This window comes from Rhodococcus sp. 06-156-4, from assembly GCF_002259345.1.
Classification (GTDB): domain Bacteria; phylum Actinomycetota; class Actinomycetes; order Mycobacteriales; family Mycobacteriaceae; genus Rhodococcoides; species Rhodococcoides fascians_E.
The window spans coordinates 1-115,343 of record NZ_NPGB01000011.1; the positions used below are offsets into that span (position 1 = coordinate 1).

Annotated in this window: 108 protein-coding genes, 1 other RNA gene and 1 riboswitch (1 of these 110 running past the window's edge); of the genes, 63 read left to right on the top strand and 46 right to left on the bottom strand. The window is 65.3% G+C overall.

Annotated features, from left to right (window positions below; genetic code table 11):
• The coding region (locus CH290_RS05865; RefSeq protein WP_249277803.1) for an aldehyde dehydrogenase family protein at nt 1–253 on the bottom strand (253 nt) is incomplete at its 3' end.
• 119 nt (nt 254–372) lie between these two features.
• On the opposite strand from CH290_RS05865, the gene CH290_RS05870 reads away from it, so the two are divergent.
• The 4 genes from CH290_RS05870 to CH290_RS05885 are packed head-to-tail and all read left to right on the top strand — an operon-like array spanning nt 373 to nt 2,705.
• Nucleotides 373–1,266 (top strand): LysR family transcriptional regulator, encoded by an 894-nt coding sequence (locus tag CH290_RS05870; protein WP_033188532.1) that lies wholly within the window; start codon nt 373–375, stop codon nt 1,264–1,266.
• A 22-nt stretch (nt 1,267–1,288) separates the two neighbouring features.
• Complete coding sequence (locus CH290_RS05875; protein WP_020111944.1) at nt 1,289–1,966, top strand: GAP family protein; 678 nt, start codon at nt 1,289–1,291, stop codon at nt 1,964–1,966.
• Nucleotides 1,967–1,991: 25 nt separating this feature from the next.
• Nucleotides 1,992–2,414 (top strand): hypothetical protein, encoded by a 423-nt coding sequence (locus CH290_RS05880; protein ID WP_230594089.1) that lies wholly within the window; start codon nt 1,992–1,994, stop codon nt 2,412–2,414.
• Nucleotides 2,415–2,456: 42 nt separating this feature from the next.
• The gene (locus CH290_RS05885; RefSeq protein WP_019666017.1) at nt 2,457–2,705 is read left to right on the top strand and encodes a hypothetical protein; all 249 of its coding nucleotides are present in this window, start codon (nt 2,457–2,459) and stop codon (nt 2,703–2,705) included.
• Between the two features lie 4 nt (nt 2,706–2,709).
• Here CH290_RS05885 and CH290_RS05890 read toward each other — a convergent pair whose 3' ends face one another.
• Nucleotides 2,710–3,273, bottom strand: coding sequence for a hypothetical protein (locus CH290_RS05890; protein WP_033188533.1), 564 nt, complete (start codon nt 3,271–3,273; stop codon nt 2,710–2,712).
• Nucleotides 3,274–3,602: 329 nt separating this feature from the next.
• Here CH290_RS05890 and CH290_RS05895 point away from each other — a divergent pair, with 329 nt between their 5' ends.
• Entirely contained in the window at nt 3,603–4,586 is a 984-nt protein-coding gene (locus tag CH290_RS05895) for a cobalamin biosynthesis protein (protein WP_033188534.1), read from the top strand.
• On the opposite strand, the gene CH290_RS05900 is transcribed toward CH290_RS05895, so the two are convergent.
• The 3 genes from CH290_RS05900 to CH290_RS05910 are packed head-to-tail and all read right to left on the bottom strand — an operon-like array spanning nt 4,527 to nt 6,720.
• Nucleotides 4,527–5,516, bottom strand: a complete 990-nt coding sequence (locus CH290_RS05900; RefSeq protein WP_020111948.1) for an SURF1 family cytochrome oxidase biogenesis protein — start codon at nt 5,514–5,516, stop codon at nt 4,527–4,529. The genes CH290_RS05895 and CH290_RS05900 overlap by 60 nt on opposite strands.
• A 33-nt stretch (nt 5,517–5,549) precedes the next feature.
• A complete protein-coding gene (locus CH290_RS05905; RefSeq protein ID WP_254924975.1) occupies nt 5,550–6,038 on the bottom strand; it encodes a low molecular weight protein-tyrosine-phosphatase in 489 nt (162 codons plus the stop codon).
• Nucleotides 6,025–6,720, bottom strand: a complete 696-nt coding sequence (locus tag CH290_RS05910) for an HAD-IA family hydrolase (RefSeq protein ID WP_019666011.1) — start codon at nt 6,718–6,720, stop codon at nt 6,025–6,027. Before CH290_RS05910 ends, CH290_RS05905 begins: the two co-directional genes overlap by 14 nt.
• A gap of 103 nt (nt 6,721–6,823) precedes the next feature.
• On the opposite strand from CH290_RS05910, the gene cobC reads away from it, so the two are divergent.
• Genes cobC through CH290_RS05930 form a run of 4 tightly spaced genes read left to right on the top strand, consistent with a single transcriptional unit; the run spans nt 6,824 to nt 10,887 of the window.
• Nucleotides 6,824–7,882 (top strand): Rv2231c family histidinol phosphate aminotransferase CobC, encoded by a 1,059-nt coding sequence (cobC, locus tag CH290_RS05915; RefSeq protein WP_033188536.1) that lies wholly within the window; start codon nt 6,824–6,826, stop codon nt 7,880–7,882.
• Nucleotides 7,879–9,024: a Nif3-like dinuclear metal center hexameric protein gene (locus CH290_RS05920; RefSeq protein ID WP_033188537.1), complete on the top strand. Its 1,146-nt coding sequence runs from the start codon at nt 7,879–7,881 to the stop codon at nt 9,022–9,024. The genes cobC and CH290_RS05920 overlap by 4 nt, the downstream gene beginning before the upstream one ends.
• A gap of 43 nt (nt 9,025–9,067) precedes the next feature.
• Nucleotides 9,068–9,805 (top strand): zinc ribbon domain-containing protein, encoded by a 738-nt coding sequence (locus CH290_RS05925; RefSeq protein ID WP_026347932.1) that lies wholly within the window; start codon nt 9,068–9,070, stop codon nt 9,803–9,805.
• A complete protein-coding gene (locus CH290_RS05930) occupies nt 9,793–10,887 on the top strand; it encodes a bifunctional RNase H/acid phosphatase (protein WP_026347931.1) in 1,095 nt (364 codons plus the stop codon). Before CH290_RS05925 ends, CH290_RS05930 begins: the two co-directional genes overlap by 13 nt.
• Here CH290_RS05930 and CH290_RS05935 read toward each other — a convergent pair.
• Complete coding sequence (locus tag CH290_RS05935; protein ID WP_019666006.1) at nt 10,876–12,120, bottom strand: SLC13 family permease; 1,245 nt, start codon at nt 12,118–12,120, stop codon at nt 10,876–10,878. The two genes, CH290_RS05930 and CH290_RS05935, sit on opposite strands and share 12 nt — an antisense overlap.
• Nucleotides 12,117–12,638 (bottom strand): DUF1697 domain-containing protein, encoded by a 522-nt coding sequence (locus CH290_RS05940; protein WP_019666005.1) that lies wholly within the window; start codon nt 12,636–12,638, stop codon nt 12,117–12,119. Before CH290_RS05940 ends, CH290_RS05935 begins: the two co-directional genes overlap by 4 nt.
• 52 nt (nt 12,639–12,690) lie before the next feature.
• Here CH290_RS05940 and rnpB point away from each other — a divergent pair.
• The 3 genes from rnpB to CH290_RS05955 all read left to right on the top strand — a co-directional run bounded on the left by rnpB (nt 12,691) and on the right by CH290_RS05955 (nt 14,804).
• Nucleotides 12,691–13,132, top strand: an RNA gene (rnpB, locus tag CH290_RS05945) — RNase P RNA component class A.
• A gap of 17 nt (nt 13,133–13,149) precedes the next feature.
• Nucleotides 13,150–13,335, top strand: coding sequence for a hypothetical protein (locus CH290_RS05950; RefSeq protein WP_019666004.1), 186 nt, complete (start codon nt 13,150–13,152; stop codon nt 13,333–13,335).
• A 2-nt stretch (nt 13,336–13,337) separates the two neighbouring features.
• Complete coding sequence (locus CH290_RS05955; RefSeq protein ID WP_033188538.1) at nt 13,338–14,804, top strand: RNB domain-containing ribonuclease; 1,467 nt, start codon at nt 13,338–13,340, stop codon at nt 14,802–14,804.
• Here the strand turns inward: CH290_RS05955 and pip are convergent.
• The 4 genes from pip to CH290_RS05975 form a co-directional block, all read right to left on the bottom strand.
• On the bottom strand, nt 14,732–15,802 hold the full coding sequence (pip, locus tag CH290_RS05960) for a prolyl aminopeptidase (protein WP_033188539.1): 1,071 nt from the start codon (nt 15,800–15,802) through the stop codon (nt 14,732–14,734). The two genes, CH290_RS05955 and pip, sit on opposite strands and share 73 nt — an antisense overlap.
• Before the next feature lies 1 nt (nt 15,803).
• Nucleotides 15,804–16,247 carry a hypothetical protein gene (locus CH290_RS05965; RefSeq protein WP_019666001.1) on the bottom strand — a complete coding sequence of 148 codons (444 nt, stop codon included), beginning with the start codon at nt 16,245–16,247 and terminating at the stop codon, nt 15,804–15,806.
• 31 nt (nt 16,248–16,278) lie between these two features.
• Nucleotides 16,279–17,124 carry a 3-methyl-2-oxobutanoate hydroxymethyltransferase gene (gene panB, locus CH290_RS05970; protein ID WP_019666000.1) on the bottom strand — a complete coding sequence of 282 codons (846 nt, stop codon included), beginning with the start codon at nt 17,122–17,124 and terminating at the stop codon, nt 16,279–16,281.
• A gap of 117 nt (nt 17,125–17,241) precedes the next feature.
• Complete coding sequence (locus tag CH290_RS05975) at nt 17,242–18,954, bottom strand: NAD+ synthase (protein ID WP_230620890.1); 1,713 nt, start codon at nt 18,952–18,954, stop codon at nt 17,242–17,244.
• 58 nt (nt 18,955–19,012) lie between these two features.
• On the opposite strand from CH290_RS05975, the gene CH290_RS05980 reads away from it, so the two are divergent.
• The 3 genes from CH290_RS05980 to CH290_RS05990 all read left to right on the top strand — a co-directional run bounded on the left by CH290_RS05980 (nt 19,013) and on the right by CH290_RS05990 (nt 25,194).
• On the top strand, nt 19,013–20,617 hold the full coding sequence (locus CH290_RS05980; RefSeq protein WP_179276843.1) for an alpha/beta hydrolase: 1,605 nt from the start codon (nt 19,013–19,015) through the stop codon (nt 20,615–20,617).
• Nucleotides 20,618–20,718: 101 nt separating this feature from the next.
• The gene (gene glnA, locus CH290_RS05985) at nt 20,719–22,059 is read left to right on the top strand and encodes a type I glutamate--ammonia ligase (RefSeq protein ID WP_019665997.1); all 1,341 of its coding nucleotides are present in this window, start codon (nt 20,719–20,721) and stop codon (nt 22,057–22,059) included.
• Nucleotides 22,060–22,158: 99 nt separating this feature from the next.
• Nucleotides 22,159–25,194, top strand: coding sequence for a bifunctional [glutamine synthetase] adenylyltransferase/[glutamine synthetase]-adenylyl-L-tyrosine phosphorylase (locus CH290_RS05990; RefSeq protein ID WP_019665996.1), 3,036 nt, complete (start codon nt 22,159–22,161; stop codon nt 25,192–25,194).
• A gap of 15 nt (nt 25,195–25,209) precedes the next feature.
• Here CH290_RS05990 and CH290_RS05995 read toward each other — a convergent pair whose 3' ends face one another.
• The 5 genes from CH290_RS05995 to glnA (CH290_RS06015) all read right to left on the bottom strand — a co-directional run bounded on the left by CH290_RS05995 (nt 25,210) and on the right by glnA (CH290_RS06015) (nt 30,481).
• A complete protein-coding gene (locus CH290_RS05995; RefSeq protein WP_020111956.1) occupies nt 25,210–26,178 on the bottom strand; it encodes a glycine betaine ABC transporter substrate-binding protein in 969 nt (322 codons plus the stop codon).
• 14 nt (nt 26,179–26,192) lie between these two features.
• Nucleotides 26,193–26,969, bottom strand: a complete 777-nt coding sequence (locus CH290_RS06000) for an ABC transporter permease (RefSeq protein WP_051104930.1) — start codon at nt 26,967–26,969, stop codon at nt 26,193–26,195.
• A 41-nt stretch (nt 26,970–27,010) separates the two neighbouring features.
• On the bottom strand, nt 27,011–28,201 hold the full coding sequence (locus CH290_RS06005; protein WP_027498843.1) for an ABC transporter ATP-binding protein: 1,191 nt from the start codon (nt 28,199–28,201) through the stop codon (nt 27,011–27,013).
• A complete protein-coding gene (locus CH290_RS06010; protein WP_019665992.1) occupies nt 28,194–28,844 on the bottom strand; it encodes an ABC transporter permease in 651 nt (216 codons plus the stop codon). The genes CH290_RS06005 and CH290_RS06010 overlap by 8 nt, the downstream gene beginning before the upstream one ends.
• Before the next feature lie 200 nt (nt 28,845–29,044).
• A complete protein-coding gene (gene glnA / locus CH290_RS06015) occupies nt 29,045–30,481 on the bottom strand; it encodes a type I glutamate--ammonia ligase (RefSeq protein ID WP_019665991.1) in 1,437 nt (478 codons plus the stop codon).
• Nucleotides 30,482–30,683: 202 nt separating this feature from the next.
• Here glnA (CH290_RS06015) and CH290_RS06020 point away from each other — a divergent pair, with 202 nt between their 5' ends.
• Nucleotides 30,684–31,154, top strand: coding sequence for an RDD family protein (locus CH290_RS06020; RefSeq protein WP_019665990.1), 471 nt, complete (start codon nt 30,684–30,686; stop codon nt 31,152–31,154).
• Nucleotides 31,155–31,189: 35 nt separating this feature from the next.
• Here the strand turns inward: CH290_RS06020 and CH290_RS06025 are convergent, their stop codons facing one another.
• The 5 genes from CH290_RS06025 to sucB all read right to left on the bottom strand — a co-directional run bounded on the left by CH290_RS06025 (nt 31,190) and on the right by sucB (nt 36,642).
• Complete coding sequence (locus CH290_RS06025; RefSeq protein ID WP_019665989.1) at nt 31,190–31,945, bottom strand: DUF4191 domain-containing protein; 756 nt, start codon at nt 31,943–31,945, stop codon at nt 31,190–31,192.
• A gap of 54 nt (nt 31,946–31,999) precedes the next feature.
• Nucleotides 32,000–33,013: a lipoyl synthase gene (gene lipA / locus CH290_RS06030; protein WP_026347929.1), complete on the bottom strand. Its 1,014-nt coding sequence runs from the start codon at nt 33,011–33,013 to the stop codon at nt 32,000–32,002.
• 10 nt (nt 33,014–33,023) lie between these two features.
• Nucleotides 33,024–33,788 carry a lipoyl(octanoyl) transferase LipB gene (lipB, locus tag CH290_RS06035; protein ID WP_020111959.1) on the bottom strand — a complete coding sequence of 255 codons (765 nt, stop codon included), beginning with the start codon at nt 33,786–33,788 and terminating at the stop codon, nt 33,024–33,026.
• 38 nt (nt 33,789–33,826) lie between these two features.
• Entirely contained in the window at nt 33,827–34,717 is an 891-nt protein-coding gene (locus CH290_RS06040; protein ID WP_019665986.1) for a TIGR01777 family oxidoreductase, read from the bottom strand.
• A gap of 149 nt (nt 34,718–34,866) precedes the next feature.
• Complete coding sequence (gene sucB, locus CH290_RS06045) at nt 34,867–36,642, bottom strand: 2-oxoglutarate dehydrogenase, E2 component, dihydrolipoamide succinyltransferase (RefSeq protein WP_020111960.1); 1,776 nt, start codon at nt 36,640–36,642, stop codon at nt 34,867–34,869.
• A gap of 421 nt (nt 36,643–37,063) precedes the next feature.
• Here sucB and CH290_RS06050 point away from each other — a divergent pair, with 421 nt between their 5' ends.
• Nucleotides 37,064–37,396, top strand: a complete 333-nt coding sequence (locus CH290_RS06050) for a hypothetical protein (protein ID WP_019665984.1) — start codon at nt 37,064–37,066, stop codon at nt 37,394–37,396.
• A gap of 65 nt (nt 37,397–37,461) precedes the next feature.
• Here CH290_RS06050 and CH290_RS06055 read toward each other — a convergent pair whose 3' ends face one another.
• A complete protein-coding gene (locus CH290_RS06055) occupies nt 37,462–38,979 on the bottom strand; it encodes a leucyl aminopeptidase (protein WP_033188542.1) in 1,518 nt (505 codons plus the stop codon).
• A gap of 108 nt (nt 38,980–39,087) precedes the next feature.
• On the opposite strand from CH290_RS06055, the gene gcvT reads away from it, so the two are divergent.
• Nucleotides 39,088–40,188 (top strand): glycine cleavage system aminomethyltransferase GcvT, encoded by a 1,101-nt coding sequence (gene gcvT, locus CH290_RS06060; RefSeq protein ID WP_033188602.1) that lies wholly within the window; start codon nt 39,088–39,090, stop codon nt 40,186–40,188.
• A 34-nt stretch (nt 40,189–40,222) separates the two neighbouring features.
• On the top strand, nt 40,223–41,326 hold the full coding sequence (locus CH290_RS06065) for a branched-chain amino acid aminotransferase (protein WP_033188543.1): 1,104 nt from the start codon (nt 40,223–40,225) through the stop codon (nt 41,324–41,326).
• Between the two features lie 27 nt (nt 41,327–41,353).
• On the opposite strand, the gene CH290_RS06070 is transcribed toward CH290_RS06065, so the two are convergent.
• From CH290_RS06070 to CH290_RS06085, 4 genes are read right to left on the bottom strand one after another with little or no spacing between them, the layout of a single operon-like run.
• Entirely contained in the window at nt 41,354–42,118 is a 765-nt protein-coding gene (locus tag CH290_RS06070) for an adenosylcobinamide-GDP ribazoletransferase (protein ID WP_033188544.1), read from the bottom strand.
• Complete coding sequence (cobT, locus tag CH290_RS06075) at nt 42,118–43,233, bottom strand: nicotinate-nucleotide--dimethylbenzimidazole phosphoribosyltransferase (protein ID WP_371828571.1); 1,116 nt, start codon at nt 43,231–43,233, stop codon at nt 42,118–42,120. Before cobT ends, CH290_RS06070 begins: the two co-directional genes overlap by 1 nt.
• Complete coding sequence (gene cobU, locus CH290_RS06080; RefSeq protein ID WP_033188546.1) at nt 43,208–43,786, bottom strand: bifunctional adenosylcobinamide kinase/adenosylcobinamide-phosphate guanylyltransferase; 579 nt, start codon at nt 43,784–43,786, stop codon at nt 43,208–43,210. Before cobU ends, cobT begins: the two co-directional genes overlap by 26 nt.
• 14 nt (nt 43,787–43,800) lie before the next feature.
• On the bottom strand, nt 43,801–44,451 hold the full coding sequence (locus CH290_RS06085; RefSeq protein WP_019665977.1) for a DUF3043 domain-containing protein: 651 nt from the start codon (nt 44,449–44,451) through the stop codon (nt 43,801–43,803).
• A 177-nt stretch (nt 44,452–44,628) separates the two neighbouring features.
• Between CH290_RS06085 and CH290_RS06090 the strand changes: the two genes are divergently transcribed.
• Both CH290_RS06090 and CH290_RS06095 read left to right on the top strand, forming a co-directional pair.
• A complete protein-coding gene (locus tag CH290_RS06090) occupies nt 44,629–44,979 on the top strand; it encodes a HesB/IscA family protein (RefSeq protein ID WP_019665976.1) in 351 nt (116 codons plus the stop codon).
• 147 nt (nt 44,980–45,126) lie between these two features.
• Entirely contained in the window at nt 45,127–46,101 is a 975-nt protein-coding gene (locus CH290_RS06095) for a carbohydrate kinase family protein (RefSeq protein ID WP_019665975.1), read from the top strand.
• 108 nt (nt 46,102–46,209) lie between these two features.
• Here the strand turns inward: CH290_RS06095 and asnB are convergent, their stop codons facing one another.
• Nucleotides 46,210–48,135, bottom strand: a complete 1,926-nt coding sequence (gene asnB / locus CH290_RS06100; protein ID WP_027498844.1) for an asparagine synthase (glutamine-hydrolyzing) — start codon at nt 48,133–48,135, stop codon at nt 46,210–46,212.
• A 223-nt stretch (nt 48,136–48,358) separates the two neighbouring features.
• Between asnB and ctaC the strand changes: the two genes are divergently transcribed.
• Entirely contained in the window at nt 48,359–49,435 is a 1,077-nt protein-coding gene (ctaC, locus tag CH290_RS06105) for an aa3-type cytochrome oxidase subunit II (RefSeq protein WP_026347926.1), read from the top strand.
• An 18-nt stretch (nt 49,436–49,453) separates the two neighbouring features.
• Nucleotides 49,454–49,870, top strand: coding sequence for a cytochrome c oxidase subunit 4 (locus CH290_RS06110; protein ID WP_019665972.1), 417 nt, complete (start codon nt 49,454–49,456; stop codon nt 49,868–49,870).
• 133 nt (nt 49,871–50,003) lie between these two features.
• Here CH290_RS06110 and CH290_RS06115 read toward each other — a convergent pair whose 3' ends face one another.
• From CH290_RS06115 to ctaE, 5 genes are all read right to left on the bottom strand, one after another.
• Nucleotides 50,004–50,270 carry a helix-turn-helix domain-containing protein gene (locus CH290_RS06115; protein WP_027498845.1) on the bottom strand — a complete coding sequence of 89 codons (267 nt, stop codon included), beginning with the start codon at nt 50,268–50,270 and terminating at the stop codon, nt 50,004–50,006.
• A 383-nt stretch (nt 50,271–50,653) separates the two neighbouring features.
• On the bottom strand, nt 50,654–52,447 hold the full coding sequence (qcrB, locus tag CH290_RS06120) for a cytochrome bc1 complex cytochrome b subunit (protein ID WP_033188547.1): 1,794 nt from the start codon (nt 52,445–52,447) through the stop codon (nt 50,654–50,656).
• A complete protein-coding gene (qcrA, locus tag CH290_RS06125) occupies nt 52,444–53,646 on the bottom strand; it encodes a cytochrome bc1 complex Rieske iron-sulfur subunit (RefSeq protein ID WP_371828572.1) in 1,203 nt (400 codons plus the stop codon). Before qcrA ends, qcrB begins: the two co-directional genes overlap by 4 nt.
• Nucleotides 53,643–54,485 carry a cytochrome bc1 complex diheme cytochrome c subunit gene (qcrC, locus tag CH290_RS06130; protein ID WP_033188548.1) on the bottom strand — a complete coding sequence of 281 codons (843 nt, stop codon included), beginning with the start codon at nt 54,483–54,485 and terminating at the stop codon, nt 53,643–53,645. The genes qcrA and qcrC overlap by 4 nt, the downstream gene beginning before the upstream one ends.
• A gap of 103 nt (nt 54,486–54,588) precedes the next feature.
• A complete protein-coding gene (gene ctaE / locus CH290_RS06135; protein ID WP_026347923.1) occupies nt 54,589–55,200 on the bottom strand; it encodes an aa3-type cytochrome oxidase subunit III in 612 nt (203 codons plus the stop codon).
• 151 nt (nt 55,201–55,351) lie between these two features.
• Here ctaE and CH290_RS06140 point away from each other — a divergent pair, with 151 nt between their 5' ends.
• Together CH290_RS06140 and trpD are read left to right on the top strand one after the other, a co-directional pair.
• Nucleotides 55,352–55,834: a hypothetical protein gene (locus tag CH290_RS06140; RefSeq protein WP_170947568.1), complete on the top strand. Its 483-nt coding sequence runs from the start codon at nt 55,352–55,354 to the stop codon at nt 55,832–55,834.
• A gap of 79 nt (nt 55,835–55,913) precedes the next feature.
• Complete coding sequence (trpD, locus tag CH290_RS06145; protein ID WP_170947567.1) at nt 55,914–56,987, top strand: anthranilate phosphoribosyltransferase; 1,074 nt, start codon at nt 55,914–55,916, stop codon at nt 56,985–56,987.
• Between the two features lie 22 nt (nt 56,988–57,009).
• Here trpD and CH290_RS06150 read toward each other — a convergent pair whose 3' ends face one another.
• On the bottom strand, nt 57,010–57,285 hold the full coding sequence (locus CH290_RS06150; protein ID WP_019665964.1) for an Lrp/AsnC family transcriptional regulator: 276 nt from the start codon (nt 57,283–57,285) through the stop codon (nt 57,010–57,012).
• A 10-nt stretch (nt 57,286–57,295) separates the two neighbouring features.
• Nucleotides 57,296–59,047 carry a DEDD exonuclease domain-containing protein gene (locus CH290_RS06155; RefSeq protein ID WP_019665963.1) on the bottom strand — a complete coding sequence of 584 codons (1,752 nt, stop codon included), beginning with the start codon at nt 59,045–59,047 and terminating at the stop codon, nt 57,296–57,298.
• Nucleotides 59,048–59,173: 126 nt separating this feature from the next.
• Here CH290_RS06155 and CH290_RS06160 point away from each other — a divergent pair, with 126 nt between their 5' ends.
• From CH290_RS06160 to CH290_RS06180, 5 genes are all read left to right on the top strand, one after another.
• On the top strand, nt 59,174–59,455 hold the full coding sequence (locus tag CH290_RS06160) for a hypothetical protein (RefSeq protein WP_019665962.1): 282 nt from the start codon (nt 59,174–59,176) through the stop codon (nt 59,453–59,455).
• A gap of 115 nt (nt 59,456–59,570) precedes the next feature.
• Nucleotides 59,571–59,736: riboswitch (cyclic di-AMP (ydaO/yuaA leader) on the top strand.
• A 17-nt stretch (nt 59,737–59,753) separates the two neighbouring features.
• On the top strand, nt 59,754–60,314 hold the full coding sequence (locus CH290_RS06165; RefSeq protein ID WP_027498846.1) for a C40 family peptidase: 561 nt from the start codon (nt 59,754–59,756) through the stop codon (nt 60,312–60,314).
• A gap of 309 nt (nt 60,315–60,623) precedes the next feature.
• A complete protein-coding gene (locus tag CH290_RS06170; protein ID WP_033188551.1) occupies nt 60,624–61,685 on the top strand; it encodes a C40 family peptidase in 1,062 nt (353 codons plus the stop codon).
• 8 nt (nt 61,686–61,693) lie between these two features.
• Nucleotides 61,694–63,010: a membrane protein gene (locus CH290_RS06175; protein ID WP_033188552.1), complete on the top strand. Its 1,317-nt coding sequence runs from the start codon at nt 61,694–61,696 to the stop codon at nt 63,008–63,010.
• A 14-nt stretch (nt 63,011–63,024) separates the two neighbouring features.
• The gene (locus CH290_RS06180; protein WP_027498847.1) at nt 63,025–64,149 is read left to right on the top strand and encodes a glycosyltransferase family 4 protein; all 1,125 of its coding nucleotides are present in this window, start codon (nt 63,025–63,027) and stop codon (nt 64,147–64,149) included.
• Nucleotides 64,150–64,189: 40 nt separating this feature from the next.
• Here the strand turns inward: CH290_RS06180 and CH290_RS06185 are convergent, their stop codons facing one another.
• On the bottom strand, nt 64,190–65,995 hold the full coding sequence (locus CH290_RS06185; RefSeq protein ID WP_170947566.1) for an AMP-dependent synthetase/ligase: 1,806 nt from the start codon (nt 65,993–65,995) through the stop codon (nt 64,190–64,192).
• Nucleotides 65,996–66,121: 126 nt separating this feature from the next.
• Between CH290_RS06185 and CH290_RS06190 the strand changes: the two genes are divergently transcribed.
• The 6 genes from CH290_RS06190 to CH290_RS06215 all read left to right on the top strand — a co-directional run bounded on the left by CH290_RS06190 (nt 66,122) and on the right by CH290_RS06215 (nt 70,742).
• Complete coding sequence (locus tag CH290_RS06190; protein ID WP_026347917.1) at nt 66,122–66,520, top strand: hypothetical protein; 399 nt, start codon at nt 66,122–66,124, stop codon at nt 66,518–66,520.
• Nucleotides 66,521–66,619: 99 nt separating this feature from the next.
• Nucleotides 66,620–67,057 (top strand): SRPBCC family protein, encoded by a 438-nt coding sequence (locus CH290_RS06195; protein WP_019665955.1) that lies wholly within the window; start codon nt 66,620–66,622, stop codon nt 67,055–67,057.
• Complete coding sequence (locus CH290_RS06200; protein ID WP_170947571.1) at nt 67,054–68,307, top strand: ArsA family ATPase; 1,254 nt, start codon at nt 67,054–67,056, stop codon at nt 68,305–68,307. Before CH290_RS06195 ends, CH290_RS06200 begins: the two co-directional genes overlap by 4 nt.
• A gap of 40 nt (nt 68,308–68,347) precedes the next feature.
• Nucleotides 68,348–68,803, top strand: a complete 456-nt coding sequence (locus tag CH290_RS06205) for a hypothetical protein (RefSeq protein ID WP_019665953.1) — start codon at nt 68,348–68,350, stop codon at nt 68,801–68,803.
• A gap of 76 nt (nt 68,804–68,879) precedes the next feature.
• Nucleotides 68,880–69,854, top strand: coding sequence for an ROK family protein (locus CH290_RS06210; RefSeq protein WP_019665952.1), 975 nt, complete (start codon nt 68,880–68,882; stop codon nt 69,852–69,854).
• Between the two features lie 162 nt (nt 69,855–70,016).
• On the top strand, nt 70,017–70,742 hold the full coding sequence (locus tag CH290_RS06215) for a lysophospholipid acyltransferase family protein (RefSeq protein WP_019665951.1): 726 nt from the start codon (nt 70,017–70,019) through the stop codon (nt 70,740–70,742).
• Nucleotides 70,743–70,758: 16 nt separating this feature from the next.
• On the opposite strand, the gene CH290_RS06220 is transcribed toward CH290_RS06215, so the two are convergent.
• Nucleotides 70,759–72,078: a glycosyltransferase 87 family protein gene (locus CH290_RS06220; protein ID WP_033188555.1), complete on the bottom strand. Its 1,320-nt coding sequence runs from the start codon at nt 72,076–72,078 to the stop codon at nt 70,759–70,761.
• A 184-nt stretch (nt 72,079–72,262) separates the two neighbouring features.
• Between CH290_RS06220 and CH290_RS06225 the strand changes: the two genes are divergently transcribed.
• Nucleotides 72,263–72,748, top strand: coding sequence for a polyadenylate-specific 3'-exoribonuclease AS (locus tag CH290_RS06225; RefSeq protein ID WP_019665949.1), 486 nt, complete (start codon nt 72,263–72,265; stop codon nt 72,746–72,748).
• Nucleotides 72,749–72,809: 61 nt separating this feature from the next.
• Nucleotides 72,810–74,198, top strand: a complete 1,389-nt coding sequence (locus CH290_RS06230; protein WP_033188556.1) for a class II 3-deoxy-7-phosphoheptulonate synthase — start codon at nt 72,810–72,812, stop codon at nt 74,196–74,198.
• Nucleotides 74,199–74,210: 12 nt separating this feature from the next.
• On the opposite strand, the gene pknB is transcribed toward CH290_RS06230, so the two are convergent.
• On the bottom strand, nt 74,211–76,235 hold the full coding sequence (gene pknB / locus CH290_RS06235; RefSeq protein WP_033188557.1) for a Stk1 family PASTA domain-containing Ser/Thr kinase: 2,025 nt from the start codon (nt 76,233–76,235) through the stop codon (nt 74,211–74,213).
• A 169-nt stretch (nt 76,236–76,404) separates the two neighbouring features.
• Here pknB and CH290_RS06240 point away from each other — a divergent pair, with 169 nt between their 5' ends.
• The gene (locus CH290_RS06240; RefSeq protein WP_019665946.1) at nt 76,405–76,776 is read left to right on the top strand and encodes an Rv2175c family DNA-binding protein; all 372 of its coding nucleotides are present in this window, start codon (nt 76,405–76,407) and stop codon (nt 76,774–76,776) included.
• On the opposite strand, the gene CH290_RS06245 is transcribed toward CH290_RS06240, so the two are convergent.
• The 4 genes from CH290_RS06245 to CH290_RS06260 all read right to left on the bottom strand — a co-directional run bounded on the left by CH290_RS06245 (nt 76,748) and on the right by CH290_RS06260 (nt 82,313).
• Entirely contained in the window at nt 76,748–77,743 is a 996-nt protein-coding gene (locus tag CH290_RS06245; RefSeq protein ID WP_019665945.1) for a phytoene/squalene synthase family protein, read from the bottom strand. The genes CH290_RS06240 and CH290_RS06245 overlap by 29 nt on opposite strands.
• A complete protein-coding gene (locus CH290_RS06250; protein ID WP_033188558.1) occupies nt 77,736–79,382 on the bottom strand; it encodes an alpha-(1->6)-mannopyranosyltransferase A in 1,647 nt (548 codons plus the stop codon). Before CH290_RS06250 ends, CH290_RS06245 begins: the two co-directional genes overlap by 8 nt.
• Before the next feature lie 143 nt (nt 79,383–79,525).
• Nucleotides 79,526–81,091, bottom strand: coding sequence for a phytoene desaturase family protein (gene crtI / locus CH290_RS06255; protein WP_033188559.1), 1,566 nt, complete (start codon nt 81,089–81,091; stop codon nt 79,526–79,528).
• 34 nt (nt 81,092–81,125) lie between these two features.
• Nucleotides 81,126–82,313: a polyprenyl synthetase family protein gene (locus CH290_RS06260; protein ID WP_033188603.1), complete on the bottom strand. Its 1,188-nt coding sequence runs from the start codon at nt 82,311–82,313 to the stop codon at nt 81,126–81,128.
• 120 nt (nt 82,314–82,433) lie between these two features.
• Between CH290_RS06260 and metF the strand changes: the two genes are divergently transcribed.
• Nucleotides 82,434–83,360, top strand: a complete 927-nt coding sequence (metF, locus tag CH290_RS06265; RefSeq protein ID WP_170947570.1) for a methylenetetrahydrofolate reductase [NAD(P)H] — start codon at nt 82,434–82,436, stop codon at nt 83,358–83,360.
• Nucleotides 83,361–83,399: 39 nt separating this feature from the next.
• Here the strand turns inward: metF and CH290_RS06270 are convergent, their stop codons facing one another.
• Genes CH290_RS06270 through CH290_RS06290 form a run of 5 tightly spaced genes read right to left on the bottom strand, consistent with a single transcriptional unit; the run spans nt 83,400 to nt 88,355 of the window.
• Entirely contained in the window at nt 83,400–84,551 is a 1,152-nt protein-coding gene (locus tag CH290_RS06270) for a glycosyltransferase family 2 protein (RefSeq protein ID WP_019665940.1), read from the bottom strand.
• Nucleotides 84,548–85,246, bottom strand: a complete 699-nt coding sequence (locus tag CH290_RS06275) for an LppM family (lipo)protein (RefSeq protein ID WP_019665939.1) — start codon at nt 85,244–85,246, stop codon at nt 84,548–84,550. The genes CH290_RS06270 and CH290_RS06275 overlap by 4 nt, the downstream gene beginning before the upstream one ends.
• A 49-nt stretch (nt 85,247–85,295) precedes the next feature.
• Entirely contained in the window at nt 85,296–86,111 is an 816-nt protein-coding gene (locus CH290_RS06280; RefSeq protein WP_170947565.1) for a carotenoid biosynthesis protein, read from the bottom strand.
• A complete protein-coding gene (locus CH290_RS06285) occupies nt 86,108–87,721 on the bottom strand; it encodes a phytoene desaturase family protein (RefSeq protein WP_080748664.1) in 1,614 nt (537 codons plus the stop codon). The genes CH290_RS06280 and CH290_RS06285 overlap by 4 nt, the downstream gene beginning before the upstream one ends.
• Before the next feature lie 19 nt (nt 87,722–87,740).
• Nucleotides 87,741–88,355 carry a GNAT family N-acetyltransferase gene (locus tag CH290_RS06290; RefSeq protein ID WP_019665936.1) on the bottom strand — a complete coding sequence of 205 codons (615 nt, stop codon included), beginning with the start codon at nt 88,353–88,355 and terminating at the stop codon, nt 87,741–87,743.
• A 192-nt stretch (nt 88,356–88,547) separates the two neighbouring features.
• On the opposite strand from CH290_RS06290, the gene CH290_RS06295 reads away from it, so the two are divergent.
• The 23 genes from CH290_RS06295 to CH290_RS06400 all read left to right on the top strand — a co-directional run.
• Entirely contained in the window at nt 88,548–88,991 is a 444-nt protein-coding gene (locus CH290_RS06295; protein WP_027498848.1) for an SAV_6107 family HEPN domain-containing protein, read from the top strand.
• Nucleotides 88,992–89,244: 253 nt separating this feature from the next.
• On the top strand, nt 89,245–89,676 hold the full coding sequence (locus tag CH290_RS06300) for an SCO2097 family morphological protein (protein WP_019665933.1): 432 nt from the start codon (nt 89,245–89,247) through the stop codon (nt 89,674–89,676).
• Between the two features lie 541 nt (nt 89,677–90,217).
• Nucleotides 90,218–90,649 carry a division/cell wall cluster transcriptional repressor MraZ gene (gene mraZ, locus CH290_RS06305; protein WP_019665932.1) on the top strand — a complete coding sequence of 144 codons (432 nt, stop codon included), beginning with the start codon at nt 90,218–90,220 and terminating at the stop codon, nt 90,647–90,649.
• A 378-nt stretch (nt 90,650–91,027) separates the two neighbouring features.
• Nucleotides 91,028–91,987, top strand: coding sequence for a 16S rRNA (cytosine(1402)-N(4))-methyltransferase RsmH (rsmH, locus tag CH290_RS06310; RefSeq protein ID WP_170945324.1), 960 nt, complete (start codon nt 91,028–91,030; stop codon nt 91,985–91,987).
• Nucleotides 91,988–92,794, top strand: coding sequence for a cell division protein FtsL (ftsL, locus tag CH290_RS06315; protein ID WP_027498849.1), 807 nt, complete (start codon nt 91,988–91,990; stop codon nt 92,792–92,794). It begins immediately after the preceding gene.
• A 128-nt stretch (nt 92,795–92,922) separates the two neighbouring features.
• Nucleotides 92,923–94,764 carry a peptidoglycan D,D-transpeptidase FtsI family protein gene (locus CH290_RS06320; protein ID WP_033188563.1) on the top strand — a complete coding sequence of 614 codons (1,842 nt, stop codon included), beginning with the start codon at nt 92,923–92,925 and terminating at the stop codon, nt 94,762–94,764.
• 175 nt (nt 94,765–94,939) lie between these two features.
• Nucleotides 94,940–96,556: a UDP-N-acetylmuramoyl-L-alanyl-D-glutamate--2,6-diaminopimelate ligase gene (locus tag CH290_RS06325; protein WP_033188564.1), complete on the top strand. Its 1,617-nt coding sequence runs from the start codon at nt 94,940–94,942 to the stop codon at nt 96,554–96,556.
• Nucleotides 96,557–96,600: 44 nt separating this feature from the next.
• The gene (locus CH290_RS06330; protein ID WP_371828573.1) at nt 96,601–98,079 is read left to right on the top strand and encodes a UDP-N-acetylmuramoyl-tripeptide--D-alanyl-D-alanine ligase; all 1,479 of its coding nucleotides are present in this window, start codon (nt 96,601–96,603) and stop codon (nt 98,077–98,079) included.
• Nucleotides 98,076–99,155 carry a phospho-N-acetylmuramoyl-pentapeptide-transferase gene (gene mraY, locus CH290_RS06335; RefSeq protein WP_019665926.1) on the top strand — a complete coding sequence of 360 codons (1,080 nt, stop codon included), beginning with the start codon at nt 98,076–98,078 and terminating at the stop codon, nt 99,153–99,155. The genes CH290_RS06330 and mraY overlap by 4 nt, the downstream gene beginning before the upstream one ends.
• Before the next feature lie 27 nt (nt 99,156–99,182).
• On the top strand, nt 99,183–100,631 hold the full coding sequence (gene murD / locus CH290_RS06340; protein WP_033188566.1) for a UDP-N-acetylmuramoyl-L-alanine--D-glutamate ligase: 1,449 nt from the start codon (nt 99,183–99,185) through the stop codon (nt 100,629–100,631).
• Nucleotides 100,631–102,169, top strand: coding sequence for a putative lipid II flippase FtsW (ftsW, locus tag CH290_RS06345; RefSeq protein ID WP_019665924.1), 1,539 nt, complete (start codon nt 100,631–100,633; stop codon nt 102,167–102,169). The genes murD and ftsW overlap by 1 nt, the downstream gene beginning before the upstream one ends.
• Nucleotides 102,166–103,311, top strand: coding sequence for an undecaprenyldiphospho-muramoylpentapeptide beta-N-acetylglucosaminyltransferase (gene murG / locus CH290_RS06350; protein WP_026347912.1), 1,146 nt, complete (start codon nt 102,166–102,168; stop codon nt 103,309–103,311). Before ftsW ends, murG begins: the two co-directional genes overlap by 4 nt.
• Nucleotides 103,312–103,349: 38 nt before the next feature.
• Nucleotides 103,350–104,846: a UDP-N-acetylmuramate--L-alanine ligase gene (gene murC / locus CH290_RS06355; protein ID WP_026347911.1), complete on the top strand. Its 1,497-nt coding sequence runs from the start codon at nt 103,350–103,352 to the stop codon at nt 104,844–104,846.
• Nucleotides 104,843–105,778: a cell division protein FtsQ/DivIB gene (locus CH290_RS06360; RefSeq protein ID WP_020111978.1), complete on the top strand. Its 936-nt coding sequence runs from the start codon at nt 104,843–104,845 to the stop codon at nt 105,776–105,778. Before murC ends, CH290_RS06360 begins: the two co-directional genes overlap by 4 nt.
• A 193-nt stretch (nt 105,779–105,971) precedes the next feature.
• Nucleotides 105,972–107,198: a cell division protein FtsZ gene (gene ftsZ, locus CH290_RS06365; RefSeq protein ID WP_033188567.1), complete on the top strand. Its 1,227-nt coding sequence runs from the start codon at nt 105,972–105,974 to the stop codon at nt 107,196–107,198.
• A gap of 6 nt (nt 107,199–107,204) precedes the next feature.
• Entirely contained in the window at nt 107,205–107,951 is a 747-nt protein-coding gene (gene pgeF, locus CH290_RS06370; RefSeq protein WP_020111979.1) for a peptidoglycan editing factor PgeF, read from the top strand.
• Between the two features lie 8 nt (nt 107,952–107,959).
• Nucleotides 107,960–108,721, top strand: coding sequence for a YggS family pyridoxal phosphate-dependent enzyme (locus CH290_RS06375; protein WP_019665918.1), 762 nt, complete (start codon nt 107,960–107,962; stop codon nt 108,719–108,721).
• A gap of 54 nt (nt 108,722–108,775) precedes the next feature.
• Nucleotides 108,776–109,465, top strand: a complete 690-nt coding sequence (locus CH290_RS06380; protein ID WP_019665917.1) for a cell division protein SepF — start codon at nt 108,776–108,778, stop codon at nt 109,463–109,465.
• Between the two features lie 101 nt (nt 109,466–109,566).
• A complete protein-coding gene (locus tag CH290_RS06385; RefSeq protein ID WP_019665915.1) occupies nt 109,567–109,854 on the top strand; it encodes a YggT family protein in 288 nt (95 codons plus the stop codon).
• 161 nt (nt 109,855–110,015) lie between these two features.
• Nucleotides 110,016–110,864, top strand: a complete 849-nt coding sequence (gene wag31, locus CH290_RS06390; RefSeq protein ID WP_026347909.1) for a DivIVA-like cell division protein Wag31 — start codon at nt 110,016–110,018, stop codon at nt 110,862–110,864.
• Nucleotides 110,865–110,948: 84 nt separating this feature from the next.
• Complete coding sequence (locus tag CH290_RS30160) at nt 110,949–111,119, top strand: hypothetical protein (protein ID WP_019665913.1); 171 nt, start codon at nt 110,949–110,951, stop codon at nt 111,117–111,119.
• A gap of 384 nt (nt 111,120–111,503) precedes the next feature.
• Nucleotides 111,504–114,689 carry an isoleucine--tRNA ligase gene (ileS, locus tag CH290_RS06395; protein ID WP_033188568.1) on the top strand — a complete coding sequence of 1,062 codons (3,186 nt, stop codon included), beginning with the start codon at nt 111,504–111,506 and terminating at the stop codon, nt 114,687–114,689.
• Nucleotides 114,686–115,343, top strand: partial view of a peptide deformylase gene (locus CH290_RS06400; protein WP_033188569.1) — the 5' portion only. Its footprint extends 5 nt past the window's final position; only the first 658 of its 663 coding nucleotides appear in the window; it begins with the start codon at nt 114,686–114,688; its stop codon lies beyond the right edge, outside the window. The genes ileS and CH290_RS06400 overlap by 4 nt, the downstream gene beginning before the upstream one ends.

A 115,343-nucleotide genomic window follows, 5' to 3' on the forward strand; every position in this document is an offset into this window, starting at 1 on the left:
CGGCGAGTTCGCCTTTTTTCTTGTTGAGTAGTTCGCGGAAGTTGAAGAGGATTTGGGTGCGTTTGGCGAGGGAGGTGTCGCGCCAGGCGGGGAAGGCGGCTGCGGCGGCGTCGATGACGGTGCGTGCGTCGCCGAGGTTGGCGAGTGCGAGCTGGCCGGTGACCTCGCCGGTGGCGGGGTTGGTGACCGGTGCGGTGGTGGTGGAGGTACCAGCGAACGGCTTGTTGTCGTACCAGTGCGAAATTGTGCTCACGAAAAGGGTTCCTTCGTCTCGGCGTTGTGACATCCACCTTGTCTCGCAAGTTTGCGCTAGTCAAAGGCCAATATCGCAGTGGCGCGTGCAAAAATGCACGACGCTGATAGCCTCGTCGGGTGTTCACTGCCGACCACCTGCTCTACTTCCTCGAAGTGTCCCGTCACGGCCGCCTCAACGAGGCCGCGAAGGCGCTGGGGGTCGACCACACCACCGTCGGTCGACGGATCACGAGCCTCGAGAAATCGGTCGGTCAGCGACTGTTCGATCGCACTCCTGCGGGATGGCGTCTCACCGAAGCCGGCCGACGACTGGTCGGGTACGCGGAATCCGTCGAGTCGACCTTGATCGCTGCATTCGAGGATCAGACGTCCAGCGTCGGCTCGCTCAGCGGGTCGGTTCGTATCGCCGCACCGGACGGATTCGGTGCGTTCGTGTTGACGCCCAACCTCACCACGCTGCGCCGGAAGCATCCCGACCTCGACGTCGAACTGGTCACGGCGACGGAGCACAACACCTTGAACACAAGGGAATTCGACGTCGCGATCACGTTGGAACAACCGTCGCCGCGGTTCGTCGTGTATCGGAAGCTCGCGACGTACTCGTTGTATCTGTACGCGACCGAGGAGTACCTGCAGTCCCATCCGAGAATCTCCACGAGCGACGATCTGCGAGAGCACACGCTCATCTGGTACGTCGGCGCCCTCCTCGACGTGGCTCCGCTGCGGATACTCGATTCGTTTCTGACCGACGGACGAGCGCAGATTCAGACCAACAACATCACCGGTCACTGGCTCGCCGCGCGCAGCGGTCTCGGGATCGCGCCGTTGCCCAGCTACATCGGAGAACCGGACGACACCCTCGTCCGCGTGGCCGGAGAACAGTTCTCGATCGACCGGACGTACTGGGTCGCAGTACCGCGCGAACTGGCAGGGCTGGCGAGAGTCAAAGCCGTCGACGAACTGCTTCGTGCGGTCGTGGCGGACGCGGCTCATCTCCGATCGGACGGGTGAGCGTGTATAGGCTGAGACCGACATGATCACGTTGTTCGCTGCGCTGACCGGGTTTGCACTTCTCGATTCCCTGGATGTTCTTCTGATCGGTCTGACCGCCGCGATCGCGTACGACGCCCGGATGCACAGGCGTTCACCGCTTCGAACCGGATCGGCTTTTCTCGGCGGAGTCTTCGCCGCCACGACGGCCTTCGGAATACTGGCTGTGCTCGGGATAGATTTTCTCTCCCGCATCGTCGATTTCGAGCTCACCCCGACCGTTCGGTACTGGGGCGAGGCTGCGATCGGTGCCACCTTGATCGTTCTGGCGTGTATGCCACGATCCTCGCGTCCGCCGCCGGCGTGGACGGCTCGCTTCCGGGCGAGTGTGCCGCTCCTGGCGACGACGGGATTTGCCATCGGAATCGTCCAGGCTCCTACTGCCGTACCGTATCTGGCCGGCCTCGCGATGATATCCGCGTCCGACCCGTTGCCGGCCGCGTGGCCCGTCGTCATCGTGCTCTATTGCCTCCTCGCGCTCGGTATTCCGGCGGCGGTCCTCGCATTGTCGATGGGGCGCAGTCCGTCTGCTCGTCGACGCTATCGATCCGTGGTGCGCGCTCTGACGGCCTATGGCCCCGCGACCGTGCGAGTGGTGTTCGCGGTGATCGGCTCGGTCCTCGTGATCGATGCGCTGGTTCATCACACACATCTGTGGTGAGCAGGCGGTCGGTAAGGTGGTTGCAGTGGATATCACGCGGTGGCGCAGCCGACTTCCGGTGAGGCGTCCGTCCGACGGTGAGATCGTGGGCTGGACAGTCTCGGAGAACTACGACGAGAGCTGTGTCGACGCAGTCAATCCCGTCGGCCACCTTCTCGCACAGAGCCTCCCGGTCGACGACGCCGCGGATGTATTGCTGGAGCAAGGCCTTTCGTCGTTGTCGAATCCGGTGTGGGGCCGCGCGCCCGTGCCGGTGCTCGCTCACACCGACCTCCTCGATCCGGCCGAGACCTGGACGTGGCGACGGTTCCTGCTGGTTCAGCTCGACGACACCCGCGTCTGGATTCGCCCCGCGTATCCCAGCTGGGACGAGCGGAGGGTGGAACTGGCGTTGCATCTGCCGATCGACGACGTGCTGGTCACCGATCCTCCACCCGGGCACGAGTGACTTCAGCGGCGCGCACCGCGCCGTTTCGCCTACGGTGTAGGCATGACTGTGGAAGATTTCGGTGGCCGCCGCACACTGTCCGCCGAGGAATTGCTGGTTCTGGTCGGAGATTACGCACTCGTGGACGAAACCGGAGAGCAGCGCGGACGGATCGAGTCCGTAGCGCAGGAGGGCTTGTCGGTGGTGCTCACGGTGACCGAGGAGGCCGGCCCGGCCGTTGTGTCCCTCACTCCCGAAGAGCAGGTCACCGTCGAGCCCTACGACGGTGGAAAAGCGCCCGTGGTGCCCTGACAGATCAGACCTGGGGCGATGCAGCCTGGGCAGCACTTCGCTTCTGCGCGCGACGCCTGCGTCCGCGAACGATCAAGAACGCCAAGGCAGCGAACAGGACGACTGCGATGATCGCGCCGAGTGCGGTGGCTCCACGGAAGCCGGGAGCCTCGGTGTCGAGGGTGCGCTCTCCTGCATGTGCAGCATTGCTGCTTCCGAGCACGATGGACAGTGTCAGCAGGTTCGGCACAGCAGCGGCGACGGCCAGAACTATCGAGACGATCGCGGTGACCTTGCCGCCGCGCTTCTTCCTGACGCGCCACGCCGCGGTGAAGAACAGCAGCGGCACGAGAGTGGACAGGATCCCGAAGACGAGGCCCCAGAAGATGCCTTTGCTGAACGCCTGATCCGACAGGTTGGCAACCCTGATGCTCCACCATCTCGGGAGGAATGCGGACAGGACGAGGTAGGCGATCACGAGCGCGACCACCGCGACCGCGACGACGATTGCCTTGTTGACCCAACTCGGTCGCCCCGTGGTGGTCGCTGCTGGTGTGGACTCGCTCGGGAATCCGCCTTCTACGGTCATGTGGTCGATCCTAGCCTCGGTTCTGTTCGGTGACCGTTGACACATGTGACGGCCCCCTCATCTGCATTTTCTTCTCTCTACCCGTCGGTAACAATCAAGATCATCAGGGCCCGACAGCGGGCTCTCTCGGCGATCCTTGGGGGACACCATGGCAATGATCTTGATGGCAACGGTCGGTTTCGTCGGCATCGCAGCTGCGATGCTTCACTCGGGTCGCGATCTCGAGTTCAACAATCGCCAGATGGCAAGCGTGTACAGGTCGCGCTGGGCCTGACAATTCCCGCACCCGGGCGCGCGGATGGGTCGAGAGCTTCGCTACCGTCGCTTCCATGACCTTCCGCTGGACGCGATGGGACAGTCGCGGTGCCGGCTTGGTGCTCGGGCTCGGTCTCGACCTGGCGCTGGCCGATCCTCGTCGGTATCACCCGGTCGCCGGGTTCGGTAGTGCGGCAGCGGCGCTCGAACGGCACACCTACCGTGACGCCCGAGCAGCCGGTGCAGTCCACACAGTCCTCCTTGTGAGTGCCGTCGTCGCCGCCGGGTCGGTGGCGACGACGGCTGCTGCCCGGCGTGGCGTTCTCGCGGAGGTCGCACTGACGGCCGTGGCGACGTGGACCGCACTGGGTGGAACATCGTTGGCACGGAAGGGTTCCGCGATGTCCGAGCACCTCCGCCACGACCGGATCGATCAGGCACGGGCCCTGCTTCCGTCGTTGTGCGGGCGCGATCCCAGTGTCCTCGACGCCGACGGTCTCACACGTGCCTCGGTCGAATCCGTAGCCGAGAACACTTCGGATGCGACTGTGGGAGTGGTGTTCTGGGGTGCGGTCGCCGGAGTCCCCGGAATCCTCGGGTACCGCGCGGTCAACACACTGGACGCGATGATCGGCTATCGCTCGCCGCGGTATCAGCGGTTCGGATGGTTCGCCGCACGCCTCGACGACGTGACTAACCTCGCGCCGGCGCGAGTGACCGGGGTGGTGACGGCCGTTCTCGCCCCGCTCGTCGGCGGACGAACAGCCGACGCCGTGCGGGCCTGGCGGTTTGACGCCTCGCGTCACCCGAGCCCGAACGCGGGCGTGGCGGAAGCCACGGCAGCGGGCGCACTCGGAATCAGTTTGGGCGGGCGAACCGAGTACACGCACGGCGTCGAGATCCGCCCGACCCTCGGCGACGGCAGACATCCGCTACCGGCGGACCTGGACCGCGCGGCGCGCCTGTCTACTCTGGTCCAGATCGGTGCGACGGCTGTGTCAGCGGCCCTTGCCGTAGCGATCGGCAAGGCGGGCATCCTGCGCGGTCCTCGTCGATGACGCGGACTTCGCCCGCGACTTCCGTTCCCGGCGCGTCGGGAGGGTGAACTCGGGCTCCGGATCCGCCACCGTCGGTGCTGAGGAGTCAGGCGCAGGGGAGTCGGGCGCTGGGTAGTCACGCACGGTGGAATCAGGCAGAGGACTGTCCGGTTCGGGAACCAGCCGATCGTCGTCCGTCGGGTCCGCGAGATCACGGTTCGTCGCCTTGCGGCGTTCACGCCACTCGGCTCGGACGAAATAGGCGAGGCCCAGCGGTGCCATGATTCCGAACGCCAGCCATTGGAGGCCGTAGGACAGGTAGGGGCCGGAATCGGTCTGCGGCAGTTCGATCACGCCCAAGCCGCCCGGTTGGGCGTCGTCGAGCTGCAGGTATCCCTGCACGGGAGTGACGGAAAGGGCGGTCCCGATCTGGTCCGGGTTGATGTTGTAGACCTGGATGTGCCCGGCTTCCTCGATGGGCTCACGGGAGGTTCCCTCGGCTCGTCTGATGCGTGCGTCGAGCGTCACCTCACCGGTCGGAGCCGGCTCGATCGTCGGTGGCTGAGTTCCCTGGACCGGCAGCACGTACCCCCGGTTGACGAGGATCGTCTCCCCGCTGTCCAGGCGGAACGGGGTGATCACCTCGTACGCAGGTTGTTCGCGAATGCTGCGCAGTCGGACCAGCACTTCCTTGTCCGATTCGTAGGCGCCGGTGGCGACGACTCGACGCCATTCGTCGTCGTCGGCGAAGCCCGTGGGTGTCAGCAGCTCCTCGAGCGCTACGGGCTCGGCGTCCACGGACTGGTTGATCAGATCGTTTCGGTGCGACGTCGACGTGTTCTTGCCGAGCTGCCACGGCGCCAGCACCGTGAAGCACAGGTAAGCGAACAGGGCGACGACAGCAGCAACCGCCAACCAACCCGGACGCAGCAGAAATCGGAGCCTTCGCACGACAACTACGGTAGCGGCTCGCCCGACATCGATCTACGACGCCTCGTCGGAGACGGCGTTCTCGGTCCAACTCACCAACCCGGGCATGGCCGATTCGATCTGTTCGCGGACTGTGGTGAACGCGTCGTCCGACGAGTAGTACGGGTCTGCGACGGACTCGTCGTCCGCATCGTCGTCGAAGGATCTGAGCAGTGCGATCCGGTCGGCGGGTGCACCGAGACGCAGTAGTTCGCGAACGTGACCGGAGTCGAGGGCGACCAGCAGATCGGCGCCGAGGTGATCGTCGTTGACCTGTGCGGCTTCGTGGTCGCTGTCGTAACCGTGCGCGTCGAGCTCGGCAACGGTGCGCGGGTCGGCGCCCTCGCCCTCGTGCCACCCGTCGATGCCTGCACTCGACACCCGTACCGATTCCAGCCCCGCCTCCCGCAGGTGCTGCTCGAAGATCTTCTCCGCCATCGGTGACCGGCAGATGTTGCCGGTGCAGACGAACGTCACGTGGAGGGTGGGCTTACGTGTTGTCACCGAGCACCTTCGCCAGTTCGTCCATGGTCGTCACGGTGAACGCGGCGTCGTCGTTCTCACCCGCGATTCCGTAACCCCAGTCCACGTAGATCGCCGGAATGCCGAATCGAGCGGCGCCGTGCACGTCGTGATCACGATCCCCGACCATGAGGACGCCCTGGGTCCCGCCGGCCGACGCCTCGGTCGCCGTGATGCCCAGGTTGCGCAGCGAATGCGCGATCACGTCGGGCTTGGCGCGACGGGTGCCGTCGTTGCTCGCCCCTCCGATGAACTCGAAGTACTCGGCCAGTCCGAAGTGATCCAGAATCCGGTGCGCGAACCGCTCGGACTTGGACGTGGCCACTCCGAGTCGAACCCCTCGACTCTTCAACTCTGCCAACACCGGCTCGATACCCTCGAACACCGTGTTCTCCGCCCAGCCCTTGGCGTCGTATCGTTCGAAGTACGCGGCAAGCGCCCTCTGGGCGACGTCGTCGGGAAGCCCCATCGCGCCGAAAGTGTCGATCAACGGTGGCCCGATGACCAGGGCGAGTTGCTCCTCCGTCGGCTCGGGTCCGTCGACCGCGGCGAGTGCGTGCCGGAAGCCCGCGAGGATGCCCGGTGCGGAATCGGTGAGCGTGCCGTCGAGGTCGAACAGCACCACCGTGGCTCGCGGACTGCGCGCGGCGTCGAGATTTGTCATGACAAAACCATATCGGTTGGTGGCCGGGCCTTCGCATGCTCCACTCGCGGCCGGGGCGGGATACGCTCGTGGGTAACGAAAGGACAGGGAAGAATTGGACGCGATGTCGCTTCTCCGTCACCACGGTGACGCCGAAGTGGGAGCTGGACTGATCGATTTCGCAGTCAACGTCCAAGGAACAGGCCCACCTCGTTGGCTCAGCGAACGGCTGAGCCGATCGCTGGATTCGCTCGGCTCCTACCCGTCCGCCGACGCCGACCTGCGCGCGCGGGAAGCCGTCGCGCACAGACACGGCCGAGCCCCGGAAGAAGTCCTTCTGCTCGCCGGAGGTGCGGAGGGGTTCGCGATGCTGCCACAGCTGAAACCACGGCTGGCTGCACTGATCCATCCGTCGTTCACCGAGCCCGAACTCGCGTTGCGCCAAGCAGGCATACCCGTCCGACACGTCGTGTCGGCTCCGCCGTTCCAGCTGGATTCCAGCGCGGTTCCCGAGGACGCAGACATGGTGGTCGTCGGTAACCCGACCAACCCGACCTCGGTGCTGCACGAGCGACACTCGATTCTGGGTCTGCGTCGCCCCGGACGCATCGTCGTCGTCGACGAAGCCTTCGCCGACGCAGTGCCCGGTGAAGCCGAGTCCGTTGCCTCCGACTCCCTCGACGATGTGCTGGTGCTGCGCAGTCTCACCAAGACATGGGCGCTCGCCGGACTGCGGTGCGGATACGCGCTGGGGCATCCGGACGTCCTCGCCGAACTCACCGTCGGGCGGGCGCACTGGCCGCTCGGAAGTCTGCAGATCGAGGCCATCGAAGCGTGCAGCGAACCGGACGCCGTTGCGTCGGCCGAAGCCAGGGCATCGGTCATCGCAGCCGAACGCGAGGACATGACGCGACGTCTGACCGCGCTCGGGATCGATGTGCACGGGCCCGCGCGCGGACCGTTCCTGCTTCTGTCCGTTCCGGACGCGGAGGGGGTGCGTCGGCGGTTGCGTGACCACGGTGTCGCGGTTCGCCGGTGCGACACCTTCCCGGGACTGGCGCCGGGTCACCTGCGGGTGGCCGTTCGCCCGTCCGCGCAGGTGGATGTCCTCGTCGATGCCCTGACGAAATCTTTGCCGAAGAATTCACCGCCACAGCACGCACGATCGAAAGGTGAACAGTGACAGTCCTTCTCGCCGACGTCATCGCGGTACTCGAGGCGCATTATCCGCCGCGGCTCGCCGAGAGCTGGGATTCGGTCGGATTGGTGTGCGGTGACCCGGCCGATCGCGTCGGCACAGTTCTCTACGCCGTCGACGCGACCGAGGAGGTCGTCGCCGAAGCCATCGACATGGGCGCCGACCTACTGGTGGTGCACCATCCACTCCTGCTCCGCGGCGTGGACACCGTCGCCGCGAACACACCCAAGGGCGCACTCATCCACCGTCTCGTCAAGGCCGGGTGCGCACTGTTCACCGCGCACACCAATGCCGACAGCGCCAACCCAGGCGTGTCCGACGCCCTGGCGGATGCGCTCGGCGTGACACACACGCGCCCCCTCGATCCGATCGACGGACCGCGAGTGGACAAGTGGGTCGTGTTCACTCCGACGTCGCACAGCGACGCCGTCAGGGACGCGCTGTTCGACGCCGGCGCAGGAGCGATCGGACGGTACAGCCGTTGCAGCTGGAGCACCCGAGGGCTCGGCCAGTTCCTGCCCGGCGTCGGATCGACGCCGGCGATCGGCGACCACGGTGTGCTCGAGAAAGTCGACGAGGACCGCATAGAGGTGGTGGCGCCTGCGTCGAAGCGGGCGGACATTCTGGACGCCGTGACGCGAGCACACCCGTACGAGGAACCGGCGATCGACGTGTTCGAGGAAGTCAGGCTCCCGAGCTGCACGGGCCTCGGACGGATCGGGGTGCTGGACAGACCCACCACCTTGCGCGAGTTCACACGAACAGTGCGCGCGGTGTTGCCGGAGACGGTGTGGGGTGTACGGGCGGCAGGCGATCCCGACACCGAGATCCGCACGGTCGCGCTGTGCGGGGGAGCGGGCGACGGCTATCTGAGTGCAGTGACATCCCTCGGAGCCGACGTCTACGTCACCTCGGACCTGCGGCATCACGTCGTCGACGAGCACCTTCGCGCCGGAGGCGCAGCCGTGGTCGACGTCGCGCACTGGGCGTCGGAGTGGCCGTGGTGCGAGCAGGCCCGACACATCGTCGACGCAGAGTTCGGCGACGAGGGGGGATGGAGCAGCCGCGTCAGTACCCGCAGGACCGATCCGTGGACAGTGGGTTCGGTGGACGATCGGAGCCGGTAGGCTTGGCCGAATATTTCTTCCATAGTCGCAGGAGTCATCACGCGTGAATGTCGATCCCCGAGTGCAGGCCTCACTTCTCGAACTGGCCGCAGTGGACACCGAGCTGACGCAGATCTCGCACCGTCGTAAAAGTCTTCCCGAGCAGGCCGAGGTGGAGAAGCTCGAGGCCGAGCGCATCGCCCGCAAGGACGCAGCCGTCACGGTCCAGATGGCGATGGACGACCTCGACCGTGACATCAAGAAGCTCGAAGGCGAGGTCGACGCGGTCCGCCAACGTGAAGACCGCGACCGCTCGCTCCTCGACAGCGGCACCGTCGCAGCGAAACAGATGTCCGAGCTCCAGCACGAACTCGCCAGCCTCGAACGTCGGCAGGGAATCCTCGAAGAGGAACTTCTCGAGGTCATGGAGCGGCGCGAGGCGTCGGAGACCGATTACAACCACGCCGGGGCGCAGCTGACCCAGATCGAGGACGAGCTCGTCGACGCCGGACGTCGGCGAGACGACGCCGTGGCCGATGTCGATTCCGCGGAGCAGCGCGCCACCGCACGGCGATCGGAACTGGCGAGCACGTTCCCGGACGAGCTGTTGGCGGTCTACGAGAAGCAGCGCGCTCTCACCGGCCGCGGCGCCGCGCTACTGCAGGCCCGACGCTGCGGCGCCTGCCGGATCGAACTCGATCGAGGCGAGATCTCGCGCATCGCGGCGAAGCCCGCCGACGAGCTGGTGCGATGCTCGGAGTGCAACGCCATTCTGGTGCGCACCAAGGAATCCGGTCTGTGAGGGTTGTCGTCGAGGCGGACGGTGGATCTCGGGGCAACCCGGGCCCGGCAGGGTACGGCGCCGTGGTGCTGTCCGCCGACCGCTCCGAGGTGCTCGCAGAACGCCGTCTCGCGTTGGGCGTCGCGACCAACAACGTCGCCGAGTACCGCGGCCTCGTCGCCGGGTTGACTGCTGCAGGCGAGGTCGGTGCGCGCGAGGTCGACGTGCGGATGGATTCCAAGCTCGTCGTCGAGCAGATGTCCGGGCGCTGGAAGGTCAAGCACCCGGACATGATTCCGCTCAACCGTGAGGCCGCCGACCTGGTCCGCGGTTTCGACCGCGTCACGTTCCAGTGGATTCCACGGGCACAGAATTCGCACGCGGACAGGTTGGCGAACGAGGCGATGGATGCCGCGGCCGACGGTCGGGAACTGGAGCCCCCGAAGGACCGCGATGTCAAGCCGGCCGCACCCGGATGGACCGGAGCGACGGGTGAGCCCACGCGGCTGCTTCTGCTGCGGCACGGACAGACTCCGCTGTCGGTGGAGCGTCGCTACTCGGGCCGAGGAAACCCGCCACTGACCGAGATCGGCGAGGGTCAGGCGGCCGCAGCGGCCGCCCGTCTGGCGCAGCGAGACGACATCGCGGCCATCGTCGCCTCGCCGCTGGGCCGGGCGCAGCAGACGGCAGGCGCGCTCGCCCGGAAGGTAGGCCTCGAGGTCTCCACGCTGGACGAACTGACCGAGACCGACTTCGGTGACTGGGAAGGCCTCACGTTCAAGGAAGCGTTCGAGAAGTACCCGGACGTCCACCAGAAGTGGCGCGGTGACACCTCGGTCGCCGCACCGGGAGGCGAAAGCTTCGACACCGTCCTGGAGCGGGTCACCGTGGCCCGCGACAAGCTGGTCGCGTCGTACGCGGGGTCGACGGTCGTCGTGGTCAGCCACGTGACCCCGATCAAGATGCTGCTGCAGCTCGCTCTCGATGTCGGGCCGTCGTTGCTGTACCGGCTGCATCTGGATCTCGCGTCGCTCAGCATCGCCGAGTTCTATCCCGACGGCGGTGCCTCGGTCCGACTCGTCAACGACACGTCATATCTGTAGGGCGAGCCAGAGGGCGGCGACGGCACCGAGGATCGTCAGCGGTGTGCTGATCAGACCGAGGACGGTGAAGGTGCGCAACGACGCCGGTTCGTCGTGTGCCGCGCCGACCTTGCGCCACAACATGATCGCGAGCGAGCCCACGTAGGTCAGGTTGGGCCCGAGGTTGACGCCCACGACCATCGCGAGAAGCAGACCGGGGGGAGCGGACGAGCCGAACGCGGCGAGCAGCATCAGCGTCGCGGGCAGATTGTTGACGACGTTCGACGCGACCGCTGCGATGGCGGCGGTCGTCAACAGGCCGAGGAACGACGCCTCGCCGGGCAGGATGCTCGCGAGCCAGTCGCCGATAGGCCCTGCCGTGACGCCCTCGACGACAATTCCCAGCAACAGCACGAATCCGCAGAATGTGAGGTCGGCGGCCCGCAGCATGCGCGACGGCACGGTGTAACCCTGCTTCAGTGCGGGCACGGCGAGAGCGCACGCGCCCACGGCCGCGACCCAGAACGGTTCGACGTGGAAGAACCCTGCCACGGCGAAGCCCAGCAACGTTGCGCCCAGAACCACCAGCGCCGCCGTGGGCGCGACGATGGGTTCCGTCACCGAGTGCTGCTCGGATCGCGTGGCACCGTGCCGAAGGTCGGCGCGGAAGAACACCCAGAACACCGCGAACTCGATCACGATCGACACGATCCACGGCAGCGCCATCAGCGCGGCGAAATGCACGAACGTCAGGCCCGTCGCGGTGAACGCCAGAAGGTTCGTCAGGTTCGACACCGGCAGCAACGTCGACGCGGAGTTCGACAGGTGCGCTGTCGCATAACTGTGCGGCCGAGGCGACATACGCAGAGCCCGCGCCGCGCCGATCACCGCCGGCGTCAACAGCACGACAGTCGCGTCGAGGCTCAGCACGGCTGTGGTGACGGCGGCGGCCACGAACACCGAACCGAGAAGCCGATGCGGATTGCCGCGGGCAGATCTGCCCATGATCGAAGCCGTCCACCGGAAGACACCCAGTGCGTCGGCGAGATGGGCGAGAACGAGGATGAACGCCAGGAACACGACGGTCGGGAGCAGTTCCAGCACCTGCGAGCGTGCGTCGGACAGGGTGACGAGCCCGAGCAGTAGTGCCGCCACTGCGGCCGGGAGTGCCGCGACGATCTCCGGCAGACCGCGGGGCCGGACGATCGCGAAGATCAGCACCGCCGCAACGAGTGCGGCCGCTACGACGCTCACGCCAGCATCTTGACGAGGGTGCGTAGGTTCCGGGTAGTGGTGGTGGGCTTGTACTTTGCTTTCGCCGTGAACTTTCCGACGATGCTGTCGGTGGTGTTTCCTTTCACGACCTCCCAGTAGACGACGCCCCGGCCGAGGGAGACGCGCTCGAGCTGCGGATCGAGCGTTTCGGCCGTCCGCGCCAGTTCCGCGAGATGCTCGTCGTTGTTGCCGAAGATCACGTACGGGTGCCAACCGTCGCGTTCGGCGTCGAACGGATAGTCGTCGACGATGGCGCTCAGGGTGGCCGGATCGAGGACGATCACCCACGCCTCGTATCCGAATGTGTCGGCGAGGGTCTTCTCGATCGCGGGCTTCAGTTCCGCGGGGGAGAGCGGCGACGACAGCAGCACGTTGCCGGTCGCGAGGACCGTACGCACCGGCTCGAACCCGGCCTGCGAGAGCGCCTGGCGAAGGTCGACCATCTTGATGTTGATTCCGCCGACGTTGATTCCGCGCAGCAGGACGACGTGATCCATGAGGTGAACTCTAGTTCCAGCCGTACGACCGGGTAGAGTTCCATCCTGCGAACGAGTCGGTTGGACGGCTGCGGCACGGGGAACTGGCGGAGCGATTCCGCCAAGCTTCGAGCCGAGGAAAGTCCGGACTCCACAGAGCAGGGCGGTTGCTAACGGCAACCCGAGGTGACTCGCGGGACAGTGCCACAGAAAACAGACCGCCCGCGCTCGTTCTGTCTTCGGACAGCACGACGCGGGTCAGGGTGAAACGGTGCGGTAAGAGCGCACCAGCACCCCAGGTGACTGGGGTGGCTAGGTAAACCCCGCCCGGAGCAAGGTCGAAGGTCGCATTCCCTCGGGAGTGCGACTGCGCAGGTGTTCGAGGGCTGCTCGCCCGAGCCTGCGGGTGGACTGCTCGAGGTACCCGGCGACGGTGTGCCCAGATGGATGGTCGTCGTTCCGTCCCGTTTCGGCGGGCCGGTTCACAGGATCCGGCTTACATGCCGACTCGTTCGCACCTAGGCTTGCTCTCATGAGTACAGAAGACGACGCCTGGTACTACGACGTACGCACCAAGACGGTTTCGCAGGGCAAGGAATCCGGGGCACTCGACCGGATGGGCCCGTATCCGGACCGTGCCACCGCCGAGCGCGCCATTCAGATCGCAGCCGAGCGCAACAAAGCTGCGGACAAGGCCGACGACGACTGGAACAACTGACGGTGGTCTCGGCGCGACTGTCCGCGACCGCCTTCGACTTCGACCCCATCCGTTCCGAGTTCGACCTGCCCGAGCACTTCTCGGCGGACGCACTCGCCGAGACCGAGTCCGCCCAGGACAGATACGCGTCCGAGAGGGAAGACCGCACCGACCTTGCCTTGGTGACCATCGATCCGCCCGGTTCGATGGATCTGGATCAGGCGGTGCACGTCGAGAAACTCGCCAGTGGATTCGTCGTGCATTACGCGATCGCGGATGTCGGGTCCATCGTGACGCCTGCGGGCCGGCTCGACACCGAGACTCGTCAGCGCGGGCAGACGTTCTACCTGCCCGACGGTTCGGTACCGCTTCACCCGCGGGTGCTGTCGGAAGGCTCGGCCAGTCTGCTGCCGAACGAGATTCGCCCGGCAGCGCTGTGGCGGATCGAACTCGACGAATCCGGTGACGCAGTCGCGTGGACGGTGTCGAGAGCGACGGTGAAATCCGTTGCCCGCTTCGATTACGCGGGTGTCCAAGCCGACTTCGATGCAGGTTCCCCGCATCCGTCGATCGCCGCTCTCGGCGACTTCGGTCGCCTGCGTGCGCAGGCCGCGTTGCGCCGAGGTGCACTGGACATCACCTTGCCGGAGCAGGACGTGGTAGCCGACGGCGCAGGGTGGCGCATCGAATTGCAGGCGCGGACCGCCGTGGACGCGTGGAACGCCGAGGTGTCGCTGCTGACGGGGATGTGCGCAGCGTCGATCATGCTCGACGCCGGAATCGGACTGCTCCGCACCTTGCCGCCGGCCCCGGAGGACGCCGTCGACTCGTTGAAGAAGACAGCGGAGATGCTCGGAATCGAATGGCCCGCAGGTGCATCGGCTGGAGCCGTGCTCGCCGGGCTACCGGGTGACGAACCTACGACGCTGGCCATGATGACTCAGGCAACGAGTCTGCTGCGAGGCGCGGATTACGTGGCGTTCGACGGGGAAATCCCCGAATCGCCCGAGCACGCCGGAATCGCAGCACCCTACGCTCACGTCACGGCGCCGCTTCGCCGGCTGTCGGACAGGTTCGCCACCGAAGTATGCCTCGCGGTGGTTGCTGGCACGGACATCCCCGAGTGGGCGCGGACTGCGCTCCCTGATCTGCCCGCGATCATGCGCGGATCGGATTCCGTTGCGTCCAAAGTGGATCGAGCGTGCATCGACCTGACCGAAGCGCACGTTCTGAACGACCGCGTCGGCGAGGCGTTCTCCGCTCTCGTTCTGCGTGGGGCGGAAGGAAAGAAGACCGCCGAGGTGTTCGTGGCCGATCCGATCGTCATCGGCAAATGCGTGGGGGATCCGCCGGAAGGGCAAGCGGTGTCGGTGACGTTGACCGTCGCCGACACCGCCTCCCGCCGTGTCGAGTTCGCTTACGAGGCGGACGGTGGCACGGCGCCGGGTGACGCTGTCGAGGCGAAACGGTCGGTCGCCTCGACGAGATGATGGATGATGCCGGGCTCGGACGCGGAATGCCCGGCATCGTCCACGATCGTCAATTCCGCATCCGGCCACGCCCGATGAAGGGCCCAGGCACTCGTGGCCGGGCACACCACGTCGTACCGGCCCTGAACGATGACGCCGGGGATTCCGGCCAGGAGGTGCGCGTCCTCCAGCAACTGGTTCTCGCGCAGGAATCCGTCGTTGCGGAAGTAATGGTTCTCGATCCCTGCGAAGGCCAGGGCGAATCGCGGGTCCTCGTTGGAGGCGATCTGCTCCGGGCGGGGAATGAGATAACTCGTCGCGGCCTCCCACGACGACCAGGCGATGGCCGCCGCGGTGGCGACGTCGCGGTCGTCGGAGTTCAGCAGCCGGTGGTAGACCTCGACCAGATCCAAGTGTCGTTCTGCATCCGGGACAGGTGCCAGGAACTTCTCCCACTGTTCGGGGAAGAGATGGCCCGCGCCGCCGTTGTAGTACCAGTCGATCTCACTGCGGCGGAGCAGAAAGATGCCGCGCAGGATCAGGCCGGTGACCCGGTCGCGGTGGGTCTGTGCGTAGACGAGGGACAGCGTCGAACCCCACGAACCACCGAACACGAGCCAGGTGTCGACGCCGAGATGAGTCCGCAACTTCTCGATGTCGCCGACAAGCTTTCCAGTCGTGTTCACCGCCCAGTCGACACTCGTGTCCCACCCCTTGGTCGTTCCGCCGGCTCCACTCCTGTCCCACCCCTTGGTCGTTCCGCCGGCTCCACTCCTGTCCGCGATATGAGGTCGGGACTTGCCACAGCCACGCTGGTCGAACAGCACGATTCGATACTTTTCGGGGTCGAAGTAGCGGCGCTGCGCAGGTCCGGTTCCACCGCCGGGCCCTCCGTGGACGAACAGGACGGGGAGTCCGTCCGGATTACCGCTGGTCTCCCAGTAGATCTGTTGGCCGTCACCGACGTCGAGGTGGCCACTGGCGTAGGGCTCGATGGCCGGGTAGAGATCACGTGCCACGTCAGAAGCCCACCAGTCCCGATGCCAAGTCGGGGATGTCGAGTGATCGCAGGGCTTCGTCACGGACGTCGGAGCAGTTGTCGATGGTGATGTCGTCGATGATCGAGCGGTTCTGCACCACCTGCAGGTTGATGACTCCGCTCTGCGCCGCCCATGTCTGCACGACGATGTTGAGCCCACCGCGGCCGAGCGTCGGCCCCTGGATTCGCCATTCCTGCAGTTGCTCACCGAGATCGGTGCACAGCTGCTGCTTCTGCTGGTCGGTGATCGTGTCACCGGCAGCAGCCGCATCGGTGGTGGTGACCGGGGCCGTGGTCGTGGTGGTCAGCGACGCCGACGATCCGGTATTGGCGGAGTCGGTGCCGCACGCTGCCAGACCGACGACGGCAGCCGCCCCCAGGACGGCGGCGGCTGCACGGCGAGAACTACGAAGACCAGGTTTCATGGCACCGAGTGTGCCACCTGCAGGTGACCGATCAGTAGCTGTGCTCGGGACCGGGGAAGACTCCGCCGCGAACCTCGGCGAGATACGTCGCAGCGGCGGTCCGCAGTTCGTCTCCGACGTTGCCGAACTTCTTGACGAACTTGGCGGTCTTGCCGTTGGTGTAGCCCGCCATGTCTTGCCAGACCAGCACCTGGGCGTCGGTTTCGTTGCCCGCTCCGATGCCGATGGTCGGGATGGTGAGCTTGCGGGTCACCTGGCCCGCGATGTCGGCGGGCACCATCTCCATGACGACGGAGAATGCTCCTGCCTCCTGGACGGCGATGGCGTCGGCGACGAGCTGCTCGGAACCGTCACCGCGGCCCTGCACGCGGAAGCCGCCGAGGCCGTTCACGCTCTGCGGTGTGAAGCCGATGTGCGCCATGACCGGGATGCCGGCCGCGGAGATCGCGGCGATCTGATCTGCGACGCGTTCGCCGCCCTCGAGCTTCACGGCGTGCGCGAGGCCCTCCTTCATGAATCGGGTGGCCGTCGCGAGTGCCTGCTGAGGCGAGGACTCGTAGGTGCCGAACGGGAGGTCGGCGACGACGAGTGCGTTGGGAGCTCCGCGGACGACGCCCCGAACCAGAGGCAGCAGTTCGTCGATGGTGATCGGCACCGTCGTGTCGTAGCCGTAGACGACGTTCGCTGCCGAGTCGCCGACGAGGAGGACCGGGATGCCCGCTTCCTCGAAGATGCGGGCGCTCGAGTAGTCGTACGCGGTGAGCATGGCCCACCGCTCGCCGTCGGCTTTCATTTGCAGCAGGTGATGGGTGCGAGTCTTGCGGGTCAAACCGGAGACGGACGCATCGGACGAGCCGTACACAGAATCGTTGGACATCTTTGTCCCTTTCGGTTCCTCGAGGCCCGCCGTGCGGGTCCCCGGGATGGGGTTGATGACGACCTCAGTCTGCCACCGGCACGACCGACGCCGAAGCGCACCCGGACGTGCAATTCGTCACACTCTCCGTCGGCCGTCGGTGATCGGCATGCGTCGATCCCGACCGAACGCCTTCGACGTCACCTTGGTTCCGATCGGATACTGCCTACGTTTGTGTTCGGCCGCGTCGACCTTGGCCACGATGTCTGCGACGTCCACGGGATCGAAGCCTGCCGCCACGATGTCGTCCTCACCCTGATCGCAGTCGACGTAGCGGAACAGGATCGCGTCGAGCCGGTCGTACTCCGGGAGCGAATCGGTGTCGAGTTGATCCGGGCGCAACTCTGCCGACGGAGGCTTGTCGATGCTCGCCTCCGGAATCGGGGGCACCTCGCCGCGTCCGACCGCTGCGTCGTTACGCCACCGCGCCAGCTCCCACACCATGGATTTCGGTACGTCCTTGATGGGGGCGAACCCGCCGACGGCGTCACCGTAGATGGTCGAATAGCCAACGGCAAGTTCGGATTTGTTGCCGGTGGCGAGAATCAGATGTCCGGCCGAGTTGGAGATCGCCATCAGAACGATGCCGCGGCACCGCGCCTGAACGTTCTCCTCCGCGACGCCGGAGAGGCCGAGCTGGTCCGTCACCGACCGCACCATGTCGACGATCGACTCGATGCCGAAATGCAGCCCGGTGCGCGACGCAAGATCGTTCGCGTCCGCGAGCGAGTGGTCCGAGGAGTACTGCGAAGGCATCGCGACGCCGTACACGGACTCCGCTCCGAGAGCGTCCACGGCGATCGCCGCGACCACAGCGGAGTCGATGCCACCGGACAGGCCGAGCGCCACCGAGGCGAACCCGTTCTTGTGGACGTAATCGCGCAACCCGGTGACGAGTGCCGCCCACGTCGACGCCAGGTCGTCCGAGGGTTCTGCCACCGATCGAGGTAGCCGATCCCACCCGCGGACGAGGAGATCCGGCACGGTGTTCCGGTCGATGGACCATCCCGGCGGTGGGCCGCCGTCGGGACGTCGCGCGTCGGAGACGTCGAGGTCCACGCACAGCAGGTGTTCGGTGAACGCCGGGGCACGGCCGAGGATGGCTCCATCGGCGGCGACGACCATGCTGCCGCCGTCGAACACGAGCTCGTCCTGACCACCGACCAGATTGGCGTAGACGACGGGTACCCCAGCCTCGGCTGCCCGCCGCTGGACCACCGACAAGCGGACCTCCGCCTTGCCGCGCTCGAACGGACTCGCATTCAGGCACAGCAGCACGTCGACTCCGGCCGCCGCGTACGCGGGAACCGGCCCGCCGGGCTGCCAGATGTCTTCGCAGACAACGATTCCCAGGCGAACATCGTTCACCTCGGTGATGCTCAACCGCGTTCCGGGGGCGAAGTATCGGAGCTCGTCGAAGACTCGGTAGGTGGGAAGCGCGTGCTTGTCGTACCGCGACACGACGTCGCCACGGAACAGAACGGCGGCGCTGTTTCTCGATCCCACCGCGTCGCGGTCGAGGTACCCGACGACGGCGACGACGTCACCGCATCCGGCTCGGTCGAGTGCATCGGCGAGGTCGCGCAGAGCGTCGCGCGACGCGTGCGCGAACTCCGGGCGAAGCGCGAGGTCCTCCACCGGATAACCGGTCAGGGCCATCTCCGGAAACACCACGACCTGGGCGCCTTCCTGGGCGGCGCGCGACGTCCAATCCACGATCAGCTCGGAATTCGCGGTGAGGTCACCGACTGTCGGGTTGATCTGGGCAAGGGCTGTTCGCAGTGCCTGCACGACTGGAAACACTAGTGCCGCAGACTGCACCTCGCCCGCTCTGGCACGATTTCACCTCATGAGCGTCTCCTCGGATCCGACAGCACGTACCCGCCACGGACGGCGTCACGGACTAACGGTGGCGACAGCCCTCGGTGCTGTCGCGGTGACGGTGGCTGCCGGCTGCGGGAGCGCCGACGTCGAGTCGGGCACGCCGCTGCCGGAGAACACTGCGTCGGCGTCGCCAGGTGCCGGCGTGATCCCAGCAGGTCTCGAGCGTTATTACACGCAGGAACTCGACTGGGGATCGTGCGACGACTACAACACCGATGGAACCGTGCTCGGAAGTTCCGTCGAGTGCGCCCGTGTGACCGTTCCGCTCGACTACCAGGACCCGGACGGCCCGACAGCACAGATCGCGGTGTCCCGCGTGCAGGCGTCGGGTGAGCGCACCGGATCCATACTCTTCAACCCGGGCGGACCCGGGTCGTCCGGTTTGTACCTCGCCACCCAGGCCGAGGACACCGCACTCGCGGAGAACTTCGACCGAATCGGCTTCGACCCCCGCGGAATCGGCGCGTCGACGCCCGCAGTTCGGTGCCTCACCGCGGAAGAAACCGACCTCGAACGCGCCGAGCCGGACGTCGACGTCTCGCCCGAAGGCATCGCCGCAGTGGAGAACGATCATCGCGAGTACGCCGCGAAATGCGTCGAGCGAACAGGTGCCGACGTACTCGAACACGTCGGTACCCGTGAGGTCGTGCAGGACATGGACGTCATCCGATCGGTTCTGGGCGACGAGAAGCTCACCTACCTCGGCTATTCGTACGGAACGCGGATCGGCGCCGCCTACGCGGAAGCGTTCCCGGACAGAGTCCGCGCCATGGTTCTCGACGGTGCACTCGATCCCGAGCAGAGCCCCGTCGACGAGGCCGTCGAGCAAGGAGCTGCGTTCCAAGGCGCATTCGAGGCGTTCGCCGAGGACTGCGCACAGAGCGAGGCGTGCCCTCTCGGGCCGGACCCGGCCGCCGCGGACCGGACGTTCAGGGAGCTCGTCGACCCACTGATCCAAACGCCCGCCGCCACCACGGATCCGCGCGGACTCGGTTACGACGACGCGATCACCGGAACGCAGCAAGCCCTGTACTCGCAGAGCCTGTGGCGGATCCTGCGTGTGGGCCTGGCGGAACTGCAGGAGGGCAGGGGAGACACCTTGCTCCGCCTTGCCGACACCTACAGTGGCCGTCTCGACGACGGCACCTACTCCAATCTGGACGACGCGTTCAACGCCATCCGCTGCGTCGACGATCCACCGACCACCGACCGCGCCGAGGCCGGAGAAGCAGACCGACGGTATCGGGAAGCTGCTCCTTTCCTCGACGACGGACGCGGAACCGGAAACGCACCGCTCGATGTCTGCGCGTTCTGGCCCGTCCCCAACACCAGCACTCCCTACACGATCTCGGCCGAGGGACTTCCGAAACTGGTCGTGATCTCGACGACCTTCGACCCGGCGACGCCGTACCAGGCAGGCGTCGAACTTGCCCGTCAACTGGACGCGGACCTGATCACGTTCGACGGGGCCCAGCACACGGTTGCGTTCTCCGGCGAGAACTGCGTCGACGAACCGGTGGTCGACTACCTCGTCGATCTGACCCCGCCAGGTAACGATTTGGTGTGCTGACGGAACTTCACGGGTGTTCTTCCCCAGGTGAGAGCTCCCCGCAGTGAGACCGAATTCACGATGTAACACAGATTTAACGCGGTTTGCTTAGTCTCGCGGACATGGATCGCCAAAAGGAATTCGTGCTCCGGACACTGGAGGAGCGGGACATCCGTTTCGTCCGCCTGTGGTTCACCGACGTTCTGGGGTACCTGAAATCCGTCGCGATCGCGCCGGCGGAACTCGAAGGAGCGTTCGACGAAGGCATCGGCTTCGACGGCAGCGCCATCGAAGGCTTCGCACGCGTCTCGGAGGCCGACACCGTCGCCAAGCCGGATCCGTCGACGTTCCAGATCCTGCCGTGGTCCACGAGCAAGGGTCACCAGCACTCCGCGCGCATGTTCTGCGACATCGCGATGCCCGACGGCTCGCCGTCCTGGGCCGATTCGCGCCACGTGCTGCGCCGTCAGCTGAGCAAGGCCGCCGACCTCGGGTTCAGTTGCTACGTGCACCCCGAGATCGAGTTCTTCCTCCTCAAGGACAGCCCCGAAGACGGGTCTCCGCCCACGCCTGCGGACAACGGCGGCTACTTCGACCAGGCCGTGCACGACTCGGCGCCGAACTTCCGTCGCCACGCCATCGACGCGCTCGAGTCGATGGGTATCTCGGTCGAGTTCAGCCACCACGAGGCAGCGCCCGGTCAGCAGGAGATCGATCTCCGCTACGCCGACGCGCTGTCGATGGCCGACAACATCATGACGTTCCGCTACGTGGTCAAAGAGGTCGCGATCGAAGAGGGCGTCCGCGCGACGTTCATGCCCAAGCCGTTCAGCGACCAGGCCGGCTCGGCGATGCACACTCACATGAGTCTCTTCGAGGGAGACGCCAACGCGTTCCACAACCCGGACGATCCGATGCAGTTGTCGGAGACCGGCAAGTCGTTCATCGCAGGCATTCTCGAGCACGCCAACGAGATCAGTGCCGTGACCAACCAGTGGGTCAACTCCTACAAGCGTCTGGTCCGCGGCGGTGAGGCACCGACGGCGGCGTCGTGGGGCCCGGCGAACCGATCCGCTCTCATTCGCGTCCCGATGTACACGCCCAACAAGGCGTCCTCGCGTCGCGTCGAGATCCGAAGCCCTGATTCTGCGTGCAACCCGTACCTGGCCTTCGCGGTGTTGCTCGCTGCCGGTCTGCGCGGCATCGAGAAGGGCTACACGTTGCCCCCCGAGGCCGAGGAAGACGTGTGGGCACTGACGTCCGCCGAACGGCGTGCGATGGGCTACAAGGAGCTTCCGGGCAATCTCGATCAGGCCCTCAACGCGATGGAGAACTCGGAGCTCGTCGCCGAGGCTCTCGGCGAGCACGTCTTCGACTTCTTCCTCCGCAACAAACGTCGCGAGTGGGAGGAATACCGCAGTCATGTCACCCCGTACGAATTGAAGGCGTACCTGGGGTTGTGAATCGGACGGGCGCCGATGGGCTAGGTTTTACCCGTTCGAGGTAGTTTCCCCCCGCGGTGAGGTGAATCAGGTGTCACGCCAGAGTCGAGGTGTTCGCTGATGGTGCGTCCACCGACGTCACGTTCGGTTGTTCCCGGCGCAGGACGGCTGGGACTGGTCGAATCCACCGCGCCCACCGACCTCCGCACGCTCGGATGGGTGGACGAGGACAGCCTCGAACTGTTGTGGTCGCTCTCGCGGGCAGCCAACGCCGACCTCGCGCTCCGCACCGTCGTCCGGTTGAACGATGCACTCGGTGACAAGTTCGCCGAGTTGGACTCCGCACTGCGGACGGACAAGGGTCTTCGCGGTCGGCTCTTCGGGTTGGTGGGTGCGTCGAGCGCCCTCGCGGACCACCTCGTCTCCGATCCGCAGTCGTGGCGCCTGCTCGCCTCGCCCGACGGCAAGTCCACCGGTCGGATAGACCTGCCGAGCAAGCAGCAGCTCACCGAACAGTTGCTCGCAGCGGTGCAGGCTAGCCCGGAGACCGGGGAACATGCGTCCCCCGAACTGTATCGAGCGTCCGTCACCGGACCGGAAGCCGTTGTCGCGCTGAGGAAGACCTACCGCGACCAGGTGATGGTGCTGGCGGCCGCCGATCTGGCCGCCACCGTCGAGAACGAACCCGTTCTGCCGTACCAGCTCGTCGGCAATCAACTCTCGGACATGGCCGACGCCGCCCTCACCGCAGCTCTCGCCGTGGCCATCGCCACCGCCTGCCCGGACAAACCGTGCCCCAGCCGCATCGCCGTCATCGCGATGGGCAAATGCGGTGCCCGAGAACTGAACTACGTCTCCGACGTCGACGTCGTGTTCGTCGCCGAACCCGCGGATGCGACCGCCAGCCGGATCGCAGGCGAAATGATGCGAATCGGCTCGTCCGCGTTCTTCGAGGTCGACGCTGCGCTGCGCCCCGAGGGCAAACGTGGCGAACTGGTGCGGACACTGGATTCGCACGTCGCCTACTACAAGCGCTGGGCCAAGACGTGGGAGTTCCAGGCGTTGCTCAAGGCACGTCCGATGACCGGAGACATGGAACTCGGGCACAGCTACGTCGCCGCGTTGAATCCGATGGTCTGGCTGGCGTCGCAGCGAGAGGACTTCGTTCCCGAGGTTCGGGCGATGCGCCGTCGGGTCGAGGAAATGGTCCCACCGGAACTGCGCGAACGAGAGATCAAACTCGGACGTGGCAGCCTTCGCGATGTCGAGTTCGCCGTGCAGTTGCTCCAACTCGTGCACGGCCGCACCGACGAGTCGTTGCGCGTGCTGGGGACGACCGATGCGCTGACGGCGTTGACCGACGGCGGGTACATCGGCCGCGACGATGCGGCCAATCTCACTGCGTCCTACGAGTTCCTGCGCCTCATCGAGCATCGCCTGCAACTGCAGCGGATGAAGCGAACACACACCTTGCCTCCGCCCGACGACGAGGAAGCATTGAGGTGGCTGGCACGGGCCGCGCACATGCGGCCCGACGGCAATCGAGATGCGCTCGGTGTGCTGGCCGCGGAGATCAAGCGCAACGCGCAGCGGATCCGCAGGCTCCACGCGAAACTGTTCTACCGGCCGTTGCTCGACTCGGTGGTCCGATTCGACTCCGACACGGTGCGGTTGACGCCCGACGCCGCGATTCGGCAGCTCGCAGCGCTCGGATACGCGGCACCGGAAAATGCACTCGGGCACCTTCGCGCGTTGGTCGGTGGGGGAGCGCGGCGCGGTCAGATCCAAGCGGTGCTGTTGCCGACGTTGTTGGAATGGCTCGCCGACACCCCGGACCCGGACGCTGGGTTGCTCAACTATCGTCGACTGTCCGAGGCGGCGAGCGAGCAGACGTGGTTCCTGCGCACTCTGCGCGACGAGGGTGCTGTGGCGCAGCGTCTGATGATCGTGCTCGGTTCGTCCGCATACGTCCCGGAACTGCTGATCAAGGCGCCCGAGGTCATCCGTCTGTACGCGGACGGTCCCAGCGGACCACGTCTGCTCGACGCCGAACCCGAGGAGACGTATCGCGCGATCCTGTCGTCGTCGGGACGCTACGAGGACCCGGTCCGTGCAATCAACGCCGCACGCGCTCTGCGCCGTCACGAACTCGCTCGCGTCGCCTCCGCGGACATTCTCGGCATGCTCGACGTGCCGCAGGTCTGCCGGGCACTGTCGTCGGTGTGGGCAGCAGTCATCAACGCGGCTCTCGCCGCGGCCGTTCGGTCCAGCGTCGCCGAGCGGGGCGAGCCGGCACCGGCAACGCTCGCGGTCATCGGAATGGGGCGACTCGGCGGCGGTGAACTCGGGTACGGCAGCGACGCCGACGTGTTGTTCGTGTGCGAGCCGGCGGAAGGTGCCGACGACAGCGCTGCAGTCAAGTGGGCCAACGGCATCGCCGACAAGATCCGCAAACTGCTCGGAGCGCCGAGCACCGACCCGCCGCTCGAGGTCGACACCGGCCTTCGTCCCGAAGGTCGCAACGGTCCCGTGGTTCGTACGCTCGCCTCCTACGAGGCGTACTACGCCCAGTGGGCGCAGGCATGGGAAGTTCAGGCGCTTCTGCGTGCTCACCAGGTCGCGGGCGACGAGGACCTCGGCATCAGGTTCCTGCTGATGGTGGACAGGATTCGCTACCCGGAAGGCGGGGTGTCGCAGGACGCTGTCCGCGAGATCCGACGGATCAAGGCGCGCATCGACTCCGAGAGACTGCCCAAGGGCGCCGACCCTGCCACACACACCAAACTGGGCCGCGGCGGGCTGGCCGACATCGAGTGGACCGTGCAGCTGATCCAGCTGCGACATGCACACGACGTCAAGTCGTTGCACAACACGTCCACGCTGCAGAGCCTGGACGCCATCGGTGCCGCAGAGCTGATGAGCGAAACCGATGTGGAATTGCTGCGCGAAGCATGGATTCTCGCGACGAAGGCCCGCAACGCGCTCGTCCTCGTCCGTGGCAAACCGACCGACCAGCTGCCTCGACCGGGCCACGTGCTCTCCGCGGTGGCCAAGGTCGCCGGCTGGGACAACGGCGACGCCGGAGCCTTCCTCGACAACTACCTGCGAGTGACGCGTCGCGCCAAGGCAGTGGTGGAGCGGACCTTCGGAGCGTGAAGGTCCGCCCGCCCGTCACTGCGCGGTGACGAAGCCTTCCGACACCAACCAGTCGCGGGCGGCGTCGGCGGGCTCGATGCCCTCGACGTCGACCTGCCGGTTGAGTTCGGTCATCACCTGATCGGTCAATTTCTCCGAGATCGGTGCCATGACCTCGGCGACCTGTGGGTGCGCGTCGGCGAAGGCCTTTTTCATCACCAGGGCCGGATTGTACTTGGGGAAGAACGCTCGATCGTCCTCGAGCAGAACCAGATCGAGGGCGATGATGCGCCCGTCGGTGGTGAACACTTCACCGAACTTGCACTGTGTTCCGTCTGCGGTGGCCTGGTAGATGATGCCGGTCTGCAGGATCTGGCGCGGCGCGGCACCGGGGTCGAACTCGTACTTCGCGGCCATGCCCGGATATCCGTCCTGACGGACGTTGAATTCGGTTTCGACGCACGTGGTTGCCGCTGCCGGGTCGGTGCGGACCAACTGGGCGTAATCCGACAGGGTGCGGATCCCGGTCTGCTCGGCTGTCTGCCTGTTCATCGCGAGGGCATAGGTGTTGTTCATCGGGGCGGGCACGGCCCACACCATGTCGTTCGCTTCCAAGTCGGCATCGCGGACTGCTTCGTACTGCTGCTGCGAGTCGGGAAGCGGAGTTTCGTTGCCCAGGTAGTTGATCCACCCCGTTCCCGTGTACTCGTACGTCAGATCGATCTGACCGGCGAGCTGCGCCTCCCGGGTGCTGTTGGACCCTTGGATGTTGGTGAGGTCACGGACATCGGCGCCTGCCGCGGACAGTGCGAATTCGATGATGTAGCCGAGGGTGATCTGCTCCGTGAAGTCCTTGGATCCCACAGTGACCTTGACGCCGTCCAGCTCCGGGACGGGCTCGATACTGCCGGGGCCGACGGCCAGAGGCAGAGCGCCTCCGGATTCGAGGCCGCACCCGGTCATCAGTGCGCCGCACAGGGCGACGGCAACGGCGGTCCGTCTCATGCTCGTCGTTCTTCTCATCGCAGTCCCCGAGGTCCGAGGAACTGCTCCGCCAATGCGCCCAGCCAGTCGATGAACAACGCGAGCGATACCGCCAGCACTGCACCGACGACGAGAGTCACGTTGTCGCGCAACTTGTATCCGGTGTCGATGAGAATTCCCAACCCACCTGCGCTGACGAGGAAACACAGCGTCGCGGTGCCGACCGCCAGGACCAGCGACGTACGAAGACCAGCCAGAATGTAGGGAACGGCCAACGGGAACTCGATTCTGCGCAGCACCGTCATCGGCGACATGCCCTGGCCTCGACCGGCGTCGATCAACGTCCGGTCCACTTCCTGATAACCCAGAATCGTGTTGCGCAGCACCGGAAGCAACGAATAGAAGGCGATGGGCAGCACACCGATCCAGAATCCGGTCTGTCGCGTGGCGAGATAAAACAGGACGAGCAGGCCGATGGCAGGAGCGGCGGCACCGATGTTGGCGATGCCGACGAAGAACGGGGCAAGCTTGGTGTACCCCGGTCGAGTGAGTACCGTGCCCAACGGAACTGCCAACGCAACGACGATGACGACCACGGCCGCCGTGATCAGGATGTGCTGCCAGGTCAGAGTGAGAATGTTCGAGACGCTGATACTGCCCTGCTGCGTCGCCGTGAGATCACGACTGAAGGCCCAGATCAGCACGCCCGCGACCAGCACCACGACGAGCGCCGGTTGGACCAGCAGCCGAATGCGCTCGGCGCGTTTGGATGCGCCGCGCTCCGAGGCACCCTCGTCGGGTTCCGTTTCCATGTCCGGCGCCTCGGGCGTGGACGTCGTCCGTTCTGCCGTGGTCATGACTGGCTGACCTGTTCTTCCTGGTCGTCGTGATCGTGCTCGTGCGCTTCGCGCATCTTCTGCAGATGCCCGACGAGCGTGTCGATGGAGATCAGACCGACGTATTCCCCGCGTGGGCCGGTGACCACCGTGGACGCCGTGCTCTCGGCGAGCAGTGCTTCCAGTCCGTCCTGCAACGTCGACTGGATGGAGACGAGTTCGCCGATCGGAACGCCGACGCCGCGCAGCGACGATGCCGTCGCCAGATGACCGGGGGAGACCCACCGGAGCGGGCGGTTCCGGTCGTCGAGAATCAATCCCCACTGCCACTTTCGTGACGAGATCTTGGTGCGAATGTCGTCGACCGGATCGGATTCCCTGGCCGTCGGGCATTGCAGCAAGCGGACGTCACGAATTCTGGTCAGTGTCAACTGTTTCAGGGAAGCATCCGCACCGACGAATCCGGCGACCGTGTCGTTCGCAGGGTTGGCGAGAATGGCCTCGGGCGTGTCGTACTGCATGATCGACGACTGGTTTCCGAGTACCGCGATCCTGTCGCCGAGCTTGACCGCCTCGTTGAAGTCGTGCGTGACGAACACGATGGTCTTGCCCAGCTCACTCTGCAAACGCATCAACTCGTCCTGCAGCAGACCTCGGGTGATGGGGTCTACCGCACCGAACGGTTCGTCCATGAGCAGTACCGGGGGATCGGCGGCCAACGCGCGTGCGACGCCGACACGTTGCTGCTGGCCACCGGACAACTGCCGCGGGTACCTGTTTCGGTACGTGTCCGGGTCGAGTCCCACGAGATCCAGCATCTCGTCGGTGCGCTCGGAGATGCGTTTCTTGTCCCAGCCGATCAGGCCAGGGACTGTCGCAACGTTCTTCGCGATGGTCATGTGTGGAAAGAGACCGGCCTGCTGGATCGAATAGCCGATTCCGCGTCGCAGTTCGTCGGCGTCGATGCTCAAGGCGTCCTTGCCGTCGATGGTGATGGTTCCCGACGACGGCTCGATCAAGCGGTTGATCATCCGCATGGTCGTCGTCTTACCGCATCCCGACGGACCGACGAACACGACGGTCTCGCCGGCGGGAACCGTCAGCGACACGTTGTCGACGGCGGCCGTGTCCTGACCGGGGTATCGCTTGCTGACCGAGTCGAGCACGATGTCGACTCCCGAGACGTGCTGGTTGGTTGAGTTAGACACGAAGACCCCTCGAGGTGGTGAGCTTGCCGACCAGGACGAGGATGCCGTCGAGGATCAGAGCAAGGATGACGATCAGAACTGTTCCGACCAGTGCTTGCGGGACAGCGTTGGGGCTGCCGACGCGCGAAAGTCCGGAGAAGATGAGGTTCCCGAGCCCCGGGCCCTTCGCGTACGCAGCGATCGCGAGGATGCCGAAGATCATCTGGGTGCTCACGCGCATACCCGCGAGGATCGACGGCCAGGCCAGTGGCATCTCGATTCGTGCCAGAACTCGCCCTCGGTTCAATCCGACGCCCTTGGCGGCGTCCGTGACCGCCGGGTCCACCGAAGCGAGCCCGATGATGGTGTTCCTGATGATGGGAAGCAGTGCGTACAGCACCAGTGCGGTGATCGTCGGCGCGACGCCGAGACCCAGGATAGGAATCAACAGGCCCAGGAGGGCGAACGAAGGAATGGTGAGCACGGTGCTCGCCAGTGCTGTGGCGATTGCCGAGCCTGCAGGGGAGCGGTACACGAGCACACCGATCGCGACCGCAAGAATCGTTGCGATGACGATGGATTGCACCACCGCCGAGACGTGAAGGTACGAGTCGGTCAGCAATTGTTGCCGCCTGACCGATACGAAATTCCAGAGCGTGTCCATTGTGGTGCTGCCACCCTCTTTTCCCGTTCACCGGTCTTTTTCGGTGACGACGGACAATCCGACCCATCGAGAATGGCTTGACGAGCGTGATGGCAAACCTTTTTTCAGAAAGTCGTTACCTTCCGTACACACGAAACCGCCCGCCCTGCGTGAATGCAGGACGGGCGGTTCGGTGTTCTGGACGAGCGCTTACGCGCAGATCACACGTCGTAGTAGAGCTGGAACTCGTACGGGTGCGGGCGCAGGTTGACCGGAGCGATTTCCTGCTCACGCTTGAGCGAGATCCAGGTCTCGATGAGGTCGGTGGTGAAGACGCCACCCTCGGTCAGGTACTCGTGATCGGACTCGAGGCGATCGATGACGGCGTTCAGCGACGTCGGTGCCTGAGGAATGTTCTTGGCCTCCTCGGGCGGCAACTCGTAGAGATCCTTGTCGACGGGAGCGAGCGGCTCGATCTTGTTCTTGATTCCGTCGAGACCGGCCATCATCTGCGCGGCGAAGTTGAGGTACGGGTTGCCCGAGCTGTCCGGTGCACGGAACTCGAGGCGCTTGGCCTTCGGGTTGTTGCCCGTGATCGGGATACGCACGGCGGCGGAGCGGTTGCGCTGGCTGTACACGAGGTTGATGGGAGCCTCGTAGCCCGGCACCAGGCGGTGGTAGGAGTTGATCGTCGGGTTGGTGAAGGCCAACAGCGACGGAGCGTGGTGCAGGATGCCGCCGATGTAGTGGCGAGCCAGGTCCGACAGTCCGGCGTATCCGGCCTCGTCGTGGAACAGCGGCTTGCCGTCCTTCCACAGCGACTGGTGAACGTGCATGCCCGAGCCGTTGTCACCGAAGAGAGGCTTCGGCATGAACGTCGCCGACTTGCCGTGCTTCCATGCGGTGTTCTTCACGATGTACTTGAACAGCTGCAGGTCGTCCGCTGCTGCGAGCAGCGTGTTGAACTTGTAGTTGATCTCGGCCTGGCCACCGGTGCCGACCTCGTGGTGACCGCGCTCGAGTTCGAAGCCTGCGTTCTGCAGGTTGGTCGAGATCTCGTCGCGCAGGTCGACGTAGTGGTCGTACGGTGCAACGGGGAAGTATCCGCCCTTGGGGCGAACCTTGTAGCCGAGGTTGGGGCTGCCGTCGGCGTTGGCCTCGACACCGGTGTTCCAGGAGCCCGACACCGAATCGAGCTCGTAGAACGCACCGTTGATGCCGGAGTCGTAGCGAACCGAGTCGAAGATGTAGAACTCGGCCTCGGCGCCGAAGTAGGCGGTGTCGGCGATGCCGGTGGAGACCAAGTACTCCTCGGCCTTGCGTGCGACGTTGCGCGGGTCGCGGCTGTAGCTCTCACGCGTGAACGGGTCGTGCACGAAGAAGTCGATGTTCAGAGTCTTCGCGGCGCGGAACGGATCGACCTGCGCGGTCGTCACGTCGGGGAGAAGCATCATGTCCGACTCGTGGATGGACTGGAAGCCGCGGACGGACGAACCGTCGAAGGCCAGACCGTCTTCGAAGACATCCTTGTTGAACGCCGACGCCGGGATGGAGAAGTGCTGCTGGGTGCCGGGGAGATCCGTGAAACGGATGTCCACGTACTCGATGTTCTCGTCGGCGATGAACTTGATGACCTCTTCGGCCGTGGTGAACGCCACGCTTTTACTCCTTTGTCGAATTCCGTCGACCTGCACGTTATGGACCTGGTGTTGCCCACCAGTCAAGGCTGTGTTTCGCCCGTGTTACACGTCGTGCTCTCTGCATGTAACCGTGAGCGACGACGCACTGCGTCGTGCTCTCCCGAACACACTACGGTGACGGTGTCCGGGTCGGTCCCGCGCGGCGCCTATCCTGGAGTGCATGGCACGAATGACAGGTTCCTGGTTGTCCGGCCCGAACGCGGCGATGCCCGACGACGGAACCGAACAGAACTTCCCCGGGGAACGCCTCGGTCTCCCGCAGGACGGACCGGGTGCGGTTGCGGGACTCGGTCGACGAACTCTCGCGCTCCTGGTCGACTGGTTCATGTCGATGGGCATTTCCGCACTGATCATCAGCGTCACCGGTATCGGACAGTCGATGTCCACCATCACGCTTCTGGTGTGGTTCGTCCTCGGTGTTGCGTCCGTCAGCATCTTCTCGTTCACACCGGGACAGTTGATCGTCGGGATTCAGGTGGCCCGCGTCGACGCCTCTGCTCGAGTCGGCTTCGTCCGAGCCCTCGTCCGCACGTTCTTTCTCCTGTTCGTGTTCCCGGCCATCATCTCCGACCACGACGGCCGGGGCATGCATGATCGCGCCACCGGAACAGCGATGCTGCGCGGTCGGTGACCGCGCAGCATCGTCTTGGAGATATTGTTCGATCGTCAGCGGCGCTTGATGGTGCGCTGAACGCCCTTCATCTTCGCTCCACCGGGAATCGGGCCCTTCGGCATCGCCGGCCCACCCTTCGTTCCCAACGCCGACAGACGCGATTCGATGGTGTCCATGCGCTTGCTGTCGATGTTGTTGGGAAGCTTCGCCAGGTACTTCTGCAGGCCCGACAGCGGAATCTGATTGTCCCCGTTGCCGATGACGATGTCGTAGATCGGGGTGTCACCGACGAGGCGGGCAGTCTTCTTCTTCTCCTGAGCGAGAAGTGACTTCACGCGCTGAGGGGCGCCTTCGGCGACGAGAATGACACCCGGCTTGCCGATCACCCGGTGGACAGCGTCCAGCTGGGTGGTCCCGGCGATCGCGTTGGTGACGCGCCACGAGCCACGAAGGTTGTCGAGCGCCCAGGCAGCCGCACCGGCCTGGCCGTCGGCCTTCTTGTACACCGACTTCTGGACACGACGCCCGAAGATGATGAACGCGGCGAGCACGCCGAGGAGCAGACCGAACGGCAGCAGGAACCATTCGATACCGATGATCAAACCGATCAGAAACGCAATGACCGTGATTCCCACGATCGCGCCGATCATCAGCGGAAGAAGAGCCTTGTCTTCCTTCCGCTGCATCTGGAACGCCTGCCACAACTGACTGCGACGTTCTTTCGACGCCTGCTTCCGAGCGGCCTTCGCTGCTGCTTTCGCTTCTTTGCTGGGCTTACCTGCTTTGCCCGCTTTACTGCCGTTCGCCATGCTTCACAGGATACGTCCCGACATCCCGTCGTCATGCATCGCGCCGGGAGTGGGTCAGCGAGCCGCCAGACGCGCCATCAGAGAACTGGCTTCCTGCGACGCTTCGCCGCCCTCGACCAGGTGCGCCATGCTCGCCGGCAGCTCACGTCCGTGGTGCTGCATGGCCTGCGCGTACAGACGCCCGGCGCGGTACGACGAACGGACCAACGGACCGGCGAGAACACCGGCGAAACCGATCTCGGTGGCGTAATCGGAGTGCTCGACGAACTCCTCCGGCTTGACCCAACGCTCGACCGGGTGGTGCCGCGGGGAGGGACGCAGGTACTGCGTGATCGTCAGGATGTCGCATCCGGCCTCGTGGAGGTCGCGGATCGCTTCCTGGACCTCTTCCGGGGTCTCACCCATGCCGAGGATCAGGTTGGACTTGGTGACGAGGCCGTCGTTGCGCGCCGCGGTGATGACGTCCATCGACCGCTGGTACCGGAACGCGGGCCGGATTCGCTTGAAGATGCGGGGGACCGTCTCGACGTTGTGCGCGAGCACCTCGGGACGTGAGGAGAACACCTCGGCCAACTGCTCGGGGCGAGCGTTGAAATCCGGAATCAAGAGCTCGACGCCGGTGTTCGGGTTCAGCTTCTTGATGTAGCGGACCGTCTCCGCGTACAGCCATGCGCCGCCGTCGGCCAGATCGTCACGAGCGACGCCGGTGATGGTCGAGTACCGCAGACCCATCGCCTGGACACTTTCCGCGACGCGGCGGGGTTCGTCGCGGTCGAGATCCTCCGGCTTGCCGGTGTCGATCTGGCAGAAGTCGCAGCGGCGGGTGCACTGCTCACCGCCGATCAGGAACGTCGCCTCGCGGTCTTCCCAGCATTCGTAGATGTTGGGGCATCCGGCTTCCTCGCACACCGTGTGCAAGCCCTCGCGTTTGACCAGCCCCTTGAGTTCGGAATACTCCGGACCCATCTTGGCCTTGGTCTTGATCCAGTTGGGCTTGCGCTCGATCGGGGTCTCCGCGTTTCGGATCTCGAGGCGGAGTAATTTGCGTCCTTCTGGGGCCACAGTCACGGTTTCGATGCTACGCGCCGAACTTCACGGTGGTGAACTGCGGGTTGGTGGAGACTTGTACCACATCGGGGCGCGCTACTGGGTGTTCGCTGACCAGCAGAGACCCGTCGAGAGCAGCGGTGACCGCGTCCACGACCGCAGCAATCACGTCGTCGACGGTCACCTCGCGGCCCAGCTCGCTCGTGAGGGACGTGACGCCCGCGTCGGCAATGCCACACGGGACGATGGCGTCGAACCCGGACGTCGAGGAATTGCAGTTCAACGAGAACCCGTGCAGCGTGACGCCGCGCTGCACGCGAACGCCGATGGCCGCGATCTTGCGCTCGGGCAGAAGAATTCCGTCTCGGACCTCGGAGGCGAGCCACACACCCGATCGCCCGTCGATGCGTCCGCAGTCGATGCCCAGATCCGTGCACACGGCGATCAGAGCCTCCTCGACACGACGGACGTACCGCACGACGTCGATCGGCTGCGCCAACTTCACGATCGGATAGCCGACGAGTTGGCCCGGGCCGTGCCAGGTGATCTTGCCGCCGCGGTCGACCTCGATGACCGGCGTACCGTCTTTCGGGCGATCCTCGGGCGACGTGCGCCGTCCCGCGGTGTACACCGACGGATGTTCCAGCAGCAGCAACGTGTCGCGTCCGACACCCTCGGCGCGCATGTCCGCGAGTGCGCGCTGGCGATCCCACGCGTCGAGATAATCGACCGTTCCGAGCCGGGACACCTCGATGGAGTCGGAACTTTCGCGTGCGGACACAACACCTTCGGTCATAACCGTCGACGTTACGCCGACCCTGCGCGCGAACGGAATCAGCTCCCGACGGCCGCGCGCAGCGCCTCGCCGACAGTGTTGTGTTCGAACGTGAACCCGGTGTCCTCGAGGACCTTCGGGATGGCTCGCGGGCCGGTGAGGATAGCTTCCTCGGCGAACTCGCCGATCACCAGACGAAGCGCGAATCCGGGAACCACCCAGGGTGCCGGTCGCTTGATCGCTCGCGCAAAGGCGCTGTTGAACTGAGCATTGGTGACCGGAGCCGGACCCACCATGTTCACCGGACCGCGCACGGCGTCGTTCTCGATGCTGTGGATGATCCCGCCGATCTCGTCCTTCAACGAGATCCACGGAAAGTACTGACGCCCGCTACCCAGACGACCGCCGAGCGCGAGCAGATACAGCGGGCGCAGTTTGCCCATCATCCCGCCGCGGCGCGACAGGACCACTCCGCTCCGGAGCATCACCGTCCGTACCCCGCCGGCGACGGCATCGGCCGTCGCGAGTTCCCAGTCGCGGCACACTTCGGCGAGGAACCCCTCGCCGACACCGTCCGATTCGTCGACGATGCGATCGCCGGTGTCGCCGTAGAAGTTGATGCCACTGGCGTTGACGAGAGTCGGGATCCCGTGCTCCGCACAGGCACCCGCCAACACCTCGGTGGGCGTGATCCGGCTGTCGCGGACCTCCTGCTTGTACGCACCGGACCACCGCTTGTCACCGATGCCGACTCCGCAAAGATTCACCACGGCGTCACACGAGCGAAGTGCACGCTCGTCGACCGTTCCCGCCGGAGGATCCCACTGGAATTCGTCCGGCCCTGCCGGTGCGCGACGCACGAGGCGGGACACCTCGTGACCTCGTCCGCGCAACGACGCCACCAGGGCGGTACCGATCAATCCCGAAGAACCTGCAATGACGACGCGCATGGTGTTCGACGCCCCTCTCGACGGTTTCGGGGCGCCACCCGCAGTGCGAGTGGCGCCCCGATTGTGTGGTCTACCCCGATTGTTCGAGGACGATCACGTCCGGAATGTCTGGTACCTCACGATACAGACACAGCCGCGCTCGTGTCGGATCAGATACCCAGGTCCGCCTCGAACGAAGCATCTTCCAGACGCTGCTTGATCGTCGTCAGGAAACGACCGGCATCCGCACCGTCGACCAGGCGGTGATCGTAGGTCAGCGGCAGGTAGACCATCGAACGAACACCGATGGACTCGTTGCCCGCCGCATCCTTCACGACGACCGGACGCTTGACGATCGCGCCGGTACCGAGCATCGCAGCCTGCGGCGGAACCAGAATCGGCGTGTCGAACAACGCGCCCTGGCTACCGATGTTGGTGATGGTGAACGTGCCACCGGACAGCTCGTCGGGCTTGAGGCCACCGGAGCGTGCACGCGACGCGATGTCGGCGATGGCGCGAGCCAAGCCGGCCAGCGACAGATCGCCCGCGTTGTGAATGACGGGCGAGAGCAGACCCTGATCGGTGTCCACGGCGATACCGAGGTGGACATCGGCGTGGTACGTGATCTCCTTCTTGTCCTCGTCGATGCTGGCATTGACGTTCGGGTGCGCCTTGAGTGCCTCGACGACCGCCTTCGCGAAGAACGGCAGGTACGTCAGGTTGACACCCTCGTTCTTGGAGAACGTCGACTTCGCCTTCGTGCGCAGCGCAGCGATCGTCGTGACATCGACCTCGAACGTCTGCGTGAGCTGAGCCGTGGTCTGCAGCGACTCACGCGTCTTCTTCGCCGTGATCTGACGGATGCGGTTGATCTTCTGAGTCGTACCGCGAAGGTGAGCGAGCTCGGGGCGAACGCCTGCGGTAGCCGGAGCCGCCGGAGCGGACGCGGCAGCGGGAGCCGCGGCCGGCGCCTCGGCCTGAGCGGGAGCCTTCTTCGCTTCCGCTGCGGCGAGCACATCCTGCTTGCGGATACGCCCGCCGACACCGGTGCCCTTGACCTCGGAGAGGTCGACATCGTTGTCCGCGGCGAGCTTGCGCACGAGAGGAGTCACGTACGGAGTCGCGTCACCGGACGGTGCGGACTCCTGCTTCTTCGGAGCTTCCTGCTTGGGAGCTTCCTGCTTGGGAGCTTCTGCCTTCGGGGCTTCCTGCTTGGGAGCTTCCTGCTTTGGGGCTTCCTTGGGTGCTTCCTGCTTGGGTGCTTCCGCGACCGGCTCGGGCTTCTTCTCCGGCTCGGGAGCCTTCTCGGGCTCGGGGGCCTTCTCAGCCGGTGCACCGGACCCGATCACCGCGAGCTGACCACCGATCTCGACGGTGTCGTCTTCCTCGGCGTTGATCTCGAGCAGCGTGCCTGCGACGGGGGACGGAATCTCGGTGTCGACCTTGTCGGTGGAGACCTCGAGCAGTGGCTCGTCGACCGCAACCTCGTCGCCGACCGCCTTCAGCCACCGCGTGACGGTTCCTTCGGTCACGGACTCGCCCAGCTCGGGCATCTTCACCGGGGTGCCCGAGCCGCTCGAGTCGGACTTCGCAGCGGGAGCCGCGTCCTCTGCCGGTGCCTCTTCCTCGGCCTGAGGCTCGGGCTCGGCGGCCGGTGTGGGCTCTTCCTCGGCTGCCTCGGGCTCTGCAGCGGGCGCGGACTCTTCGCCTGCGTCGCCGATCTGCGCGAGCTCGCCACCGATCTCGACGGTGTCGTCTTCCTGAGCCACGATCTTCGTCAGAACGCCAGCAGCGGGGGACGGGATTTCGGTATCGACTTTGTCCGTCGATACTTCGAGCAACGGTTCGTCGACCTCGACGGTGTCGCCCTCCTGCTTGAGCCACCTCGTGACAGTTCCCTCGGTGACGCTCTCACCAAGAGCTGGCATCTGGACGGAGAAGGCCATGTCTGTTGACTCCTCGACAGTTGTATGCGGGTAAATTCAGTTCCTACGACTTGTGGTCGCAGAACAGTGTGTGGAAACCAGTGCTGAAACTATTGTGCTGGCGCTGCAAGGTTCGCGGACGATACTTGCGTTAATTGCGACGAGGTGGTCGACGGACGTCCGCGCCAGGGCGCCCGAACCGGATGTGGCGAGACGGTTGGCCGAAGACGATCGGCTGACTCCAGCTGGCACCTCTACGCCCTTCCATCCGCGATCGGCAATCTTTCTCGACAACGAGAGAGTTGAACCCTCTACCTTCATCCTTCCATCCCTCGGCGTCGCATGTTCCCCGAGGGCTGATCTCGGACTGGCAAACTGGTGAGTAACACGAAGTGCGTGATCCGCGACGACAGAATGACGCACCGATGACAGGAGTCAAGCAGTGGGCTTGTTCGATCGTTTCTCTCGACGCGGCACTGGAGGTAGACGAGCCAAGGAGGGCTCGACCGCGCAGTACCTCGCGGACTGGACCGCGGCCAGGATCGGCGTCGAGGCGTACGTGGAACCGAAGACGACAGTGACTCCTGTCACTGTGGTTCTGGTAGCCAACGACGGCGAGTGGACGCGCCGTGCCGTCGACGAGCGCGATATCCGAAAGATCGGCCCGGACCTGAAGATTCCCGTCTACGACGTCCGCAAGACCCGCTACCCCCAGCGCATGCGTGACTACGACGCGCGTCAGAAGATCCTGCGCAAGCGAGCCGAAGGTATGTGAGTGGAAATGTAGGCGGTCTCAAGCCGTAGGCCAGGGCCTACATTTCCACTCACACAGCCGGGGGGCTAGCCGTTCTCGACGATGTCTTCGAGTACTGCGAACATCGTCCGCACCGGCACACCCGTGCCGCCCTTGCCGAAGTAACCGAACGGCCCACCCGTGTTGTAGGCAGGACCGGCGACGTCGATGTGCGCCCACTCGACACCCTCGGCGACGAACTCCTTCAGGAACAGTGCCGCCGCCAACATTCCGCCCGCACGACCGTTGGTGACGTTCGCCAGATCCGCGACCTTGGAATCCAGTTCGCGGCGAATCTCCTTCGGCAACGGCATAGCCCAACCGTCCTCGCCGACGGCCTGCGACAGCGCCGCGACGCGGTCACGGAACGCGTCCGTGCCCATGACGCCAGGCGTGCGGTTGCCGAGCGCGACGACCTGCGCGCCGGTCAGCGTCGCCGTGTCGATCAGGTAATCCGGGTCGTCCTCACAGGCACGCACGATGGCGTCGGCGAGAACAAGGCGTCCTTCGGCGTCGGTGTTGATGACCTCGACGGTGATGCCGCCGTACTGGGTCAACACGTCACCGGGACGCTGCGCGGTCCCGGACGGCATGTTCTCCGCCATCGGAACGGTAGCGACGACGTCGAGCGCGAGACCGACTTTGGCGGCGAGGATGACCGTCGCGATGACGGCGGCGGCGCCGGCCATGTCGGACGTCATGTTCTCCATGCCCGCGGCAGGCTTGATGGAGATGCCGCCGGTGTCGAACGTGATGCCCTTGCCGACGAGCGCGACCTTCTTCGACTTTCGCTTGCCTCCCGAATGGCTCAGCCGAACAAGCCGCGGCAGCCTCGACGAGCCCTTGCCGACGCCGTGGATGCCGCCGTACCCACCCTTTTCCAGCGCTTTGTCGTCGAGAATCTGGACACTCAGACCCGCCGCGGTGCCCAGTTCCTTGGCGCGCGCCGCGAACTCCTCGGGGTAGAGGTGGCTCGGGGGAGTGTTGACGAAGTCACGCGCGAGCGCGACGGACTCGGCAATGGCCAGTGACCGCGCCAGCTCCGACTTCGGCTCACGCGCACGAGGATTCGCCACGAGAAGTTCGACCCGAGCGACCGGGCCTGCGTCCGGACCCGGTGCGGACAGTGCGGACTTGAACTCGGTGAACGTGTACGCGCCGAGGTAGAAACCCTCGGCGGTCGCACCGAGATCCAGCGAGGACAGAGTGGTGGCAACGGTTCCCGTACCGCTCAGTGCGCGAGCCGCGGTGCCGGCCGACCGCCGGATGCGCTCGTCGTCGATGTCCGCCGACGCGCCGAGGCCCACACCGAGAACACTGGAGACACCCAGTGCGGAGGGCGCGGGAATGCGCGTGAGTTCGTCCGCCTTGCCCGTTGCGCCGACGCTGTCGAACGCGTCGAACAACGTCGTCGCGACGGCGTCGTCGAAGACGTCCTCGTCGGTGTGCAGTTCCAGCCCTTCGTCACTCGTGCTGAGTGCGACGACGAGCACGTCGACGTTCCTGCCGATTCGGCCGGCCAGCGCCAGCTCGGGTCCGAGAGTGCGGGATGAAGTCGAGGGCACGTGGCAGCTCCTACAGAGGGATCGATTGTGTCGGTCGGCTTCGATGGTAGTGACCCCCTCGGTGATGATCACCGCCGCGAGGGCTGTTGTCCGCTAGCGTTGGCGACCATGAGTGAAGCCGAGCTCGTTCGAGGTCCCGCGCACACCGTTCACGTCGAACTCGGTGCCACGTTCGCACCGTTCGGTGGTTGGGAGATGCCGGTGTCCTACGCCGGGGTCGTCGCCGAACACAAGGCCGTTCGAGAATCCGTCGGCGTCTTCGACGTCAGCCACCTCGGCAAGGCGATCGTCAGTGGACCGGGTGCAGCAGCATACGTCGACGCGACGTTGACCAACGATCTCGGCCGCATCCGGCCGGGCAAAGCCCAGTACACGTTGTGCTGCACCGAGTCCGGCGGGGTCGTCGACGACCTCATCGCCTACTACGTGAGCGACGAAGAGGTGTTCCTCGTTCCGAATGCCGCCAACACCGCAGCGGTAGTCGCGGCGCTGGCGGCGCAGGCACCCGACGATGTCACCGTCGCCGATCTGCACCGAGACTTCGGCGTGCTCGCCGTCCAGGGTCCGGGATCACGCGCAGTCGTGGAGAGCCTGGGCCTCCCGGCGAACATGGAATACATGGCCTTCGCGGACGCGACGTGGCAGGGGAAGTCGGTGAGGGTGTGCCGTACCGGCTACACCGGAGAACACGGGTACGAACTGATCCCCGCGTGGTCCGACACGGAAGCGCTGCTGCGCGCGCTGGCCGACGAGGTTCGAGGCGCCGGCGGGCAGGTCGCCGGACTCGGTGCCCGAGATACCTTGCGCACCGAGATGGGTTACCCACTGCACGGCCACGAACTGTCGCTGGACATATCCCCGCTCCAGGCCCGCTGCGGGTGGGCGATCGGCTGGAAGAAGGAACAGTTCTGGGGCAAGAACGCTCTCGCCGCGGAGAAGGCAGCAGGCCCCGTGCGCGTGCTCCGTGGAGTCAAGGCACTCGACCGAGGTGTCCTTCGCCCCGGCCTCACCGTCACACACGGCGGAGAGCCGATCGGAATCACCACGTCCGGCACTTTCTCGCCCTCGCTCGGAGTCGGAATCGCTCTTGCATTGCTCGATTCGAGCGCCGCGGTGACACCGGGAGACACTGTGGAGGTCGACGTGCGTGGCCGCGCCCTGGCGTGCGAGGTAGTCGCTCCACCCTTCGTCTCCGCCAACACCAAGTGAATAGCCGTGTGCGCGGAGGATTAAGATTCCACACATGACAGGCACTCCCGAATTCACCCGCGTGCAGCACCCCTCTCCGGCGCCGTCGGAAGCCAGAGAAGCAGTACTGGCCGCGCCCGGGTTCGGGAAGTTCTTCACCGACCACATGGCCATCATCGACTACACCGCCGAGAAGGGCTGGTACCAGCCGACGATCGCGCCGTACGGTCCCATCGAGCTCGACCCTGCCGCGATGGTTCTTCACTACGGCCAAGCCATCTTCGAAGGCCTGAAGGTGTACCGCCAGCCGAGTGGAGAATTCGCGTCGTTCCGAGTGCTGTCCAACGCGGAGCGCTTCCGTACGTCGGCGAAGCGGCTCGCGATGCCGGAACTACCCGACGAACTTTTCCTCGGATCGATCGAGCAACTGCTCGCTGTCGATCACGAGTGGGTTCCCGAGGCCGGCGGCGAAGACGCCCTGTACCTGCGTCCGTACATGTTCTCCACCGAGGCAGGCCTCGGAGTCCGGCCGGCGGACGATTACCGCTACATGCTCATCGCGTCACCCGCAGGCGCCTACTTCCCACGTGGCGTCAAGCCCGTCAAGGTGTGGCTCTCGACCGAGTACGTTCGGGCCGCGCCAGGAGGCACCGGTGCAGCCAAGTTCGCGGGCAACTACGCCGCGTCGCTCCTCGCACAGGCCCAGGCCAGCGACGAAGGCTGCGATCAGGTGGTCTGGCTCGACGCCATCGAGCGGCGCTACGTCGAAGAAATGGGTGGAATGAACCTGTTCTTCGTCTTCGGCTCCGGATCCGACGCCCGGCTCGTCACCCCGTCCTTGTCGGGCTCGCTTCTGCCGGGCATCACGCGCGACTCGTTGCTGACGCTGGCAACGGACTCCGGCATCCCCGTCGAGGAACGCCGGATCTCCACCGAGGAATGGCGCAAGGGCGCTGAATCGGGCGAGATCACCGAGGTCTTCGCATGCGGAACCGCCGCCGTCATCACCCCGGTCGGAACCGTGAAGTCCGCCGACGGTGAATTCGCCATCGCCGACGGCGAGCCCGGCGAAGTGACCCTCGCGCTCCGGGACACGCTGACCGGAATTCAGCGCGGCACCTTCGCCGACACGCACGGCTGGATGACCAAGCTCGGCTGACCAGTCTGCCTTCCGCGGATCGTCCGGTCAGGCGGAAGGCAGCCCCGCCAGCAACCCCACCACGACGATCGTCGTCGTCGTCTCCACAGCTGCGCCCAGAACGTCTCCGCTGACACCGCCGAACCGTCGGACACAATGCCGGACGCCCAGTGCGGCCGCGCCCAACGCGATGACGAGTACCAGCGGGCCCTGCCACCACCGACCGTCGACGGCGAGAGTCGATGCTGCAACAGCCAGTACCGCCCACGTGGACACCACGACGCGGGACTGCGAATCCGCAACCAGCGCACCGAAACCGGTGTCCGACGCGGGCCGGACGCCGCGTCGACACGCGAGAACGACGGCGACGCGCCCGGCAGCGACAGCGACGACGACAGACCACCACTGCTCGGCCGAGGCGAGAGCGCCGAACCCGGCGGCCTGAACGAGCATCACCAACCCGATGGCCGCGACGCCGAACGGGCCTGCGCTTCCGGACCGCATCACTTCACGGGCGCGCTCGGGTGGCCCATAGCACCCCAGTCCGTCAGCGGTGTCCGCCAGCCCGTCGATGTGCATGCCTCGGGTCAGCAATGCGAGCGCAACGACGCCCAACGCCCCGGCCAGCACGGCAGGCAGAGACGCGGCAACCACGCCGATCCACAGAACGGCCGCCGCCGACACACCGAGCCCGACTCCCACCAGCGGTGTCCACCCGATCGCCGCACGGGCGTCGTCGCGACCGACCGTCTCCGGGCCGCGCACCGGCACAACCGTCAACCACGACAGTGCCAGGCGCGGTCCGATGAGCATTACGTGGTGGTGGTCTCGGTGCTGACCCCCGCGGCAGAGAACGTGGACATCTCACCGAGGGTCGCCACTGCCGCATGCACCACGTTGAGTGCAACAAGTGCACCCGAGCCTTCCCCGAGCCGCATGTCGAGTTCGAGGACCGGCTCGATACGCAAGTGGCGCAGTGCAATCGAATGAGCCGGCTCGGTCGAGCGATGACCGGCAACCCACCATTCACGCCCACCGCGAGCCGATTCCTCCGCGACCAACGCCGCAGCAGTGACGACGAGGCCGTCGAGAATCACCGGCGTACGACGGTGTGCTGCCTGCGCGAGAAAGCCCGCCATGGCCGCGATGTCGGCGCCCCCGGCGACTCGAAGCAACGCCACCGGATCCTTCACGACGGGCCGTGCCCGGCGCATCGCGTCACGGATCGCTGCGGTCTTCCTGATCCAACCTGCGTCGTCGACGCCGGTTCCCCGCCCGACCGCGGCGACGGGTTCGGTGTCGGTGAGCGCGGCGATCAACGTTGTTGCGGGAGTGGTGTTTCCGATTCCCATGTCGCCCGCGATCAGCAGATCGGCACCGCCGTCGACCTCCTCGTCCGCCACTGCGCGGCCCGCGTCGATCGCGGCGAGAACCTCGTCGGACGTCAGCGCATCCTCCCGGTCGATGGAACCGCTGGACCGGCGAACCTTGTACGCGCTCACCGTCGAATCGGTGTCGGTCGCGACCGAGATGTCCACGACCCGAACCGACGCCCCGGCAACCCCGGCAAGCGCATTGACCGCAGCGCCGCCGGCAGTGAAGTTGGCGACCATCTGCGCGGTGACCTCTGGCGGGTACGCCGACACCCCGTGCGCAGCCACACCGTGATCACCGGCGAACACCACCACTCGTGGCCTGACGATCGGCGACGGAGGGCATCGGTCCTGGCAGGCGGACACCCACTCGCCGAGCTCCTCGAGCCGCCCGAGGCTGCCCACGGGCTTGGTCAGCGATCGCTGCAGCTCCGAAGCCTGCACTCGCGACTCCGCCGACGGAGGTGCCACGGGGCGCAGGGGCGTCGAGAAGTCCTCGGACTCCGAAGGGGCTGTCACAGGCGACCTTTCATCGAAAATCGGAACCGCTGTCATCGTCGGTCGTCGGGTCGTCGGACTTCAGCGGCAGCGGGAGGCCGGCGACGACCAGAACGACCGTCTCGCACGTGGCGGCCAGTCGGGAATTGAGGGTACCCATCTCGTCCTGGAACAGCCTGCCCGAGCGAGTCGCGGGAACCACGCCCCACCCCACCTCGGGACTGACGAGAACCAGATCGCCCCGGTACCGCTGCACGGCCGCACACAGCGCGTCGGTGGCTGGCGCGACGGTTCCTCGCGGCAGATCCCAGGCACCGGCGTCGTCGAGGGCGCCGGTCAACCAGGTGCCGAGATCGTCGACGATCGTCGTACCCGGATGTGCTTCGCGCAGCGTCTCCACCAACCCGTCCGACGACTCCACGGTGGACCACTCCGATGGACGACGCGCGCGGTGCGCGTCCAGACGAGCATCCCAATCCGCGTCGCCGGCGATGCGGCGTCCCGTCGCGACATATCGAACAACAGGCGCCTCGGCGGCAAGAGATTCCGCGTACGCAGACTTACCCGACCGCGTACCCCCGAGGACGAGCGTGCGCCGCACGGTACTCACGTGGGCCGCAGCGGTCAGACTGCTGCGCCGCGCTCGACGCGTGGCTTCGGCGCGCGCATCTTGCGCAACTGCGACGCGCGGACGAACGCGTACCAACCGAGGCGGAAACCACCGTCGGTGGTGTCCGGGAAACGCTCACGCACCCGATTGTTGATCTGACGGCCGATGAAGATGCCCTCGATCACCATGAACAGCATCATGACGAACATCGCGAGAGTCACGAACGCCTGAACGGCCGGGCTGAGAAACAACGCGAAGATCAGGAGTAACGCCAACGGCATGAACAAGCCGACGAGGTTGCGTCGTGCATCCACCAGATCGCGCGCAAAGGCCCGAACCGGACCCTTGTCGCGGGGGAGCAGGTACTTGTCCTCACCGGCCAGCATCCGTTCACGACGCTCGGCAGAGGCAGCACGCCGCTCGGCTGCGGCTTTCTTCCGGTCGTCCTTGGAGCCGCGGTTCGCTTTCCTGCGCTCGCGGGCTTCCTTGCTCGTCATCGGCGGTGGGGCGACCGGACCGCGGCGCCGCGCCTCGGCTTCCCGACGCTTCGGCGTCGGGCGACCCTTGCCGACGGCAGGAGCCGTCTGGTCCGTGGCGGGGGACTCGACGGACTTCGAATCGTCCCCGTCCGAATTGTCAGAGTTTCCGCGGCGTAGCAACTTCACCCTCCCAGGTTATGGGATGACGACGAAGTCCTGAACACCGGCCGCGTCGCACACGTCCGAAGTGCGGGGTTTCATACGATCGAATCGGTCTTCGACGCCCGTGGCTCGTGAGGAATAAGCGGGAGCGGAGTACGGTTGAGGCGTTCACGGGTTTGGTACGACTGACAGGGAGAGCCCATGACCGTCTCGAACGAGACCATCACGCACAAGGTCACGATGACAGAAGCCGCGTCGTCGAAGGCCAAGGCGTTGCTGGATCAAGAAGGCCGCGACGACCTCGCACTGCGCATTGCTGTGCAGCCCGGTGGTTGCGCGGGTCTGCGCTATCAGCTCTTCTTCGACGATCGAAGCCTCGACGGCGACCTCGCGGTCGACTTCAACGGCGTCACGCTCGCCGTGGACCGGATGAGTGCTCCGTACGTCGAGGGTGCGTCCATCGATTTCGTGGACACCATCGAGAAGCAGGGCTTCACGATCGACAACCCGAATGCCACAGGCTCGTGCGCCTGCGGTGATTCGTTCAACTGAGTTTTCAGCACAACCTCTGACCGGTACTCGCTCGCGGGTACCGGTCAGAGGTCTGTTCACACCCAATCGCCACGTGAGTGGAAATGTAGCCCAGGGGGCACATTTCCACTCACATAGCCCGTCTCGCCAACCGAAAGGCCCACCCACGTGACACTCGCGGTATCGGGATCGATAGCCACCGATCACCTCATGCGATTTCCGGGCAAGTTCGCCGAGCAGATCGTTGCCGATCAGCTGTCGAACATCTCGCTCAGCTTCCTCGTCGACGATCTGGTGATCCGCAAAGGCGGAGTCGGCGGGAACATCGCATACGCACTCGGTGTCCTCGGCGGATCACCGCTTCTCGTGGGAGCCGTCGGACCGGACTTCGGCGAGTACCGCGCGTGGTTGGAAGCCAACGGCGTCGACTGCGGGGGCGTGCGAGTCTCGGAGTCCGCGCACACCGCTCGATTCGTGTGCACGACCGACGAGGACATGGCTCAGATCGCCTCGTTCTACCCCGGTGCGATGAGCGAAGCTCGTGACATCACGATCGACGGATTGGTGTCCTCGAGTCCCATCGAACTCGTTCTCATCGGTGCCAACGATCCCGACGCGATGATCGCGCACACCGACCAATGCCGCGCGAGCGGAATTCCGTTCGCAGCCGATCCGTCGCAGCAGCTGGCGCGACTGACCGGCGAGCAGGCAATTGCCCTCGTCGACGGCGCGACCTACTTGTTCACGAACGAATACGAGTGGGGACTGCTGCGTCAGAAGACCGGACTGTCCGAGGCGGAAATCGCCGCGAAGGTCGGACTGCGAGTCACCACGCTCGGCAAATCCGGTGTGGAGATCGTCGCCGCCGACGGTACGAGGACGCATGTCGAGGTCGTACCGGAAACAAGCAAGGTCGACCCGACCGGCGTCGGTGACGGATTCCGCGCTGGATTCCTGCTCGCGCACCGCGCCGGTGCGACGGTCGAGCGCGCCGCCCAGCTCGGCTCGCTCGTCGCGGTTCTCGTGCTCGAGACCACCGGTACTCAGGAATGGACCTTCGTGCGCGACGACGCACTGAAACGTCTCGGCGCGGCCTACGGCTCCGTCGCGGCCGAGGAGATCGGCGCACTCCTGCCGTCGTAGGGCGCTCGGTATCGCAGTCCTCACGTCGATGGCCCGCACGCAACAGTCGAGATCGTTGCGTGCGGGCCATCGAAGTTCAGGTAGAGATTCAAACCAGCCTGTGCGCCGTCAGAGGTCCACCGGGTATGTCGGCTCCGCGATCTCCGGGACGATCCGCTTCTCCACGAAGATCCCGTGCCACACCATGAAGATCAACACGGTCCACAGCCGTCGGCTGTGATCGGACTTGCCGTCGCGGTGCTCGTTCAGCATCGCGGTGATGGCCGCCTTGTTGAGGATGTGATCGGTCTCCGACGCGGCGATCTGCTCGTGCGCCCAATCGAACAATTCGGTTCCGCGTAGCCAGTGCCGAAGAGGGACCGGGAAGCCCAGTTTCGCGCGATGCAGAACATGGCCGGGCACGATTCCTTCGAGCGCCTGCCGCAGGGCGTACTTGGTGGTGTCCTTCGTGATCTTCTGCTCCAACGGCAGCTTCTCGGCGACCGCGAACACCTCGTTGTCGAGGAACGGGACACGCAGTTCGAGGGAATTCGCCATGGTGATCTTGTCTGCCTTGACCAGAATGTCGCCGCGCAACCACGTGAACAGATCGAGGTGCTGCATTCTCGCCACCGGATCCCAGCCCTGCGACTGTGCATAGATCGGCGCCGTCACGTCCGTGTGCGTCCACTCCGGACGGAAATCGCGCAGTACCGCCCTGAGCTGAGCGTCCCCGAAACTCCGCGCATTGCCGTAATAGCGCTCCTCGAGCGACATGGATCCGCGGTGCAGCAAACTTTTACCCCGCGTACCGTCGGGAATCCTCTCGCTCAGAGCGCCCGCCGCGCGACGCAGACCCCTCGGCAGGTACTCGAAAGGTTTGAGCGACAGCGGCTCCCGATAGATGGTGTAGCCACCGAAAAGCTCGTCGGCGCCTTCACCCGACAACACGACTTTGACGTGTTTGCGTGCTTCCTTCGCCACGAAGTAGAGCGGCACCAGAGCCGGATCCGCGACCGGATCGTCGAGGTACCAGACGATCTCCGGAATCGACGCTGCGAACTCCTCGGGGCCGACGACCTTGACGACATGCCGAGCCCCGATCGCGGCGGCCGACTCCGCGGCCACATCGACCTCCGAGTAGCCCTCACGCTCGAAGCCGGTGGTGAACGTGATCAGGTTCGGATTGTGGCGCATCGCCAGAGCCGCGATGGCGGTCGAGTCGATGCCGCCCGACAGGAACGATCCGACGGTGACATCGGCCCGCATGTGCTTGGCGACCGAATCCTCCAGCGCCTCGGCGATCTCCTTGTAGCGAGCCGCCTCGGAACCCGCCGCGAACGGCTTCACCGGGAACTTCGGCGTGAAGTACCGAGTGACCACCGGAGTCCCACCGGGGGAGAGGGTCGCGTAGCAACCGGACTCGAGGCGTCGGATCTCACGATGCAGCGTCTCCGGCTCGGGTACGTACTGCAACACCGTGTAGTGCTCGGTTGCTCTCGCGTCGAGGTCAGTGCCGATACCCACCAGGTCCGTCAGCTCCAGCAAGCTCTTCTTCTCGCTGCCGAACGCGGTGCCGCCCGGACCGGTCGCCATGAACAGCGGCTTGATACCGAACGGGTCACGCGCCAGAAACAGCTCGCGCGTTTCCGTGTCCCAGATGGCGAACCCGAACATGCCACGCAGCCGGCGCACAGCCGTCGGACCCCAGTAGTGGAAAGCCGCCACGATGGACTCGCCGTCGCCCTCGGTGAAGAACTCGGCGCCGTGATCGCGAGAGAGTTCCTCCCGCAGTTCGAGGTAGTTGTAGATTTCGCCGTTGAACGTCAGTGCGTAACGCGTCGGGTTCTCGGGCGGCCCCCACCGAAGCGGCTGATGTGAATGAGCGATGTCGATGATCGACAGACGATTGAATCCATAGATGATGTCGTCGTCGTGCCAGGTGCCCGGTTCGTCCGGTCCGCGGTGGCGCATGCAGTGCATGGCGGAGGACACGAGGTCGACTCCCGCAGCATCGGTGCCGGTCGACGTCAGTACACCGAGTAGTCCACACACAGCGTCTGCTACCTCGTTTCGCAGTTGGGGATTGGTCCGCTGCCACGGCGTCAGCATCCTGACGCCCCAGGCGGCACGGAAACCTCGAGTATGCCGCAGACACGGTACGCGCAACGCGGGCGACCCAAGAGTGGTGATGCGACGGCTTTGGTCTACGCTGCGTAGTACTAGGGCATCCGCATGTGGAAGCCCTCATTCTTCAGTGGTGAGCGATCAGGAAGGCGTGAACGTGGCGCAGAGTCGGATCCTTCGGCGAGCTGGGCTAACAGTATTTCTCGGCTTGGCCGCGTTGCTGTTGTCGGGTTGTTCCATCGACAACGATGTTCTGCGCTTCGGCTTTCCGTCGGGCATTACTCCCCAGGGCAAGTCGATTCGAGAATTGTGGACCTGGTCCGTGGTGGCAGCCCTGATCATGGGCATCATCGTGTGGGCCCTGATCTTCTGGGTGGTCATCTTCCACCGCAAGAAGAAGGACTCGCCCGAGTTCCCGCGTCAGACGGCATACAACGTGCCCTTGGAGCTGTTCTACACCGCAGTTCCCTTCGTCATCATCGCGGTGCTGTTCTACTTCACCGTCGTCGTGCAGAACTACGTCGACGAGAAGGAACCGAATCCGGATGTGACCGTCGACGTGACGGCGTACCAGTGGAACTGGAAGTTCGGCTACCAGACGGTGGACCTGAAGGACGGCGTCGTCAAGTACGACGGCACCGACCTCGAAGCGCAGGCTGCAGCCGAAGCCGCCGCCGATCCAGGTGAGGGTGCCGAAGGTAGCGAGGACGGCGAATTCGTTCCCGGCGCAATCCACGGTGCAAGCCCGCAGGATCTGTCCTACCTGCACTACAACAAGATCGAGACCGTCGGCACCAGCAACGAGATTCCGGTTCTGGTCCTCCCGACCGGTAAGCGCATCGAGTTCGTTCTTGCCTCCTCGGACGTCATCCACGGTTTCTGGGTTCCCGAGTTCCTCTTCAAGCGAGACGTCCTCCCGAACCCGAAGGAAAACCACTCGGACAACGTCTTCCAGATCTCCGAGATCGAACGCGAAGGCGCCTTCGTCGGCCGCTGCACCGAAATGTGCGGCACATTCCACGCCATGATGAACTTCGAGGTGCGCGCAGTATCCCCGGACGACTTCCAGGAATACATCGAGCTTCGCAAGCCCGAATCCGACGGCGGAGAAGGCCTCACCAACGCTCAGGCGCTGGAAGCAATCGGCCAGTCCCCGATCGCCACCAGCACCATCCCGTTCACCACGGACCGCTCGCAGAAGTCCGAATCCGTCGCCGAAGGCAACTGACCCAGGAAGAATGCTGAAATGAAAATCGAAGCCAAGATCTTCGAGATCCTGACTGTCTTCTTTCTTCTCGTCGGGATCGTGTACGCCCTCTTCACCGGATTCTCACGGACCGGCGTCGAATGGGCAGGTGTCACGGCCATCGCACTGTCGGTCGGTCTGACACTCATCATCGGAACGTACTTCCGATTCGTCGCCCGTCGTCTCGACACTCGTCCCGAAGACTTCGACGATGCAGAGATCAGCGACGGCGCAGGCGATCTGGGCTTCTTCAGCCCCGGAAGCTTCTGGCCGATCCTGCTCGCCGGCGCCGCATCGGTCACCGCCATCGGATTCGCGTTCTTCCTCTGGTGGCTCATCGCCTTCGGTGTCGTGCTCGTCCTGTCGGCAGCCGCCGGACTGGTGTTCGAGTACCACCTCGGACCAGAGAAGCACTGAATTCACACAGCTCACACGACGACTGACGCCGACTCCCGATTGGGGGTCGGCGTCAGTCGTTTCTGCGTGTCGTACAGCGGCCACGTAACAGTCTTTGCCCGACGGACTCCGCACGGTGGGTCCAGTGAGTCCCTCAGGACGCGTCGGCCTGACGATCGGCGTCGGCAAGGGTGGCCGCAACCTGATCGAGCGACAAGCCCAGCGTCCGGCACAGCGCCGCAACAGTGAAGAACGCAGGCGTCGGAATCCGGCCCGTCTCGATCTTGCGCAACGTCTCCACCGAAATCCCCGCCTGCGCCGCAACATCCGTCATCGTCCTCGGCCCGCGAGTAGAGCGAAGCAACTCACCCAAGCGAAGACCTCTCGACAGCTCCTCGGGGGACAACGGAATACGAACCATGTCACCAATAGTAATACCGGCCCACGCCGTCCAAGACCTCCGCCTCGCTGGGTAGCCGCACCGAACGTCACGTTCAGTCACTCTGAGTGACCGAACGCCACATTCGGTCCTGAAGGTGGACTTTCCGAGGTGACCGAACGTCACGTTCAGTCACTTGGAGTGACCGAACGCCACATTCGGTCCTACAGGTGGACTTTCCGAGGTGACCGAACGTCACGTTCAGTCACTTGGAGTGACCGAACGCCACGTTCGGTCCGCGAGGGAGCCGGGAGGCAGACGGGTGAAGGGTGCCGGATGCAGGAGGGTGGGGGAGGGGAGGGGGTACGACACACGACGAGGGCGGCACCGGATCGGTGCCGCCCTCGTCGTGGTTCTGCGTGTAGCTAGTGCTCGCTGTCGCTTTCCTGGCGTGCGGGTGAGTGATCACCGTTGCCGTTCGAAGCGTGGCCGTTCGAGCCGTTGCCGTTGTGACCGTTGGCCCCGTTGCCGTTGCCGTTGTGGCCGTTGCCATTGTGGCCGTTGCCGTTGTGGCCGTTGCCGTTGTGGCCGTTGGAACCGTTGCCGTACAGCGACGTCTGGTAGTCCTTCAGCATTTTCAGCTGCTCGAGTTCGCCGTGGTGCAGTGCTTCCTCGAGTGCCTTGCTTTCGGAGACAGGGTCGGGACGGAAGAGCGATCCGGATCCGGGCTTGCCGGCCGAGCCGAGCTTGCTCATCTTCTTCGGGACAGCTGCGCCCTGGTAAGGCAGAGCGATGGGGTGTCCGTGGTCGTCGACAGGTCCGAGCGGCTGGTGCACCTCCACGTACTGACCGTGGGGGAGACGCTTGATGATGCCGGTCTCGATTCCGTGGTCGAGTACTGCGCGGTCACTGCGCTGCAAGCCGATGCAGAAGCGGTAGGCCACGAAGTAGGCGATGGGCGGCAACACCAGTATGCCGATACGGCCGATCCACGTCATTGCGTTCAGGGAGATGTCGAGCTTGTACGCAATGATGTCGTTGATGCAGGAGAGCGTTGCCACCACGTAGAACGCCAGAGCCATGGCACCGATCGCGGTGCGGACCGGTACGTCGCGGGGACGCTGCAGCAGGTTGTGATGAGCAGTGTCTCCGGTGAGGCGCTTCTCGATCCACGGGTACGCGATCATCACGGTGAAGACGAGGCCCATGATCAGGGCGACTGCGAACACTGCGGGGATCGTGTAGCGGTTGGCGATGTAGATGTCCCATGCCGGCCACAGTCGGGCCAGTCCGTCTGTCCACATCATGTAGAAGTCGGGCTGCGAGCCGGCGGATACCTGAGCCGGGTTGTACGGGCCGAGGTTCCAGACCGGGTTGATCTGCAGCAGACCGCCCATGAGTGCGAGTACACCGAACGTGACTGCGAAGAACGCACCGGACTTGACGGCGAAGACCGGGAGAATGCGAACGCCGACGACGTTCTTCTCGGTGCGGCCGGGTCCGGGGAACTGCGTGTGCTTCTGGTACCAGACGAGTGCCAGGTGAGCCGCGATCAGCGCGAGGATGATAGCGGGCAGCAGTAGAACGTGGGCGACGTACAGGCGCGGGATGATGATCGTGCCGGGGAAGTCGCCGTCGAAGATCAGCCAGTGCAGCCACGTTCCGACGATCGGGACGCTCATCGTGATGCCGGAGAACGCGGCGCGGAGGCCGGTGCCGGAGAGCAGGTCGTCGGGGAGGGAGTATCCGAAGAAGCCTTCGAACATCGCGAGGATCAGCAGCAGGCAGCCGATGACCCAGTTGGCCTCACGGGGGCGACGGAACGCACCGGTGAAGAAAATGCGCATCATGTGGACGATGATCGACGCGGCGAACATCAGCGCTGCCCAGTGGTGGATCTGCCGCATGAACAGACCACCGCGGACCTCGAACGAGATGTCCAGTGTCGTGGCGTACGCCCGAGACATGGTGACACCGCGAAGCGGTTCGTAGATGCCGTTGTACTCGACCTCGCTGAGCGAGGGGTCGAAGAACAGCGTCAGGAAGACACCGGACAGCAACAGGATGATGAAGCTGTACAGCGCGATCTCGCCGAGAAGAAACGACCAGTGCGTCGGGAACACCTTGTTGATCTGACGGCGCAGACCCGGTGCGAGGTGGTACCGACTGTCTACGTCGTTCGCCTGCTTCGCTGCGAGTGTCTGCAGTGAAGGACTCATGATTCACTCTCCGCTTCGCGGTTCGGACGCTCCCAGAAGGCAGGTCCGAGGGCTTCTATGAAGTCCCCGTTGGCAACGAGGAAGCCTTCTTCGTTCACGGTGATCGGCAGCTGTGGCAATGCGCGAGCGGCGGGGCCGAAGATCGGCTTGCCGTATTCCAGCGCGTTGAACTGCGACTGGTGGCACGGGCACAGGATGCGGTTCGTCTGCTGCTCGAACAACGAAGTCGGGCAACCCAAATGCGTGCAAATCTTGGAGTAGGCGAAGTAATCGCCGTAGTTGAAGCTTTCCTGACCCTTGCGCTTGATGGCCGTCTCCGCGTCCTCGGTACGAAGACGAATGAGCATCACCGAGTTACGAATTCCACGCAGCGACATGAGAAGCGCGTGGTCGTCGTCGCGATCGGCCTCGCGGAACGGGAACACAGTCTCCATGGCTCCGGCATCCATATCCTCGGGGCGGACCAGAACGACGTCGTGTGGCCGTCCGGTATCGCGCCTGAGATAGATCGTCTCTCCAGGGTAGCGCGGCGTCCAGCCGGACACCCAGAGCGGAGACTTGTCACCTTCGGCCCATGGATTCTTGATCAGGCCACCGAGCGGCATCAGCGCCATGATTCCGAGTGCGCCACCGCCGAAGAACAGTGAACGCTTGATGACCTTGCGACGACCGATCGTCGACGTCTCCAGCGAATCGCCGAGCTCGGCGACGACGGTCTTGCGGTCGACCTCGGACGAACCACCGTCGTGGCGGTCCTGGATGGACACCTCTTCGGGGATGAACTTCTTGGTGAACTGGACTGCGCCGACGCCGACACCGAGGATCGCCAGACCCATGGTGAGGCCGATCAACGGGGTGTACAGCGAGTAGGCGCCGTAGTTCTCTTCGCCCATGCCGGCGTACTGCCAGGGCCAGAACAGGTAGATCGCGATGAACGCGACCGCGGACACGCCGGCGAGAGTGAACCAGGCAGCAACGCTGCGCTCGGCCCGCTTCTCTGCGCGGGTGCCCTTCACAGCCCAACGGTCGCGACGGTACGCGACGTCCACGTGGTCGAGGTTGGTGCCGAGTTCGACCAACTGCTCACGTGTCATACCGGCGAGTTCCTCGTCGGTGTACTTCTTGTTCAGATCCACCTTGTCGACCTTCGCGCTGTCATCGTGGCCATGGCTTGTGCGTTCGGGATCGGCTTCGCTCATGACCGTGATCCGATCCACATCGTCGCGCCGACGACGGCAGCGATTCCGACAACCCAGACAGCAATCATTTCCGTACCGGGTCCGAAGCCGCCGAGTCCCCATCCACCGGGAGCCTTGGTCTCCTGAGCGGACTTCACGTAGGAGATGATGTCGATCTTCTCTTCCTGCGTCAGCTGACGGTCGGAGAATTTCGGCATGTTCTGTGGGCCGCTGATCATGGCCGCGTAGATCTCCTGCTCCGATGCAGGTCCGAGCGGGGGAGCGAACTTACCGGAGGACAGTGCGCCGCCCTCACCGGTGAAGTTGTGGCACGACGCACAGTTCAAGCGGAACAGTTCGCTACCGCGAGCGACGTCGCCGCTGGCGAGCGAGGACTGCGCGATTTCGCCGTTGCTGTCGCGGATGACCGTGGGGCCTCCACCGTTCTCCTGGATGTACGCGCCGAGAGCGTCGATCTGCTTGTCGTCGAACTTCGGTGGCTTACGGATCGCCTGAGCTTCGTTACGTACGGCAGGCATACGTCCCGAGGAGACCTGGAAGTAGACGGCAGCTTCGCCGACGCCGATGAGGCTCGGGCCGCGGTCCTGCACACCCTGCAGGTTGACGCCGTGGCACGTGACGCACGAGGTGTCGTACAACTGCTTGCCTTCGCGGATCAGAGCGGCCGAATCCTGATCGGCCGTCGCGACCTGCGGGGTGGGGGTCAGAGCCGATGCGAGAAATCCTGCACTCAGGAGTCCCATCATCAGCACGAGCGCACCGGTCACACGGCGACGAGTCTTGCGCTTGCGCCTGTTCTTGGCTGCGGCATCGGATGCTGCTGGGGGAGATGAACTCATCTTCTATCCCTTGTCGTGTCGGGACGGACCGAACGGCCTGGGGCTGATACAGGTCGTTCGCTGCGGTTGGCGAAGTGAAAACACTTGATCTGCTTTATGTCTACTAGCGGATGAAGTAAATGGTGGCGAACAACGCGATCCACACGATGTCGACGAAGTGCCAGTAGTAGGACACGACGATCGCGGCAGTGGCCTGTGCCGGCGTGAACTTACTGACAAGCGTTCGAGTGATGAGGAAGACGAATGCGATCAGACCGCCGATGACGTGCAGGCCGTGGAATCCGGTCGTGATGTAGAAGACCGATCCGTAGACGCTCGAGGAGAGCGTCGTGCCTTCGTGAACCATGTGGTAGTACTCGTAGCCCTGTCCGGCCACGAAGAAGATGCCCATCGCCAGGGTGATGACGTACCAGCGTCGCAGTCCGAAGACGTCACCGCGCTCGGCGGCGAAGACCCCGAGCTGGCAGGTGAACGACGACGCGATCAACACGGCGGTGACCGGAACGGCGAGCGCGAGGTTGAGCTCGGTCGGTTCCGGTGGCCAGTTTCCGTTTGCCTGCGCCCTCGCGACGAAGTACATCGCAAAAAGTCCAGCGAAGAACATGAGTTCGCTCGACAGCCACACGATGGTGCCGACGCTGACCATATTGGGACGGTTCAGCGAGTGCACGCGTTGGGTGATTGCCGATCCTTGAGTCCCTACAGCGCTCGTCACAGAAAGAAGTATGACTGCTCGTAGTACCGGAGGCATACTCGGGTCCGGTCTTGGCGCGTCGCCGACGCAGGGGTGATTGCCGGCTCCCGCGTATGGCCAGGTCAAGGGCATCGACCACGCTGCGCATAGGTTGTCGTGCAAGGCTCGCCTCATGGCAACGAACGGTGGCGCATCATGGTTCCGGCGGTTGTTCGGAGGGGCGAAGACTGTTCCTCTCGACCCCGCCAGGGACGATTTGGTGGTAGTGGCATTTTCCTTCGACGACGCCGAATCGTGTTCGACGGCGCTCGGTCGCGGAGTGGCTGCGGGTTGGGTCGACACAGCGGAGGCGGTGTTCCGTCATCACCTGGTGTTGCCGCCGGACCAGATCGAGGACGCGACGGCCGTCGCCGCGCAGGACGGGTACGAGCCGGTGATGGATCCGCGCCCGCGCCCGGAGATTCCGACCATCGGTTACCGCCCGAGTGTCGAGGGCGGTGTCGGCCTGACGCTGCAGCGGGTGCAGGTGATCGACGCGTTGCACTGCTCACAGGAACGCTCGCGAATGGCCGGTCTCGCGCAGCGGCGAGGTGGTGTGGTCGAGGGGTGGGATGCGCTGCAACCTGGAGGGGCGTCTCCGTCCGGTGCTGACTAGGCTTTCGGTCGCACGTCGCGGACTGCCGATCGAGGGCGTCGAGCTCTGGAACGGCCGAGGAAGGTATGGGGAGTAGTCGATGACAGATGCGAGCAACGGTGTGCCGAGCAGGTCCTGGAAGGCCGTACTCGGTGCGCTGACGTCGAACGTCGATCTCTCCGCCGACGACACGGCCTGGGCGATGGACGAGATCATGTCCGACAACGCCACTGCCGCTCAGATCGCGGCCTTCGGTGTCGCTCTGAAGATGAAGGGTCCGACTCCGGAGGAAGTGAGCGGACTGGCGAACTCGATGCTGGGCCATGCGACCTTGGTCGACAGCGAACCGAATGCCGTCGACGTCGTCGGTACGGGTGGCGACGGCGCCGACACGGTCAACATCTCGACGATGGCCGCCCTCGTCGTGGCGTCGGCCGGAGCTCCGGTGGTCAAACACGGCAACCGTGCTGCGTCTTCGCGAAGTGGGACGACGGATGTGCTCGAGGCCCTCGGAGTGAAGTTCGGGCTCGGAGCGGACGGTGTCGCGACCACGGTCCGAGACGTGGGAATCGGGTTCTGTTTCGCGCCTGTCTACCATCCAGCGCTGCGTTTCGCGGGCCCTCCGCGGAAGGAGATCGGCATCCCGACGGTCTTCAACGTGCTCGGTCCCCTGACCAACCCGGGGCGGCCGCGGGCGGGTCTGATCGGCTGTGCGTTCGACTCGTTGCTTCCCGTCGTGGCCCGGGTGTTCGCCGGTCGTGGCACCAGCGCATTGGTCGTGCGTGGTGACGACGGCCTCGACGAGATAACGCTGTCCACGACGACGACAGTGCACATCGTGTCGGGTGGCGACGTGACGGTGGCCAGGATCGACCCGAGGGACTTCGGGTTCGATCTCGTCGACATCGACGCGCTCCGCGGAGGCGACGCTGCCTTCAACGCGCAGGTGGCTCGGGAGGTGTTCGCCGGCAAGCATGGTGCGGTGCGCGACGCAGTCCTGCTGAACGCCGCTGCGGCACTGACGGCGCACGACGGGATAACGTCCGGGATCGTCGCCGACGACTTGACCGGTCTGCTGAAGCGTGGTGTCGAACGTGCTGCTGCCGCCGTCGATTCCGGAGGAACCGCAAGCCTGCTCGATCGATGGATCGCACGGTCCAACGAACTCGATTGACGGGGTCGCTGCGCCCGGCCGACTACTCGCCTATGGAGAAGCCCGCTTCTATGTCCGCGCTGGAGTAGGACTGGAACGCGATGTGGGTGGCGGTGTTCACGACACCGGGCACCTTGTTGATGTGCTGCGTGATCACGTCGGCGATCTGTGCGTGGTCCCTGACCTTGACGATCGCGATGAGGTCCACGTCCCCTGCACACGAGTAGACCTCGGTGACGCCGTCGACGTCCGCGACCGCCTGTGCGGTCTCCGGGATGGCGTGCGACTCGGCATCGATCATGACGATTGCGTTGATCATGCTGCCGAGTTTAGAGCGCCGCACGAAGGTGGGCGCCGACGCCGGTGTCCTCCACGGGTGTGACGGCCATCGCGCGTTCGTGCCTGGACACGGTGCGAGCGGTGGTGCACCACTGCCGCCACCCTCCGGCTCCGTGAACGGGCTCTGCGTATCCGTCGGTGGTCCGGACGATCCTGACGCCGTCGGATTCGAGCCAGCGGCCGACGAGGGCTACTTCCTCCGGTGATGCGCCTCGAAAGGGCGTGGAGTCCGGCACGACGGTTTCCGCGGCTGCCACGATCGCTTCCACGACGGGCATCGGGTGCACTCGGCGCGCGGTGACGGCCGATGCAGCGAGGCGGCCGTGGCGGACCACGGCCAGTTCCCACCCACCGTCCGGCGCACGTCGGGCGACGATCAGCTCGGCGATCGCCGCGATGGCTGCGAGCCGGTGCATCCGGCGTAGAACGTCTGCAAGCGAAGCGAGCCTGTCTCGAAGCCTGGCTGCGGACTCGAAAAGCTCGGCATCGGACAGCGCGGAGATTCGATCCCGGGCGGCCTGAAGCGCACAGTCGTCGCGTCCGTGTGCGAGCTCGACGAACCGGCCCGGCAGGATTGCGTACTCGTCGGGCGTGAGTGGCGTGGGGCCACCCGCGGCGCACCCGCCGACAGCTTCGCCCGGACACGCGTGCAGGGAGGTGCGGGGGATGCGGCGAGTGCAGGTACGGATACCGAGTACCTCGGAGACGAGCGCAGCGGCGTCGGCGGCATCACCGCGGGCGCCGAAGGGGCCGATCGAGTTCTCCGTCGGTGAGCGGACGACGGAGAGGCGTGGAAACGCCTCCGTGGTCGTCGTGATCCACCAACCCTTCTTGGGGAACTTGGAGCGGCGGTTGTACGGGGGGATGTGGGCGCACAGAAGTCGAAGCTCGCGCACTCCGGCTTCGAGGGCATGGGCGCATTCGACGTGGTCGACGCCGACGGCGAGGCCCACCATTTCCTTCATGCGGCCACGCGTCTCGGACCCGGTGAAGTAATTGCGCACGCGCCGCTGCAGATTGTTCGACGTGCCGACGTACAGCACCTCGTTGCCCGGTCCCTTGAAGAGATAGACGCCCGGGGTACGGGGTAGGTGAGAGGCGAGTGAGCGTTTGGCTCTCTGCCCGGCCGACACAGCAGGCAGGTAGTCGACGAGTTCCGCATAGCTGTGGACACCCTGATTGCCCACTCGCTCGATCAATGCGTGCAGTACGTCGACCGTTGCTCGTGCATCGTCGAGGGCGCGGTGGGTGGGTACGGTGCTGACCTGGAAGAGCGAGGACAGTGCCGACAGTTTCACCGAGGGTGCCTCGTCGCGGGTGAGTACTCGCCGGGCGAGTTTGACCGTGCAGAGCACCTGGAACTTGGGCCAGGCGATGTCCAGCCGTGACGCGGCCGCCCTGAGGAAAGCAGTGTCGAAGCGGGCGTTGTGTGCGACGAGAACCGAGCCGCGGGCGAACTCGAGAAAGCTGGGCAGCACTCGGTCGATCCGAGGGGCGCCGATCAGCATGGCAGTGGTGATCCCGGTGAGCTCGACGATGTACGGCGGAATGGATCGGCCCGGGTCCACCAGCGTCGCGAACTCGGCGATGACCTCGCCGCCCCGAATCTTCACTGCCCCGATCTCGGTGATCGCTTCGGTGTCCGGGCTGCCACCTGTGGTCTCCAGGTCGACTACGACGAACGTCGTGTCGTGCAACGGAGTGTCGAGCTCGTCGAAGCTCAGCTGAATCGGGACGCTCACGAGTGCAGACGGTAGCGACAGGCACCGACAGCAATGCCGATCTTGCTCGGGACGCTGAACGTGTCGGAGTGGATCGCTAGGTTTCGCCGTGAAGGGTCGACCAAACGGGAAAGAGATGGAGATCACATGATCATCGATTGCAGTGATTGCAAGGTCCGTGACATCGCGTGCGCAGACTGTGTCGTGACGGTGTTGCTCGGACCGCCCGGTACGGCCGAGGGGCGTCCGGTGGACGTCGGGATTCCGCGCCCTCGGATAGCGCTCGACCAGGAAGAACTGGGGGCCATGGATGTTCTTGCCGAGAGTGGTCTCGTGCCGAAACTACGTCTCGTCGTCGGCCCGGAACAGGACCCTTCCGGGGGTTCGTTACCGGCTCGTGACACAAGCGGGGATCGACGCGCGATCTAGGGTCGAATCGACTTCTTCGGGTCGCTTCGGCGAGTTGGGGTCGACACAGGGGTATGCCGTTTCGTAATCTTCCTGAGACCTTGCGGAGTCTCGCCAATCCAAACCGGAGCGGCGTCGCAAGTCACCGCCTAATCGGGATGCTCGCGAGAGCGCCCGTACCGGGAACCCGATTTCCATTGGGGTGAATCCTGCTTCGGCCGCTACCAGCGTCCGGGTGGGTAGGGCTGATCTTCCCAGCCCGAACCCGTCAGCTAACTCGGTCGGCGGATGAGTGGAAGAAACGGAGCAACCCTTTCTCGTGGCGTCACATACTTCAACCCGCCAATTGCGTCGAATCCTCGTAGCCGGCGCGATCACTGCCGGTGCGGTCGTTCTGCCCGCAGCCCCCGCAATGGCGGCCCCCATCACCATCCCCGGAGTCGGTACCTTCGAGATTCCGGAAATCCCAGGTCTTCCGCCGCTGCCGACCGAGATCCCCGGTCTGCCTGCGGCTCCCGCACCGCTCGCACCACAGGTCACCCCGGCTGCCAAGGCAGTTCAGGCCGCCGAGTCGAAGATCGGATCGCCGTACGTCTACGGCGCTTCGGGCCCCGACTCGTTCGACTGCTCCGGACTCGTTCAGTGGGCGTACAAGCAGGCCGGCATCAGTCTGCCGCGCACCAGCTACGACCAGGCCGCGGCAGGCACCCCCGTGTCGCAGTCCGACCTGCAGCCGGGCGATGTCGTCTCCTTCTACGGCGGATCGCACTCCGGAATCTACGCGGGCAACGGCAACGTCATCCATGCGTCGACGTCGGGTGTCCCCGTCAAGGTCGCGCCCGTCTCGTCGATGCCGTTCGACGGAGCACGTCGCTACTGATTCGATGATCGTGTGTAAGGACAGCACCAGGAGTGAGCCTCACGGGCTCGCCTGGTGCTGTTTTTCGTCAGGCACCGGTGCGTGGAGCCTGGCAGGTCGCCGAATGGACTCGTCGGCTGCCGAACCGTAACCTGTTCGAGACCGTCGACCTCGATGGAGCAGGATCGAGTTCCGGAAAAAGTCCGAAAATTCGGTCTCGTTCCACGCTCGCGGGCACCTACTCATGGGTAGGGTTTGTTTCTTCGCCGAAAGTTTCATCTCGGCGCACCCCTTTGGACTACGAACTGCAAGAACGGAGAGTCACCTTTCGTGGCGACACCGACTGTCAAGCGCGTCACCCGCTCGAAGAAGGGCATTCTCGCGGCGGCCATTCTCGCGGCCTGCCTCGTCGTCTCCCCAACAGCCGTGGCCGGCGCGCAACCGGGTGTCGACAGTGCGTCCGACGCCCAGACGCGGCTCGCAGATCTGTCCCGGGAGTCCGAGCAGACGACGGAAGCTCTGCACAACGCCCAGATCGACCTGGATGCGAAGACGGCTGTGCAGCAGGACGCCGAAGCCGCCGTAGGTGCGCACCAGGCCGAGCTGGATCGGGCCCAGGAGGCACTGGCGCAGGTGAAACCGGCCGTGGACAAGGTGGCCAACGCCAACTACCAGGGTGGCCGCACCAACCGCCTGTTCGCCGTGATGATCAGCGACTCTCCACAGCAGCTCCTCGATCAGATGTCCGCACTCGACGTGATCTCCGCCGAGACGGCGCGTCAGGTGGAGCAGTTCAAGCAGGCCGGTGCCGATGCCGCGGCGGCGGATCAGGCAGCACGTGCCGCGGCCGACGCCGCGCGTGCAGCAGCGGAGCAGGCCAAGGTCGTCAGCGACGATCTTCAGGCCAAGCAGAGCGAGCTCCAAAGTCAGATGGCGGAGGTCATCGCCAGCTTCAACGCACTGTCCGGAGCGGAGCAGGCCGAGCTTGCGGGTTCGCCTCTGCCGCCCGGGTTCGATCTGTCCAAGATTCTGTCCAACCTCATCCCCGGGTCGGGTTCCGGTGCCCTGCAGGCTGGGCTCACCCAGATCGGTAAGCCCTACGTGTGGGGCGCGACCGGACCGGACGGCTTCGACTGCTCGGGCTTGGTCGTGTGGGCCTACAAGCAGGTGGGAAAGACCCTGCCGCGGTCCAGTCAGGCTCAGGCCGCGGGCGGCGCTCCCGTCGATCAGAAGGACCTGCAGCCCGGAGACGTCGTGCTCTTCTACCCCGATGCGTCTCACGTCGGCCTGTACGCGGGCAACGGCAACGTTCTGCACGCCTCGACGTTCGGCGTCCCGGTGAAGGTGCAGTCCATGGCGTCGTTCCCGTACTACGGCGCACGTCGCTACTGATCTTCGTCGTGCGAACGCGGGCGCTTCGTTCGGCGTTCACGTCGTTGTGTGCAGTGGTCGTGCTCGGTTCCTGCGCGTCCGGAGCAACCACGACGCCACCGCCGAACTCACCGCAGTCGACGACTGTCTCGAACCCTTACGAGGACGGTCGGCGGAACGGCGTCGAGGCGCTGCTGCAGAAATGGGCGGACGCACTCCGCACCAACGACGTCGACGCGTTGGAGCAGGTCGTCGATCCCGCGGCGGATCCCGAGTTTCTGCAGGCCCAGGTCCGTCGAGCGAACGACATGTCCGCAGTCCCCTTCTCGGACTGGGGATACGAACTGGTCGACGAGCCGGAGGTTCCGGTTCCCTCGGCGATCGCGTCGCCGCTGAACGCCGCCGACGTCTGGGCGCCGTCCGTGGTGCTGCGCTACGCAGTGTCCGGACCCGACGCCGAATCGACACGGCGACCGGTTTCCCTGGTGGTGGCGCGGCGTGGTGACGAGTGGCGCATCGTGTCGGACACACCGGTGCCGGGAACGGATCGGACGACGTGGCGCGGGCCGTGGGACTTCGGGCCCGTTATTGCCCGATCGGTTGCCACCGCGGGTGGTACCTCCGTCGTGCTCGGCCATCCGGACCAGAGCGCGCTCGTCGACGCGGTCGTTGCCGAGCTGCCCTCGGCCGTCGATGCCGTCACGAGTTTCTACGGCGACGACTGGCCGCAGTCGGCGTTGATCTTCACCTCCGGATCGGCAGCGGAATTCGCGGCATCGGCCGGAGACGCCACCGCGGAGTCCGACGTCGCCGCCGTGACTGTCTCGGATGCGGTGCGCCAGGACCGGCCGGTGACCGGGCAACGAGTCGTGTTCGGGCCCGCAGCCCCTGCTCGGCTCACCGATGTCACGACCCGAACCGTTCTGCGCCACGAGCTCACCCATGTCGCGGCCAGATCCGACACCGTCGACGGCTCACCCATGTGGGTCCTCGAGGGGTTCGCCGACTATTCGGGCTACCGCGAATCGAATATCGAGTTCGACCGTATCGCACCGACTTTGAGTGCTGTAGTGATGCAGGGAGGTCCACCGACGGTGCTTCCGGAGGATTCCGACTTCGCGGCGGGGGGAGTGCGCACCACGCTCGCGTACGAGTCCGCGTGGTCGGTCTTCGCCTTCGTGGCAGCGGAATTCGGCGAGCCGGCACAGCGCCGGTTGTACATGCAACTCGCCGACGGCCCCAAGACTGCAGTCGAGACAGCGGCGGGCGTCGCCTCCGCTCTGGGAACAGGCTTGGACGAGTTCGTGAGCCGGTGGGGGTCGTGGGTTCTCCAGCAGTCCCGCTGACCTACGGTGAACACATGCCTCGGACTCTGCTGGTGACGAACGACTTTCCACCACGCCCGGGCGGCATCCAGTCCTACCTGCACAGCTTTGCCACACGGTTTCCTGCGGACGAGCTGGTGGTCTACGCGCCGCGGTGGCGCGGAGACAGCCATGTGAAGTTCGACGAGCGTCAGCCGTTCGAGGTGGTTCGGCACCCGACAACGCTGATGCTTCCCACTCCGTTGGTGGCACGGCGGGCGGCGCAGCTGGTGCGGGCGCACGGATGTGATTCGGTGTGGTTCGGCGCGGCGGCACCGCTCGCGGTGATGGCTCCGGTGGTGCGGCGCGCGGGAGCGGAGACAGTCGTCGCTAGTACACACGGTCACGAGGTGGGGTGGTCGATGGTTCCCGGTGGGCGGGGAACCCTGCGCATCATCGGCAACACCGTCGATACGGTGACCTACGTCAGCAAATACACCCGAGGCAGATTCGCCGCGGCATTCGGTCCACGTGCAGCCCTCGAACACGTTCCGTCCGGAGTGGACACCGACCGTTTCGCACCGGACGCCGGTGCGCGAGCCGAGCTGCGGGCTCGATACGGACTCGGAGACCGTCCGACTGTTCTGTGCCTGTCCCGGCTGGTACCGAGGAAGGGGCAGGACTATCTGATCCGATCGATCGAGGGCATTCGGGCGAAGGTGGACGGCGCGGTCCTGGTGATCGTCGGAGGCGGTCCCTACGAAGGAGCCCTGCGCACGTTGGCACGCAAGGCCGGTGTCGAGGAGCACGTGATCTTCACCGGGACCGTCCCTTCCGCCGAGCTGGCGGCTCATCACACGATCGCCGACGTGTTCGCGATGCCCAGCCGGACGCGAGGCGCCGGTCTCGACGTCGAAGGTCTCGGCATCGTCTACCTCGAAGCGTCCGCGACCGGAGTCCCCGTCGTCGCCGGAATGTCCGGTGGCGCACCGGAAACCGTCCTCGAAGGCAAGACCGGCTTGGTGGTCGACGGCACGTCGGTCGATGCGATCACCGACGCCGTCGTACGGATACTCTCCGATCGAGCGCTCGCGACGTCGATGGGAAACGCAGGTCGCTCCTGGGTCCGAGCCGAGTGGCAGTGGGACGCATTGGCAGCGAAGCTTCGACGCTTGCTGTGATGGAAGCCGGGAAAGTCCAGGCTTCCATCACAGGCGACGTTCACTTGGAGTAGATGGCCTCGATGTCCTTGGCGTACGACGCCGTGATGACGTTGCGCTTGAGCTTCATGGTCGGTGTCATCTCACCGGCGTCCTCGGTGAAATCGCCTGGGAGTACTCGGTACTTCTTGATCGCTTCGGCGTGCGAGACGGTGGTGTTCGCGTCCGCCACAGCCGCATCGAGGTCGGCGATGAGATCGGGGTCGGTCGCGAGATCCGCAGCCTTCGCGTCGGCGGACTTGCCGTGTGCGTCCTTCCATCCCGACAGTGCGTCCTCGTCGAGCGTGATGAGGGCGCCGATGAACGGCTTCTGATCGCCGACGACGATGGCCTGACTGACGAGTGGGTGCGCGCGCAACCGGTCCTCGAGCCCTGCCGGCGACACGTTCTTTCCGCCTGCTGTGACGATGAGTTCCTTCTTGCGGCCGGTGATCGTGATGTATCCGTCGCCGTCCACCGAACCCAGATCTCCTGTGCGGAACCACCCTTCGTCCAAGGACTCGGCCGATGCCTCGTCGTTGCGCCAATAGCCGTCGAACACCACCGGGCCGCGGAGTTGGATCTCACCGTCCTCGGCGATACGGACCGTGTTGCCGGGGAGCGGTCGTCCGACGCTGCCGACGCGTTGGTGGCCGATCGTGTTGACCGCGAATGCTGCGCTGGTCTCGGTGAGTCCGTAGCCTTCGAAGATCGGTATGCCGATACCTCGGTAGAAGTGGCCGAGGCGTGCACCGAGCGGCGCGCCACCGGAGATCGCGAGTTGGCACTGTCCGCCCAGCGCGGCCCGCAACTTCGAGTAGACGAGTTTGTCGAACACAGCGTGCTTGACCCTCAGAACCAGACCGGCGCCTGTGTCCTGGGCTTCGCTCCACGCCACGGCAGTGTCCGCGGCTGCATCGAAGACCTTGCCCTTGCCGTCCGCGTGTGCTTTCTGCTTGGCAGTGTTGTAGACCTTCTCGAACACGCGGGGCACCGAGAGTATGAAGTCCGGGCGGAAGGAACCGAACGTCGCGACGAGATTGGGGATGTCGCTCGTGTGTCCGACGGCTGTGCCGGCGTCGAACGCGGCGATCGTGACCGCGCGAGCGAGAACGTGCGCCAACGGCAGGAACATCAACGTCCGGCTGCCGGGACGCAGCAACTCCTTCAGCGACGTCTCGCGAATTCCACGCGACTCGGCGACGAGGTTCGCGTGCGTCAACTGCACACCTTTGGGTCGCCCGGTGGTGCCGGAGGTGTAGATGAGCGTCGCTGGATCCGAGGAGCGCAGAGCGTCGACACGCAAGCGTACGGCGTTGTCCTCGACGGTTGCTCCGAGCTCGGTCAACCGAGCAACGGCTCCGTCCTCGTCGTTGCCTGCGTCGATCCGGAACGTCGTCCGAACCGATTCTGCGGCGGCGACCACGTCCGCTGTGTCGGTGACGTGCTTCTCGGTCTCGAGGATCAGCAGAACAGGTCGGGCGTCGGACAGGATCCATTCCACCTGACCCGCCGACGAGGTTTCGTAGATCGGGACCGTGACGCCGCCCGAGGCCCAGATCGCGTAGTCCACGACCGTCCATTCGTACCGAGTCGACGACATGAGCCCGACGCGATCGCCCTGTTCGACTCCCGCGGCGATCAAGCCCTTCGCGACGGCGTTCACTTCCGTGGCGAACTGCTCGGCGGTGACATCGGACCAGGAACCGTCGACGGACCGGCGAAATGCGACCGACCGAGGTTCGGAGGCTGCCCGAGCGAACACGGTGTCCACGACCGACGCAGATTCTTCGACGACAAAAGCGGCGGGAGATGTGAACTCGCGCACGGTGACCTCCAATGAACGTTAGCTCTACTCACGAGTAGTCGGATTCGTCTCACTGTAGACCCGGTTGCGAGGCCGGTTCGACCGCCTCGTGCGCGCGCTGAAGTCCCGATGTGTGAAGCTCATCTCATGAGCAGTGTCCAAGTAGCCGATCAGACGTTCGTCGCTGCGCCGGGTTCCGCCGTGGCGGAGTCGCTGGGGCATCCGAGGCGTTGGCGCCGATGGTGGCCGGACCTCCGCGTCGACGTCACCGACGATCGCGCCGACAAAGGCTTCAGGTGGTCTGTCGAAGGCGCCCTCACGGGAACGATGGAGGTCTGGCTCGAGCCCGTTCCGAAGCTCGACGGCGTCGTACTCCATTACTTTCTGCACGCGGAGCCGGCCGTCCGGACGTCCATCGACCTCGCCGCGGAGAATCGACGACGACGGGTAGCAGGCAAGGCAATGGCGTTCGAAGTGAAACGGGAGCTCGAGGCGGGACGCGCGGCAGGTGAGCGGCCGTTGTGCGACCCGCCTGCCATCGTGTGAGATGAAGGACGGCAGTGCTCCCGGCACGGGTGACGTACGTACCTGCCGATGACATGAACAAGTGCGGCGTGAGAACAGAAGGGACACCGAGTAACCACGATGGCCGAGAGAACTCAGAGGTCGATCACAGTCGATGCTCCGTCCGCGCAGGTGATGGACGTGATCGCGGACTTCGATGCCTACCCGTCCTGGGTGTCGGCGGCGAAGTCCGTCGAGGTCGTCGCGGCCGGATCCGACGGTCGCGCGGAGCGGGTGAAGTTCGTACTGGACGCGGGCATGGTCAAGGACACCTACGAGCTGAGTTACCAGTGGGCGGCGGATGGAAAGTCCGTGTCCTGGGAACTGGTGTCGGGTGAGATGCAGAAATCGCAGAACGGCTCGTACACGTTGAAGGACAACGCAGCCGGCGGTACCGAGGTCACGTACGAACTCGCCGTGGACCTGAACATTCCGATGATCGGTCTGTTCAAGCGGAAGGCAGAGAAGGTCATCACCGACACTGCACTCAAAGAACTGAAGAAGCGAGTCGAAGGCTGACCGAGGCCCGTTCCGATGCCCGCACTGCAGTCCGGCTGTTCGTCGGCAAAGGCGGTGCGGGCAAAACGACGTTTGCGCTGAAGTCGGCTATCGACGACGTCCGGGCGGGATCGCGAGCTCTCGTCGTCTCGTTCGATCAAGCGCACTCGGTGACCGACGTGCTCGGCGTGAACAACGGCCGAGCGGGCGGCGCCGAGCCCGCGGCGGTCGAGCCCGGATTGGACGTTCTCGAACTGGACACTCTGGCCCTGGTGGCGACGAAATACGCCGCGTTGACCTCCATCCTGTCCATGGCCGGCGCCGGCCACGAACACGGAGTCCGGTTCGGTGCGGTCGATCCCGAGGAGATCATCGGCGCTCCAGGGGTGCAGGAACTCGTCGGTCTCGATCGGTTGGTCGATCTCATAGACCAATCCCGTTGGGACACTGTGTTCGTCGACCTTCCGGCCACCGCGGACGCACTGCGCATTCTTCAACTGCCGGACCTCGTTGCCGGGTATCTCGAACGGCTCTGGCCGCGCCACGACCGGATCGTCGCCGGAACCGGCACGGACCCGAGACTGACCCTCGTCGTCGCGATGCTGGAGAACATCGTCACCGCGGCGGAACGTATCAGGGAACTGTTCCTCGACCACTCTCGAACATCGATGACGGTGGTGCTCACCCCGGACCGAGTCGGCGTCGCCGAAGCCAGGCGGACGTTGTCCGCGGCTGCGCTGACGGGTCTGGCCGTGGACACGATCGTCGTCAACAAAGTTCTGCCGCTGCTCAATTCGTCGTCGATCGGCTTGGTCGGAGCGCACCCCGCCGTCTTCTGGTTCGAAGGGTGGCGGTCCGCTCAACAGGAGGTGCTCGGAGAGGTGTCCGACCTGGCGGCAGGTACGGCCGTCGTCGTCGTGGAACAGGCGTCCCAGGAGCCGGTAGGGTTGGTCTCTCTTGCTGCACTGAACACGCAACGGACCACCGACACGACGGACGAGCGACCGGGAACGGACACGCCGACCGTCGCGCACGAGTCAGGAACAGGGTTGGAGTCGATCTACGCGATGACGATGGTTCTGCCGCTCGTCGATCCGTCGACCCTCACTCTCGGACGCGTGGACGACGACGTGATCATCGGGGCCGACGGCGTTCGCAGGCGCGTTCGGCTCGCTTCCGTCTTGAGGCGATGCATCGTGCTCGGTGCGGAGTTCGACGCCGGGCGCCTCGTCATCCGTTTCCGTCCCGACCCGGCGGTGTGGCCGGCATGAAGGTCAGTGCGCGGGACGCTCGTCGGGGCGTGAGTTCGACGTGAACGAGCGCCATTCGGATGTCGCGGCTGAATTGTGGTCGCTCGCGGAGACGGTGCTGACGAGGTTGGAACCTGTTCTCCGTCAAGCTGTCGAGGAGCAGAGCGAACGACCGAAGCAGGGGTGCAGTTGGTGCCCGGTCTGCGCGCTGGCTGCCTTGCTGCGCGGGGAGCAGCACGACCTGTTGACACTGCTCGCCTCCGAGGGTGCGACGGTTCTGGCGTTGCTGAGGCAGATCATGGCCGAGCACGCGGGCCGCCCTGCTCCTGGTGAGGGCTACGCCGGTGCACGCGACACCGCAGCGTCGTCGTCGGTGGAAGACACCTCCGGTGACATGCCTCACGGCGGGGACAGCACTGTCGGGCACGACACGGAAGACCCGATAGTTCGACGAGCGAAGTTCGTTCCGATTACGGTTACCGTGAAAGATGCGGCCACCGAGAAGCCCGGGAACTGACGGACAGCCGTTCCTGGGGTGGCCGAAGCACGAAAGCTCGAGATAGCCGTTGGGGGCGGCCGAGAAAGGTCGGACAATGAAACGGCAGCGTCAATCACTCACGATCGGTATCGATGTCGGAGGCACCAGTTTGCGTGCGTCCGTAGTCGACGCGTCCGGTCAGGTCATCGATTCCACCCAGTCGCCGACGCCGCACACCGCTGCGGCCCTCGAGCGCGGGTTGGAGCGTGTCGTCCGCGAACTCGCGACTCGGCACCCCGTGGAGGCAGTCGGTCTGGCGGTCGCAGGTTTCCTCGATTCCGATCGAACGTCGGTCCGATTCGCCCCGCATCTCCCATGGGTGGGTAGCCCGGTAGCCAAACGGATGAGCGATCGTATCGGGTTGCCCGTCGTGCTGGAGCACGACGCGAACTCGGCGGCGTGGGCCGAGTACCGATTCGGTGCTGCAGCCGACGGGCGCAACGTCGTGATGGTCGCCATCGGAACGGGTATCGGTGCCGCGCTTCTGATCGACGGCAAGATCTACCGCGGAAGTTACGGTGTTGCACCGGAACTCGGGCATATCCAAGTTGTCCCCGACGGTCGTGCCTGCCCCTGTGGCAAGCGAGGTTGCTGGGAACGGTACTGCAGCGGAACGGCATTGGTGGACACTGCGGTCGAATTTCTTGCCGCAGATCAGGGTTCGTCGACAATTCTGGCCCGTGAGGTCTTTCTCGATCCCGGTTCGCTGACGGGACGGAGGATCGCCTCGGCGGCTCAGGACGGCGACGAGATCGGTATCCGCACCATGCACGAGTTCTCTCGGTGGCTCGGTGTCGGGCTGTCCATGGTGAGCGATGTCTACGATCCCGATCTGATCGTGATCGCCGGCGGAGTGGCGACGTCGTCCAGTCAATTTCTCAACGAAGCGACCGAGCACTGTGCACGCCTGGTGACGGGTGCGGGGCACCGCCCACTCGCGACCATCCGCGCCACCCAGCTAGGCGAAGCCGCCGGAATGATCGGTGCGGCCGACCTTGCACGAAGCGCGTTCTCGACGGCGTCGCACTGACGCAGGCGAGGCCTCGCGCCGACGGTCCGGACGCGACCTCACGGTCCGGTTCTGTGATGCTTCTCCCGTGTGCGCACTATCTGTGGCTGGCGTCATAAACGGTAGGTACAGTTTCCTCTGCACCCGATACTCGACATCGTTGGTCTCACCAGGAAGGACGCCATGTGGTACTGGCTGTTCAAGTACGTCCTCATCGGTCCGCTCCTGGTTGCACTGGGTAGGCCGACGATAGAGGGCCTCGAGAACATTCCTGCGCGAGGACCGATGATCCTCGCCAGCAACCATCAGGCGGTTCTCGACTCGTTCTACCTGCCGCTGAAAGTGCAGCGGCGCATCACGTTCCTCGCGAAGAGCGAGTACTTCACCGGCCCCGGGCTCAAGGGCGCATTCCAGAAGTGGTTCTTCACCGCGGTCGGTCAGGTCCCCATCGACCGGACCGGAGCGGATGCGGCGCAGGACGCGTTGAATGCAGGCGCGCGAGTCATCGGCAAGGGCAAGCTCCTCGGTATCTATCCCGAGGGCACCCGTTCGCCCGACGGTCGGTTGTACAAGGGCAAGACGGGCATGGCGCGGCTTGCTCTGCAGACCGGTGTTCAGGTGGTTCCCGTCGCGATGATCGGCACCGACAAGATGAACCCCATCGGTTCCAAGATGTGGCGTCCGGCGAAGATCACCATCAAGATCGGTAAGCCCATCGACTTCTCGCGCTTCGACGGCATGGCGGGCAACCGCTTCGTCGAGCGCGCAGTCACCGACGAAGTCATGTACGACCTGATGTTGCTGTCCGGTCAGGAGTACGTGGACGTGTACGCGGCGTCGATGAAGAAGAAGCCCGAGGACTCCGCCGTCGCAGGTTCCGAGCGAATCCCGGACACCCGCGCGAGCTGAGTGTTCTGCGGGGTCGTCAGGACGAAGACGGGGTTCGACCGACTCCGGGCGAGCGAAGCAGCGCGATGACGACGACGAGAGCAGCGGCGCCCCAGAGAACGTACGACGACGCCGCTACCTGGTCCCACAGCGGCCACCCGAGTCCCGAGTAGCGGCCGGGTGCCAGCCGCCAGTGCGGCGCGAAGTGCATCAGGACGACGCCGACGCCGACGAACGCCAGCGTCAGGTAGCTACGCCTGCGGTAGGCGAGTGCAGTAAGTGCCACCATGAACGGAACCACCCATACCCAGTGGTGAGACCAGGACACCGGAGACACCAGCAAACCGAAGATCGCGTTCACTCCCAGGGCCAGGGCGCCTTGCCCGGCCGAGAAAGCTCGGCGCATCGCAAGCGCCGCCACCGCGAGGACGCAGCACGACAGGGCGATCCAGAGAACCGAGCGAAGCGAATCGTCGAGTCCGAATCGCGCGAGCACACCGGTGATGCTCTGATTCGCGGGGTACGCGGGCCTACCGATTCGGTCGGAATCGATCAATGTGTCGGTCCAGTAGGTCACCGAGTCCGAGAACGTGATCAGGAATCCGAGTGCGGTGAACGCAGCAAAGCTGATACCGGCCACGACGGCAGCACGAAAGTCCTTGCGAAGCAGGAAGTACAGGACGAAAACGGCAGGTGTCAGCTTCACCGCGGCAACGAAACCGATGAGGAGTCCGCGCGGCCACGGAGTCTTACGAAGCAGGCAGTCGGCGGCGACGAACGCCATCAGCACGATGTTGATCTGCCCGTAGTCGAGAGTCGAGAACACGGGCTCGAGCAGAAGCGCAGCGGCGAAGATCCCGGCCGCGGACCACAACAGAACAGGACCGGGTAGGTGCTGTTCCCTCCATGCGGACACCGAGGCGCCGAGGGAAGACGCCACGCCGAGCGACCTCAACGTCAGCACGATGGTGGCGAACAGCAACACCAGCGACACACTCGTCACGATGATGTTCGCCCAGTACAGGCTCACCGCGGACAACGGACTGAACAGAACAGCGGCAATGGGCGGGTACGTGAAGGGAAGAGTGTTGCCCAGCGCAGTCGGAGGCATCTGCCCGTACAAAGGCGAACCGGACGCGAACACGCCACCGCCGATTCGGTAGACGTCCAGGTCGATCCGGTAGTAGTTCCCGAGAGGTGTCAGCCCACGTAAACCGGGCAAGCCGAGAATGTTGTACGCGATGCCCGCCAACGCTGCGGCCGCGATGATCACGCACACGGCGACGAGCGACGGCGACGTGCGACGTCGCGTCGATCCCGCCGACGGATCCGCGGCGATCTCGGGTGTTCCCAGCATCGTGTTCCTTCTGCGTGCTCGATAGCGATTGACGACGGTGTGGCACCACCCACCCCGATTCTTCCGCAGGCTCCACTCACTGCTGAGCCTGATTCATTCCGCAGGCTCCACTCACTGCTGAGCCTGATTCGTTCCGCAGGCTCCACTCACGCCGACCCTGTGGCTGCCCGATAGTCTTCGAAGCGTGCGCTACTTCTACGACACCGAGTTCATCGAGGATGGTCGCACAATCGAGCTGGTCTCGATCGCTGTGGTCTCCGAGGACGGACGTGAGTTCTACGCCGTGTCCTCCGAGTTCGATCCCGAGCGGGCGGGCAAGTGGGTCCGCCGGAACGTCCTTCCCAAGCTGCCACCGTACTCGTCGCCGCTGTGGAAGAGCCGCGCGAGAATCCGCGACGAGCTGCTGGAGTTCCTGGTGCCGTACCCGGGTGCCGAAGTGGAGCTGTGGGCCTGGGTCGCCGCATACGACCATGTCGCGCTCTGCCAGCTCTGGGGGTCGATGACCGAGCTGCCTCGATCGCTGCCGCGGTTCACTCGCGAGCTTCGTCAACACTGGGAGGACCGAGGTAGTCCATATCTGCCTCCCGCTCCCGACGATGCACACGACGCATTGGCCGACGCCCGGCACAATCTCGCCAAATACAGGGCCGTCGAGGACGCCTCGAGCTGACACGGCGACAGACAGGGGAGCCCGACGCCGGCACCGGTATCGGTGCGAATATCCTGTAGCGGTGAACTGGACTGTCGACGTACCCATCGACCGCTTGCCCGACCTGCCGCCCTTGCCGTCGACATTGCGCCAGCAACTCGACGACGCGCTCGCACGGCCGGCGGCGCAGCAGCCGTCGTGGGATTCGGCCCAGGCAGCCGACATGCGGAAAGTGCTCGAGAGCGTTCCCCCGATCACCGTCGCAGGCGAGGTCGAGTCCTTGTCGGACCAGCTGGCCGCGGTCGCGCGGGGTGAGGCCTTCCTGCTCCAGGGTGGTGATTGTGCGGAGACGTTCGTCGACAACACGGAGCCGCACATCAAGGGCAACATCCGCACCTTGCTGCAGATGGCGGTCGTTCTGACGTACGGCGCGAGCCTGCCGGTGGTCAAGGTAGGCAGGATCGCCGGCCAGTACGCCAAGCCCAGGTCGGCCGATGTCGACGCGCTGGGCCTCAAGTCCTACCGCGGTGACATGGTCAACTCCCTCGTCGCGGACGAGTCTGTCCGCCAGCACGATCCGTCTCGCCTGGTGCGCGCGTACGCCAACGCGAGCGCTGCGATGAACCTCGTGCGCGCCCTGACCGGCGCAGGTATGGCAGATCTGCACAAGGTGCACGATTGGAACCGTGAGTTCGTCCAGAACTCGCCTGCCGGTGCCCGGTACGAGGCGTTGGCGGGGGAGATCGATCGTGGTCTGCGGTTCATGGACGCCTGTGGTGTCAAGGATCCCAACCTTGAAACCGCGCAGATCTTCGCCAGTCACGAGGCACTGGTACTGGATTACGAGCGCGCGATGCTGCGGCTGGACAACGCTGACGCCGAGCATCCCAAGCTGTACGATCTGTCCGCGCACTTCCTGTGGATCGGCGACCGGACCCGTCAGCTCGACGGGGCGCACATCGCGCTCGCAGAGTTGATCAACAATCCCATCGGGCTGAAGATCGGGCCGTCCACCACGCCGGACATGGCCGTGGAATACGTCGAACGCCTCGACCCGACGAACAAGCCTGGCCGGCTCACCCTCATCTCGCGGATGGGCAACGGCAAGGTCCGTGAGCTACTGCCGCCCATCATCGAGAAGGTGCAGGCCACCGGACACCAGGTCATCTGGCAGTGCGACCCCATGCACGGGAACACGCACGAGGCGTCGACGGGATACAAGACGCGACACTTCGACCGAATCGTCGACGAGGTTCAGGGCTTCTTCGAGATCCACCGCGCGCTCGGAACGCATCCGGGTGGACTGCACGTCGAGTTGACCGGGGACAACGTCACCGAGTGCCTCGGTGGCGCTCAGGAGATCTCGGATCTGGATCTGGCCGGGCGCTACGAGACAGCGTGCGACCCCAGGCTCAACACTCAGCAGTCGCTCGAACTCGCCTTCCTGGTCGCGGAGATGCTGCGCGGCTGAAGTACTGCCGCATCAGGGCAACGACACGACGGTGACCGTCGACCCCGGGGCCACTCTGGATCCAGGTCCCGGGGTCTGCGACACCACGAGTGAGCCGTCGGTGTCGAAGACCTGACGGACCTGTACGTCCAAGCCCAACCGCTGAACCGTCTCTCGTGCCGAGCCGACGGACCGGCCGAGCAGTGACGGCACCGACACCGCGTTCGAGATCTGCAGTTCCACACTGCTTCCCGCGGTGACGGACGTGCCGATCTCCGGTGACGTACCCGCGACGCGGCCGCCGTCGACGTCCTTGTCGAACTGCTCCTGGGTGCCTGACACCGAGATGTCGACGGCGGCGAGCGCTGCCGTCGCCTCCTCGGCCGTCAAGCCGTTCACGTCCGGAACATCCACCGGCGGTGCGCCTTTGGAACGCAGGATCTTGACGGTGTCGCCGACGGCGAGTGTGGTTCCCGGCGCCGGATCCAATGCCGCGACCCCGCCGACGGGTGCGGTGGTGCTGAAAGCCTCACCGCCGTCGACCGGTTCGAAAGTTCGCTCACGCAACAGATCCTGCATGTCACCGATCGAGATGTTCGACGTGATGTCCGGAACGGTCGGCTTGCCCAGCGACACGAGCACGTCGACGGTGTCGCCCTTCGCCACCCGTGAACCGGAGGCCGGGTCGGTGCCGATCAGAGCATCGACCGGCATGGTGTCCGAGTAGGTGCCCTGGACGGTGTTCTCCAGGTCCGCGGCCGCGAGCGTGCTCTGTGCGCTCTGCAGATCCAATCCGCCGATTTCGGGGACGGAGGTGTATCTGCCCGATCCCATCCACCAACCTCCGATTCCCACGGCGACCGCCAGTAGCGCGACGATGGTCAGCCAGATGACGATGGCTCGGCGCGAACGCTGCCGGTCGGCATCGAAGTCGGGGAACTGGTACTCGCGGCGACCCGGTGCGCGCGACGATGCGGCATCGGCCGAGTCGTCGTCGACGGTCGGTCCCGAAGCGTCGCCGCGATACGTCGGTGCAGTCTGAACGCGGGTGTGATGCACCACAGCATCCGGTGGGGGCGTGGACGACACCACCTGGGTGGGTGGTTCGGCGGCGGGCCGCTCGCCGGCGAACGTGGTGGGCGCACCCAACGCTGCAGCACTGCGATGTTCGGCCGAACGCCGCGGCGCAGGCACGCGGTACGGGGGCAGTTCCAACCGTCCACACACCACGCGGAGCGCACGTGCCATCTCGTCGGCGTTCTGGAACCTGGAGGCCGGGTCTCGATCGGTGGCGCGGGCCACCAGCTCGTCGAATTCCGGCGGTACACCAGCGATGTACGCGCTGGGATGGGGAACATCGTTGTCGATCCGCTGGTACGCGATCGAGAGGGACGTGTCACCGTTGAAGGGGGTACGCCCGGTCAGCAACTCGAACAGGACGACACCCACGCCGTACACGTCGCTGCCCGCATTGGCGGACCCGGTCGTCACCTGTTCGGGCGAGAGATAGGCGGCTGTGCCCAGAATGACGGAACTCGACGTGGCATTCGAGGCCGCCACGGCTCGAACGAGGCCGAAATCGGCGATCTTCACGTCCCCGGCGTCGGAGATGAGAATGTTCTCGGGTTTGATGTCGCGGTGAACGAGGCCTGCACGGTGAGCGGTACCCAGGGCGTCGAGAACCGGTCGGACCACTGCGGCAGCCGCGTGCGGCGGCATCGGCCCACGCTCACGGAGAAGTTCGCGCAGGGTTCCGCCCTCCACCAACTCCATGACCAGAAACGCGAACTCTCCGTCTCGGCCGTGGTCGTACACAGCGACGAGGCCCGGATTGTTGAGCCTGGCCACGGCCCTCGCCTCGAACTCGAACCGGGCGACGAACTGCGGATCCTCGGCGAACTTGGGGTCCATGATCTTGACTGCGACCGGTCGGTCCAGCCGGGTGTCGAGTGCGCGGTACACGGTCGACATTCCGCCACGTGCGATGGGCGCGTCGATCCGGTAGCGCCGATCCAGCAACGAACCCGTCGAAACGGATCCATGCAGATCTTTCCACATCACCTCGTCTACCTCCTGTGGAAAAAGTGGGCGCTGCCTACGTGATGGTAGCCAGGGTTGGTATCGACTTCGTCTCGGCCGCACCGAGCACCGACGTCGTCTCGGCCCGCGTTCGTGCGCGGTACGGGCGTTTTTCGTATACGAGACCGAAGCAGTTAACGTTACTGCAGTGAGCACAATCCCTTACTCAGGCGACGTCCTCGATCCGTCCGAATCGCTGCTACAGCTGACGGACGTGAGCAAAATCCTCGAGGTTCCGAAGTCGAGGGTCGAGCAGATGCTTCGCGACCGCCAGCTCCTGGCAGTCAAGCGTGAACGCGTCCCCGGCGTACCCGAGGTCTTTCTCGACGCCGAACGCCGCGAGATCGTCAAAGGACTTCCCGGACTGCTCGCCGTTCTCCACGACGGCGGATTCGAGGACGAGGAGATTCTGAAGTGGCTGTTCGAGGCCGACGACAGCCTCCCCGGTCGGCCCATCGACGCGATGCACGGTCACCTCATGCGCGAGGTGATCAGGCGCGCGCAGGCGATGGCGTTCTGAGGTTGATCCACCCGGTGGCGAGCAGCCTCGGCGCCGCCACCGACAGCCTCCGTCCGCGCGACACCCGCGCTCGCTCGAACAGCACTCGGTAGCCGTTCTCCTCGACCTCGCGCAGAATTCCGCTGTAGAGGAGCGACGCGGTCCGCATACCTGGGCGCACCCGAGGATCGAGAAAATCGATCCCTGGATCCGCGACCCGGTAGATCGCGCGGGTGTGCACGATCAAGTGGGCAAGCGCGCGGTCCACCCGCGGATCGGTTCGTTTCTCCCGACGGCAGTACCGAAGAAGATCCTCGTCCACGCCGAACGCCGCGAGCTCGTCGGTGGGCAGGTAGATCCGGTCTCGGTCGAGGTCCTCGCCTATGTCCCGAATGAAGTTGGTCAGCTGGAAGGCTTCGCCGAGGGCAGCGGCAGGCTCCTCCGCACCGTCGACGGCAGTGCCCAGAATAGGCAGCATCTCGAGGCCGATGACGGCCGCGGACCCGTACATGTATTCACGAAGTTCGGGCATGGTCCGGTAGCGGGCCTTGAAGAACTCGGTGCCCGGGATGTCCATGCGCATCGAATGGAAGAACGCACGGAAGTACTCATGATCGATGTGGTACCGGTTCACGGTGTCCACGAAGGCGCGAAGGACCATGTCCGACGGACCGGTGCCGAGTTGCTCGCCGTTCAGAGCCGCCGTCACTCGCAGTTCGAGCTCGTCGACGGAGGCGGCCGCACGTTCGTCCGCGGGTGCCAGAGACGTTGCAGCCGTGTCTGTTTCGGTCAGAGACCCGTCGACGTCGACGTCGATGATGTCGTCCACCATGCGCGCGAACCCGTAGAGAGCATGCACGGCAGCGCGCTTCTCGACCGGAAGAAGCCTCGTCGCGAGGAAGTACGTCTTACCGTGGCGGGCATTGAGATCCCGGCACAGGCGGTATGCGTCGTGCAGCGCTGGGTCGATCGCGTCGAGTTCACCCATGGTCGGCCGTACTCGTGCGGTCCGTCGTGTCGAGCTCGGAAGTCTTCCTCGGACTTCTCTTCTCGGGGTGTCCGCGTAGGCGGAGCGGATCCACCCGAGTCAACGACACCGCAGCGACCACGGCCGCGAACGTTGCGAGCGCGACATGCGCAACCGTGTACAGCCCGATCGATCCGTCGGGCCGGAACACGAGCATCAACCAGGTGGACAGCCCCACGAGAACCATCAACGTCCTGGTCGACAACGCGAAACCGGCCGCGAGCGCCAGCGGCCACGAGTAGTACCACGGCAGAGCGGCGGGGGAGAGAACGACGATAGCGACGAGCGCGATGACGATGCCCTTCACCGCGTCCCGTTCGGTTCTGCGGAACAACCACCAGGTACCGACGATGATGACCGCCAACGCGAGCGCACACAGCATCCGTGTCACTTCGAGTACAGGGCCGAGACGGAGATCCAGGAACCACGACGTGCTGACGGTGACGAGGTGCGCGAGGATCGTGGGCAGGGACAGCCAGTTGATGATCTTGGCCGAGCCGGACAACGCCGTCAGCCACCCGATTCCGACACCGGCCACGACGGACGCGATCGCGAACACCGCGGCGAACACTCCTGCGCCGGTTCCCGCTGTCTTGGCGAACGACACGATGGGGGAGGACGGTGCACGATTCTCCGCGACGGCTTTCTCCCGTTCGTGAATCATCCAGATCCACACCATGAACGGCAACGCCAGCCCGGCCGTTGCCTTGATCGCGACCGCCACCGCGACCAGCGCGACGCCCGCAACGTGCTTGCGTTCGAGAACCAGGACGATTCCAGCGGTCATCAGACCGACCATCAGGAGCTCGTTGTGAACGCCGCCGATCAGATGGATGAGTACGAGTGGGTTGAGGACGGCGAGCCACAGCGCGATAGCGGGCTTGCCGCCGAGGTGCGACGCCAGACGTGGGACGGCCCACATCATCAACACGAGGCCCGGCAGCATCGTGATCCGCAGCAGCATCGTCCCCGCCACGACGTTGTCGCCGGTGATACTCGTGATGGCTTGACCCAGCAGGAGGAACAGCGGCCCGTACGGTGCCGTCGTCGTGGTCCAGACATTGCTCACGTTGTCCAACAGCATTCCGGGATTGGCCACCGGACCGACGGCGTACGGGTCGAAGCCGTCACGTAGCAACGCCCCCTGCGCCAAGTACGAGTATGCATCCCGGCTGAACATCGGGACGGCCAGCAACAACGGCGCCGTCCACGCCGGGACCACCCAACGCAACTCTCGCAGCGAGGTGCGGCCACCGAGCGTCGCGCGGCCCAGCCGGACCCAGGCGACGATCATCAGAAGGACACCGACCCACACGAGGATGCTGGAGAGAATCAGACCGTGGCCGAACCGTAGCCACGACAGGTGCATGGCTTCGAGCAACGGATCGCGGCGCCGGACACTGCCTGCGCCGAAGCCACCGAACGTGATGAGCGCCGCGCCCACGACGCCGAGGACGGCAGCGTGGCCTTCCGGACTACGAAGAAACGAAGCGAGGTGTCGAACCCGGGAATCACCCGCCGCACCCGAGGAGGAAGCAGTGCTCGAAACGGTGCTGTCGCCGGGTTTCTCGGATGGGGCCGAACCCTGAACCGGGGACATCGTTGCTGTCATCCTCCTCTCGGTGTCGCGGACTTGAAGTGCGTGTGGTCCGGACGGTGAACACGAAGCACCGCGCCGATGGCCGCAGTCAGTTTAGTTGGTGATTTCGCACGATCCGAACCATCCCGCGACTCGGGCGGATGTCACGGTGCGCCGACGATTCTCTCGGCGGCCAGTTTGCCGGACACCAGTACTGTCGGCACGCCGACACCCGGCGTGGTCGCCGAACCCGCCAACACGACGTTCGAGAGCCCGGCCACGAGATTCCGGCGTCGGAACGGGCCGGTCTGACGGAAGACATGAGCCGAGGAGAACGGCGAACCTTCCACCATCCCGCGATCGGCCCACGTCTGCGGCGTGTCGATGTGATCGATCGTCATCGACCGTATCCCGTGGTACCCGCGGCGCTCCAGCTCGATCCCCAGCTCCTGGACGTAAGGGTCGCGCAGCCGCGCCCAGTCCAGTGGTGCGCTGTCCAGATTGGGGCACGGGGCGAGCACGGACACCGGCTCACACGCCGTTCCACCCCGCTGAACCAGCAACGACCGATCGGACACCGAGGGACGCGTGATCAGTAGCGACGGATCGCTCATGAGGGAGCCACGCCCGGAACGAGCGGTGATACGGCGGAAAGTTGCCGCCCAGTCCGCCCCGAAGTCGATGGTGTGGTGCGACTCGCTCGGCCACGTCGCGGTCACGGACGTGGGCACGGTGCCGTGGAAGACCACCGCCGACGGCGACACCCGGCCGTAGCCACGGCGTCGGCCCGCGGAAGTGACGTCCGCTCGGTCCAACAGCGCGTCGACGACGGGGAGATCCGGCGTCAGGACAAGTGCGTCACACGGAAACTCGGTGCCGTCGGACGTGACCACCGACGTCGCCCGGCCGACGGTGACCACGATGTCCGCGACCTCGGTGCCGGTGACGACGGAACCGCCGTGCTTGCGGACTGCATCGGCCATTCCCGCCGCGATCGTCGCCATTCCGCCCACGGGGAAGTACACCCCGAGCGAAGTGTCCATGTGAGCGATCGCGCCGTAGACCGCGAGTGCCCGCGCAGGCGCCATCCCCGCGTACAGGGCTTGGAAAGTGAACACTCGACGCAAGCGATCGTCCTTCAGGAAGCGATCCACCTTGGGTCCGAGCTTGCCGAACCCGCCCAGACGGGCAAGGGTGAGGGTGTCGCGCAAGGCCGCCGGAGTCGACACGAGATCGAGAGGCGAGTCGAAGTTGGAGTCGATGTACCGATCGAACTCCGAGTCGAAGATCGCAGCGAGCCAGCGGCGCAGCGATCGATACCCCTCGGCCTCGGCAGCGCCGCACTTCTTCTCCACCTCCGCGGCCATCACCTCCGGGTCCGCGAAGACGTCGATGGACGTGCCGTCGGCGTAGCGCGTGTGATAGCTCGGCGCCAACGATTCGAGTTCGATCGCCGGGGTGACGGACTGGAACGTCTCACCCACGGCGGCGAGGGCGGATTCGATCAGGTCGGGCATCGTGAGCACACTGGCCCCGTTGTCGATGTCGTACAGGTGCGATCCGTCCTCGTCCTGTACGGGATAGATGCCGACCCGGCCGCCGACGGACTGCTCGCGTTCGAGCACCGTCACCGACCGTCCCGCACCGAGGAGACGCAGTGCTGCCGAGAGACCGGCCAATCCGGCTCCTACGACGACCACCGAGTTCGTGGGTCCATTGATGGCGCGCACGTGAGCCTTTCGTCAGGTGTTCGGAGCGTGTACGTCAGTACTTGCGCTGTGTTGCTGCTGTGCCCATGCGCCGCAGTTGTTCGGCCGCACCTGGCTCGCACTCGCTGTTGTCGAGCGCCACGAAGGCTCGTTCGGTGAGATCCGAGATCCTGCGTTCGACATCGTCGACGGCACCCAGCTCGGTCAACGCCGTTCGGACGTCGCCGATACGCTCCTCGGACAGTTCGTGATCGCCGAGCGACTCGCGGATCAACGCGGCGGACGGCCCATCCGCATCGGCCAACGCAACGGCCATCAGCACGGTCCTCTTACCCTCGCGGATGTCGTCGCCCGACGGTTTCCCGGTGATCGCCGGATCGCCGAACACGCCGAGCAGATCGTCGCGGAGTTGGAACGCCAGTCCGATGTCGGTGCCGAAGGAGCGGAACGCCGCAATCAGCTCGGGTGACGCATCGGCCAGGGCGGCGCCCAGGTGCAGAGGACGTTCGACGGTGTACGCCGCGGTCTTGTAGCGGTTGACGCGCATCGCTGCCTCGACGGACTCGTCCAACCCGGCCTCGGCTTCGATGTCCAGAAGTTGTCCACCGAGCACTTCGAGTCGCATCGACGACCACACCGGCGACACGCGCGCGGAGGCGTCCGCATCGATTCCGGACTCGCGCAGCATGTCGTCCGCCCAGCACAGGGCGAGATCTCCCAGCAGAATCGCGGCCGATTCACCGAACCTGGCCGACGAGCCTGCCCAGCCGGCGGACCGGTGGCGATCGGCGAGAGCAACGTGCACCGTCGGGAAACCGCGACGCGTCGTGGAGGAGTCGATGATGTCGTCGTGGATCAGTGCGCAGGCCTGAACCAGCTCGAGCGACGAGCAGGCTTTGATCACCGCCGCAGCCGCATCGCCCGACGGCTGCCCGCCTGCGCCGAGCCAGGCACTCCACGCGAACGACGGGCGGACGCGCTTGCCGCCCCGGAGAACGAATTCGGTCAGGTCGCGCACGGCGGAGGCGTACCCACCGCCCACGGCGGCGACCTGTTCACGACGGGATTCGAAGAACTCCGCGAGAGCGGTCTCGACCAACTCGCGAGGTGCGGTGGCACCGGCCGAGTCGACCGGTGCGCCGATGGAGGTGTCGACGGTCGTCAGGTCGACGGTGCTGGGCGTGGTCGTTTTCCCGGACAGAAGATCCTCCAGTCGATCCGAACGTGCAGGCTGCGGTTTCAACAGTAGCGGTCCGCGTCCGATTCGCACGCTCCGCGACCTTCCCTCGCACCACCTCAGGCGAGAATCTATGATGTCTCGGTGACATTTGATTCCGTCAGGGGGCGGTCGAGCGACGGATTCGTGACGAGGACGCCGTCGATAGTGGACCGGCTGCGCAGTGACGGCGCGGCACGGATTCCGTTCTCTGTCGAGTTCTCACCTCCTCGCGACGAGGCCGGTGAAGCTCGTTTGTGGCGCGCGGTGCGGGAATTCGAGCAGCTGCAGCCTGCGTTCGTGTCCATGACCTACGGGGCGGGTGGGTCCACCAGGGATCGGACGGTGCGTGTCACCGGCCAGATAGCCGAGGAAACGACGCTGCTGCCCGTGGCGCACCTGACCGCCGTCTCGCACAGTGTGGACGAGCTGCGATCCATGGTCGGTTCCTATGCGGACCGCGGAATCTCCAACATCCTGGTCCTTCGTGGTGACCCTCCCGGTGATCCGCTCGGCGACTGGGAAAAGCATCCGGACGGTGTCGAATACGCGGACGAGCTGGTCACGCTCGTGCGGGAGCTGGGCGACTTCCACGTCGGTGTCGCGTCGTTCCCCGAAGGCCACTACCGTGCGCTGAATCTGGAACAGGACACCCAGGTTCTGGTGAACAAGCTCCGTGCAGGAGCCGAGTACTCCATCACCCAGATGTTCTTCGACGTCGACGACTACCTCCGTCTGCGAGATCGGGTGGCCGCGTTCGACCCCGAGCAGGGGGCAAAGCCCATCGTCCCGGAGATCATGCCGATCACGTCGCTTCGCACGGTGCGACGGGCCCTGGCGCTGTCCGGGTCTGCGCTGCCGAAAGCGTTGGACGACCGCTTCACCGCCGCAGCCGGGACCGGCCGAGAAGAGGACAGGGCAGCGGTGCGCGAAGTGGGTATCGAACTCGCGACGCAGATCGGTGAGCGGCTGATCGCCGAAGGCGCACCGGCGTTGCACTTCATCACCCTGAACTTCGCGAAGGCGACGCGCGAAGTGCTCACCAACCTCGGATTGTGCGCCGCCAGGGTCTAGGACCCAACGGTTGTCGGTAGCACGTGCCCGGAGAACTCGTCAGAGCGGACGACCCTTCCAGGTGATCGAGCCGGTCCTCGATCTGAGAAACGAGTCGACCGTCAGTGCGCCGTACAGCAGCACGGACACCGGGTGAACCGACGCTGCAGCAACAGCTCCTGGACCGACGACCCCCGACTCGGCTCGGGCGGCCACGACACGTGCTGCCACCGCCGCGCCGTACCCCACGAGCCCCCACCGACGAGTACGGCCCGAGCCGAACACTGCAGCGACGGGCGGAAGCACGTAGGCGAGCGCAGCCGCGCCGAGAACCGCGGTCGAACCGACCGGACCGCCGAACGCACTCCACAGCCAGCGGCTGTATCCCGCGCGGAGATCGGACCAACCGTCGTACATCCGGCACCGGGCCAGCTCACCACCCAACACCACGGCCGTACGGTGCCCGGCCCTGCGTAGCGCCCGGGCGATGTCCAGATCCTCCGTGGCGCTGCTCGCGACCGACTCGTGCCCCCCGACATCTCGATACGCGGCGGCGTCGAACATCAGGAACTGACCGCACGCGACGACGGTCGACGGCCTGGTCGAGGTGTTGGCGACCCGTACCGGCAGCGTCGACAACCAGGAGAAACTCAGGAGTGGTTGCACGAGACGCTCGGCGACGCTGTCCGCCCGTTGCCGTGGCCACGGACTGACGAGGGCGCTACGCCCGCGTCGGAGCTCCGTCACGGCCGCAGCTATCGCCCCGGCCGACAGGCGCACGTCGGCGTCGACGAACGCTATCCAGTCGGGCTCGCCCGCCAGAGCTCGCGCCGCCAGCGTGCGGCAGGCAGCCGCTTTGCCCGTCCATCCCGGTGGCGGTTCCGTCGTCGAGCGGCGTACGTCGAACCGTGGATCGGAATCAGCCGCGGCGACGGCAGCGCCGAACGTGCCGTCGGTCGACCCGTCGTCGAGAACGAACACCTCGAGGGTGGGGCAGTGAACCTGCTGCCGTAGATCGGTGACGACCGCCGAGACCAGATCGACCTCGTTCCTTGCCGGTATGCAGACGGCGACCGAGCCGGGAACATCGGATGTGGGCCGCCGCAGCGACCTCATCGACAGCGCATTGACGAGCGTCGTCGCCGCACCGACACCAGCGAGAGCCGCACCGGCCGCCGTCGCCCGCCTGACCGCGTCGCGGAAATCGGTCACACGGACGACGGTGTGCGTCGCACGGGAGGATTGCGTGTCACCCACGCCATGGCGCCGACGATCGCTGCGATGCCGACGGTGACGCCCCCGACGATTCCTGCCCATCCTGCGAAACTGCGTGTGTTCGGGTCGGGGTAGTTGACCTCGGCGCGCATCGACGTGACCTCACCCGCCGGCAACTTCCAGGTGATGATGTTGTCGCCCTCACGGGTTCCGTTGGTGGTACCGATTCGAGCCGGGAACGCGATGGTGAACTGCACGTCCGTGCCCTGAGCGGGAACGTTCTGCAGATCGGCCTTGCCGTCCAGAGTGACGGTGTCCCCAGCGCGCTGGAGCACCAGTTGATAGCTGCCCGTTGCCTGTTCGGACATCTGGCCGAGGGTCTGCACGTCTCCGAAGGACAGATCGTTGAATCGAGCTTCGGTGCCCACGTATCCGTCCTGGCGGTACTCCTGGATGCGGATCTTGCTGGCAAGAGTCGACGGTGCGACCAACTGGGGGCCGGTGTCGGCGTCCGACGTGGGAATCGTCGCGGCCACGATCTGACCGGACACCCGATCGTCCGCGGACACACCGATCGACACCTGGGCGCGGAGGCACCCGGTCAGTAGCGGCGCGAGCAACAGGGTGAGCGCGAGCACCTTCGCGATGCGGTTCCGTCTACGAGTACTACGTTCGCGTGATGTCGACTGCACAGCGACATCGTGCCAGAGAACCAGACCGGTCGACGACGCACGGTGACGATCACCGCGCCGTGTCGATCGTCCTTCGCCTCGATCGGGTGGTCCACGTCCACGCGAGGGGAACGCCGACGGTCCCCATGACGACGAACCCGTAGATCGCGGAGAATCGAAATTCGGGACCGGAGAGGAAGACTGCGTGCGCGAAGGCGGAGCCCAGCCACGTCCACATGAACAGGACGATGGGTGCGGAATCTGTGAGACGAGGCGGATCCGTCCGGATCACCGACTTTCCGGCGAACTCCACGATCACGGCCATCGACAGTGCCACGACGAACCAGCCCAGATAATTCGTCACCGGAATCGACGGGATCCCGGGGAGTCCGGCGATGGGCGAGGTCCATGTCCACTGCCCGTCCGTGACCATCTGGGTGTCGAGGTAGAGGTCCCAACCGACCATTGCGACCGCCGTCATGACGATCCGGTGCAGCGGCGCTCGCTGATCCGGACCGACACGGTGCAGCAGAAGCGAGACCGCGCACCAGATGGGGTAGAAGCCGGCCGTCCAGGCCAACGGCACCACCGCGGGAACACCGAGGATGTCCGGGCCGAGTCGACTCGTGGCGTAGAAGTACGAGCCGAACGGGAACCCGGTTGCGGTGCCGACGATCTCGGCAGCGATACCGAGCCCGGCCGTGGTGACGAACAGTACTGCCGCCCACTTGACGCCCCGGGTGATCGCGGCGTGCGCGAGAGCGGACGCCGCGAGGAGCGCGACGACGGCGACAGTCACGACATCGCGGTTCGAGCCGCTCACGAGCGGATAGACGATCTGCGCCGTCACTGCACTTCCGGCGAGGATCCACACGAATCTGTTCATCGCCGCTTCCGTCCCAGCCACGCTCGGACACGGCCGCCGCCGTGGTCGGACAACGCGATCTTCGCCGCCGTCCGTCCGCTGGCCGCGGACACGCCGCCGCCGGGATGGGTGGATGCGCCCGTCAGGTACAACCCCTGCGCACCGGGCACACGATGGCCCGCGAGTTCGGGGACGGGACGCCAGATCATCATCTGGTCCAAGGACATCTCCACGTGCATGATGTTCCCGCCGATCATTCCCAGTTCGCGCTCGATGTCGGTGGGGGACTGGACGTAACGGTGCAGGATCGTGTCGCGGAAGCCGGGCGCGTACAACTCGAGCGAGTCCACGATGCGGTCGGCTTCGGTCTCCGCAAGATCCGTCGCCACGCGCTCGGTGTCCGACGCACGCCATCGCCGTCCGTCGGACAGGGTGTGCGGATGCCACTGCGACCAGAGGGACACCTGGTGTTCACCCTCCGGTGCCACGCTCGGTTCGATTGCAGTGAACGACATCCCGAGGACGGCAGGCTCGGGCGGCAGATCTCCTGCCAAGGCGTGACCGTGCGCACGGCGCAGTTGCCGACGATCGTGCACGAGCAACTGCAGACCGGAGGTACCGTCCTGCACCGATGGTGCACTGGAATACTGCGGCACGGCGGAGGTCGCGAGTCGGACCGCCATTCCCAGGCCGGGCCCGACGCGGATTCCTCGGCGCCACGCCTCCGTTCGTCGACGATCGAATCCTCCGGCGTCGAGCAGGTCCAGAGTCGTCAGAACATGGCAGCCGGCGACGACCGTGCGACTGCGAATCGACCGACCCGATTCCGTGTGCGTCGTCCACCCGTCGCCGGACCGCGCCACTGATACGGCGCCGTCACCGACGGTGAGCCGACCCCCCGTGGCGACGAGCTTCGAGATCATTGCCTCGGTCAACGCGCCGCTTCCGCCGACGGCGCGACCGGGTGGAAGTGTGTGCATCAGCGCGGCGAAGCCAACCATGGGGGCGGTGCCCGGTTCCGACATCGGCGGGCCGGACTGCGCACCGAACCATGCGAGGGCAGCTTTCAGCCTCTCCGACGAGAACGTGGCGTCGAGCAGCGCGTCGCCGGTCGTGAGGAACTCGCGGGAGAGAGCACTCCCGCCGTCCGGCGCATCGAGTCCCCAGAAGGAGCGCACCAGATTGGCTCCCGTCGGCGCCGCCGAGAACGCTTTCATGGTGCGTGCGCTGCGCGGCCCCCAGGACGCGACGAACGTCCGATACGCTTTCGCATCCGCAGCACCGCACGACCGCGCGATGGAGTCACAGGTGGCGTCGAGGTCGCGACGAAACACAATGGCCTCGTCGTCGGTACCGGGTGCGCCGGGAGCGATCGCCCACGGATCGCAATCGACGTAGGCGAGACCATGGTCGGCCAGACCGAGTTCCTCGACGATGCCGGTATGCCGAACCATGATGTGAGCAGACGAGCCACGGTCGACTCGGTGTCCGGGAAAGCGCTCGGCGGACGACACACCACCACCTGCGATCGTGTCCTTCTCCACGACTTCGACGGACAGGCCGGCGTCGGCCAGGTAACACGCGGAAGTCAAGGCATTGTGGCCTGAGCCCACTACGAGAACATCGATCACGGCACCAGCGTATAGATCGTCACCGATTGGGCGGTTCGTCCGTTTCGAACGGCAGTGCGTGACCGAGAACTGCGAACGGTCGACGGTCGCCCGCGAAGGTGAAATCGCGGAGTACGTCTCCGAAGCCGAGGCTTCGGTACAGGCGCCATGCGCGGTTGTTCTCGTTCTCCACTTCCGGAGTGGACAGCAGCACGGTGCGCTCGGGGCGGTCGCGAAGGAGTCTGCGTGTCAGGGCACGGCCCAGTCCGTGACCCTGCGCACGCGGGGACACGTGCAGCTCGGTCAGTTCGAAGTAGTCCGAGAGGACCGAGTCGACGTACTCGTCATCGGCGCCGGATCTGCGCAGACCGTCCCTGACCTGCTGGTGCCACCACTGATGCCGAGCACCCCTGTACCCGTACGCGACGGCGACGAGAGGGGAGTCGGGCGTGGGCAGGACTGCACCGACAGCGCACCATCCGGGTCGGAGGACGTGCTCGGACCACATCGGGGCGCGGTGATACTCCGTGCCTTGCGGGTAACCCATTGCCTCGACGTAGATCGCCAGCGCTTCGGGAAGGCGACGACGGAGTTCTCGGGCGGACAGATCGACCAGGTACGGGGTCGGTTCCGCGTCGGTAGCGACTGTTCTCAACCTTTCCTTGACGACTTGTCGGTGGGCACAGCTATATTGAATATGTCGAACGGATGTTCGATGTCGGTGATCCGGCGATGACCCCGAGGGAAGCGGGGCTCGCTGGATCCCTGACCTTAGATCGTCGTCGACGTCCGGTCGTTTCGGAAATTGCGGTCACGAACGGCGAACGAAATCGGGAGGTGTTCGAGTATGGCTACGAAGGTTCTCCGTGGTGATGTGCGTCCGCCGGTGTCGCCGCGTGCTCGTGTACTACTGGGCCGGGCAGATGCCTTGCTGTCGGGTTCCCTCGGCGCCGAGTCGGTCGCCGACCAATTTCTGGACTGCTACATGGCAGCCCTCCGTGGAGCGGCTGCCATCCTGGAAGTCGCGCCCGCGACGCGAGCAAGATCACGCAGCGCATGGGTGCTGCTGGCAAAAGCCGAGCCGGAGCTCGAAGCCTGGGCGGAGTACTTCGCGAGCTACTCATCGTTGCGGGCCGCTCTCCAGGCCGGTGTGTCTCGCTCCATCGACCAGGACGCTGCGGACACGTTCTATCGCGAAGTCGGCCGTTTCCTGCATGTGGTGGAGGATTTCATCGGTGCGGATTCACGTCTCGATCGTGCACTCCTCCCGCCCCGATCGATGTCGGCGTGAAGGCTGATTCTGTTGCGGTCGTGGTGTCGTTCGCCGGAGTTCGGTGCGCCGGAGGAGTCGAGTTGCCGAGTCCGCATGCGACTTGTCAGGGGTCTGCGCAGGGAAACTTCGGACATTCTCAGGAACACATGGACCGAGTAGGTGGTAAGCAGTCGATTCACCTCGTATTATCAATAGCAGGTAGCCGCCAGAGTCAGCTTCCCGTCGTTTCGCACCCGAAATGACTTCTAATATCTGTGCAGGGGGAGGTACCGTGCCACTCTCCGAGCACGAGCAGCGCATGCTCGATCAGATCGAGAGCGCTCTCTACGCCGAGGATCCCAAGTTCGCTTCTCACGTGAGAAGCGGCCGTATGCGTACGGCTTCGAGCAAACGTCGCTTCCAAGCGGCCGCTTTGTTCGTCTTGGGGCTTGTTTTGCTCATCGCCGGGCTGGCGCTGCCGTTCAAGCCCGGTGGTTTCCCGGTGATCAGTCTCGTCGGCTTCGTCTTCATGTTCGGCGCCGGTGTGCTGTTCCTACTCGGTGGGTCTCGTAAGGGCGCTGCTGCGTCACAGGAGGAGTCCGAAGCGACTGGCTCGGGCGGACCCAAGAGTTCGGGGCCGAAACCCAAGTCCGGCCGCAAGAGCGGCGGCGGTTTCACTTCCCGTATGGAAGATCGGTTCCGGAAGCGATTCGAACAGGACTAGTTCTCTCCGTCTCCATGTCGCAGGCGCTGCGCCACTGAGCCGGATGCAGTGAAGCCGGACGCAGTGGAGTCGGATGCAGTGAAGCCGGAAAAGCCATAGATTCAGAGACAACGGAACACCACAGAAGCGGTGCTCACCCGAATGGGTGGGCACCGCTTTCGTATGTCCCGGTTGTGTATGGCCCGCACCCCGCATGGGGGTGCGATCCGGCCCTGTCGAGGACGAACCAGAACCTCGTCACCCACTTCCCCCCACCGCGTGGGGGAGCGAACTGCGCAATCCCCACTTTCAACCACCACCATCGTCGATGACCGATCCATTGTCGGGTGCGACCTTCTGACCTGGACTTTTGTTCGATCGTCTCGTTCGGGGCTCTGTGTAGGTCGACAATCGTCGATCGGTGCCGATACGCTTCCCCACAATCAACCACCAAGTTGACCTGCGGTAATTGGGGTACATCCCAAAAATATTCCTCCCGATGGATTGAAAGTGGAGGAAAGTGGGGTAATGTGGTGGCAGCAGCGAGAGCGGGAGGTGTCGAGTGTTCCTCGGTACCTACACGCCCAAGCTCGACGAGAAGGGCCGGCTCACGTTGCCGGCGAAGTTCCGGGATGCGCTGAAGGAGGGTGTGATGGTGAGCAAAGGTCAAGACCACAGCCTTGCGATCTACACCCAGGAGGCGTTCGCGGAAAAGGTAAGAAAGCTCACCGAAGCATCTCGTTCCAATCCGGTTGCCCGCTCGTACATCAGGCAGCTCGGTGCGGGCACGGACGAGCAGAAGCTCGATGGTCAGGGCCGCATCATGCTCAGCTCGGACCACAGGCGTTACGCGAGTCTGGAACGCAATGTCGTCGTGAACGGATCCATCGAGTTCATCGAGATCTGGAACGAAGAAGCCTGGGCTCGCTACTCGTCCGAGGGTGAGCAGAGTTTCTCGGATGCAGTGGATGCTTCCCTGGAAGGAATCTTGTAACCGCAGGAATCTTGTAACCGCAGGAATCTTGTAACCGCAGGAATCTTGTAACCGCAGGAATCTTGTAACCGCAGGAATCTTGTAACCGCCCGGATCAACCGCCGAGTGCCGCGAGGCCTCTGCCCGATCAGAACCCTGACGTTCTTCCCCAACGCCAGGTTTCGAAGATCAGGACCCTGACGTACTTCCCCGACGTCAGGTTCCTATCGGACAGGGACCTCGAGGCATTCGTCCACACCATCGATCGATGCGCGATCTCGACGCACCACCGCGCAGACGCACGAACCGGGAGGAATCATCGTGGAAGGCGAATCGTCAGCCGCCACTGACAGCGCTCCCGAGGGCGACGAATCCGTCGACCGACCTCAGCCGAAACACATCCCCGTTCGCCTCGAACGCGCGGACGAACTTCTGGGACCCGCCCTCACCGCAGCTCACGCGTCAGGTCTCACACCTGTGATGATCGATGCGACGCTCGGCCTCGGCGGACATTCCGAACACTTCCTGCGTACTTATCCGACGCTGCATCTGATCGGCCTCGACCGAGACCCGGACGCGCTCGCGCGTGCCGGCCGGCGGCTGGAGGAGTTCTCGGATCGAACATCGTTCGTGCACACCACATACGACGGAATTGCCGACGCCCTCGAGCAGTCCGGCTTCGCGCCGCAGGACTCGGTCCACGCCATTCTGTTCGACCTCGGAGTGTCGTCGATGCAGCTCGACGAAGCGGACCGCGGATTCGCCTACTCGGTGGACGCCCCACTCGACATGCGGATGGATCCGACGGTCGGGCTGACTGCGGCGGACGTTTTGAACACCTACTCGCACGGTGACATCGCCCGCGTGCTCAGCACGTACGGTGAAGAACGATTTGCCGGACGCATCGCGTCGGCTGTCGTCAAACGTCGCGAAACCACCCCGTTCACCACGAGCGCGGCCCTCGTCGAACTGCTCTACTCGGCAATTCCGGCCGCGACGCGGCGAACTGGAGGTCATCCCGCCAAGCGCACCTTCCAGGCGCTACGGGTCGAGGTGAACGGCGAGTTGGATTCGCTCGAGACTGCCGTACCCGCCGGACTCGATGCATTGGCCGTCGGAGGACGTGTCGTGTTCATGTCCTACCAGTCGCTCGAGGATCGCGTGGTGAAGAAAGAGCTCACGCCCCGCGTGAAATCACGAAGCCCCGAGGGGCTTCCCGTCGAGCTACCCGGGATGGGACCCGAGTTTCGTCTCCTGACCAAGGGAGCGGAACGCGCGTCGGAAGAAGAAATCGAGGAGAACCCGCGCTCGGCCCCGGTGCGCCTGCGCGCGGCCGAGCGAATTGCGAGGAGATCGTAGATGACCATTACCTCGACTTCGTCACCGACCACACGGCGCCAGCGCCGCGGCGCCGGCTCGGGTCGCTCCGGCGCGGCATCGCGGGCGTACGAGCGTCGTCAACAACGCGCGTCCTCGCGCGGGGTGGAGCTTGCATCGAGCGGACATGCGGCAGCGAGGACGATGTCCGCGTCCATCGGTGCGCGAGTTCCGTTCGTCGCGTTGGTGATCGGACTCCTGTCCCTCGGTCTCGGTTTGACGCTGCTGTTGACGACGAGATCTGCCGGTGACTCCTATGTACTGAGCGATGCGAAGGCTCACAACGAGCGTCTCGTTCAGGAACGTGCGTCGCTGCAGCGTGATGTCGAATTGGCGGATTCCGCACCGGAACTCGCGCGCAAAGCCGCGGAGTTGGGGATGGTCCCTGCCGCGGGCGCTGCGCGCATCGTGGTGGCGGAAGACGGTTCGGTTCAAGTCGTCGGCACTCCCGCTCCCGCACAGGGCAACCCGGTTGCACCACTCGATCCACCCACCTCGCAAGGCACGTCGCAATCGGCCGATTCCGAGGCCCGCAACCCGTTGCAGGTGCGCAATCAGCCGCAGACGACCGCGCCGCGATCGGCATCGGACTCGACTGCTCCACGCTCGGCCTCCGACCCGTCGGGCACGCGGGCGGCATCCGACGGCGCAGGTACACCGTCCGGCGTCGCACCATCAGCCACATCCGCCACGCCGAACACGTCGAATGGCGCGGGAACCGAAGCCATGGGTGAACAATTGGTTCCTATGAGCATCCCGTCGGCGAGTCCTTCGGGTAGTCGGCAGTGACCAGGCCGACATCCGGGAACACTCGTCGTACACCAGCGCCGCACGAGCGGAGCCGGCGGAATGATTCCAGGCGGAACGCATCCGGCGGCACTGCGTCCGACCGAAGGCCCGCCCCGGCGCGAGGCGGGGTGCCTCCACGTCGCCCGCATCCCAGAGCGGGCAGTCGCTTCGACGCCTCGTCCTTCACCTTCCGCAACGGCTTCGGCCGCATCGTCATGTTCGGCATTCTCGGTGTCGTCGTACTGCAGTTGGTCTGGATCATGGGGGTCAACGGAACTCGCCTGTCCGTCGAAGCCGCGTCGCAGCGCACCACCACCCTGGTGGACGCAGCAGCACGAGGCTCCATCACGGACAGGAACGGCAAGCCCATCGCATTCACGATGGAGGCCAAGGCCCTGACGTTCCAACCCGTGCGCGTCCGGCAGGAGTTGGACGAGACACGCGCCAAGGATCCCTCTGCGCCCCAAACCGACGACAGGCTGGCCGAGATCGCCGCAGGCATCCACGACGAACTGGGTGACATCGCGAACGAGAAGGACATTCTCGCCAAGCTGAAGAGCAACGACACGTTCGCCTACCTAGTCCGGGGAGTCGACTCGACCGTGGCGACACGGATCAGCGAAGAATTCGAAGAAGTCGGCCTCGAGCGGCAGGACATTCGCGAGTACCCGGGTGGATCACTCGCCGCCAACATGGTGGGCGCGACAGGATGGGACGGCCACGGCCTTCTGGGACTGGAGGATTCGCTCGACGCGACGCTGGCCGGAACCGACGGATCGCAGACCTACGACCGCGGGTCGGACGGCGCCGTCATACCCGGCAGCTGGCGCGACAAGCAGACCGCGGTGAACGGCTCGGGAGTGGAGCTGACCATCGACGCGGATCTGCAGTACTACGTCCAACAACAGGTGCAGCTCGCAAAAGACCTGTCCGGTGCGAAGAATGCGTCCGCAGTCGTGCAGGACGCACACACCGGCGAGGTTCTGGCGATGTCCAACGACAACACGTTCAACCCGGGTATCGGCGTCGGCAACAACGACCGCAACAAGGAGATGGGCAACCTCGCCGTCTCCACTCCGTTCGAGCCCGGTTCGGTCAACAAGATCATCACTGCCGCCGCCGCAATCGAATACGGCCTCACGACGCCCGACGAGGTGTTGCAAGTTCCCGGCGACATCTTCATGTCCGGTGTGTCGGTGAAGGACGCGTGGGATCACGGCGTGGTTCCCTACACGTCGACCGGTGTGTTCGGAAAGTCCTCGAACGTCGGCACACTCATGCTCGCTCAGCGCGTCGGCGAAGATCGCTTCGCAGACATGCTCTCCAGGTTCGGGCTAGGTCAACGCACCGATGTCGGGCTTCCAGGAGAGAGTGCAGGCAGCGTGCCGAGTCGAGATCAGTGGTCCGGCGGCACGTTCGCCAACCTCCCCATCGGTCAGGGTCTGTCCATGTCGTTGCTGCAGATGACGGCTATGTACCAGGCGATCGCCAACGACGGGATGCGGATTCCACCCCGGATCGTCAAGTCGACGGTCGACCCGGACGGAAATCGTACGGAGACCGACAGGCCCGAAGGCGTCTATGTGGTGAGCCCACAGACCGCGACGACCGTTCGCGACATGTTCCGTTCCGTCACGCAGGACGACACCGGGAACCAACGAGGAACCGGTGTCGCAGCGGGGATCCCCGGGTACCAGATCAGCGGGAAGACCGGCACTGCGCAGCAGGTCGATCCGGAATGCGGCTGCTACTCCAACTCGAACTACTGGATCACGTTCGCCGGCATCGCCCCGGCCGACGACCCCCGGTACGTCATCGGCATCATGCTGGACGCCCCGACCAGGAGTGCAGACGGATCAGGCGGACAGTCTGCAGCGCCGCTGTTCCACAACATCGCCAGTTGGATGCTCCAGCGCGACAGCGTTCCACTGTCTGCTTCCGGACCGAAATTGGTGCTGCAAGCCGACTGACAGTGACGCGCACCTCGCGTGTGGTTCGGCTGAAAGGGTCGGGGGTCAGCGTGGCCGAGCCGCGCCGGTAACCTGACTCGTCGGCCCGAAACCGAAAGTCCGTCCTGCAGCGCTCGGCGCAGCACCACGGCCTGCGGGTGGGCCTGAAGTAGTACGTCGAGCAGAAAGGAGCGCAGTGTCCGTGCCAGCAGAGTCGACCGATGCTCCGTCGTCGCTCAGACCGTCGAACCCACCGCGTACCGCGGTCGAGGACATCGCAGCCGCGGCGGAAGCCAGGCTGGTTCACGCGGCCACAGCGGACGGCTCCGAGCTGCCGTCGCCGTTCGTCACGGGAGTCGATCTTCGAGCGCAGGGAGTCGTCGCAGGCGATCTCTTCGCGGCACTGCCCGGATCGGCCGCGCACGGCGCCTCCTTCGTCGCGACAGCGATCGACAGGGGAGCAGCCGCGATCCTCACCGACTCCGAAGGTCTGGCGCTCGTCTCGGCGCAGTATCCGCAGCTACCGGTGCCCGTCCTCGTGCGCGACCGGCCGAGGGAGGTGCTGGGACACGTGTCGGCGCTCGTCTACGGCAATCCGTCGGAGAAGATGACCGTCATCGGCATCACCGGGACGTCCGGTAAGACGACCACGTCGTATCTGTTGGAAGCGGCACTGTCGGCCGCAGGCCGGCGAACCGGCCTGATCGGCACCATCGAGACCAAGATCGCCGGCACCCGAGTGCCGAGTGCCCTCACCACACCGGAGGCGCCGCATCTGCACGCGCTGTTCGCGGCGATGGTCGAGCAAGGTCTCGACACCGTGGTCATGGAAGTGTCCAGCCACGCACTGTCTCTCGGGCGGGTCGACGGCACGGTCTTCTCCGTCGGGGCGTTCACCAACCTCTCGCAGGATCACCTCGACTTCCACGACACGCTGGAGGAGTACTTCCTCGCCAAGAGCAGACTGTTCGCCGCCGAGTCGCGCGTCCACACGCGGTCGGCTGCCGTGTGCGTCGACGACGCTTGGGGCCAGCGCATGGCCGACATCGCGCGATCGGCGGGCTCGACCCTGCTCACCGTGTCCGTCCTCGGCGACGCCGACTGGAGTGTCGACGGGTGGTCGAAGGAACCGACGGGAACTCAACGATTCACCCTCGTCGACACTGCCGGCGACCGACACGCTGCATCGATCCGACTACCGGGCAGATACAACGTCGCCAACGCCGCACTGGCGGCCGCGGTCTGTGCGGCTGCCGGCGTCGACGTGCGTCGGGCTGTCGCCGGAATGGCCGACGTCGACGTCCCGGGCAGAGTGCAGCGCATCTCCCGCGGCCAGAAGTTCCTCGCCGTCGTCGACTACGCACACAAGCCTGCTGCCGTCGAAGCCGTGATCGAGACACTGCGCGAACAGACTCAGGGCAGAATCGCGGTTGTCCTCGGTGCAGGCGGCGACCGTGACACCGCCAAACGTCCGTTGATGGGTGCCGCGGGTGCCCGAGGCGCCGATCTTCTCGTCGTCACCGACGACAATCCGCGATCCGAAGATCCTGCACTCATTCGTGATGAGGTGATGGCGGGTGCCCTCTCGGTCGACGAGTCGGCCCGGGGTGAGGTCAGGAACATTGCCGGCCGCGGCGCTGCGATCGCCGACGCGGTGAACTGGGCGCGTGAAGGCGACGTCGTGCTGATCGCGGGTAAGGGCCACGAAACAGGTCAGGAGATCGATGGGGTGAAGTATCCGTTCGACGACCGCGTCGTGCTCGCCGATGCCCTCGATCGCGCGACCGATGAACACGCAGGAGCCAGTTCGTGAAAGACCTGACCATCGCACAGATCGCCGACATCGTCGGGGGTGACATGCACGACGTGGAAGACCCGTCCGTGCTGGTCACCGGTTCGGTCGAGTTCGATTCACGCAAGATCGGCCCAGGCGGGCTGTTCCTGGCGCTCCCCGGTGCGCGTGTCGACGGCCACGACCACGCGGCTGCAGCAGTCGCGGCAGGCGCTGCCGTGGTGCTGGCGGCGCGGCCGGTCGGCGTCCCGGCCGTCGTCGTCGCACCGAAGCCGCACGATGGCAAGGCGATGGCACTGGAACACGACTCCGACGGGTCCGGTGCCGCGGTTCTGGCGGCGCTCAGCGCGCTCGCCCGCGCCTCGGCGGTGGAACTGACCGCTGATACCGGGCTGACGATCGTCGGAGTGACGGGTTCGTCCGGAAAGACCTCGACGAAGGACTTGCTGGCCGCGGTGCTGCGACCACTCGGATCCGTCGTCGCGCCGCCGGGCTCGTTCAACAACGAACTGGGCCATCCCTGGACAGTCCTGCGCGCCGACGAGTCCTCGGACTTCCTCGTGCTCGAACTGTCCGCGCGGGGTGTCGGACATATTGCCGCCCTTGCCCACGCTGCCCCTCCTCGCATCGGCGTCGTACTCAACGTAGGCACAGCCCACCTCGGTGAATTCGGTTCCCGAGACATCATCGCCGTCGCCAAAGGTGAACTGGTCGAAGCGCTTCCGAGTGCCGCGGACGGCGGCGTGGCCATCCTCAACGCCGACGACCGACTCGTGTCGGCCATGCGCACGCGCACGTCGGCTCGGGTGGTGACCGTCGGGATGTCTCCGGACGCGGACATCAGGGCCGAGAACGTCACACTCGACGCCGAAGCGCGAGCCCGTTTCACCATGGTCACCCCGGCCGGAACCGTCGACGTGGCATTGGCCGTCCACGGTGAGCACCAGGTCGGCAACGCCCTCGCAGCCGCCGCCGTCGCTCTCGAATGCGGCGGCACCCTCACCGGGATCGCCGATGCACTCGCCGGTTCCACCGCGGCTTCCGTCCGGCGCATGGACGTTCGGACGAGACCGGACGGCGTCACCGTCGTCAACGACTCCTACAACGCCAACCCCGACTCCATGCGCGCAGCGCTCAAGGCTCTCGTCACGATGTCGAGGTCGGGAACCGGGCCACCGCGTCGAACATGGGCGGTTCTGGGGGAGATGGGCGAGCTGGGGCCGGATTCCGTCGTCGAACACGACGCGATCGGACGCCTTGCGGTACGGCTCGACGTGTCCAGGTTGATCATCGTCGAGTCGGGCCGCCCGACCAGAGCCATGCACCAGGGCGCAGTCATGGAAGGCTCCTGGGGCGACGAATCGATGTTGGTTCCCGACCGGGAATCTGCCGTCGCGGTGTTGAGGGAAGAACTTCGACCGGATGACATCGTGCTGGTGAAGGCATCGCAGTCCGTCGCACTGTGGACCGTCGCCGACACACTGCTGCAGGACGGCAAGGACGCCGGGGAGAACACGACAACCAACGGGGAGGCACCGCAGTGAGACAGATCCTCTTCGCCGGAGGCATCGCGCTCGCTGTGGCGATTCTGCTGACACCGGTGCTGATCAAGGCGTTCTCCAAACAAGGCTTCGGCCAGGAGATCCGCGTCGAAGGCCCGGCAAGTCATCAATCCAAACGCGGCACGCCGACGATGGGCGGAGTCGCGATTCTCGCCGGTCTCTGGGCTGGTTACTGGGGCTCGCACCTGATCGGAATCGGCTACGACGCCGACGGGCCGTCGGCGTCCGCGTTGCTGGTTCTCGGGTTGACCACGGTCCTGGGTCTCGTCGGTTTCCTCGACGACTTCATCAAGATTCGCAAGCAGCGCAATCTGGGTCTGAACAAGACAGCGAAACTGGTCGGCCAGCTGTTCGCCGCAGTTCTGTTCGGCATCCTCGCACTGCAGTTCAAGGGAGAGAACGGGCTCACTCCAGCTAGCATGCAGCTCTCCTACGTGCGCGATATCGCGACGGTCAGCCTGGGCCCACTCGTGTTCATCGTGTGGTGCTACTTCCTCGTCACGGCATGGTCCAATGCCGTGAACCTCACGGACGGACTCGACGGTCTTGCGGCCGGTTCGATGACGCTCGTCCTCGGCGCCTACACCGTCATCACCTTCTGGCAGTACCGCCAGTCCTGCTCCACCAATCCGGGCCCCGGATGCTACGACGTGCGTGACCCTCTGGACCTGGCGCTCATCTGCGCGGCCGCTGCCGGTGCCTGCATCGGTTTCCTGTGGTGGAACGCAGCTCCAGCAAAGATCTTCATGGGCGACACCGGGTCGTTGGCCCTCGGTGGACTCATCGCCGGCTTGTCCATCGTGACGCGTACCGAACTGATCATGGTCGTCATCGCGGCACTGTTCGTCGCCGAGGCAGCCTCCGTCGTGATCCAGGTCGCGGTGTTCCGATCGAGTCGACGGCGTGTGTTCCGTATGGCGCCGTTCCATCACCACTTCGAGCTCGCAGGCTGGGCAGAAACCACGGTGATCATCAGGTTCTGGCTACTGGCGGCCATCGCGTCGGCCGTCGGCCTTGCCTTGTTCTACAGCGAGTACCTCGCCGCTGTCGGTGGATAGAGCTCGAATCCGGTGAAGGGGAGTGCGATGTCCGACGACGTGGCGTGGCTGAGGGACAAGACCGTGCTGGTCGCCGGGGGACGGGTATCCGGGTTGGCGACCGTCGGGCCGCTCCGCGCCCTCGGTGCGCGAGTACTCGTCACCGATACCGACCCGGCCGCGGTGGACAAGGCGCATGCAGCCGGTGCCGACGGCATCCTGCAGGACGACCTTCTCGCGGACGGTTGCGCATTCGATTCGATCGCGCTCGTCGTCACCAGTCCGGGCTTTCGCCCGGACGCGCCGGTGCTCGCGCGTGCCGCCGCACTCGGTATTCCGATCTGGGGAGACATCGAGCTGTCCTGGCACGTCGACCGCGCGGGTGTGTACGGCCCGCCGACGACATGGCTGGTGGTCACGGGAACGAACGGGAAGACCACGACCACCTCGATGTTGGCGTCCATCCTCGAATCGGCCGGTATGGCGAGTGCGGCGTGCGGAAACATCGGTCTGCCGGTGCTCGACGCTCTGCAGTCGGACCCGCATCCGGAGGTCCTCGCCGTCGAGTTGTCGTCGTTCCAGTTGTTCTGGGCTCCGTCCGTCCGGCCCGCGGCGGGTGTCGTCCTCAACATCGCCGAGGATCATCTGGACTGGCACGGTGGTATGGACGGCTACGTCGACGCCAAAGCACGAGCGCTCGTCGGCGATGTCGGGGTGGTGGGTCTCGACGATGCGCGGGCAGCGGCCCTGGCAGGCTCGGCTCGCGCCGATCGAGTGGTCGGATTCCGCCTCGGAGACCCCGCGCCCGGGGAACTCGGCGTGATCGACGGGCAGTTGGTGGACAACGCTTTCGGCGAGCGTCTGCACTTGATGTCGGTGGACGATGTAAGCCCGTCCGGTCCGGCCGGGACGATGGACGCGTTGGCGGCGTCGGCGCTCGCCCGCGCGATCGGCGCCCCGGCAGAGGCCGTGGCGGAGGGGATTCGCACCTACGACGTGGGGCCACACCGTGCGTCGGTCGTCCGCACCGTGGGGGGTGTGACGTTCGTCGACGATTCCAAGGCGACCAACCCGCACGCAGCAAGGTCGTCGTTGCTCGCGCACGAGCACGTCGTCTGGATCGCCGGTGGTCTCCTCAAGGGAGCATCGGTCGACGAGCTCGTGGCCGAAGTGGCGCCCAGACTCGTCGCTGCGGTGCTGATCGGGCGTGATGGGACGCAGATCGCAGAGGCTTTGGCGCGACACGCACCGGATGTTCCCGTTGTCGAGTTCCCGCTGAGAGACGATGCTGGTGTGACTCATGTGGCGGAAGATGCTGAAGTCGTGATGCGCGCCGCGGTCGACGAGGCCGCCCGGCGAGCCGGACCGGGAGACACGGTGCTTCTCGCCCCCGCCGCCGCGTCGCTCGACATGTTCGTCGACTACGGCCACCGTGGCCGCAGCTTCGCGGACGCCGTGCACGCGCTCGGCACTACACGGTCGGGCGGGCAATCCTGATGGCCCGGCCTGAGAATGCCCCGGCGAACTCGCCGCGCACCAGGATCGGATTGTGGCTCGGCCGTCCTCTGGCGTCGTTCCACCTGATCGTCACCGTTGCCGCTCTGCTCACGATTCTCGGCCTGGTGATGGTGCTGTCGTCGTCGGCAGCCGAGGCGTACGCCACCGACGGATCGGCGTACACCCTGTTCACACAGCAGCTGATCGGTGTCGGTCTCGGCGTCGTGGCGTTCTACGTCGCGCTGCGTACGTCCGTGCGCGTGCTGCGGAAGGTCTCGTTCCCGCTGTTCTGCCTTTCCGTCGTCATGCTCATGATGGTGCTCATTCCCGGTATCGGATCGGAGGGCGCCGACGGCGCGCGCCGATGGTTCAATGTCGCCGGCGTCTCGTTCCAGCCGTCGGAGCTGGCGAAAGTCACGCTCGTTCTGTGGGGTGCTCATCTGCTGGCATCGCGCCGCAGCGAGCACGCCAGCCTCAAATCACTTCTCATTCCGCTCGTGCCCGCAGCGCTGCTGATGGCGGGACTAGTCGTTCTGCAGCCGAATCTCAGTACCGCCATCGCGATTGGCATCATTCTCGTGTCGCTGCTGTGGTTCGCCGGTCTCGACGCCAGGCTCTTCGCGATTATCGTCGGCGGCGGTATCGCCGCGGCGACGGTGCTCGCGTTCACCGCGGGATATCGCTCGAACCGAATCAAGGCCTGGCTGAACCCCGGCGACGATCCGCAGGGTCTTGGTTACCAGTCGAACCAGGCCAAGTTCTCGCTCGCCGACGGTGGGCCGTTCGGTGTCGGTCTCGGGCAGAGTCGCGCCAAGTGGAGCTACCTGCCCAACGCGCACAACGACTTCATCTTCGCGATCATCGGCGAGGAACTGGGTTTCATCGGTTGCCTCGCGGTACTGGGCCTGTTCGCGTTGTTCGTCTACACCGGTCTGCGCATCGCGATGCGTTCGGTGGATCCGTTCCTGCGTCTGCTCGCGGCGGGTTCGACGACCTGGATCTTCGCGCAGGCGATGATCAACATCGGGTACGTGGTCGGGCTGCTTCCGGTCACCGGGCTTCAGCTTCCGCTCGTGTCCTACGGCGGCTCGTCGACGGCGATCACGCTGATGATGTTCGGCATCATCGCCAACGCCGCCCGGCACGAACCGGAAGCCATCGCGGCTCTGCACTCCGGGCAGGACTCGCGGTTGGACCGTGTGCTGCGACTCCCGATGCCCGCATCGTTCTCTCCGTTGCGTGCCGCCGCGGCCAGATCCAAGTCGACCCGGCCTGCGCTCGATCGCGAGGATCGCCGTCGGATCGAGAGCGGTTCGTCGCAGCGTCGTGCACCGGACGCCGGTGGCAGGGCGGGTCGAGTTCGAGGGGGCGAGCCCCCTCGTCGTTCCGAACCACGCAGAACCGGCGCGGCACTTCCCCGTGGCGGTGCAGTTGGAGGCCGCAGCGGTGCAGTTGGAGGCCGCAGCGCAGCACCGCGCGCAGGCGCTCAACCCCGCGGTGCGTACGGACACTCGGATACGCGAGGATATCGACGGTGAATGCATCTCCCACACACTTGTCCGTCGTCGTCGCGGGCGGTGGGACCGCGGGACACATCGAGCCGGCATTGGCTGTCGCGGACGCACTGCGCGCGCTCGACGACTCGGTACGGATCACCGCTCTGGGAACCGAGCGTGGACTCGAGACCACGCTCGTACCGGCGCGGGGCTACCAGCTCGAGTTGATTCCTCCGGTCCCGCTTCCGCGTAAGCCCACCCTGGATCTGGTCCGGCTGCCGGGGCGTGTGATTCGGTCGGTACGGGCCACCCGGGCGGTCTTCGCGGCCGTCGACGCCGACGTACTGATCGGGTTCGGTGGCTACGTGGCCCTGCCCGCCTACCTTGCTGCACGGCGAACCTTCGGACGCAGCCGGTCGATTCCGGTCATCGTCCACGAGGCCAATGCCAGTGCCGGGATCGCGAACAAGGTCGGTGCGAAGGTCGCGACCTGTGTCCTCGCCGCGGTGGCCGGATCCGGCGTGTCCGCTCGTGGCCGCTCGGACGCGGACATCGTCGGAATTCCAGTGCGACCGACCATCACCGGGCTGGACCGAGCGGCGATGCGCGCCGAGGCTCGCGAGTACTTCGGGTTGCCGGGGAGCGGCCCCGTACTGCTGGTGTTCGGCGGATCGCAGGGTGCCAGGTCGCTCAACGACGCCGTGTCGGGCGCCGCGGACCGATTGGCCGAAGCCGGAGTGTCGGTACTGCATGCCGTCGGACCCAAGAATTCGATCGAGGTACCGACGGCCGATGCGCCAGCACCGTACGTCGCCGTTCCGTACATCGACCGCATGGACCTGGCGTACGCCGCTGCGGATCTGGCCATCTGTCGATCGGGCGCCATGACGGTTGCCGAAGTGTCGGCGACGGGTCTGCCCGCGGTGTACGTTCCGTTGCCGCACGGGAACGGTGAACAGGAACTCAACGCACGCCCCGTCGTCGACGCCGGGGGAGGCATACTCGTGGCCGACGGATCGGTGACTCCGGAATACATCGCCGCTGAGGTGATCGACCTGATCACAGACTCTGCACGAGTGGAAGCGATGTCGAAGAGCGCCGCGAGCGCGGGCCACCGCGACGCCGCGGCGACCGTGGCGAAAATCGTGCTCGACGTCGCCTCGCAGCGTAGACGAGGCGTGTGACGGTCGTGGCACGACAAGGTGGTACCGAAAGGACGGACATGCCCGAGCTACCCGCTGAACTGCCGGAGGATCTCCGACGGGTTCACATGGTCGGAATCGGGGGTGCCGGCATGTCCGGCATCGCCAGGATTCTGCTCGCTCGTGGCGGCGAAGTCTCCGGCTCCGATGCGAAGGAAAGCCGAGGGGTTCTGGCACTGCGCGCTCGTGGTGCACAGGTTCGTGTCGGTCATGATGCCTCGGCTCTCGACTTGATCTCCGGTGGTCCGACGGTGGTGGTCACCACGCACGCCGCGATACCCAAGACCAACCCCGAACTGGTCGAAGCCGGGCGCCGAGGAATTCCCGTCGTGCTCCGGCCGACGGTGTTGGCATCGCTGATGGAGGGTTATCGGGCACTGCTGGTGTCCGGCACGCACGGCAAGACCTCGACCACGTCGATGTTGATCGTCGCGCTGCAGCACTGTGGCTTCGATCCGTCGTTCGCGGTGGGTGGAGAACTGAACGAGGCCGGCACCAACGCGCACCACGGCAGTGGTGACGTGTTCGTCGCCGAGGCAGACGAGAGCGACGGTTCGCTCCTGCAGTACAGCCCGAACGTCGTCATCGTCACCAACATCGAGGCCGATCACCTCGACTACTTCGGTACTCCCGAGGCGTACACGCAGGTCTTCGACGATTTCGCGGCGTTGCTCGGACCGGGTGGAGTGCTCGTTGCCTGCATGGACGATCCAGGATCGGCCGCTCTGGCTCGGCGCGTCCACGAACGAGCGCTCCCGGGCGTACGCGTGCTGGGATACGGATCCGAGGACACCGACGCGGGCGACGTGGACATGGCGGTTCGGTTGCTGAAGTGGGAACCCGAGGACGTCGGAGGCGTCGCCCAACTGTTGATCGCGGGGGAGGAGAGCCCGCGGACGTTGAGACTCGGCGTTCCCGGACGACACACGGCACTGAACGCACTGGCCGCGTTCACAGCCGGAACCCAGGCAGGCGCCGCAGCGACGGATCTGCTGGAAGGTCTTGCGGGCTTCGGCGGTGTGCACCGACGTTTTCAGATTCGCGGGCGCGAACACGGCATCCGCGTGTTCGACGACTATGCGCACCATCCCACCGAGGTGCGTGCCGTGCTGGGCGCAGCTCAGCAACTCGTCACGAGCGCCGCAGGGGCGGGCGAACGCGGCCGGGTCGTCGTCGTGTTCCAACCGCACCTGTACTCCCGTACGGAGACGTTCGCAGCGGAGTTCGGTGAGGCTCTGTCCATCGCCGACGAGGTGGTCGTCCTCGACGTCTACGGTGCCCGTGAGGAACCGCTTCCCGGCGTGACGGGAGCTCTCGTCGCGTCTGCAGTGACCAAGCCCGTCATCTATCAACCGGACCTGTCGCTGGTGGCGAAGCAGGTGGCGTCTCTTGCCGAGCCCGGCGACGTCGTCATCACCATGGGTGCCGGGGACGTCACCATGCTGGCCGGGCCGATCCTCGACGCGCTGCGTTCGAGGACGAGTTTCCGGATCGGGCACGGCCGGGCGTCGCAGTGACGTCTCGTCCGAAGCGTCCGACCGAGGACACGTCCTCCGGCGAGGACGCCGCTCGGACCGACACCGGAACGCCGAGCGGCCCGGGCAAGGTCGACACAGGCAAGGTCGGCACGGGCAAGGTCGACACGGGCAGTGCATCGAAGGGCGGAGCTCGGGACCGGGGCGCGTACGCACGCCGGGACAACCGCGACACCACCCGTCCGAGCGCCGAATCCCAGGAACGAGCGGATCGTCGTCGGGCTCGCGAGGACGAACGCGCGAAGGTGTCGCGATCGCGTCGACGCGCTGGAACGATCGCGGCCGCCGTGGTCGCCGTCGTACTCGCGGGGTTTGCCGTCGTGTACTTCTCACCTGTGCTGACGGTGCGGACCATCGACGTACGCGGTGCGGTGTCGGTCTCCGAGGACGAGGTGATCGCCGATCTGGCGGTGCCGATGGGGGAGAAGCTCGTTCGAGTCGACACCGGCGCGGCCGCTCGGCGCGTCGCGTCGATTCCGTCGTTGGCTTCGGTTCGGGTGCAACGGATGTACCCGTCGACCATCCGGGTCACCGTCACCGAGCGGATACCGGTCGTGTTCGTCGACCGACCGGACGGAACCCACCTGCTCGACGCCGATGCCGTGGATTTCGCCGTCGCCCCGCCGCCTCCCGGAGTGATTCGTCTGGTCACCGACAACCCGGTGACAGGCGATCCACCGACGGAAAGTGCTCTCGCAGTGCTCGATTCGTTGCCCGAACCGCTGCGGGTGCAGGTCGGGGAGATTCGGGCGGGTTCGGCGTCGGACGTGTCCGTGATTCTGTTCGACGGTAGGACGGTGGTGTGGGGAGACCGCGACAGATCCGAGCGGAAATCCGCTGTGGCTCTTGCGCTATTGTCTCAACCGGGGCAGATCCTGGATGTGTCGAGTCCGGACCTGCCCACCACCAAGTGACTTTCACGAAACCCAAATTCTTTTCTCGACTTCTCGGCGCGCCTAATGGCGTATCTCCGTTGCGGTGAATAGCGTTCCGAGCGTCGAGTACTTGACATAACCTTAAGCCTATGGTTTAGGTTGAGGGTTTTGTCGAAGCGCATCAGCCGAGTACGAAGACGGACCAGTACACAACCACGGAAGGCGAGAGCCAATGACGCCCCCGCACAACTACCTCGCCGTAATCAAGGTCGTCGGCATCGGCGGCGGCGGCGTTAACGCGGTCAACCGCATGATCGAACAGGGACTCAAGGGAGTCGAGTTCATCGCGGTCAACACCGATGCTCAAGCGCTGCTGATGAGCGACGCCGACGTCAAGCTCGATGTCGGCCGTGAGCTCACCCGTGGTCTCGGCGCAGGCGCCGATCCCGAAGTCGGCCGCAAGGCAGCCGACGATCACAAGGACGAGATCGAAGAGGTGCTCAAGGGCGCCGACATGGTCTTCGTCACCGCAGGCGAGGGAGGTGGCACCGGTACCGGTGGCGCACCCGTCGTCGCCAACATCGCTCGCAAGCTCGGCGCTCTCACCGTCGGCGTCGTCACGCGCCCGTTCTCCTTCGAGGGCAAGCGGCGCGGAGGGCAGGCCGATACCGGGATCCAGCAACTGCGCGAGTCCTGCGACACCCTCATCGTCATCCCCAACGACCGACTGCTCCAGCTCGGTGACGCAGCCGTCAGCCTGATGGACGCGTTCCGCAGCGCCGACGAGGTGCTCCTGAACGGCGTTCAGGGCATCACCGACCTCATCACCACGCCTGGCCTGATCAACGTCGACTTCGCCGACGTCAAGGGCGTCATGTCGGGGGCAGGTAGCGCGCTGATGGGAATCGGTTCGTCGCGCGGCGAGGGTCGCGCCATCAAGGCAGCCGAGTCCGCCATCAACTCGCCGTTGCTCGAAGCGTCGATGGAAGGTGCGCGCGGCGTGCTGCTGTCGATCGCGGGAGGCTCGGACCTCGGACTCTTCGAGATCAACGAAGCTGCGTCGCTCGTCCAGGAAGCGGCACACATCGACGCCAACATCATCTTCGGAACCGTCATCGACGATTCCCTCGGCGACGAGGTGCGCGTCACCGTCATCGCAGCCGGTTTCGATGGAGGGACGCCGACGAGACGTCCCGTCGAAGCAGCTCCGGGCGCCTCACGCAGCACCATCGGATCCGCACGATCCGGCGAGGTGTCGTCTCGGTCCGACTCCACCGAATCCGGTGCCGTGTTCCGTGACCCGGTCGGTGCAGGCAGTGCAGGTAACGGCAGCAGCCTGCCTCCGCTTCAGTCCTCGAACTCGGGATCGTCAGGGTCGAACAACTCGGGTCGGCGTATGCCCGTCACCGAGGACGACGGCGAAGACGATGTGGACGTGCCGTCGTTCATGCGTCGTTGATCGCAGATGGCGGAGAACGACTTCAAGGTTCGTAGGGTCACCACCTCGCGGGCAGGCGGGGTGTCGGCGCCGCCGTACGACAGCTTCAACCTCGGCGACCACGTCGGCGACGAACCGTCGGCCGTGGCCGCCAACCGCGAGCGGCTCGGTAGTGAGCTCGGCATGGGCGCTGGTCGACTGGTGTGGATGGAACAGGTCCACGGTCGGACCGTCACTGTTGTCGACGGTCCGACCCCCGAGCCCGTTCCGGTCACCGACGCGTTGGTCACGACCAGCCGTGATCTAGCACTCGTCGTCCTCACCGCGGACTGCGTGCCGGTCCTGCTCTCCGACGACGAGGCCGGTGTGATCGCGGCTGTACACGCCGGAAGGGTCGGAGCGCGCATCGGCATCGTTCCCCGTGTGGTCGAGGCGATGGTGGCGCTCGGAGCCGACACACGTCGAATCGGTGCCTTCCTCGGTCCGGCCGCGAGCGGGCGTCAGTACGAGGTGCCCGCGCACATGCAGGCCGATGTGGAGAAGCACCTTCCCGGTAGCGCCACGACCACCGTCAGAAAGACGCCCGGCCTCGACATCCGCGACGGAATCAGACGGCAACTTCACGGACTCGGCGTGACGTCGATCGCCGTCGATCCTCGGTGCACCATCGAAGACCGAACCCTGTTCAGCCATCGGCGCGGGTCGCCGACGGGACGATCGGCAAGCGTGATCTGGATGGACACCTCGGCCGGCCGCACCGACGGTCCTGCTTGACTGTCGATATGACGACGACCAGAGAATCCGAGATCTCGGAGGCACTTCGCTCGGTGGAGGCTCGGCTCGCCGCCGCGTGCGCCGCAGCCGGCCGTTCCGTGGACGACGTGATGTTGCTTCCGGTCACCAAGTTCTTCCCGGCGTCGGACATCGAGATTCTCCACGGTCTCGGATGCCGCGACTTCGGCGAGTCACGCGAGCAGGACGCGTCGGCGAAGGTCGACGAATTGGCCGGAGCGTTCGGTACCGAACCGGCCCGGTGGCACATGATCGGGCATCTGCAACGTAACAAGGCCAAATCCGTCGCGAGATGGGCCACGTCGATCCACTCGGTCGACAGTGATCGCTTGGTGTCCGCTCTCGGCAAGGCGGTGGACGCAGCACAGTCCGACGGGGCCAGGTCCACTCCGCTCGAGGTCCTGATTCAGGTGAGTCTGGACGGAGACGTCCATCGCGGTGGAGTCGAGCGAGAGCATCTACTCGAGCTGGCCGATCAGGTGGCCGACACCGACGGGCTCACCCTGTCCGGAGTGATGGCCGTTCCGCCGTTGGACTCGGATCCGGATCACGCATTCGCCGATCTGTCGGCCGTACACCAGCAGTTGCTCGAGCAGCACCCGGATGCAGTCGAGCTGTCCGCGGGGATGACGGGCGATCTGGAGGCTGCTGTTCTACACGGATCGACGTGCGTGCGTGTCGGTACCGCAATACTCGGCCCTCGGCCGATAACCTCGCCAGTACAGTCCACGGATCACATCAGTCACACCTGACACTTGCGAACCTGGAGACCGGCAACGAAGTACCCGGCACGGAAGGCTGCATCAATGAGTACCCTGCACAAGTTCAAGGCGTACTTCGGCATGGTTCCTCTTGCGGACTACGAAGACGACTACCTCGACGAGCCGGAATCGCGGCACTCCGTCCGCGGCCGCGATCCCTACGCGGACGACGACCGGGAGTTCGCGAAGCCGTCGTTCTCCTCGCGGCGCTCGTCCCGTGCCGAGATCGAGGACCTCGACGACGACTACGACGAGTACGAGGCACCTCGCTCCGCGCCGACACTTGCCCCCATCGGCGGTCGCTCGTCGCGGTCGGCCGGGGCCGGACGAGGCGTGTCCACTCGCGGCAACCTCGCGGTGGACACCCGTATGGACGCGCAGGAGCGCAGCCTGCGCAGTGAGCCGATGACGCGCGCGGAGACCCGCCGTAGCCCGGTGGCGGACGACGGCAGCGCGTTGTCGAAGATCACCACCCTGCGTCCCCGCGATTACAGCGAAGCCAGGACGATCGGCGAGCGTTTCCGTGACGGAACTCCGGTCATCATGGATCTCGTCGAGATGAGCAATGCCGACGCCAAGCGTCTGGTCGATTTCGCCGCCGGGCTCGCCTTCGCCCTTCGCGGCTCGTTCGACAAGGTCGCAACGAAAGTATTTCTTCTCTCGCCGGCAGATATCGACGTGTCCCCCCAGGAACGGCGTCGCATCGCCGAGACGGGCTTCTACAGTCAGCAATGACAATCGACAGCACTGGTGCGTTCCTTCGGCTCGATCGATTCGAACAGGTCTCTGACCTGCTCGCTTTGATCGAGCCGACCTTTTCGGGCAGAGTATGACCTGTGGCCTTGTTCGCGGTGATCTACTTCATACTGTTCATTTTCTGGCTTCTTCTCATCGGCCGCATCATCGTCGAATTCATCAGGACGTTCGCCAGGGATTGGCGGCCGTCGGGAATCGTCGTTGTCTTGCTCGAGGCGATATTCACCGTGACCGATCCACCGGTCAAGCTGCTGAGAAGAGTGATTCCCCCCGTGAATCTCGGGGGAGTTCGACTGGACTTGTCGATCATGGTGTTGTTGTTCGGCGTTTTCATCCTGATGTCCGTCGTGCGGAGTCTGGGATCGTGAACTGATCGAACTTTGATGAAAGACATCGGGGACAGGCGCGACCTGCGCAACCGATGTGACAGAATGGACGCCAGTTACAGTTTGATTGTTCCGGCAAGTGCGGAATGGGATATAACTGAATGCTTGCTCTACCGCCTCAAGACGCGTGAAGGGATCCTTCCATGCCGCTGACTCCAGCTGATGTGCACAATGTCGCTTTCAGCAAGCCGCCTATCGGTAAGCGCGGTTACAACGAAGACGAGGTGGATGCTTTCCTCGATCTCGTCGAGCAAGAGCTGTCGCGACTGATCGAGGAGAATGCAGACCTGCGCCAGCGCGTGGGCGAGCTCGATCAGGAACTGTCGGATGCCAAGTCGGCTCGACAGTCCGGTCCGGCTCAGCCCGCTCCGGTTCAGCAGAAGGCTCCGGAGCCTCAGCGCCCCGTCGAGCCACCCAAGCCCGCCCCGGTGGTGGCGCCTGCTCCCGTGGCTGCGGCTGCGCCGGCGCAGGGTGGCGACTCCAACATGCAAGCCGCGAAGATTCTCGGACTCGCGCAGGAGATGGCCGACAGGCTCACCAGCGACGCCAAGACCGAGTCCGAGCAGCTCCTGGGGAACGCTCGCACCAATGCAGAGCGTCTCGTCACCGACGCACGGACCCGCTCCGAGGCGATGGTCACCGACGCTCGTCAGAAGTCGGAATCGCTGTTGTCCGACGCTCAGACGAGGTCCGAGACACAGCTTCGTCAGGCCAAGGAGAAGGCCGATGCTCTTCAGGCGGACGCCGAGCGCAAGCACACCGAGATCATGGCGACGATCAACGAGCAGCGTTCGGTGCTCGAGGGTCGTATCGAGCAGCTCAAGACGTTCGAGCGCGAGTACCGTGTCCGTCTCAAGTCCTACCTGGAATCCCAGCTCGAAGAGCTCGAGAACCGTTCCTCGGCTCTGCCGGTGGACAACGGGTCGGACAGCTTCAACCAGAACGAGCAGTCGTCGGGCTACAGCCAGTCGTATGCCAAGGGCAACAACTGACGCATTCTCGCCCAGCCTGTTCGGCATGGCTGCGGACGTGAAACCCGCCCGGCGTGAGCCGGCTCGTGCGGAACGAGGCGCACAGTGCTCGTCTTGACGCTGTGCGCAGCGGGTGTCGGGTTCGCGCTGCTGGTCATCGCCCTGACGACCGGATCGGTCGTCTGGGCGTACGGGTGCATCGGTGTCTGCATAGTCGGCGCGATTCTGTTGCTGGCAGGCGCGCTGACCGGCCGCAGGTCGCCACCCGAGAAGTAGTCGCCACCCGAGAATCGATTGTGTGGACGTTTCGGTTACCCTCGAGGTGTCCGAAGTCGTCATCACGAACATCGAGAACAGAACAACGACTGTCGAGAACAACGACTGTCGAGAAGAACGCGATGATCCGGTCATCCCCGGGGAGCATTCGGAAGAACGGCCGAATCGACCGTCGAGGTCGGGTCGGCTCAGTAGAACCGAACGGGTAAGCCCGTCACAGCAGTGCGAGAGGCTTCGTCGACGAGGGATCGTTTTCCGGCGTCGATGAAGCAAGCGGGGTGGTACCGCGGTAGTCGACGTCCCACACGTCGATCGTCGTCCCCGTGCCGAGGAAACTATCGCCGTCGCAGAAGCGACGGCGTCGGCACGGCAGGAGCGTCCGTCATGAGTACCGAAGATTCGAAGAGCGGCGATGTCGCGGGGACCGACGGTGACAAGTACCCGTTGGTCGACATGGTTGGTCCGAAAGCCGCGGGTGTGTCGTTTCCAGACCTCGAGCGCAGAGTGCTCGATTTCTGGGCCGAGGACGGAACGTTCCGTGCCAGCGTCGACCGTCGCGAGGGTGCGGACGAGTTCGTCTTCTACGACGGCCCGCCGTTCGCCAACGGTCTTCCCCATTACGGTCACCTGCTGACCGGGTACGTCAAAGACCTCGTTCCGCGCTTTCAGACGATGCGCGGTAAGAAGGTGGAGCGTCGGTTCGGGTGGGACTGCCACGGATTGCCCGCGGAGCTCGAAGCCGAGAAGCAGTTGGGGATCAAGGACAAATCCGAGATCGACGAGATGGGTCTCGCCAAGTTCAACGACTACTGCAGGCAGTCGGTTCTGCGGTACACGGACGAGTGGCGCGACTACGTCACCCGTCAAGCCCGCTGGGTGGATTTCGACAACGACTACAAGACGCTCGACGTCGACTTCATGGAGTCGGTCATGTGGGCGTTCAAGGAGTTGTACGACAAGGGCCTGATCTATCAGGGTTATCGAGTCCTTCCGTATTCCTGGTACGAGCAGACCCCGTTGTCCAACCAGGAAACTCGGCTCGACGACGCCTACAAGATGCGTCAGGACCCGGCGGTCACCGTTACGATGCCGCTGACGGCACCCGGGTCGCCTCTCGACGGTGCGGGTGCACTGATCTGGACGACGACGCCCTGGACTCTGCCGTCGAACCTGGCGATCGCAGTGCATCCCGATGTTCGATATGTGCAGGTCCGCGGAACCGACGGCGAACGCTACGTGTTGGCCGCGGAACGTCTCACGCACTACGCCCGCGAACTCGGCGACGAGCCCGAGGTGTTGTCCGAGCACACCGGCGCGGAACTCGTCGGCCTCACTTACACTCCGCCGTTCGATTTCTTTCTGGGGCACGCCAATTCGCATCGTCTTCTGCAGGCGGACTACGTCACCACCGACTCGGGTACCGGAATCGTGCACCTCGCACCGGCATTCGGTGAAGAGGACATGGACGTCGCGACGGCGAACGGCATCGAGGTCGTTCAGCCGCTCGACCCCGGTGGCAAGTTCACGGCACTTGTGCCGCCGTACCAGGGCCTGATGGTGTTCGACGCCAACCCCGTCATCATCAAGGATCTGAAGGCGTCCGGTCGGTTGCTGCGTCACGAGACCATCGAGCACTCCTACCCGCACAGTTGGCGCAGCGGGCAGCCGCTGATCTACATGGCGGTCCCGTCGTGGTTCGTGGCGGTGACGAAGTTCCGCGATCGCATGGTGGAGCTCAACCAAGAGATCACCTGGGTGCCCGAGCACATCAAGGACGGGCAGTTCGGCAAGTGGCTCGAAGGCGCACGCGACTGGAACATCAGTCGAAACCGGTACTGGGGCAGCCCGATCCCGGTGTGGACGTCCGACGATCCCGAGTACCCACGTATCGACGTGTACGGCAGCCTCGACGAGCTCGAGCGTGACTTCGGCGTGCGTCCGGACGATCTCCACCGTCCGTACATCGACGATCTGACGCGTCCCAACCCGGACGATCCGACGGGCAAGTCCACGATGCGACGGGTTCCCGAGGTCCTGGACTGCTGGTTCGAGTCCGGGTCGATGCCGTACGCGCAGGTGCATTTCCCGTTCGAGAATGCAGAGTGGTTTTCCGGGGCGAGCGGAACGACGGGGGATGCCACAGCACACAACCCGGGCGATTTCATCGTCGAGTACAACGGCCAGACTCGTGGCTGGTTCTACACGTTGCACGTGCTCGCGACCGCGTTGTTCGATCGTCCTGCGTTCAAGACCGTTGCGGCGCACGGCATCGTGCTGGGCGACGACGGTCTCAAGATGAGCAAGTCCAAGGGCAACTACCCGGACGTCAAGGAGGTGTTCGACCGAGACGGCAGCGATGCGATGCGCTGGTTCCTGATGTCGTCGCCGATCCTGCGCGGTGGCAACCTGATCGTCACCGAGCAAGGCATCCGTGAGGGCGTCCGCCAGGCGTTGCTGCCGATCTGGAATGCGTGGAGTTTCCTGCAGTTGTACGCAGGCAAGCCGGGTACGTGGCGAACGGATTCGCCGAACGTGCTGGACAGGTACGTTCTGGCCAAGCTGGCGGCGACGCGGGACGCGATCACCGAAGCGCTCAAGGTCCACGACATCGCAGGGGCGTGCGACGAGCTGCGTACGTTCTGCGACGCGCTCACCAACTGGTATGTGCGACGGTCACGTTCGCGGTTCTGGAGCGAGGACTCCGACGCGATCGACACGTTGCACACGGTGCTCGAGGTCGTGACGCGACTTGCTGCGCCGCTGTTGCCGTTGGTCAGCGAAGTGGTATGGCGCGGTGTGACCGGTGGACGGTCGGTCCACCTCGCGGACTGGCCGGCGACAGCAGACTTGCCTGCCGATCCGGAGTTGGTCGAGTCGATGGACGAGGTGCGTTCGGTGTGCGGCGCGGTACTCGGACTTCGGAAGGCCCAGAACCTTCGGGTGCGGTTGCCGCTCCCCGAGGTGACCGTCGCCGCCGAGGACGCGGAACGACTGCGTCCGTACGCCGACATCATCGCCGACGAGGTCAACGTCAAGAAGGTCGACCTCACCGACGATGTTGCCGTGCACGGCAAATTCGAACTGGTCGTCAACGCGCGTGCGGCAGGTCCTCGGATCGGCAAGGACGTCCAGAAGGTCATCAAGGCGGTCAAAGCAGGGGAGTGGAGCGAGGATGCATCGGGCACGGTCAGTGCCGCAGGCATCGAACTGCTCCCGACGGAGTACACCCGCAAGCTGGTTGCGGCCGAACCGGACTCCACTGCCGCTCTGCCGGGCAACGCCGGTCTGGTCGTGCTCGATTCCAAGGTGACCGCGGAGCTGGAGGCCGAGGGGTGGGCGAAAGACCGAATCCGTGAGCTCCAGGAGGCCCGCCGAACACTGGGCCTCGAGGTGTCCGATCGGATCGACATCGTCATCGAGGTTCCGGCCGAACGCCGCGAATGGCTCGACACGCACCGCTCGTTGATCGCCGGCGAGGTTCTGGCCCTGAGCTTGGTCGACGGTGATCCGGGCGACGACGCCGTCGAACTCGGGGAAGGTACCCGCGTATCGGTCACCCGTTCGCGATGACCCGCGACGCGGTGATGGAAGGCGCCGTCCGTGAGCTGCTGTCAAACGCGCACGACGGCGTCCTTCCGATCGTCACGGTCGGTGATCCGGTGCTGCGCACAGCGGCAGCCGCGTTGACCGATCAGCTCGAGCCGCGCACGCTCGAACACCTCGTCGAGGTCATGCGGGCCACGATGCACGACGCGCCCGGTGTCGGTCTCGCTGCGCCGCAGATCGGCGTCCCGCTGCGAATCGCGGTGATCGAGGACATGTACCCGGTGTCCGAGGAGGTCGCGACGCAGCGGGAGCGCACGCCGTTTCCGTTCCGAGTGATCGTCAACCCGCGCTACGACGACGTCGGGTCGGCTCGGCGAAGCTTCTACGAGGGATGCCTGAGCATGCCCGGCTACCAGGCGGTCGTCCCTCGGGCGGCGTCGGTGCGGCTTCGGTGCACCGACCTGCACGGCGCCGTGGTCGACGAGGAGTTCGGTGGATGGCCCGCGCGGATCGTGGCGCACGAGACCGATCACCTCGACGGGACGGTGTACATCGACAGAGCGGTGACGCGGTCGCTGTCCGCGAACGACGTGTACGCCGACCTGTGGGCCGATCCGACTCCCGAGCACGCGGCTGCAGCGCTCGGCTTCGACCTCGGTACCGGCCGAGGCGACGCGT

What these genes read in the sequence shown, in the direction of transcription:
- CH290_RS05875 (WP_020111944.1), top strand. Translation starts at nt 1,289, where the DNA reads ATGATCACGTTGTTCGCTGCGCTGACCGGGTTTGCACTTCTCGATTCC.
- CH290_RS06070 (WP_033188544.1), bottom strand. Translation starts at nt 42,118, where the DNA reads ATGCTCATCGGACCGCGCCTGGCACTGTCGTGGTTGACGGTTGTGCCG.
- CH290_RS06190 (WP_026347917.1), top strand. Translation starts at nt 66,122, where the DNA reads ATGAGCAGTGTCCAAGTAGCCGATCAGACGTTCGTCGCTGCGCCGGGT.
- CH290_RS05885 (WP_019666017.1), top strand. Translation starts at nt 2,457, where the DNA reads ATGACTGTGGAAGATTTCGGTGGCCGCCGCACACTGTCCGCCGAGGAA.
- CH290_RS05980 (WP_179276843.1), top strand. Translation starts at nt 19,013, where the DNA reads ATGAGCGTCTCCTCGGATCCGACAGCACGTACCCGCCACGGACGGCGT.
- CH290_RS06330 (WP_371828573.1), top strand. Translation starts at nt 96,601, where the DNA reads ATGCACGACGTGGAAGACCCGTCCGTGCTGGTCACCGGTTCGGTCGAG.
- qcrA (WP_371828572.1), bottom strand. Translation starts at nt 53,646, where the DNA reads ATGAGCGAAGCCGATCCCGAACGCACAAGCCATGGCCACGATGACAGC.
- pknB (WP_033188557.1), bottom strand. Translation starts at nt 76,235, where the DNA reads ATGTGGAAAGATCTGCATGGATCCGTTTCGACGGGTTCGTTGCTGGAT.
- ftsW (WP_019665924.1), top strand. Translation starts at nt 100,631, where the DNA reads ATGGCCCGGCCTGAGAATGCCCCGGCGAACTCGCCGCGCACCAGGATC.
- CH290_RS06160 (WP_019665962.1), top strand. Translation starts at nt 59,174, where the DNA reads ATGATCATCGATTGCAGTGATTGCAAGGTCCGTGACATCGCGTGCGCA.
- CH290_RS06195 (WP_019665955.1), top strand. Translation starts at nt 66,620, where the DNA reads ATGGCCGAGAGAACTCAGAGGTCGATCACAGTCGATGCTCCGTCCGCG.
- ileS (WP_033188568.1), top strand. Translation starts at nt 111,504, where the DNA reads ATGAGTACCGAAGATTCGAAGAGCGGCGATGTCGCGGGGACCGACGGT.
- CH290_RS06295 (WP_027498848.1), top strand. Translation starts at nt 88,548, where the DNA reads ATGGCTACGAAGGTTCTCCGTGGTGATGTGCGTCCGCCGGTGTCGCCG.
- CH290_RS06180 (WP_027498847.1), top strand. Translation starts at nt 63,025, where the DNA reads ATGCCTCGGACTCTGCTGGTGACGAACGACTTTCCACCACGCCCGGGC.
- CH290_RS05995 (WP_020111956.1), bottom strand. Translation starts at nt 26,178, where the DNA reads ATGAGACGGACCGCCGTTGCCGTCGCCCTGTGCGGCGCACTGATGACC.
- murD (WP_033188566.1), top strand. Translation starts at nt 99,183, where the DNA reads ATGTCCGACGACGTGGCGTGGCTGAGGGACAAGACCGTGCTGGTCGCC.
- CH290_RS06245 (WP_019665945.1), bottom strand. Translation starts at nt 77,743, where the DNA reads ATGGGTGAACTCGACGCGATCGACCCAGCGCTGCACGACGCATACCGC.
- CH290_RS05965 (WP_019666001.1), bottom strand. Translation starts at nt 16,247, where the DNA reads ATGAAACCTGGTCTTCGTAGTTCTCGCCGTGCAGCCGCCGCCGTCCTG.
- murC (WP_026347911.1), top strand. Translation starts at nt 103,350, where the DNA reads ATGCCCGAGCTACCCGCTGAACTGCCGGAGGATCTCCGACGGGTTCAC.
- CH290_RS06150 (WP_019665964.1), bottom strand. Translation starts at nt 57,285, where the DNA reads ATGATCAACGCAATCGTCATGATCGATGCCGAGTCGCACGCCATCCCG.
- qcrC (WP_033188548.1), bottom strand. Translation starts at nt 54,485, where the DNA reads ATGAGTTCATCTCCCCCAGCAGCATCCGATGCCGCAGCCAAGAACAGG.
- CH290_RS06115 (WP_027498845.1), bottom strand. Translation starts at nt 50,270, where the DNA reads ATGGTTCGTATTCCGTTGTCCCCCGAGGAGCTGTCGAGAGGTCTTCGC.
- CH290_RS05950 (WP_019666004.1), top strand. Translation starts at nt 13,150, where the DNA reads ATGAGTACAGAAGACGACGCCTGGTACTACGACGTACGCACCAAGACG.
- ftsL (WP_027498849.1), top strand. Translation starts at nt 91,988, where the DNA reads ATGACCATTACCTCGACTTCGTCACCGACCACACGGCGCCAGCGCCGC.
- CH290_RS06380 (WP_019665917.1), top strand. Translation starts at nt 108,776, where the DNA reads ATGAGTACCCTGCACAAGTTCAAGGCGTACTTCGGCATGGTTCCTCTT.
- CH290_RS06090 (WP_019665976.1), top strand. Translation starts at nt 44,629, where the DNA reads ATGACCGTCTCGAACGAGACCATCACGCACAAGGTCACGATGACAGAA.
- sucB (WP_020111960.1), bottom strand. Translation starts at nt 36,642, where the DNA reads ATGGCCTTCTCCGTCCAGATGCCAGCTCTTGGTGAGAGCGTCACCGAG.
- gcvT (WP_033188602.1), top strand. Translation starts at nt 39,088, where the DNA reads ATGAGTGAAGCCGAGCTCGTTCGAGGTCCCGCGCACACCGTTCACGTC.
- CH290_RS06210 (WP_019665952.1), top strand. Translation starts at nt 68,880, where the DNA reads ATGAAACGGCAGCGTCAATCACTCACGATCGGTATCGATGTCGGAGGC.
- lipB (WP_020111959.1), bottom strand. Translation starts at nt 33,788, where the DNA reads ATGACCGAAGGTGTTGTGTCCGCACGCGAAAGTTCCGACTCCATCGAG.
- pgeF (WP_020111979.1), top strand. Translation starts at nt 107,205, where the DNA reads ATGGCGGAGAACGACTTCAAGGTTCGTAGGGTCACCACCTCGCGGGCA.
- cobT (WP_371828571.1), bottom strand. Translation starts at nt 43,233, where the DNA reads ATGACAGCGGTTCCGATTTTCGATGAAAGGTCGCCTGTGACAGCCCCT.
- CH290_RS05890 (WP_033188533.1), bottom strand. Translation starts at nt 3,273, where the DNA reads ATGACCGTAGAAGGCGGATTCCCGAGCGAGTCCACACCAGCAGCGACC.
- CH290_RS06000 (WP_051104930.1), bottom strand. Translation starts at nt 26,969, where the DNA reads ATGGAAACGGAACCCGACGAGGGTGCCTCGGAGCGCGGCGCATCCAAA.
- CH290_RS05940 (WP_019666005.1), bottom strand. Translation starts at nt 12,638, where the DNA reads ATGGATCACGTCGTCCTGCTGCGCGGAATCAACGTCGGCGGAATCAAC.
- CH290_RS06110 (WP_019665972.1), top strand. Translation starts at nt 49,454, where the DNA reads ATGAAAATCGAAGCCAAGATCTTCGAGATCCTGACTGTCTTCTTTCTT.
- cobC (WP_033188536.1), top strand. Translation starts at nt 6,824, where the DNA reads ATGTCGCTTCTCCGTCACCACGGTGACGCCGAAGTGGGAGCTGGACTG.
- CH290_RS06220 (WP_033188555.1), bottom strand. Translation starts at nt 72,078, where the DNA reads ATGCTGGGAACACCCGAGATCGCCGCGGATCCGTCGGCGGGATCGACG.
- CH290_RS06280 (WP_170947565.1), bottom strand. Translation starts at nt 86,111, where the DNA reads ATGAACAGATTCGTGTGGATCCTCGCCGGAAGTGCAGTGACGGCGCAG.
- CH290_RS06375 (WP_019665918.1), top strand. Translation starts at nt 107,960, where the DNA reads ATGACGACGACCAGAGAATCCGAGATCTCGGAGGCACTTCGCTCGGTG.
- CH290_RS06025 (WP_019665989.1), bottom strand. Translation starts at nt 31,945, where the DNA reads ATGGCGAACGGCAGTAAAGCGGGCAAAGCAGGTAAGCCCAGCAAAGAA.
- panB (WP_019666000.1), bottom strand. Translation starts at nt 17,124, where the DNA reads ATGTCCAACGATTCTGTGTACGGCTCGTCCGATGCGTCCGTCTCCGGT.
- CH290_RS06250 (WP_033188558.1), bottom strand. Translation starts at nt 79,382, where the DNA reads ATGTCCCCGGTTCAGGGTTCGGCCCCATCCGAGAAACCCGGCGACAGC.
- wag31 (WP_026347909.1), top strand. Translation starts at nt 110,016, where the DNA reads ATGCCGCTGACTCCAGCTGATGTGCACAATGTCGCTTTCAGCAAGCCG.
- CH290_RS05910 (WP_019666011.1), bottom strand. Translation starts at nt 6,720, where the DNA reads ATGACAAATCTCGACGCCGCGCGCAGTCCGCGAGCCACGGTGGTGCTG.
- CH290_RS06040 (WP_019665986.1), bottom strand. Translation starts at nt 34,717, where the DNA reads ATGCGCGTCGTCATTGCAGGTTCTTCGGGATTGATCGGTACCGCCCTG.
- CH290_RS06065 (WP_033188543.1), top strand. Translation starts at nt 40,223, where the DNA reads ATGACAGGCACTCCCGAATTCACCCGCGTGCAGCACCCCTCTCCGGCG.
- CH290_RS06020 (WP_019665990.1), top strand. Translation starts at nt 30,684, where the DNA reads ATGGCACGAATGACAGGTTCCTGGTTGTCCGGCCCGAACGCGGCGATG.
- CH290_RS05895 (WP_033188534.1), top strand. Translation starts at nt 3,603, where the DNA reads ATGACCTTCCGCTGGACGCGATGGGACAGTCGCGGTGCCGGCTTGGTG.
- qcrB (WP_033188547.1), bottom strand. Translation starts at nt 52,447, where the DNA reads ATGAGTCCTTCACTGCAGACACTCGCAGCGAAGCAGGCGAACGACGTA.
- CH290_RS06010 (WP_019665992.1), bottom strand. Translation starts at nt 28,844, where the DNA reads ATGGACACGCTCTGGAATTTCGTATCGGTCAGGCGGCAACAATTGCTG.
- CH290_RS06140 (WP_170947568.1), top strand. Translation starts at nt 55,352, where the DNA reads ATGGCAACGAACGGTGGCGCATCATGGTTCCGGCGGTTGTTCGGAGGG.
- CH290_RS06215 (WP_019665951.1), top strand. Translation starts at nt 70,017, where the DNA reads ATGTGGTACTGGCTGTTCAAGTACGTCCTCATCGGTCCGCTCCTGGTT.
- CH290_RS05990 (WP_019665996.1), top strand. Translation starts at nt 22,159, where the DNA reads ATGGTGCGTCCACCGACGTCACGTTCGGTTGTTCCCGGCGCAGGACGG.
- trpD (WP_170947567.1), top strand. Translation starts at nt 55,914, where the DNA reads ATGACAGATGCGAGCAACGGTGTGCCGAGCAGGTCCTGGAAGGCCGTA.
- glnA (WP_019665997.1), top strand. Translation starts at nt 20,719, where the DNA reads ATGGATCGCCAAAAGGAATTCGTGCTCCGGACACTGGAGGAGCGGGAC.
- ftsZ (WP_033188567.1), top strand. Translation starts at nt 105,972, where the DNA reads ATGACGCCCCCGCACAACTACCTCGCCGTAATCAAGGTCGTCGGCATC.